The sequence below is a fragment of the Nocardia arseniciresistens genome (assembly GCF_046764875.1).
GTDB lineage: Bacteria > Actinomycetota > Actinomycetes > Mycobacteriales > Mycobacteriaceae > Nocardia > Nocardia arseniciresistens.
The window spans coordinates 1-115,343 of the sequence record NZ_JBKORD010000009.1; the positions used below are offsets into that span (position 1 = coordinate 1).

The window sequence follows — 115,343 nt, forward strand, 5'->3', positions numbered from 1 at the left end:
GCAACAACGAATACGCCACATCCCCCACACTCACATCCCCATGCGCCACCAACCACTCACCCAAACGCCCCGCCTGCGCACGCAAACCCTCCTCCGACTTCGCCGACACCACCCACGGCACACTGTCGCGATGACCCATCGCCACAGGTGATTCACCGCGATGAGTCGTCGCGGCGACCGCGGGCGCCTCCTCGAGAATCAGGTGCGCGTTCGTGCCGCTGATGCCGAACGACGAGACGCCCGCACGCCGCACCCGCACGCCCGCAGACCACGCGTGCGCCTCGGTCAACAACTCGACATCGCCCGCCGACCAATCCACATGCGGGCTCGGCTCGGCCACATGCAATGTCTTCGGCAAGGTTTCATGCCGCAACGCCTGCACCATTTTGATCACACCACCGATGCCCGCAGCGGCGACCGCGTGGCCGATATTGGACTTCACGGACCCGATCCGCAGCGGCTCTTCGCGGTCCCTACCGTAGGCGGCGATCAACGCCTGGGCCTCGATCGGATCACCCAATGCCGTTCCGGTGCCGTGTGCCTCGACCGCATCTACATCCGACGGCCCCAGGCCGGCATTGGCCAACGCCTGCGCGATGACACGCTCCTGTGACGGCCCGTTCGGCGCGGCCAGGCCATTGCTCGCACCGTCCTGATTGATCGCGCTGCCGCGCACCACCGCAAGAACGTTGTGGCCCAACCGCTGCGCGTCCGACAGGCGCTCGACCACCAGCACGCCGACGCCCTCGGCCCACGTCACACCATCTGCGGCCGCGGAGAATGCCTTGCACCGTCCATCGGCGGCCAGTCCCCGTTGGCGGGCAAAGTCGACGTACAGCGCAGGGCTCGCCGCGATACTCACACCGCCCGCGAGGACGAGCGATGTCTCGCCCTGACGCAGCGCCTGGCACGCGAGGTGCAGCGCGACCAGCGACGACGAGCACGCGGTGTCCACCGTGACCGCGGGCCCTTCCAGGCCGAAAACGTAAGAGACGCGGCCGGATATCACGCTGTGCGACGTCCCGGTCAACCGGAAGGCTTCGTATTCGCCGGTCACGCCGCGCGAATAATCCGACGAGCAGGCGCCGACGTACACGCCGGTGTCGGTGCCGCGCAGCGAGGCCGGGTCGATCCCGGCCTGCTCCAAGGCTTCCCAGGAGACCTCCAACATCAGCCGCTGCTGCGGATCCATCGCGGCCGCCTCGCGCGGACCGATGCCGAAGAATCCCGCATCGAAACCACTCACGTCGGACAGGAATCCACCTTCTCGGGTGTATACAGTGCCCGGCTTGTCCGGGTCCGGGTCGAACAGCCGCTCCAGGTCCCAACCCCGGTCGGACGGGAACGGCGTGATCGCATCCCGACCCGCCGCAACGAGATCCCACAGATCCTCGGCCGAGGCGACGCCACCGGGGAAACGGCAGCCGATGCCGATGATCGCGACCGGCTCGTCGGAGTGCGCGCGACGCACCACCCGCCGCACGTCGAGATCCACACCTTCGAGCCGCGAACGCACCAGGCGCGCCACTCCGGTCGGTGTCGGGTGGTCGAATATCAGCGTTGTCGGCAACTCCACACCGGTGGCCGCCACCAGCCGGTGTCGCAGTTGTTGTCCGCTCACCGAATCGAACCCGATCGCGGTAAACGGCAGCTCGGGATGGACGGCCTCGGGCGAATCGTGGCCGAGTACCACCGCGGCCTGCTCGCACACCACCGCAAGCACCAGCGTGTCCCGCTCGCGCTCGGGAACCGCGAACAATCGCGGCGCCAACGGACCCGCTACCACAGCACGCCGCTGTCCAGCCGGAGCAGCAGTGCGCGACGCCTGCCCCGAAATGCTTTCATCCGGGGGCGACGGGAGCGAATCCACGCCCTCCAGCGTCCAGCACTGCCGCCGTTGGAACGCATAGGTCGGCAGGTCCACCCGCGCGGCCCGCCCGGACAACACCTCCGGCGGCACGTCGATACCCACGCAGTAGGCACGAGCCAACGCGGCGGCGAACTCTTCCGGACCGCCATGGCCGCGCCGCAATGTGCCGATAACGGCCACCTGATCGACTTTGCCGATCGAGTCCGCGGTCGATTCGATCGCCGTGGACACCACCGGGTGCGGGCTGGTCTCGACGAATGCGGTCATATCCGAACGCAACAACGCCTCGATCGCCTCGGCGAACCGAACCGGTTCCCGCAGCCCTCGATACCAATATCCGGCATCCAACTCCGCGGTGTCCATGAATTCCGCGGTCACCGTCGAAAAGAACGGAACCGAACCGGATCTCGGCCGAATCGACGCCCACTCGGCCAACAACCGATCCCGAATCCGCTCCACCGCAGGCGAATGCGACGGGTAATTTATCGGAACCTGCTTCGCCCACACACCATCAACCGCACACCCGGCAAGGAACTCGGCCAACGCGGCCGACTCGCCCGTCACCACCGTCTGTCCCGGTGCGTTCACCGCCCCGATCGACAACCGATCGCCGAACACCGCCAAGCGATCGGTCACCGCATCCACCGCCGAACCGACCACCGCCATGCCCCCCGATCCCGCCAACGCCTCCGTGAGAACACGCGACCGCACCGCCACCACCCGCGCCCCATCCGCCAACGACAGACCGCCCGCCACCACCGCCGCCGCGATCTCCCCCTGTGAATGCCCCACCACCGCGGCAGGCTCCACCCCACCAGCCCGCCACAACCACGCCAGCGACACCGAGACCGCGAATATCGCCGGTTGTAGGACATCTTCCCGCTCCAGTGCCGGAGCCCCTGGCGTCCCGCGCAACACCTCCGTCAACGACCAGTCCACGAACGGCGCCAACGCCGCCTCGCAGTCTGCGATCGACTCCGCGAACACCCCACCCCCAGCCAACAACTCCGCGCCCATCCCCACCCACTGACTCCCGTGCCCCGGAAACACGAAAACCGCTCGCCGGGACGCGGCTCGACCCGAGACCGCAAGGGCCGCACCCGCAACCGGTTCCGACACCGGATCGACCAACGCGGCCAACCCCGCGCTCATCGCATCGACATCACGCCCGACCACCGCACCCCGCCACTCCAACGGCGTACGCGAACGCAACAGTGAATAGGCCACATCGGCGACACCGGCATCCGGATGACCCGCCAACCACTCGTGCAGCCGAACAGCTTGCCCCCGCAATGCCTCCGGACTCTGCCCGGACAACACCCACGCCAACGGCAGCGCGGTGTCCGCCGGCGTGGTCGCCTCGCCGACAGGCGCTTGCTCCAGAATCACATGCGCGTTCGTGCCACCCATGCCGAACGACGACACCCCCGCCCGACCGACAGGTGCGGCGGACCAGGTCTCCGCCGCGGTCTGCACCCGCAATCCCAGCTCATCGAGTGGGATCCGCGGATTCGGGGTGCGGAAGTTCAGACTCGGGACCACTTCCCGATACCACAGGCACAACGCGGTCTTGATCAGCCCCGCGATCCCCGCGGCGCCCTCGAGATGTCCGATGTTGGTCTTGACCGAACCGACGGCCAACGGCGCACCCTCGGGGCGGCCCACGCCATAGGTCTCGCCGAGGGCCGTCGCCTCCACCGGATCGCCCGCGGGTGTGCCGGTGCCGTGCAGCTCCACATAGTGCACCGATTCCGGTTCCACGTCCGCGGCCGCGAGCGCGGCCCGGATAACCGCCGTCTGTGCAGCCACGCTGGGCGCGCTCAACACCTGACGCTCATTGCCGTTGTTGACCGCACTACCACGAATTACCGCATAGACCCGGTCGCCGTCAGCGACCGCTCGTGCCAGCGGTTTGAGCACGACAATGCCGCCGCCCTCACCACGGACCGTCCCGTCCGCACTTTCATCGAAGGTATGGCACTTTCCCGATGGCGAGTGCGCGCCGAACTGTTCGTAGCGTTCGCCACCCAACGGCGACAGAATCAGATTCAGCCCACCCACCAGCGCCACATCGCATTCACCGCGGCGCAGCGATTCACACGCCAGATGCACCGCGACCAGCGACGAGGACTGGCCGCTGTCGACGACAAGGCTCGGGCCGGTGAACCCGTAGTAATTGGAGATCCGGTTGGCAGCGACTCCCCTACCCACGGCCGACAACGAATGCCTGCCGACACTGGTTTTGCCTTGCGACGCAAGCATTTCGGCGAAATCGGTTCCGCTGCTGCCCAGGAACACCCCGACCCGGGCGCCGTGTCGGTCGCGGTGCCCCGCGTCTTCCAACGCCTCCCAGCTCAGCTCGAGACCGAGCAGCTGCTGCGGATCGATCGAACGCGCCTCATTCGGCGGCACGCCGAAGAAATCGGCGTCGAATTCCGACGCCGAATCCAGGAACCCGGCCGTCTCGTCGATTCCCGGACGGTCGGCGGGCGCAGAGCCGATGGCGTCACGACCGTCGCGCAACAACCGCCAGAAGCTCTCCAGGTCGGCAGCCCCCGGCATCCGGCACGACATTCCGACAATTGCGATCTCATTCGCCGAATCGACCATGGGGTTCCTCTATCTCGCCTTATCGGATACCAAGCATTTGCTATTTCGCGCTCGTGTGCTTCAGCACCGACATCAGCGACCGCCACACCGGGGCGGGCTTGCCGAGCTGGTCATAAAGAATCGCCATCGGTCCTCACCTCTGCCGCGAGCCAGCGCCGTATCTCGTTCGCCGCAACGGCGCTGGCAGCTCCGATGATCGAGAAATGGTCGGCGTCGATCTCGACCGTCTCGCCGGTGTGCAGCCATGCGGGCGCCCGCTCGACCAGATCCATCCCGGGCAACGGCGCCGAGGCCTGCAAGCTCAACATCGGCGCGGCGATGGACGCGGGCTGTCGTTCATCGAATATCTGCATGTACTTCCCCATGGCGACCAAGCCGTGATCATCGATCTCGGTCATTTCGTGTCCGAGGTCGAGCAGCGAGCCCATCGCACTCACGAACACGCGCCTGCGTTGCTCTGCATCGTCGGGCGAATACGGGTCGAGCAAAATCACCGCTGCGGGACTCCGTCCGCCCTTCTCGAGGCGATGCGCCAACGCTTGCGCGACCGCGCAACCTGCCGAATAGCCGACAAGAACGATCGGCTGTCGGCTGTCGGTGCCCTCCACAGTCGTCGCCAGGCAATCCAGCAACACATCCCACGACCTGGGCAGGAGTTCCCCGGGCCGGGTTCCCGGCAAGCGCAGCGCAGTGATCGGGTAGTCGGCGCCGAGCTCGCGCGCCAGCCGACCGAACATGTGCGGTCCGGTACCGACCATGAAGGTCGGTACGCAGATCAGCGCGGGGCCGGCTAGCGCACGGTCGCTGCGCTCCGTGCCCCTGCTCAGCGGTATCGGCGTCGGCGTGACCAGCTCGGTGCTGGTGGCGAAGGTCTCGGCAATCTTGGCGATCTCCACCAACATCGGTATCGCGGTGTCGACCTGGCCCCGCCGGTGCGCGGCCAGGAACAGATCGGTGAGCGGGCCCCGAATCCCGGTTTCCACCATGGTGTGCGCGGTTTCCGTCGCAATCGGCTCGTCGGTACGGATCCGACGAGCCGGCCGGATGGCGGCAGCTTCGCCACTGCCCAGGACACCGACCCGAGACAGCACGAACGCCGCCAATGCGGCCGCAGTCGGGTAGTCGAACACCAGCGTCGACGGCAGTTGCACGCCACTGGCTTTGGCAAGCCGATTGCGAAACTCCACCCCGGCCAAGGAATCGAAGCCGAGCTCGGTGAATGGCGCGACGGGATCGATGGCGTCACCGGAGGTGTGCCCCAGCACTACGGCGACATGCTCGCGAACTACCTCGAGCACCAGAGCCTCGTGTTCCTGCGCCGGGGCGGCGATCAGCCGCCGCACCAGCGTCTCGCTGGTATCCGCGGCACGGCGCACGGGCGTCGTGACGATCGAATGCAGCATCCGTGGCAGGGTTCCGCCGCGCGCCTGAACCGACAGTGCCCCGGTGTCGAACTCGGTCCCGACCACCATCGGCGCCGTCGCGACGATCGCACGATCGAACAACGCCAAGCCATCCGCCGTCTCCAACAGACGCACTCCCAGCCGGCCCATCCGCGCCATCGCCCCGCTCCCCAGACCGCTGGTCATGCCGCTGGCCTGGTTCCACGATCCCCACGCGATCGACACCGCGGGCAGCCCCGCCGCACGGCGACTCGCCGCCAGCGCGTCCAGGAACGCATTCGCCGCGGCATAGTTGCCCTGTCCCGGCGAGCCCATCACCCCCGCGACCGATGAAAACAGCACGAACGCCGAGAGATCCCGATCGCCGGTCAACTCGTGCAGATGCCAAGCGGCAGCCGCCTTCGCAGCCAACACCCGGTCAACTTGCTCGGCGGTCAATGTTTCGATGGTGCCGTCGTCGAGCACACCGGCCGAATGGATCACCGCGCTCGGCGCGAACTCGTCGGGCAACCCCGCCAGCAAGGCCGATAATGCCGCACGATCGCTCACGTCACAGGCCGCTACCCGCACCTGCGCACCCGAGGCCGTCAACCCGCCCACCAATTCGGCCACGCCGTCTGCACGCTCTCCCCGCCGTGACACCAGCACCAACCGTCGCACGCCGTGTGCATCGACGAGGTGCCGAGCCACCAGAGCTCCCAAACCGGCGGTGGCGCCGGTGATCAACACCGCACCCGCACCGAACGCCGAACCGTCCGCCACTGCCGAACCGGCCTGCCGCCGCAACCGCGGCGCAAGGAACCCACCATCGCGCACGGCCAGCTGCGGCTCGTCCGAATCCAATGCCGCGGCAATCACATCGACCGGCACGTTCTCCGCTACGCCCGCGTCGAGGAGAACGAACCGACCCGGATGCTCGAATTGCGCACTGCGCACCAGGCCCCACACCGCCGCACCCGCCGGATCCGGCGCCCGGCCCGACACGCTCACAGCGCCCCGCGTCAGCACCACCAGCCGCGAGCCGCTCAACCGCTCCGCGGCCTGCCACGTCTGCAACAGTTCCAACGTCGACTGCACCCAGGTGCGCGTCCGCGCCACCACATCACCCTCGGCTGTGCCGTCAGGTGACCACACCACGACCTCTGCGAGCGCCTCGTCCTCGAGCAACTCGGCGAGTCCGGTGCCGAGTACCGCCATCGAACCGTGGTTCCTCTCCGAGGGGGCCGGCGTCGACACCCATTCGAGAGCCAACAGCGACGCGCGACGACCGGGCGCAGTGTTCAACGCCTGTGCATCAACGGGCCGGGCGGCGAGCGAATCGAGGCTCAGCACCGGCGCCCCAGCGGCATCGACGGCGACCACCCGCATCTGCCCGACGCCCGACCGAACCAATCGAACCCGGACGGCGTTCGCTCCGGCACGGTACAACCGCACCCCGGTGAAGGAGAACGGCAACGGCAGCCGACCCGACGGCATGTCGTGCGCCTGTTCGGCGACCGCCGCGTGGAAGGCGGCGTCCAACAGCGCGGGATGAATCCCGAACGCCGCTGCCTGATCACCGTATTCGTCCGCGAGAGACACTTCGGCGAGCAGATCGTCGCCGTCGCGCAAGACCGACGTGACCCCCTGGAAGGCGGGGCCGTAGCCGAATCCCAGGTCTGCCAACTGGTCGTACAGCCCGTCGTTCGACACCGGCTCGGCCCCGGCGGGTGGCCAATCCCCGGATAAGGCTTGTCTCAGAGTGTTTTTATCCGGGAGCGCCCCAAGGCAGGCTCCGGTCGCCTGTCCCGACTCGACCCACCAGGCAACGGTGTCACCGATCGGAGCCAACACACCATTTGCATGCGAAATCCACTCGCCCACATCAGAATTCCCGGTGACAATGGCACGAGAGTGGATCATGAATCGGCGTCGACCCACACTGTCGGCAGGTTCTACACCGAGCTGAATATCGACCGCGGTGTCTGCCTCGAGCAACAGCGGTACTTCGAACAGCAACTCCTCGACGAGCTCGGCTTCCGTCCGTGCGCCCGCGGTCAGCGCCAGTTCCAGAAAACCGGTCCCGGGAAACAACACCGAGCCGAAAACCGCGTGATCGGCGAGCCACGGATGAGTACGCAACGACACCCGTCCGGTGAACAGCCATTCATCCTTGTCTGCCAACGGCACGACGCCGGTCAGAATCGGATGATCCGATGACCCCGTCGAAGAATTACTGCCGGACTGCTCCAACCAGTATCGTTGACGCTGGAACGCATAGGTGGGCAAGGACACCCGGCGCAGCGACCGGCCCGTAAACAATGGCCGCCAGTCCACCTCGATACCGGCGGTGTGTGCGTGCGCCAGCATCGTCACACACTGCGTCACCTCGTCAACCGAGCGTCGAGACGCGGAGGCCACCATGGAGCCCGCCTCGATGTCCGGGCTTTCGGCCAGGCACTGGCGAGTCATCGACGATAGCACCGCATCCGGCCCCACCTCCACGAATCGCCGTATTCCGGCTGTCACGAGAGCGTCCACACCTGGCGCGAATCGCACACATTTGCGCACCTGCTCAACCCAATAGCCAGGCTCACACACCTCATCGCCTGCCTGCGCACCTGACACGTTCGAGAAGAACGGAACAGTCGGCGCTCGATAGGTCAACCTTTCGGCCACAGCACGGAATTCGGTCAGCATGGGGTCCATCTGCGCCGAATGGAACGCGTGGCTCACCCGCAATCGTGACGTCTTGACACCCTCGTCGGACAACCGGTGCTCCGCCTCATCGACGGCGTCCGTGTCACCGGACAGCACCACCGACGACGGACCGTTCACCGCCGCGACCGATAGTCGATCCCCGTTGGCCGCCACGATCTCGACGGCCCGCTCCTCTGTCATGGCGACCGCCAGCATCGCGCCGCTCGCGGGCAGTGCCCCCATCAACCGACCACGCGCCGCCACCAACACACACGCATCTGCAAGCGACCACACCCCCGACACATATGCGGCCGCCAACTCCCCGATCGAATGCCCCGCAACCACATCAGGCGTCACACCGAACGACTCCACCAACCGGAACAACGCCACCTCGAACGCGAACAACGCCGGCTGGGTCCACTCCGTCCGATCCAACACCCCCTCCGGATCCGCGAACATCACCTCCTTCAACACCCCACCGAGCAACGGATCGAAACCCGCACACACCTCGTCCAACGCAGCCGCAAACACCGGAAACGCTTCGTACAACTCCGCCCCCATCCCCACCCGCTGCGCACCCTGACCCGTGAACAGAAACGCCGTCCGACCCTCGACCACCGATCCCGACGCCACATCCGCCAACCCCGCCAGCAACTGCGCACGATCGCGGCCCACCACCACCGCTCGCCGATGCCACTGCGTCCTGGTGTCGATCAACGACGACGCCACGCTCCACACATCCGCATCCGGATGGTCGACCAGCCACTGCCGCATCCGATTCGCCTGGGCGCGCAGCGCAGCACCGGACTTCGCCGACACCAGCAACGGCACCGCGTCCACCATGGCTGTGGGAACCGCGGCACCCTCAACCGAGGAGACAACGGACGCGGGTGCTTCCTCGAGAATGAGGTGCGCGTTGGTACCACTGATCCCGAACGACGACACCCCCGCCCGACGCACCCGCTCACCCGCAGGCCACGCCTGGGCCTCCGTCAACAACCTCACCGACCCCGCCGACCAATCCACATGCGGCGACGGCGCATCCACGTGCAACGTCCGCGGCAACGTCTCATGCCGCAACGCCTGCACCATCTTGATCACCCCACCCACACCCGAAGCCGCCTGCGAATGCCCGATATTCGACTTCAACGACCCCACCCGCAACGGCTCGACACGGCCCTGCCCATACGCCGCGAGCAACGCCTGCGCCTCGATCGGATCCCCCAACGGCGTACCGGTCCCATGCGCCTCCACCACATCCACATCAGCGGGCTCCAACCCCGCAGCCGCCAACGCCGCCGCGATCACCCGCTCCTGCGACGGACCATTCGGCGCAGTCAAACCATTCGACGCACCATCTTGATTCACCGCCGAACCCCGAACCACGGCAAGAATGTCGTGCCCCAACCGCTGTGCGTCCGACAATCGCTCCAACACCAACACACCGACACCCTCACCCCACCCCACCCCATCCGCCGATGCCGAAAACGCCTTGCACCGCCCATCGGTCGCTAAACCCCGCTGCCGCGAAAACTCCACAAACAAAAACGGCGTCGACATCACTGTCACACCACCCGCCAACACCATTGACGCCTCGCCGCGCCGTAGTGCCTGACAGCCCAGATGGATCGCCACCAGCGACGACGAACACGCCGTGTCCACCGTCAGCGCCGGGCCCTCCAAGCCCAACGTGTACGCCACTCGCCCCGACACAACGCTGCCCGCCGACCCGGTGAGCGCATACCCCTCCGCTGCCCTTGCCGTGTTCTCGTAGCCTGTGTACGCCAACCCGGTGATCACGCCCGTATCGCTGCCCCGCAACGACGACGGATCAACACCCGCATCCTCCAACGCCTCCCACGACACTTCCAACAACAACCGCTGCTGCGGATCCATCGCCGCAGCCTCACGCGGACCGATCCCGAAAAACCCCGCATCGAAATCACCGACACCGCGCAGAAAGCCGCCCTTCCGCGTGTACACCTTCCCGAACCGGTCCGGATCGGGATCGTACAACCCATCCACATCCCAACCCCGATCCACCGGGAACTCGCTCACGGCATCCGAACCGGACGCAACCAGATCCCACAACTGTTCCGGCGACTCGACACCACCCGGATACCGACAACTCATACCGACGATCGCGATCGGCTCGTTGATCCGTTCCCGCAGCTGGGTCAGCTCGTCGCGAGTCTCCATGAGCTCGACCGTGAACTTTTTCAGGTACTCAAACATCCGTTTGGACGAATCATCAGTGCTTGTGTCCACGTGTCACATCCAGGTCCAGCGCATTTCAGGGTCGTCGAAGAAGCCCGATGGCGCGAGCGGGGCCATCGGGCTACCGATATCGTTCGTTAGGTGTCGATTACGAGGCGACGCCTCTACGTGTCAGCCATCGATCGCCATTCGACCGATAACGTCCTTGGTGAACAGCTACTCGCCCGCGCACTTCGACAGGAACGGGTGGCTCGACAGCTACCCAGATGTACTCCATGCGGACGTTCAGTTCACTGCGGTGAAAGGTGCCGGAAGCGTCCTAGCTTTTACGCGACGTGACACCCGCGACCGGTGTCCTTCTTCCCGGAAGACGAAATCAGCGCTCATTGGATCTCTCTCTTCGCCAAGCAAGCAGCAACAGATTTGCCCCAGTTGCCTGCTGATAGCAGCCTGCCAGCGGTATCGGGTTCTCGCAACTCGTGCGCTCCGGAGCAGACCACGGCGGGTCTGTGAGAACAACGGTGTAACTCTGAACGGGGATGCACCATGACTGATGTGATCGCACGGGGCCGACAACGACTCGGCGGCAGCAGGTTTGGACGAGCGGCAGCTACGGGCACGGACCACTGACCGAACGCCAGCTCACACTTCTCCGACGCTGGTGGAACGGCGGCTACCGCTCACAATAAGACTGAACAGACCTACAGATCAACACAGGCAAGACTTTCAGGCCCGAGGTTTCCGGACAGTCCGCGCGCACGACCGCACGACCGTCTCGGCTTACCGACCGGTCCGCGCGACCCACCCCCGTACTCGCCCCCGAACCTCCACAACCCCGACTCCCCTACCCCACCTCAGCATGGAACTGCTCCCGATGCTCCACCCACGGACGCTGACGCTCCAGCTCCGACATCGCAAGCAACTCACCCAACTTCGCCCACGCCACCTCATCGGTCGGGGTATACACCTGCATCCATGCATGCGGCAACGACGGCAAACTCATACTCGTCAAAAACATCTCCAACTCCCCCACCGCCAAATTCCGGACCTGCTTCGTCCGACTCACCGGAACCGCAACATCATTACGCGCCCACAACGACGCGAAAATCTCACTCTCCGAACACAACTCGGAAATAAACCCCTCCCAACCAGGATCACCCAGATTCTTCCCATAAGCCCCACGCAGATAACCCACCATCCGACGCAAGTCATCCCAATTATGATGGTAGGTATTGCAGCACTGCGGGGTCAGGAACACCCGCCGCACCACATTCCGTTCTCCGAGCAAGAAACCCGGACACAACGCCTCATACGACTTGTTATGCGCCAACACGTCATAACGCGCACTCAACACCACACCCGGCAACGGCTCCAAGTGGTCGAGAATAACCTGCAACTCCTCCGGCAACGTGGTACCCGCATGCGCGGTCGGCACCGTCGGCACATCCGCCAACCGATACAAATGCGCCTTCTCCGCCGCATCCAACGACAACGTCCGTGCGACCGAATTCAACACCTGCACACTGACATTGATGTTCCTGCCTTGCTCGAGCCAGGAGAACCACGGAAAGGGGCATCGATGGGCAACATCGCCACAGAAGCGCAAAGCCCCAGCTCAGACACATCTTCCGCCCGGATGTACACCCAAGTCCGCCGTATAGCGGGCTTAACGCAACACGAACTCTCAGTGGCGGAGTCCTCTGCCGACAGCGCGATGCTCGACCGGAGATGGCGGACCAGTTCAGCACCTGCTGTGGCGTAAACATGATCAGCGGGCCGTCCACCATCGCCGTGGCCACACGACGCACCGCGGCAGATCGCTGTAGCACTGGTATGCCGAGGCGAGCCACGGACCGAACTGACGGGCTCAGGAAACAGTCCTCGACTCAGGCGCGGTCCGCCGTAGAGCAGACTGGGCGGACTGGCTCGATCTTCCGCGTCGCTTGGCGGCAAGAGTCGATCCCGAATCCGCTACCAATGGATTAGTAGTCCAGAGCTTACCAACGCATTCGCACCGATTCGGTCATGTGCGCATATGCGCCTGCCAGCCCGAATCCGCGACGAGGCGGCGAAACTCGGATGCTTTGGATTTCTACGAGTTTCGATCGGATTCGAAAGATTCACGCAATCGTAGCTAAATCGGTTGTAGGTCAACGATATTGAGCACACGAGACGTTCCTGAACCCTGCGATATAAGGCGCACCCGTCGATCGGTCGCAGCCGATCGGTTGAAGCTGAGGACAACTCGGCCCGCGGGATGCCGGTGCGGGCGGAGGCAGCCCGACGAACGATCGGACGTGCCACCAAGGTCGGGGAGGCCATGGATGAAGGTCTGCGACGTAACCGTGGCGAGGTTACAGAGGCATAGCTGGGTGCGCCCTGTCGAAGGGCAGCCGCTCGGACACGACCGCAAGAGGCGGTGCAGCGGGGCATCGGCGTCGAGAGTGGCGGCCATGCCGTCGGTGAAGGCGCGGCGCAGGTCCAGCACCATCGCCGATGCGGGCGACGATCTCGTCGTAGTGGGTGACGCACACCGCCTCGTACTGCCGTACCGCCTGGGCGATCAGTTCAACCTTGTCGTTGAAGTAGTAGTGCAGCACACCGTGGCTGAAATCCGACCCAACAGGAGTGATTCCGGCGACTACCTAGCCAAGCAGAGCTTCATGTACCGCGGAATGGGACGAACTGATCGAACGGGTCGGCGTCGCCAGACAGGCCGCCGCCGGGACAGGACACAGAGCCGTCCCGGTCCTCGACGACCGAGTCGCGATCACCATCCTAAGATCACGCTTCACCCTCCGGAATGGACTGCTCGCCAACATATTTCATATCACAGCCCAAACCATCTCGAACGTGACCCGCCAGACCGGACCCCTGCTCGACCTCGCCGGTTACACCCCGAGCCGACCGGAATCATCTTCACCACCCCAGCCGAAATCGCCCAATAACTCCGCCACCAACACCGACGCTGCGCAACGCCCGCGTCCAGCGCCCGCATGAGCATCGTCGTGGCGAGCTCGGGCTTCGTCGCGAACTTTCCGCGCCGTCGCTTTCCGCACCGTCGGCTTCCACCCCCGCGATGACTTGGACCTGGTCGACCTGCGCGGGCAGCATCCGCACAGTGGGGGCCCGGCAATCGCCGTAAAGCACGGGCAGCTCTTGCGTGGCCGCGGCCACGCCGTCGGCGAGCGTCTCGGGCTCGAGCTGGGAATCCAGGCGCGGCAACGCAATCAGCATATGCAGCCGATCCGGTGTCAACCCTCGGCCCGGGTGTCCGACGGGCACGTGCACGGCGACGCGGCGGTCCATCTCCGAGTCCGACGGATCGCCGAGCCGCAGCTCCAGCCGAGTCCCTATCTGGTCCTTGACCACCGGACGTATCTCCACCCAGCGGGACGCACCGAGTATCAGATGGAGCCGGCGGAATGCGTCATACCCGGTGGCCCGCCGTCAGCTTCCCACCAAGCGGTCGAGGCGGACGACGAGTGGGCGTGCGGCGACGAGGGTGAGCAAGGCGCTGGGTTCGATGCTCTTCCCGGATATTGGAACGAGCCGATGGCGCTGCAGAATCATCGCGATCGCGAACTGCATCTCGGCCATGGCGAAAGTATTGCCGATGCAGAGCCTGGGGCCGGCGCCGAACGGGTAGTAGCCCGCCGGATCGCCCCTCCCATTGTCGAGCTCGTTGAAACGGTCCAGATCGAACCGCTCGGGATCGTCCCAATATTGCTTGTGCCGGTGCATGAGGTACGAACACCACAGGACGTTCGTCCCGGCGGGAATGGGATAGCCACCGATCTCGTCATCCTCCCCGGCCTGCCGGAATATCTGCCAGGCCGGTGGATACAGGCGCAATGTCTCTTCGATGACGTGGCGGGTGTGGACCAACCAGGGCAAGTCGTCCATCGTGGGCCGGCGACCTCCCAGGACCTGATCTATCTCCGCGCGCAGCCGTTGCTCGACCGCAGGGTGTCGGCCGATCAAATACCATACCCAGGTGAGCGTGCTGGCAGTGGTCTCATGGCCGGCGAACAGCATCGCGAATACCTCGTCCCGAAGCTCTGTATCGGTCATGCCTACCCCGGTGTCCGCGTCCTGGGCGCGCATCATCATGGCCAGCAGACTGCCCCGGTCGTGTTCGTCTTGCCGGTGCCGGCGGATGATCTCGTAGGTGACCTCGTCCAGCACCCGCTGGGCGCGGTGGAAGCGGCGGTGCCCTGGGGTCGGGACCGAGAGCGGCACCAGCGGAAACTGTACGTAGGCCGACATTTCTCGGGTCGAGGTGGCGACCGCGTCGGTGAAGCGACGGGCCATTGCATCCGCTGGGTCCATGTCGAAGAGAGCGCGCACGACGATCCGCAGTGCGAGACGGCTCATCTCGGCGCGCACATCGAGATTCGCGCCGCCCACCGACACCTGGTGCCAGCTGTCCAGGACGGATTTGATTGTGTCGGTCATGAGCTCGCCGAAGGTGGCGATGCGCTGGCGATGGAAGGCTGGTTGGAGGAGTCGTCGCTGACGCAGCCAGCCCGGTCTGGCCGCCATGAACAAACCGTTGCCGAACAGCGCACGCGCCAAGGTGTAGGTCCGGCCGCCCCGATCGTAGTTGCGCTGGTGCCGCTTGAGTATGTGATCGACGTCGTCGGGGTGGTTGATCAACATGAACGGCATCCCGACCAGATCGACGGAAACGATGTCCCCGTACTCCTCGACCAGCTCGGACAGATAAGCCAATGGCGACCGTTGAAATGCCAAGGTCGGCCTTATCTTCCCGCGTGGACCGGGCGGGCGGAGGAACTGTTCGGATTGTGGCGATGCCCACGACGCAATCGGCATAGTAATTCTTCTCTGTTGGAATTTTCGAGCCGACTCAATTATTCGATCGCCGGACCTGTCCGGCCAAGTAGGGAGATCCCCACACTTCGCCGATCGAATGGACAGAGGCACCTATCTGCATCGATGTGGGGTGGCGAATCTTCCCGTCAATTCGATTGAAATAGTAGGGAGTTCCCTACTGCTCACATTCAGGCGCATGCAACCAGACTTGTGGCCCAACCAATCCCACGGTTCCTGGCAGGCAGCAGAAATGAATGTTCACCACATCGGCGCGGGCGGTGCGGATCACTTGTGGTATTCCGTTCCACCCGAATTGCCGCACGCGCCGTCGACCGGAAGCACCTCCGATGCGGAGCGCATCGTGGGACACGCAGGAGCTACCGCCAACCGTTCTGGTGCGCACCACGTCCGGGCGATCCGCAGCACAGACCTCCCGGTCGGTGCGCCAGCATGTCATGACCGAAGCACGCGCGGGGGTGCCGGTGCACCCGCTGAGCACGGGCAGGAACCGGGGCATGGACTCATGCTCTCCGGTGGTCGACGGATGCACCATCCTCGACCCGAGTTGCCATCCGGACACTCGATCCGGACCTGGGCTACGCCGTGGTCGAACCGGGGCGTCACCAGCAGAAACTCGCGGATCCGCTCGAAGGCACGCCGTGGATGTCGAGTATCTGAGCGTTCATCGTCTCGATCACCGTGGTGGGGACCGCCGAGCGCGTGAATCCATACCCGCTGCAAGGGGATTCGCGCACCCAGCTGAGCCGCGGCCACGGCTGGAATCACGTGAGCCGCTGCGCCTGTTCGGCGGCGAGGGCGGCGAGTTCGGTTCGGGAGGAGACCCCCAATTTGGTGAACAAGCGGTTCAGGTGTGCCTCTATCGTCTTCTCGCTCAGGTAGAGCTCTTTGGAGATCTGGCGGTTGGTCATACCGAGCACGACACGGCTGATGATCTCGGTCTGGCGTTCCGTGAGCGTGCTGAACCCGACGGCTGTCGCCCGGGATCGACTGCGCCGGCCCGAGGTCTGGCGCTCCCCCACCCGATGCAGGGCCAGACGCGCGCGTTCGGCAAGCCGCTCTGCGCCGAACGTCTCGAATGTCGTGAGCGCACTGTCGAATTCGTGTCCGGCTGCCGTCTCATCACCTCGGTCGGCGAGAGCGTGGCCGAGCAGCAGTTGTGCCCGAGCGGCCTCCACCACGGTTCCGCTGATCCGGTATTCGGCGACGGACTGCTCCGCACTCGCAAGAGCGGCATGGGCGTCATTCCGCGCGAGGAGGACACGAGCCCGCGCGTAGTGGGCATCGCCGATGCGCATGTGCAGGATCGGCGCGGCTTCGGCGATGTCCTCGATCTGCCGACTCACCTTCTCCGCGGCGTCGATTCGTCCGAGCGCCAGTTCAGCATCGACGAGGGGGCGAAGGAAGTGCGGCATGGACGTCACATTGATCATGTCGAGGTAGTCGCCGGCGTACCCACCGAGCTGGACGATCTGCTGGCGGCCACGCCGATATTGACCGGCCTCGATGAGCAGACCTCCGTACACGAGCGGCGCGTGCCACGAGTTCATCCCGGTGGGAACCTGCGCACCCGTTCGGACGCTTTCGGCACCGGCGACGAGCGCCTCACCGGTGCGCCCCAACAGCGACAGGCTCCAGGCACGACTCGCCCCGGTCATCGCGACCATCGGTAGATCGTCCAGCAGCAGAGCCGCTTCCACGGCGTCGTCGGCCGCCGCAAGAGCTCGCTCGAGCTGTCCCTGCAGCAGAAAGGCGAGGGCCTTGAGATGCGCGAGCTCGACCAGAGGCCGGCTGTGCCCGGTTGTGTGGCACAGCCGGATTCCCCGGTCCGCATGTTCGACCGTCTCCTTCCAGCGCTCGAGACACGTTTCGGCCAGCACCACATCGGTCAGCCCATTGAGCAATGTGGGCGCGACATCGCTGTCAGCAAGCGAATCGAGCGATTTCACGGCCTCGTCGAGATCGACTTGCCCACGCAGCAGTACGTCACCGGACTGGTTGATGCCCAGATAGGCCGCCGCCGCGGTCGACAGGAAGTACAACCGCGGATCATCGAGCGTGCGGACCGACTCCCGGATCTCCGATGCCACCACCAGCGCTCCGGCCCAGTCGCGCATCATCAGATGGTTCTTGACAAGTTCCAATTTGAGCGCGGCCGCCCCCACACTGTCGGGAACCGCAAGCGCCAGCGCGCTCGTCAGCAGACGCCGGCCCTCGGCGGCGTTGCCGAGGCCCTGTTCGGTTACGGCGAGCATGGCCATCATCCGGGCACGGTCCGCGGGTGCGGCGGGCGAGACGAGTTCCAATGCGTCCCCGACTACTTCCCGGCTCTCCCGGAGACGGCCGGAGGCATTCAGCGCTTCGGCCAGCGCCGTCATCAGCGCCATTCGCCGCTCGGCGGAAGCACCGGTCGGCAGCAGACGCAAGGCGGCCCGGAACCATCTGGCGGCGGCGACCGGGGCCCGCGGCGCGACGACGGTCCCCGCATCGGTCAGCACAGCGACGGCCGCTTCATCCCCCACGGTGCTGCTGCGCTCGAGGTGGTGCGCGCGCAGCGTGAGGGTGGAACCCCGGTTGGCGAGCGCTTCGGCGGCCCGTTGGTGCGCCTGTCTTCGCCATCCATATCCGCTTCGCTCGTAGACCGCCCGGCGGATCAAAGGATGCCGGAAAGCAAGTCGCCCCGGTATTCCGGAATCGTGGACGAGCCCGGTCTCCATCAGCTCGTCGGTCACACGGCCCACATCGGCCTCGTTCAGGTCGGCGATCTCGGCCGCCAAGTCGAGGTCGAAGGGTTCACCAACGACGGCAGCTGCCTGCAGCAGTGTACAAGCGCTCGGTGACAATGCCCGGACCTCTTGTTCCAGGGCGGCCTGGATGATCGCGGGAACTCTGCTCGCCGTATCGGCGCCAGATTCCGGCGAGCCGGGCCTGTGGTCGGCACGTATCCGGACACGGGAAAGTTCTTGCAGGTAGAAAGGATTGCCCCCGCACTCACGATGCAGGTCGGCCAGCTCGGTTTCGTCGCCGTCCCCGGTGAGTAGCTCGACGGTCTCGCGCAGCGACAACGGCCCGAGTTCCAGCGACATCACGGTGTTTTCGTACGCGGCTCGGAACAGGGTGGTGGCATGCATCGACGGCAGCTGTCCGGAGCGATGCGCCAACAGAACGACGCACCGCTGCACAGGGTTTCGCAGCAGGTGCGCGATCACTTCGAACGACGCATGGTCGGCCCAGTGCACGTCATCGAGTACCAGTAACAGCGGCCGCCGTGCCGCCAGTTTCTGCAGCGCGACCCGCACACTGCGGTGAAGGCGGTGGCGTTCTATCCGAACAGGTGGCGCCAGTGGTGATACCGCATGCTGATGCAACGACGGCAGTACCCCGCCCAGCTCCGACAAGGTCTCCGCGCCGAGCGCGGTCATCTCCATCCGAGACAACAGTCCGAGCGGTTCATCCAACGCGTCGATCAGGACGGTATACGGAATCTCACGTTCGAGCTCCGTGCCGCGGCCATCGAGCACCTGGACGCCCCTGGTGATCGCTTCCCGAGATACCTCCTGTACCAATCGAGTCTTGCCGATTCCCGGTTCCCCGGTCACCGCGACTACGGCGGTTCCTCCCTGTTGTGCGACATCCAGCGCATCGTTGAGCTTGCGCATTTCATCGACACGGCCTACCAGCGGCCGAATGAATTCTCCCGGCGACCTCATGGCACCTCCAAGCACTGACAGCGTGAATCACTAAGTGTCTCTGCAAATTTCGGCTGCATTTTAACCAGTAGGACCGGCGGTGTCTCGGCATCGATGAAGGTGGCACGCAATCTGTTCCCGGTACCGCCAGAAATAGGGAATCGCTACTGACAATTCGCCGCGTTGTGAGCAAATCGACTGCTGTAGGGCATAATTCGGTCGCGTCGTTACAGGCGCAAAATTCCGCATCAGAGACCCACTCGACGTCGGCCAGGTAACTCCTCGCTACTCAGGCGACGGCGGAACATTCTGGTACGCCGACGTATTCGCGCAGCGGGCGGATTAGCGCGTTGGATCCGCGGCGCCCGGACGTAGTTCAGCGCTCTCTTTCTGTGCCAGTCGTCCTTCCCGACCGACCCAGAAATGCAGGCTGTCGTCGCGGTCCAGAATCTCGCAGGTCACCGACGCATCCGCGGCCACGTGGTATTCGTCGTTACAGTGATCGATCCTCGGACGACGGCGGCCGACGCAGCAGAGTCCGACACAGTCACAGCGGTGGCAGATAGCTGATCTGGACCATTTCGGTGTCGTGACTGCGCGAGACGAGATGACCGCGGCCGGGAGGCAGCTTCGAGGACCGGATGCCGTCGAGAATGACGCCCTCGTCTTTCGGCGCGCTCATCAGGAACGCGTCCACCGACATGTCCTTGAGCGGGCCGAGCACCGAGTCGTACAGGGCGCGGCTGGCGCCGCCCGCGCGGCGGGCGATGATCACGTGCAGCCCGATGTCGCGGGCCTGCGGCAGGAGTTCCAGCAGGGCCGTCAGCGGGTTCTGCGACGACACCATGTCGTAGTCGTCGACAACGACATAGATTTCCGGCCCGGACCACCAGCTGCGCTCCCGCAGGTCCTGCGGGGTGATGCCGGGTCCTGGCACCCGCTCCTCCAGGTATTCGGCGACTTCCTTCAACATGGGAACCGACGTTTGCGACGACGTCGCGTACCCGGCGAGGTGGTCGCCCTCGACGACGCCGAGCATGGTGCGCCGGTAGTCGATGAGAATCACCCGCGCCTGCTCCGGCGTGGTCCGCTCGACGACGCCCTCGACGATGTTGCGCAACGCGGTCGTCTTGCCCGCCTCGATGTCGCCGAAGATCAGCAGATGTGGCTGGGCGTCGAAATCCAGCACGATCGGCTGTAATTCGGACTCACCCATCCCGATCGCGACCCGGGTCGCTCCCAGATCCGCGCCGTCGGCTTCCGCCCCCGCGATGACTTGGACCCGGTCGACCTGCGCGGGCAGCATCCGCACCGCAGGGGCCCGGCAATCGCCGTAAAGCACGGACAGCTGTTGCGTGGCCGCGGCCACGCCGTCGGCGAGCATCTCGGGCTCGAGCTGGGAATCCAGGCGCGGCAACGCAATCAGCATGTGCAGCCGATCCGGTGTCAACCCTCGGCCCGGGTGTCCGACGGGCACGTGCACGGCGACGCGGCGGTCCATCTCCGAGTCCGACGGATCGCCGAGCCGCAGCTCCAGCCGGGTTCCTATCTGGTCCTTGACCACCGGACGTATCTCCACCCAGCGGGACGCGCCGAGTATCAGATGGAGTCCGTACGAAAGCCCCTGCGCGGCGATCGCGTTGACGAAGCCCTCCAGGGGTTCGAATTCTTCGCGGAATGCGGCCCAACCGTCGATCACCAGGAAGACATCGCCGAACAGGTCTGCCGACAGCGGATCCGCCGCACGTTCGTCCGCATTCATCTGCGTCGAAGCGGCTTTGCGCCTGCGAAAGTCGGACATATTCTCGATGCCGAGCGCCAGGAACCGCTCCTCTCGCTGCCGCATCATCGTGGTCAGCTCGGCGATGGTGCGGCGCACCCGATCCCCTTCCAAACGGCCCGCCGTAGAGCCGACGTGCGGCAACCCGTTGAGCGCTGCGAGCGAGCCACCCCCCAAGTCGATGCAATAGAACTGCACCTGATCAGGGGTATGCGTGGCGGCCGCTGCCATGATGATGGTGCGCAGTGCGGTCGACTTGCCTGCCTGCGGGCCACCCACGACTGCGATGTTGCCCTGACCACCGGACAGGTCGATGGTCAGCACGTCGCGCTTCTGCTCGTATGGCTTATCGATGACGCCGATTGGCATCCACAGCTGCCCATGCCGGTTCTCTGGCGACTGCCAGTACGGGTCGGGCAAGAGCATGTCGACCGACGGCGAGACGTCCAGGGGCGGCAGCCACACCTCGTGTGCGGGTCGGCCGTGCCCGGTCAGTCGCTCCACTATGACCTGCAGCAGCGTCTTCTCCTGGCCACCGTTCGTCTCGGCCGACAGCATCGCCTCCAGCTCGTCGAGATCGGGCAGCTCCGCGGTCGCGGTTTCCGGCTGGTCCCTGACCTTCACCGGCGACGCGGTGAAGATCTCCACGGGCTGCTCGACCACCGTTCCGTCCGCGGCGCGCCGCGCGCCGCGGGGCGGGACGTATGGGCCGGACACGTAGGTGGTGTTGAACCGCAGCGGATCGTCGGCATCGCTTTTGAGGTAGGCCGCTCCCGGCATGCTGGGCAGGTGATACGCGTCGGTGATGCCGAGTACCTGGCGGGACTCGCCGGCCGAGAACGTACGTAACCCGATCCGATAGCTCAAGTGACTGTCCAGGCCGCGTAGCCGGTTCTCCTCCAGCCGCTGCGATGCCAACAGCAGGTGCACCCGCAGTGACCGGCCGAGCCGCCCGATCATCACGAACAGGTCGGCGAAATCCGGCTTCTGAGCGAGCAGTTCGGAGAACTCGTCGACCACGACGAACAGTGTGGGCAACGGGTCGAGAAGGGCGCCGCCTATGCGGGCCTTCTCGTACTCGGTGACGTTGGCGAAATTGCCTGCGGCGCGCAGCAGTTCCTGGCGGCGGTTCAGCTCCCCCGCCAGTGCGTCGCGCATGCGGTCGACCATCGAGAGCTCTTCCTCGAGGTTGGTGATGACCGCGGCCACATGCGGCAGCGGGTCGAGGCCGAGGAAGGTCGCGCCGCCCTTGAAGTCCACCAGGACCAGATTCAGCAAGTCCGGTGAGTGGGTGGTCACCAGTGACAGAACCAGCGTGCGCAGAAACTCCGACTTGCCGGACCCGGTGGCGCCGATGCACAACCCGTGCGGTCCCATGCCGTTCTCGGCAGACTCCTTGATGTCGATCTCGACCGGTGAGCCGTCCGGTGTCACACCGATCGGGACCCGCAGCCGTTCTCGCGCACTGCGCGGCCGCCACACCGCCTGCGGGTCGATCTGGGCAGCGTCGTTGATCTTCAGCAGCGCCAGCAGCCCGGGGTCGGCGCCGGTGTCGTCGCCGAGGTTGACGATCTGGGCGGCGGTGGCTACGTGGAAGCGAGCCACCGCGCGCGCGAACGCCTCGGCCTCGGTGCGGCTCACCACGTCCGTGGTAGCGAACTTCTCCACGCCTCCGGCGGATTTGGCCGCGACCATACCGTCGTGGGTGGCCACGAGCTGCAGTCCACGGCGCACCGCGAGACCAGTCTGCGGGGCCGTCAAATCGATGATGGTGACCGAATCCAGGCCCGCGTCGCTGATGATCCGCTCGGTGCCGTTCACGTATCCGTCGTCGATCATTATCACGACGTGGATTCGTCCGGCGGTGGGTTGGGCATTGCGCATGAAGCGGCCGCGTTCCAGAAGTTCCTCCGACAGCGCGGTTTCCAGCTCCGCCAGTGAGTCGAACATCATGCGCGCTGAGCCCATTCCGTCGCGCAGCGCCGGATGCTGGAGTTGTGGAAGCCATTTCGCCCACGCCCAGTCCGACCCGTCCGGGTCGGCGCAGACGACGGCCAGGGCAAGGTGGTCGGGTCCGTGGAAGGCGCACAGCTGTATCAGCATCGACCGCAGCAGCTTTCGGGTGAGGGCTCGGTCGCCCTCGATGTTGATCGCGGGGAAGGCACGCAACGACAAGGCTGTCGGCAGCCCGTGCACCACGGAGTGGGTGCGCACGAACCGCCGCAGCGCCACCGTCGACACCGGCTCCAGGTCCTCCACTGGTCCGGTTTCGGGGCGGGCCAGTTTGGAGGCGAGGCGGTGGCTACCGACGCCCATGCGGACGTGTCCGAAATCGGGATCGTTGGGCCTGCGCTCCCACATCCGCCGCGTGCCGACCAACGAGTACAGGTCCGCCGGATGCGGATGCGACCACTCCAATGCCTCGCTCTGCACCACCGTGGTTTTGCGGACATCTTTGCGCAGCTGGTCGAGGTAGCGGAAATAGTCTTTGCGGTCCTCGTTGAGTTCGGCCGCGCTCTTGTTCGCCCCCTTGCCGAACGCGCCGCCGAAGAACATGCCTCCCATCGACATCAGCATCATCACCGGGAACATCATGCTGAGCGGATTGCTCAGCAATGACCGCGCGCCCGAGGTGATCATCAGTGCGATCATGCCGACGACGGCGACGATCATCACCACCGGCATCAGTTTCATGAGCAATCCGCCCGGCACCGGGCGCGGCAGCTCCGGTGGCGGGTTGAGGATGACCTCGGCGCCGGGCGCGCGAGGCGGGGCGATCCGGGCTAGGCGCACAAAGCCTTCAGTGCTCACGGGGTCCTCTCGGCTTCAGTAGTCGACGTTCTCGGAGAGCTTGCGGCGGCGAGAATCACGCCGGTAGGGAATCGACATGGCGTAGCCGACACCGAGCACCCCGAGGCAGGCGAGTGTGCCGACAGCCGAGATCTGTTTGGGCCACGGGTCTTCCCGAGCGAGCGGCGGCGGGGCCGCGACGGGTTTCGGGAGGGTCGCGCCGACCTCCACCGGTTGCATGGGCAGCTGTGCGGTGAGCGCCGCGACCGGGTCGATCATGCCCGCGCCGATGGTGTCGTCACGGCCGGCGCCGGGTGCGTGCGCGGTGCGGATTATCCGATCCATCACCTGCCGCGCGGTCAACGCCGGGAACCGGGACCTTACCAGCGCCGCGACGCCGGAGACGTAGGCGCTGGAGAAACTGGTGCCGTCGATAGGGTGCAGTTCGCCTTTCTCCCCCGGCGTCGCATTGACCAAACCGATTGCGCCGGGCCCACTGTCGAGCGAGATGATGCCGCGGCCGGGTGCGGCGACGGAGACCCATGGGCCATGGATGGAGAACGGCGACCCCGCGCCATCGGCGTCCACCGAGCCCACCGACAGCACATACTGGCTGAACCACGCCGGGCTGGCCACGGTTTTCGCCGCGCTCCAGCCGACGCCATCGTTCTGGGCCTTGCAGGGGCCGTTCTGCTGGAGGTTGCCCGCGGCGGCCACCACGACGACGTTGCGGTCGTTGGCGAACTTCACCGCCGCGCCGAGCGCCCCGTCATCGACGGGCTCTCCCGCTGCGGCACAGGCGACTTCGGAGATATTGATGACCGTCGCGCCCATTTCCACCGCGTGTACGACGGCTAACGCGAGCGTCAGCACGTGGCCGTAGCCACTGCCCGCGAGATCACCCTGCTGCTGGCGGCGGTTGAAGTCCTTCGCCTCGAACGCCAAACTCAGCTGCCGTATACCGAGCACCGCCGCTTCCGGCGCAACCCCGGAAAACCCGTCGCCGGGACTCGGCCGCGCCGCGATCAAACCTGCCACCAGCGTGCCGTGGCCGTCGCAGTCCGCCAACCCGTCGGAACCAGACACGTAATCCCCGCCGGCAATCAGGATCGGAAGGCGCGGATGGGGATTCACGCCGGTGTCGATCACCGCCACCGTCTGGCCGTAACCGCGGCTGAACTGCCATGCCGCGGCGAGATCGAGTTGCCGCTGCGCAAGTGGCACGGTGCGCGGCGGCGCTCCGGTGAGCACGGGACGCTGGCACACGGACTTCTGCTCGGTCTCCTCCGATGGCCGAGGCGGGAGGTTCGGTGGGGGTAGCAGGCCCGGATCGATGACCGGCGGAACGATCGTCGGTGCCGGGAAGGCCGCTGCCGGGACGAGGGCGGATCCCAGGACGAGAGCGAGTGCGGCGACCAGCGTCGCGAGCGTGCGCAGCCGAGGAACGTCCGCGGCAGCACAGGCAAGCTCACGCGCGAAACGGCATAACTCGCGGGGGGACGGGGTGGTCATATGTTTCGCGCGGCGGAGTAGAGGTCCGTGGTCCACACGACGAGCGGGATCATGGCGATGATCAGACCGTATTCGAGGAGCTCCCCGGCGCGACGGGTCACGGGGGAGATATCGGTGGATGGCCCCGCGACCCCGATGAACACCGCCGCCGCGGCCAGCGCGAGCAATGCGACCGCCGCGGGAATCAGCGCGCTATGACTGCCGAGACCGAGTCCTGCGGCGAGCGCGATCAGGGTGAGGCTGCCGCCGCCGATCAGGGTGCCCGCCTGAGTGAAGTCGGCGTAGAACCGCCCGCGCAGACACAGAACCAGTCCGGCGACAGCGGCGAGCCCGATGCCCTGCCAGTGTCGGGAGTCGAGCGGGTCGGCCGCCACGACCGCCCCCGCGAACGCGGCGAGGGTCGCGCCGATGATCATGCCGGATTGGTATTGGTTTGCCATGCGGGCGCGTTCGGCCAAACCGGCCGCTGACGGCAGCGCGGTTGCGCCGATCGCGCCGATGCCTTCGATGGTGGGGCGCGGTTCGTGGTCGGCGGGATCGATCGCGCCGCCCGCCGTCGGCACCGGCGGCACGGGAAGTTTCGCGGCCGACCCCGCCAACTGCGCCGATGGCGTGATGAAGGTGACCGCGGCGACCAGCACGCCCGCGGCGACCTTCGTGGCGTCCAGGTCCAAGGCCATCATCAGGCCGGCGGCCACCCCTCCGAACACGACCGTCGTCGCCACCGCAGCGAACAGCGTGGCGCCGACACCGGTCATCCGATAGGCCGCGGCGGCGACCACCAGCGTTGCCGCGCACGCCAACAGGGCATGGGGACTGCCGATGTCGCCAGGCACAAGCAGTGCAATGCCTGGGCCGAGCAGCACCAGCGCGCACAACGACAGCGCGGTGGCGACAGCGGTCGAGGCATAGCGGCGGGCCGTGATGACCGCGGCCGTGAACGCGGCGATCCCGCCCGCCATCGCGACCGCACCCGCCCCGAGAGAGGAACTCGACAGCACCAGCAACACCAGCGCCTGCACCGACGCCGCAAGCGCGACAACAAGGCCCGCCCAGCGTGCCGCACCGTCGTTCCAGCCGCTGAACGAGGTTTCGGTCAGCCGTGCCACCGCGTCGATGACGTCGTCGAACAGCGCGGGCACTTCTTTCGACCGGACCGACCGCAACACCAGCAGCTCACCGTCGAACACTTCCGCTTCGGTGAGTGTCGATTCCGGCGGAATCGGTTCGCGCCCCAGCCTCGCCAGCGTCCAATGCCGGGATACCACCGGGGCGGCCTCTTCCGGCTCCGTCAGGTCGGGGTTGCGCGATTCGATCAGCGCCGCCACCTCGCCGATGAACACCCCGACCGGAACCGACGTCGGCAGTCCCAGATCGAGCTGGGTGTTGCCGCCGATCACACTGACGCGGCACACCTCATGTTTATCAGCACCTGGCCCATTCAGCACAGAATCCATCGCTTCTCCGGTTCGTCGGGCTGTTCGGGGGAATATGAGTGTCCACGCTCTCGAATCAGGGCCCCGGGACCGAGTCATAGGCCATCAGAGCTTGGGGCCGGGCGACAGTTGGGCCGGGGACCAGTTGGCCGATGATCTGCCACGGGGCGGGTTTCGGTTTGTCGCCCAAGCCCAGGATTTCGGCGGTGGCCATGTCGGGAATGCCGTATCGGATGCCCGTGTCGGCGATGTAGTACAGCGAGTCGAGGCGCACACTGCCCTGCTCGATCCCGGTGACCCGCACGAACTCTCCTGTACTCGGCTGGATGTAGGCAGCGTCGATGCGGTCGGCATCCAAGCCGGAGCCCACCGACATCGCGGGCTTGGCGGCGGCCGGTAGCGGCCAGTCACGACCGGCGAGCAGCGTCAAGGTGGCGTCGTGATGTGCGTCGAGCTTGGCCCAGGAAGCGCACGTCACCGGGAACGTGTCGGAGGCAATGATGTTCGGCCGGGTGGCCGGGAACTTGTCCATCGGCAGCGTGCTCACCACCGGTACGCCGCGCAGCGTGTCGGGCGGGACCGCCGCAATGTCGCTCATGCCAAGGGAGTCCGCATTGCGGATGACCTCGGCGGCAAATGGCGAGACCCGCTGGATGCCGGTGGGCACCACCACATACAGCTCGGTCGCGGTGACGCCGGCCACCTTGAGCACAGCGCCGACCTTTGTGCCGGGCACCTTCCCCGGTGCGCCGACCTCCGGGATCGCGGGCGGAGCCAGCGCGGGCACTGGAACGGCGGCGTTCAGCAGCCCAGCGCCGATCGGGCGCGGCTCGATGTCGTGCAACTGCATGGAACGGACGATCGCATCGTTGCCCAGGTCTATCTCGGCGCGTTTACCGTCGTACAGCAGATAGGTCTTGCCGCCCGCCGACACCAACAGCGCCTCGTCCGAGGACAGCGCGCGGATCGTGTCGCTCATCTTCGGGTCCCCGGCTACGGCGAGCCGAGACACCCCATCGAGCGGGGTCGTGGAGTCGCACAGGTTCCATACCGATCGATCACCTTTCACCGCGGGGCCGAGCAACGTGCTCGGCGCACCGGGGATACCGAGCATCGGTCCGCGCGGCAGCGACGACAGCTTGGACTCCTTCACCGAGGTCGGCTTCTCCGCCGACTCGGTGATCAACCGCGCCGACGCCAAATTCAGCGCCGGATGCAGCACCCCCTCCTGCACCACGAACAGCGCGCCGCTGTCCTTGCCGACGATGATCTTCGCGTCGCGGACGGCGCCCTGAGGTTTGAGTAATCCCAGAATCGCGCAGCCCGCCAAGGCGAGTGTCGCCAATACCGCGCCGACGACCATGGACCGGAACTGGGCGCGCATGGGGTCGTGCAGCATGCGCACATCGCGGCGCACCAAGGCGTGCTGAATGCGTTTCAGTAGGAAACGATAGCCGTTGACCTGGGCTCGGGTCGTAAGCTGCGCGGGCACAATATCTCCCTTGGAAGGCACGCTGATGAATGTCGACTCGTGCTGTTCGATATGTATCGAACAGCACGAGTCGACGCCTGACATTGCTCACTAGAGGAACAGGTCACCGACCTTCTTGTCAGTAAGGAACGCGCTCGCCCGTGCCGTATCGACACTTTCCGTGGCGTCGGCGAGAACGGCGACAACGCCACCGAGAGACTGGGCGAAATTCTGGTACGCAGTGTCGTAGGTCATCGCACCCTCGCCATGCCAGGCCGCGTGCAGGTCCTTGTTCGCGCCCTCGGCAGCTTCGCCCTGCGCAATCAGCTGATTACCATAGGTTTTCAGCTGCGACAGCAAAGCCTGGATTTCACCGTCGTTATATATAGTGAAATCGATATCGTTGGCACCCATTGCAATTCTCCTTCGTGTCAGGATCGGGTACTAGCACCCAGGTTGGTGAGCGGCGCGCTGATCTCATCCGTCTGGATTTTGCTGAACAGACCACGGTTGTCAGCTTCCATGCCGCCATACTTCTTGAAGCCGGCCTCCAGGCTGTTGCTCAACTGGGTCAACGCGGTGTCAAGCTTCTGCAGCGACCCCTGAAGTCTGGTGTGGAAGTTGTTGAACTCCCCTCTGGCCTCACCAGACCAGCCTGTGTGGGTAGCGACGGTGTTCTCCATGTCGCGCGCTGTCTTGTGGAGCTGAGGGATCACGTCGGCCATGTTGCGGACAGCCCCAGGGAACCTGGCGTTGTCGACAAACGTCTCGTCTGCCATGGATCTACCTTTCTGATGTTCTGGTCTCTCTAGATAGTTGGTGCGTAAGCTTCTCCGACCGTTAGGACATCCACCTTTCTCCCGGTAGGAACCCGATCAACGCGGAGATGCTCTGCGTCACACGGTGGTCCGTGCCGGAGGCGAAGGTGGACCACGTCCTGCCGTCGGTGGTCCGGGTCGGTCCGGCGACAATTCGGCCGTGCGTGGTGTCATAGACCGCGACGGCGGCGGCGGTTCGGGCTGCTACCCCGTCACGATGGTGGTAAGCGGCGATCTCGGCGTGCGACTGGCATCCGGCCATCGCCATTCCGAATTCGACAGCCTCCCGCTCGGCCAGCCCGAAATGAAAAGCCAGATCGATGAAGTCGCCCGAGCCGCGGGCAGTGTCCATGCGCTCGCGCAGCTGGTCAGCAATCCCGCCGAAGGCTGCAATACCGGCAGGAGTGCCGGGACCGAGAGCAGAGAGAAACGGTCGCGCCAGCGCGGCAGGGTTCTCGTCGCCCCAGATCGATCGAATGTCGAATTCGTCTCCGACGCGGAACGCCACGGCATGTTCGAGGCCGCGGCGCGCCAGGCACACTCGCCGCACCCCGTCTGGCCTGTGAATGCGGGCGACCAGTTGCCGGTCGGGCCGGGCGAGCACGTGCAGCGCGGCAGCGAGCCCGGTATCGACGTCGCCGAAATCGTCGATGACACCGGCGCCGACGAGCCCGGCCCGCGCTTCCTGGCGCACGGTTCGCCATGTGTCGATGCGGTCGTGCGGCTGCACCACCGCGAGCACCACGGGGAAGGTCTGCACGCCAAGCAATTCGGCCACCGTCAGCAGACCGTTGCTGGTCATTGTGGTCACGTGGTTACCTCCGGCGGATCGATCCGGCGCGCACGCGGCACCGCCTGCCCGCCGACGACGGCCGGGGCGGTGTGGTAGCCGGCGTCCAATCCGATCCGGTCCGGATCGCCTGCCGCCGCAGCGGCACCCGCGCCCGGGTGACCGGTGCGCTCCTCCTCCTGCCCGTGCGCCGCGGCCATCAGCGGAGAGACCGACGATAGCGGGGCGATCGGTGCCGGCGTTACGGTGACGGGTGTCGTGGTTTCGACCACGACATGCTCGTTGACGGTCTGCACAATCGCCTGCGCTCGGTAGCTGGTCTTCGCCCGCGGGAAGGCGCCCCGGGGTATCGCCCGTAGTAACGGCGGAGCGAGCGGCGTCGAGATCGGATCGGCCTGGCGCTGCTCGGGCGCGGCATTCTCGGCTGTCAAAGCGATATCGCTGGTGAGCGTCGGTGGCTCCGGCTGCGTCCACGGCTCGGCAAGCGGGGTCGTCGCCTTCTCGTATTCCTGCATCACCCGGGCCGCATGTGCCCTGGCGACATCGGTCTTGTCCTCGATTTCGGCGGACACCGCCTGCAGTGACCCGCCCAGCATATTTCCTTGCAGCAGTGCCGCTTTCATCACCTCAAGGGCGGCCAGTGCGGACGCGCCGGGCATGGCGAGACGAGCGAACTCGTACGCAGCTGCCTGCGCCTCCGCCTTGACGGCGTTGGTGGCCGCCGCGGCGGCCGCCTCTGCGAACCACGTGCCCAGCTCGGAGAGTCGGCCGAGATTCCCTTCATTGCGAGTGGACGCCCACGCCCGGCCGAGCTCGGCGCGGATCAGCTCGTATTCGACAGCCGCCTCACCCAGCCCAGCCGCCAACCGGGCGAACGCCAATCCGGCCTGCGCCATCGGCGCCGCCCCCGCGCCCGTCTCCAGGTCGCTCACGAGCTTGTCCGGGGGCACCGCCTCCCATATTCGGCCGGTGAACCCGGCCTCGTGTGCTTCCGCCATCAATTACCGTCTCTGTCCGAACGTTGCCTCGCGTCGCGGCCGATCCGCTACCCCTGGGTGGTTTTCGGCGTGAACAGCGCGACGTTCTCGGCTTCGGCGTGATCGAAGGATCGGGTGTACGCCCGCAACGTGGCAGCCAGCTTCCGCAGCTCCAGCGTGCCGCGGCGATGAAGCTGCTGGTAGTCGGCGCCGACGGAGTTGAAGGTCTGGGTGGCCCGCCCGGAGACCTCGTCGATGCCCGCGGGTGCCAATGTCAAAGCCGCACGGGTTGACTCCAGGTCATCTTCGAGCCGCGCTGCCAGTGAGTCGAGCCGGGCCGCCACCGCGCGGGTTGCGGCCGGGTCGAGTTGGACGATTCCGTTCATCGGTTCTCTCCTGGATCTTCCGGGTGTCGGCTCATAACGTCAGGGCCTTGTCCGGTGGCTCGCTCAGGTCGTCGGCCACCACGCCCACCACAGGTGTCGCGGCGCCTTCCGCGGTGGCGACGACCTCTTCGTCGAGTTGTCCGGTCACCAGCGGGTTGTGCACCCCGGTATTGCCGGAATCTCCTGTCCTGGCAGCCGCGGCCAACGGCGCGAGCGGCATCATCGGCGAGGCAGTGCGGGCCGTCCGGGTGGCGCTTTCCTCGGTAACTGTTCCGGACGACGAACCCCCGCCACCCGTCGTCGCCGGGCTGGAAAAGCCCGCCACGCGCAGACCGCTGGCCTGATAGGCGTTCAGCGTCCGCTGCTGGACGGCGCCGCCGGCCGCCGCCCCGCCACCGATGCCGCCGAAACCGGCCCGGGACAGCACGCTCGGTGCCGCGGCGGTGTCCTTGTGCGCCAATGGCTCGGATACCGGGGCCGTGGAAAGCTCATGCTCGGATACCTTCTGCTGCAACATTTTGCCGCCCTGCTGCACCATCTGGGTGAGCGGCTGGACGAGCTGCATCACCTGCTGCAGCATCTGCTGCGGATCGCCGCCTCCGGCATTCGGCGCAGCCGTGATCGGCACGGGTTGGCCCGCCGCCTCCAATTCGGCAGTGTTGATACCCAATTGCGCGCGCACTGCCGTCACCACCGCCGCAGACTCCGCAGCCCCTTCGGCCACGACTGCGACGACCGCGGGCGCACCGCCGGGCACCGCCGCCAGAGCCGCCGATGTCGACGCGGTTTTCGCGGCAATCGCGGCTAGCGCCGCATTGCCCATCTGGACCGTGATGGCGGCCTGGGTGACGATCGAGTCGATCGCGCCCGCCTGCGTGGCCACTTCCCCGGCGTTGGCTTGTGCCGCAACGGTTTTGTTCGCTGCCGATTGCGTTCCCTGGCCCGCCATTCCGGACAGCAGCCCGAGCGCCTGCGTGCCCATGGATATGGCCTGGTTCATCCCGCTCGTCACGCTGGAGAAGATCTGCTGAGGGTTTGCCTCACCCATTTCACCGAGCCGGCCGCTGCCGAACTGGCCGAGCATGTCGGTGATCGGTTTCAGCAGCACCGCAGGGTCGAGGACCGGCAGCGGCGGCATCCCGGGCAGCGGCGGCAGCGGCGGGAATTGCGGTAATGCAGAGCCGATGTCGGCCAAAACCTGATCGACCGGACGGCCCGTCAGCGGTGCGGCCGCGACCTGGCGCAGTGCTTCGTGCACCGCCGGGTCCAGCGGTAAGGGGCCGGGCGACGTCATGCCCGCAGCTTCGTGAACTCACCAGCGTTGGCCGACTCGGTGGCCTCGTAGGAGACCGCGGCCAGGCTCGCCGCCACCGACGAGGCGGCGTGCACCTCGGCGAGCTGGCCGACGGCGTGCAGGTGGTTGGCCTGCGCATGCGCGAACGAAGCCAGGAAGTCCGCTCCGATGGGCCCGAACACAGGTGCCGCAGCGGCAATGGTCGCGGCTTGGTCCGCTGCCCCCGCCATGGCGACCGCCGCCGCCTGGGTCGCATTCACCGCGCCGAACTGGCGGAACACCGTGGGAATCACTACGACGTCGCTCAAGGCACACCTCTCTCACCGAGCAGTGGATCGTTGTCTTCGGATGTACGTTGCGCAGCACCCATGGTTCACGGACGTCCTTTCCAGGAAGTCGGTATGAACTCAGGAAGCCGACGAGGGTGCATTCACGACATTTTCATGTGCGAATCAGCCTCTTAATGCTGCGACATCCGGCCACAATCGATCCAGTAGGGATATCCCTACATAAGGTGCCAGTTCCCGACCCCGCGGTAGCGGCGAACGGCCCGCTGGTGTGGTGATCGGCTGCGCGGCAAGCGCAATGGTGCCGACACGCACCGGGCGCGGTGCGCAGCTATCCGGCACCAGGCCGAGCTGACGACGGCCAGGCGACGATTCTCGGTGTCGTGGGCTTGGCATCGCTCTCGATTGTCTCGACCCCGACGCACACCGGTGCGCCTACCTGGCGTTGAACGCCTCGATCAGCGCCTCTTGCTGAGCAAACGCCTTCCGAGCCGCCGACGATGCGGTATCCACGACCATCCGCTCGAATTTTCCCGGCGCCATCGCGGAAATCGCTCCGGATAAACGGAGTTCACGCAATGTGCCATTTCCGTCGACCACTGCGGTGACTTCCCCCTCGGCGGAGGACACCGTCGCACGGATCGCCGCCAATTGCTCACCGAGGCTGGAAAGCTGCTCTGCATGCCGCTCCAGTTGTGCCTGGACGGCGTCCACTCCAGCCGACACGTCGCTACTCATATCCACTCCGAAGCCAACTGCCCGGCTGGTATTCCATCTCGTCCTCGTCCTCGTCCAGTTCGGCGCGTGCGACCTCGTCGGCAGTGGGCAGCCCGAGCCGCGCCATGATCTCCGCGTCGACGCCCGCCTCGGCCAGTTCGGCTCGGCGGGCCAATTTGGCGCGGTCGGCGGCCCGAGTGGTGAGCTTCATGATCTCGCGTGCCACCTCATCGGGGTGACGGCGCAACTCGTCGCGATCGATCGAAATCGCCGTGGGCAGGCCGGTTTCCGTGGCTTCGACCGTGACCGAGCCGGCGCTGGACGTCGCGGCGCCGGTGAAATAGGCGGGTTCGGGTGTGGTCACACCGACCGCCTGAGGGTCCGGTGCTCGTCGTCGATCACCAGTTGCACTTCCTCTATCTCCTCGTTGATGAGATGAACCAAGCGTTTCGCGTCGACGCCCTTGGCGATTCGCGGGTTGTCGCCGACGATCGCATACCTGCCGTCGTCGACGATGTCGCGCCACAACAGCCTGCGATGGACTCGGCCCCGTGGTCCGAAGGACGACTCGCCTTGGACGATCTCGATCACCCCGGCAGCCGACGCGGGCAGGCGCCGAAATACCTCCGCCTGCTGCGTCACCGAGTCCTCATCGTCGTCGCGGAAGCTGGAACGGCCGTAGGAGTAGTCCAAGCCGTTGCTCGCGCCCTCCCGACGTGACGGAAGTTCGGTAGCAGGCCGCCTGCCTGCGTCCACCTGAGGCAGCACGCCCACCACCGCGTCGGCCAGCATTACCGGATCACATGCGGTGACCACGAAACCGCCGGCATGCCAGATGGTTCTGCCTGGCAATTGCTTCACCACGAAGGCCTGGTCACCGCGCCGCGCCGCGTAGATGCGGATCACCGCCGCCGCGTCCTCAGGCGCACGCGGATCGCCGCCCGCGACTCGCACTGCGAGATCCGGGCGGGCGAGCACCTGGAGCAGGTTGTCGATCGTGTCGTCGGATTCGGACGCGAGACGATCTCGTAACCGCCGTTTGGTCGCCTCGTACTCGTCCCCGTCGGTGATGTCAGTAGTGAAGATCAACGGGTCCGGCAGCTCGTCACCGGTCGCGACCTCCCACCGGACGACGAATTCGAGGTCGTCGAAACGCTTTTCGGGCATCATCGGTCGATCACCGCCTTGAATACCATGGGAGGCTCACCCAGCGCCTCATCCAGATGCTCGGCAGACTGCAAATACTTCGGACGTTTATGGTCACTGCCGTTGCCCTTGCCGGCGCCATGCGCGCCGTGCGGCGCGGCGGAGCCCGGAGATCCCGGCGTGCCGGTCATGGGCTGCTGGCCGGGCGCCGGCCCGGCGCGGGGCGGCACAGCGCCCGTAGCCAGTTCTGTACCCGCCCTAGGGAACAGGCTCGCCGGGTAGTCCCGCAAGTGGGTAGGGGTACCTGGTGAACCCGGGCCGGGACCACCACCTGCGCCACCACCGGCTCCCCGGCCGCCTCCGGCGGTCGGGCCCTTGCCTTCGGCCGCGGACAACGCGGAATTCAGCGCCTTGGCCGCCGCATCCGGAAGACGCGCGGCCTGGGGCAGGCCCTGACCGGCCTGCTGCGCGAGATTGCCTGCCTGTTGCGCCATGCCCGCGAGTTGGCCGAGCTGGCTCTGGCCCGCCGGCTGCCCGCTCGGATCGCCCGGACCCGGCAGCTGCCCACCGGGCTGTTGCACGCCTCCCGGCGCCGGGTACCCGGACGCCAGGGCGATATCCGCGCCTACAGCCGGTTGCTCACTCTGCGTCTGGTTTTCCGGCACTCCTGTGCCAATGTCCATGGCCTTTTTCTTGATCTGCTGCGGGGTGAGCTGTTGTTGATCAGCGTTGAGTTTTTGTCGTGGATACTCGACGGTTTTCTTCCGCTCGGCCTCCTCTCTTTTCTTCCGCTCGGCCTCCTTTTTCAGATCGTTCTTGGGAGTTGTCTTCGGGGGCGTGAACTTCGGAATCCGGTCCCGGCTGATCTTGAACCCGTCCAAGTAGGAATTCTTGTAGTATTCGCGGATGCCGGTCAGGGAAGTAAGGAAGTCCCAATAACCTTCACCCCGCACGTGGCCGGTGGTGTCGTCCGCATCGTCACCGTTGTAGACCGGGGTCGATTCCGTCGGCATGCCATAGGGGGTGCTTGCCAACCAACCGGCTGCGAACGCCAACTCGACCCCTGTCGCGAACATGCCTTTGTGTAGTGCCGCCATCTCGGTTTGGAACCTGTCGTGGGCGGCGGTCGCCGCCTTCTGCGACTCGCCCTCCCAATCGGTGAACGCCTTGTCCAGAGCCTTATTGAGGTCTACCAGCAAGTTCTCGATCTCATAGGCGAACGAGATCCAGTACTCCCCGGCCGCGCGGATCGGGTCCGGTTTGACGGACCGACCCAGATCCCACAGATCGTGCCAGGTCATTGCGTCGGCAGGCCACGATTCGACACCGGATTTGCGGTACTGCACACTCGCGTTGCCGGGGACGAACTCCGGCAGCAGCTTATTGTTCTTGTGCCCGTCTCTGGAATTGCGCCCCTTGTCGAACACGTCGGCGACCGCCGTCTGCGCGTTGCTCTCGAACCTCAACTGATACTCCGCCGAAGGGTCGATCCCGAGCCGCCGGAACGCGTTCGCCGTCTCTTCCTCCGCGCTGCCGATCAATTTGGCCGTCACCATATACATCTGACGCATATGTCTCAGCGTGGCCAGATGTTCCTTCAGTACGTCGGAAAGCGCGTCCTTCCGTTCCACGAACACCTGGCCCAGCCGCTCCCCGTTCCTACCCGGGAGCGTTCCGAACCCGACCGCTGGGAAACTTAAAGCCTCACAATTCCCCTCGATCGTCATGAATCCACGTTCCGTCACCGCCACCGCTTGCGCCGCTTTCAACGCCGTATCGTTGCGAATCGAGAACTTCTTGCCGGCCTGTTTCGTCAGCCGCTCCCACACGTCAGCCATCCAGTGACCACCTTCTCGTCATCGGTCGACCACCGGCCGATACACACCGGACACATCACCCACAGGCACATCCACAGACCCCGCCGAATACCCAAAAGACACACCAGACTGCACCGAGTTCGACTCGGCCTCGGCTGACCCGCCCTCATGGGGCGCGGCGGACGGCAAGTCCTTCTGTGACGGCAGCACCAGCGGCTCGATCACCGGTGCGGGCGGAAGCGGGACGGGAGGGTCACCCGATTGCGGGAATAGGTTCGTCTGGCGGTCGGGCATGGGTTCCGGCTCGGGCAGGCTGGGCGGGGTACTCCCGCCATTGTCATAGCGCTGCTTCGGGGCTTTCGGCTCATCCGAGTTCTCGGGCTCGTGAGCGTCGTCCGGGTCTACGGGGCGCTGGTCGTCGGGGAGCGAGCCGGGCACCGGCGTGCCAAGGTGCTCCATCTGACTCGCCGCGGCGACGCCCGCCTGGATGATAGCCTGCACTCCTTGTCCAGCTGTTTGGGCGAACGCACCCGCCGCCATCGCGATTCCGGCCAGCGCCGCCATTCCGTCCTGGGCGCCTGATTGCTGCTGACCGGGCGACCCGGCCCCTTGCTGCTGACCGGGGGAAACTATCCCCTGCTGATCAGCAGGTTGCTGCCCGCCGGTCTCGCCGGTGCCGGGCTGCGGCGGCGCGGGCTCGGTGGAATTCTGCCCGCCTGGCAGCCACTTATTGCTCTCGGTGATGGCGGCCTGGCCGGCCTTCGCATACTGCTCGCCGACCGCATTCGCCTGGCTCGCGGTCTTCTGGCACTGATCAGCCTGCTTGATCGCCTGCGTAGCGCCCGTGTCCTGTTTATCCGCGTCGCGAAGCGCTTTTTCCGCATCCTTGATCTGGTTGTGTCCCTCCTTGATCTTCTCTTGCCCGGCCCGAACCTCCTTCTCCCCCTGCTTGATCAGCTCCTTCCCCTTCTTGATCTCCACCTCTCCCTGGGCGATCTCCTGTTTCCCTTTGCGAACGAGCGCATTTCCGGCTTCGGTTCGCCTTTGCCGGATCAATTCGCGACCGCGTGCGAGGTCCGTTTGCCCCTGCTGGACCAGAGCGGTGCCGGTGTCGCTCAGGGCAATCCCCTGCCGGATCATCTTGGCGCCGTTGTTGACGTCCTGGACGCCCTGCTGGATCGTCTTGGAGCCCTTATCGATGCGCTGGACCTCGGTGCTGCCGGACTGACGATCCTTGATCTGCTGCGGGGTGAGCTGTTGTTGATCAGCGTTGAGTTTTTGTCGTGGATACTCGACGGTTTTCTTCCGCTCGGCCTCCTCTCTTTTCTTCCGCTCGGCCTCCTTTTTCAGATCGTTCTTGGGAGTTGTCTTCGGGGGCGTGAACTTCGGAATCCGGTCCCGGCTGATCTTGAACCCGTCCAAGTAGGAATTCTTGTAGTATTCGCGGATGCCGGTCAGGGAAGTAAGGAAGTCCCAATAACCTTCACCCCGCACGTGGCCGGTGGTGTCGTCCGCATCGTCACCGTTGTAGACCGGGGTCGATTCCGTCGGCATGCCATAGGGGGTGCTTGCCAACCAACCGGCTGCGAACGCCAACTCGACCCCTGTCGCGAACATGCCTTTGTGTAGTGCCGCCATCTCGGTTTGGAACCTGTCGTGGGCGGCGGTCGCCGCCTTCTGCGACTCGCCCTCCCAATCGGTGAACGCCTTGTCCAGAGCCTTATTGAGGTCTACCAGCAAGTTCTCGATCTCATAGGCGAACGAGATCCAGTACTCCCCGGCCGCGCGGATCGGGTCCGGTTTGACGGACCGACCCAGATCCCACAGATCGTGCCAGGTCATTGCGTCGGCAGGCCACGATTCGACACCGGATTTGCGGTACTGCACACTCGCGTTGCCGGGGACGAACTCCGGCAGCAGCTTATTGTTCTTGTGCCCGTCTCTGGAATTGCGCCCCTTGTCGAACACGTCGGCGACCGCCGTCTGCGCGTTGCTCTCGAACCTCAACTGATACTCCGCCGAAGGGTCGATCCCGAGCCGCCGGAACGCGTTCGCCGTCTCTTCCTCCGCGCTGCCGATCAATTTGGCCGTCACCATATACATCTGACGCATATGTCTCAGCGTGGCCAGATGTTCCTTCAGTACGTCGGAAAGCGCGTCCTTCCGTTCCACGAACACCTGGCCCAGCCGCTCCCCGTTCCTACCCGGGAGCGTTCCGAACCCGACCGCTGGGAAACTTAAAGCCTCACAATTCCCCTCGATCGTCATGAATCCACGTTCCGTCACCGCCACCGCTTGCGCCGCTTTCAACGCCGTATCGTTGCGAATCGAGAACTTCTTGCCGGCCTGTTTCGTCAGCCGCTCCCACACGTCAGCCATCCAGTGACCACCTTCTCGTCATCGGTCGACCACCGGCCGATACACACCGGACACATCACCCACAGGCACATCCACAGACCCCGCCGAATACCCAAAAGACACACCAGACTGCACCCTCCTCATCGCCGTTCCCCCCTCCCCGGTGACCCGGATAGCGGTCGCGACAAGTGAGAATTCGGTTTCCGTGCGACACCACGTCCGTTAACTCGGAGTCCAGCACTCACACCGCCTGCCAGCGGAGCACAGAGAACGGATTTCACCCGCGCTCCTCCTGTATCGCGGTAACCACATGGGCGATAGCGTTGTTGATCGCTGCGGTCATGCGGCGGGCATCCGCGCCGGTGGCGGCGGGTGGGCGTCCGGTGATGACGTAGCGGCCGTCGTCGACGAGGTCGCGCCAGCGCATGGTCCGGCTCCTGACACCACGCGGTCCGTATACCGAGTGGCCCTGAATAACCGAGATGGTCCCGGTCATCACGGCAGGTAGCGCCAGAAAACGCCGGGCGCGGGCGCGGATGACGTCGCCGTGGTCGACCTCCCCCTCGGGCAGCACGATATCGCGATGCCGGCCCGGACCGACCATCGGCAGTGCGTCGACGATCGCTTTCGCGAGCTCCAGCGCGTCGAGTTCGGTGATCGTGTATCCCCCGCTGTGCCAAATGGTTTCGCCGGGAAGCTGCGTCACCAGGTAGCCGGTGCCGCGGAGCCGGCAGCCGTGCAGCCGGAATTGTCCTTTCGGGTTGTCCGGATCGGCTGGACTGCGGCCGTGCACGGCCACGCGGATATCGGGCTGACCGAGGGCGGCCAGCAGCGGGTCCAGCGAAGCACCGTACTTGGCGCGCAGTTGCGTGGCGGCCTGTCGTAGCTCGCGTTCGGAATCCTCGAGTAGCTCGGTGCGCAAGGTGTAGAGCAGCGGCTGCGGCAACTGCTCCTCCCCGGCCGCTGCCCAGGCGGCGACGAATTCGAGGTCGGTGAGCTCCCAGGTTCGCCTCATCGGTCCACCACGGGCCGGTACGCCGGGGGAAGCCGGCCGATCGCGTCTCCCAGATGTTCCTCGGAATTGAGGTATTCGGCGGACTTGTGCTCTTTGTCCTCCGCACGGTCCGCGTGGCGCCTCGCGGCGGGAGCGGGAGCGCCGGGAGCACCGGGCACCCCGGCACGTGGCCCGGCACGCCCTGCCGGCTCCGCCGACGGCGCCCCGGCCCGCGGGAACAGCTGCGCTGCTGGCCGTTTCGACAGTTCTCCCGCCCGCGGTACGCCGCCGCGTGAACCGCCGCCGCCCGCGCCCCCGCCCGCGCGAGGGGTAGGCCGGGCAGTCGACTGTGCAGCAAGCCCCGCCGCCCCCGCCGCCCCCGCTCCGCCGTGGCCGGCCAAGGCCCGTGGGTCGCGGGCGCCCATCAACGCCGGATCCGTGATCCCACCCGTGTTGCCCTGCCCGAGGTCGCGTGGCTGATCGGTAGTCCCGGTCGGATATTCGGACAGGCTGTCCGTTCCGCCGGGTTCGAAAGGTTGCATCCCATCGATGTCGGGACCGATGGTGCGTACCACTTCCGGTCCGACATCATCGAGCGACCGAAATCCCGGGATGAGGTGTTCGTCCTCCGAGCGGTTGCGAACCCCGGTGATGCGGTCGTCGGTGCGAGTCCGAGGTGCCGTCTCTGTGCGCCGGTGCGGCGTGTCGAGACTGTCGGTCACCGGCGATACCGGCTGCGGCAGCACGGGTATGCCGGACGTACTGCTCTGCAGGCCGGAGGTGTAGTTCATCTTCATGAGCATTCGGAGGGCCCACAGCTGGCCGGTCTCGAGTTGCTGCCGTTGCTGATCGGTCAGCTGATCCGGGTGCGGCAGGTTTTTGAAGACGTTGTATGCCCGCTGCAGCACCTCCGCAGTCGTCGACAGCTTGTCTCCCACACTCGCCATCGCGGTGTTCAGCGTGTCGATGTCCTTGATATATCGGTGCACTGCCGTGCGCGCCGCATCGGCTCCGTCGCTCTCCCACCCACCGGTCCCGCTCGGCCCGGCCTTCATCGCGCTGTCGAGCACCGTCTGGTAGGTCTCGAAACCTCGCCGCACATGGCCGGCTACCTCGTTCCACATCGTCTGGGCGGTAAGCGCCGGATACCAGTTGATGCTCGTCCCCCAGTTGTAGAGCTCCCGATAGCTCTTGCTCATCGGATCCACCCAGCGGATCGCAACGCCTTGGGGAGTCATACCGGGCCGGTAGGCCGTGGTCAGCGAGCCCGAACCCGCTGGCGCTTCCGTCGAGACCGACAGCTTCGTCGGACGGATCTTCGCGAACTGCTCCGCATTGATGACCTCGGTGTTGTAGTACCGCACCCCGACGGCCCGGAACGCGGCGGCCTGGTCGTCGAGCACGGCCAAGTGCGAGTCCAGGACCCCTTTCAGTTCCTCGGTGGCCTTGCGGTGAAACAGCGCCGCCACATCACTGCCATCGCGCACCTCGCTGACAGGGAGGAACGGATCACGGGTCGTAAGCTGCTGGACTCCCTTCAGGTGGGCCACCAGATCGCGCGCACCGTTCATGAGGTCGACGACTACCCGCTGCTTGAACTGAAGATTGCCCGCCCGGACACTCGAAGCCACCTGACCCCACAAATAGTCGTCGCCAGCCATGCGTTCACCTCACTTCACGTGAACACGCCGTTATCGGTTCACGGCCGCCGCATTCCGCATCCACTGCCGGAAATCAGATCATTTCGACGGTAACCCGGCTGTCAGACCTGAATGGTGTAGGGATATCCCTACATTGGCGGATTGCAACGGGAGCCCAGCGGAGTTCCGTAGGTGCGTGTACAGCATGCACCGAGCCGGCGATAGCCGTCTCTCCGGATCAGGTGGGGTCGATGGCCGTTCACCGAGCTCAGGCTGATTCCGGCGGCACTGCTTCGTCGTGTCCGTCAACCCCGGGTACATTCCCAGGCGGCTCCCCGGCGGCCATACGCTGCACGACAGCGGCCTCCCAAGCCTGCGGGCTCAGCTTCACCAGCGAATTGTTGAAACCCTCATGGTAGTAGTCCCACACTGCGTCGCCGCTGTCATCTCCGGCGAACGGCCGATCCTGTATCTCCACCCGGCCCTGGTCGTCGACCGACACCGAGCGGTAGACGATATCGACACCCCGCGCGTCCAGCTCAACCGGCGACACTTCGATGGTGCGCTGCACCAGCTTCGGCAGGTCCGGCACCGGCACCGCAACCACGACACGTGGGCGCCCCCCCCAAGCGATTCCCATACCTTCGCCGATCGGCACCGCACCCTCGGCGACCAGCACATCACGAGCCGCCAGCACCGCCGCGGCTCGGCGAGCCTCTGGAAGGTGCAACTGGGTCGCCACCGCCTCAGACCAAGCGTTCGGCCCCTGCCAGGTGGTCCAGGTCCGCCAACCGGGCACCTGAGCCATCTCCCGCTCGAACCGCCGCTGCCACGCCGCCTCCGATTCCATATTCGGCTCGGCGACAGCAATATTCACAGTCGGGTCGCGCAACGTCGCCTGGACGGCCCGTTCGAGTTCCTGCTCACTGGCGGCGTGGAGTCCGTCGAGCCATTTCGCCACCGCCATGCCAGGCGCCATGCCGGCCAAGCTCCGCTTGACCCGGTACCCCTCCACTTGGTCGCCCGACACCGGGACGTCGATGGGTAAACCGGAGATCTCCACACGAACAGTGCGCCCGTACAAAGGGACGGAGTCGCTGTAATACGAGAGGTCTCGACCACCGACTTCCTTCTCTACCAGTCGCCGAGCGGTTTCCCACGCGGTGAATGGATCCGCCGCAACCGGGCCGGCATTGCTGTATCGCGCCGCCAGATCAGCGAGGGAGGTATCGGCGGTGATCCGACCGAGCAGCCAAGCATCGAACCCTGAGTCCGGCAGCAAACCCGCGCTGCGGTAGCCGAGATAGGCATCCACCAGTGCGGCCCGGATCTGGGCATTGTCCGGCTCTCGGTAACTCGGCTCGACGTCCTCGACCCGGCTCAGGCTGATACCGTCGGGATGCGGACGAAGGCCAACCTGGTCCACTTCGATCTGCGCGCGCATGATGCGGTAGTCCGATTCAGGCGCCAACACACCCGCGAAATCCTCTTTGCCAGCAATCAATTCGAGCAGAGCCCGGCGCGGGGAATGCGAAGTCGTGAACACGATCAACGCACCGGGTTCCGCGCCCGAAGAAGTGCGGACGTGCACTACATGGTCACTCACTGGCCGGGCCTGCCCGTCGTGCAGCCCGGACAGCTGCAGGCAGACGACGTCGGCGTCGATCCGTGCCAACTGCTCGGCGAAGGCCGGCAGATCGACTGTGGTGTAGTCGAACGCCTCGGATGACCACGAACGGCGTGCGCCCGCTATATTCCACGTGGCCATCCGCAGCGGCCTGCGCGGATCGAGTGAACCGGCTCCGCTCTCGGCCCCAGCGGACGGCGCCGGATCCCGGGACTCCGCGAAGTGCATGCCCGCTTCGGGTGGGCGCGGTGCCCGCTCCGAAGACCAGTCTCCGTGCGGATCAGGCGTTGTTGTCCGACCGAGGATCGGCCGGCTCCGCGGCAAGCGGTGCATCCGAATCCCCGGACTCTGGGAAGACCCTTGGCTCGAGTGCGGGAACGTCGTCGTCTCGGTTGCCCTGGTTGGTCGGTGGGCCTTCGATGTCGTGTTCTGGCAGGTGCCGAACCGCATCGTCGACTGCCTGAAACAGACCCTCGAATCCGCGGCCGAGGACCGCGGATTCGGCCACCACCCGGACCCCCTGCAGTCTTAGGCCTTGCACCGTCTCGAACAGCGTATGGTGGTGCGGCATCAGGAAACCCATCGTCGCGGCAATCCAGTCGCGCTCCGGCACGTCGGGGGGCTGCAGCAGTCCGAGCGTGTCCATCAGCCTGGCGGCGGTGCCCGATATTGCCGCCGCGATCGGAATCCCACCCTCAACAGCGATTTTCTGAAAGTATTCACTGTCCGGATGGAAGTCGACAACGATTGCACCAGGTTCCCATGGCAGCGGCACCACGTATCTGGTGTGGTCGAGGTGCGGGACATCTTCGGGGGCGATCGTTCCGACACGACGGTAGACCTCGATTCTGTCGACGATGCACAAGCCGTCGTCGTCTCTGATTCGCCGGACGTGCTCGTCGTAGGTGTAGATCGGCAGCACGTAGTCGACCGAGGGGTCTTCGGACCGCAGCTGCGCTTCGAGTACATCCGCGTCGATGCGTCCGTGAGCGTCATGGGGAAGGTCACGACCTGGATCGAGCTTGTCGATATGCAATAGTTCCAGTCCGCCGGGAATCGCCTCGAGTTCGCGGCGAGACAATGGCATTCCCAACAAATCCCAGTCCCGCACCGTGAAATTCTTGCGCCGCTTCTCCTCCGGCGACCGATCGCGACGCGCGACACGGCTTCTCTCGTACTCATCGAGCAACCTGGAGTCGAGGCCGCGGCTGCGGCCTGTGTTCGTTTCGTCGTTGACGGCCTTCGCGGTGATCGGCTGACCAGGATTTTGCGTCGAAATCGTCTCGCGGAGTGCACCCAGCGTGGCGACATCCAGTCCCAGCGCGGTGCCTTTCTCCTCCCATCCGGGCTGGTCCAGCAGGCGAGCGATACCTTCGCAAAATGTTGTGCCCGACGCATTTCCGCTCTGCAAATTACGGAACCTCGCGTTCAATACGGCCGAGATGATCTCGCGTAGGTTCCCGTCGCTGCGCAGCTCTTCCAGTGACACCGTCGGCAACACCATGCCGCCCGACTCAGGCTTTGTGTGCGCGTAGAAAGCAGCGTCGATCTCCTCCAGCGTTTTATCCGGGAACAGACCCGCGTTCACCTCCCGGAGCCGGTCCAGCATCGCGACCGCCGCAGCCCTGCTCTCCGGCCGGTTGTACAGTTCGCGCGCCAGCTCGACCTCATCCTGCATGCGGTACCGACGCCAGCCGACTGCCTGCTGATCGGGACCACCGTCCGCATCCGTACGCACCGACTGAGAGCGGTCCTCGGCGTCTTCTCCCGACCTCGCCGCACTCGACGATCGAAGCGATTCCGACTCGGGATCCGAATGCGCGGAAGCGGCCTCCGCCGTATCCCTGTGCGGCGTTGCGGCCGTCGAATCGGCACCGGTGCTCTCATGCCGATCGATGAGCGAGCGAACCGATGCCGGTGAATCACCGGAGGGCGTGGTGTCTCCATGCAGCTCCTCCCGCAACTGTCGCGCACTCGAATAGTCCGCCGCCACTTCACCTTCAGCTGCAGCGCCCACGTCGAGCCTCGACTCGTCCGGTGGCCGCGTGGGCTGCGGTGTCTCGGTGTGGGATGGATCGGTCGGCGACTGCGGCCGACCAGACTCCCCAATGCTGCTGTTCTGCTCACTCACCTCAGAAATCGAATCCTGGCCGATGGCCCCGGGTTCGAGTGCGGGAACTCCGTGCAGCTGCGCCCACAATTGTTTGTACCGATTGCCGTCATGCCAGTGGTCGGGCACGAACGGAGACGGGGTACCGCCCGACTGCCAGTAGCGCTCCCGTATCTGTTCGAGACCGGACATTGCCACGGGGTCGAGGTCCGGCCCCCGCTCGCCGAGTGTGCGCGCCCACTCGCCGAATCGGTTGCTTCCGTGCTCGACGATGGCGGCCCATTCCGGTGGCGACGTCACAACGTCCCATTCGAATTCGACAATGGCGCTGGGCGGCAGTCCCGCCTTCTCCAAGGCGAAGTTCATCGCGATTCTGGAGAGCCGACCGTTGAAATCCCTCGAGAAACAATGCGCACTGACCAACCGTTGCTGCAGCTCTCCGGCGACTCGGTACGGATCGTAGCCGGGCTCTCTCGCCGCGGAGAACACAGATTCCAGATAGATCCGGGCGGCTTCCCTGCTGCCGAAACTTGGATAGACGATGATCCCGTGCGGAAAGGTCCGCACCGGCTCTTTGAATCCACGCACGGGGTCCGCCTCGATAGCGGCCAACTCTGCAGCGGTCAGCGGCGCCTCAGGTATGCGCATCTCACGCGCTGCCGGATGCCCTCCCACCTTGTGGTCCAGCACGATCCCGTAAGGAGGGTTGTCGATGGGCCCCTGGCCGTAGGACAGCAGTGGGTTCTGCTGGATCGCAGCGATTTCGCTGCTGGTCGGAGGCCATTGCAGAACGCCGGCACCCCATGGTCTCGGTGCGATTATCTGCCCGGCGACCTCCGGATGGTGCCGAACAGCCAGTCGACGGTGGATTTCCTCCAGAAATTCCACCGTCAGGTCCTGGTCGAGATGATTGCGGGCATACAGCCGGGCGTCGAGCCAGCTCGCCCAGCCCTCAGGACCGTCGAAAAGGGTCTCCGGCCGGGCCTGCCCGGACACGAGAGCGACCTCACGGAACTTGTCCTCCATGAAGAGGCTGAGCTCGAGCGCCCGCTCGGCATCGGTTCGGATTCCGATCGCCCGCTCCAATTCGTGGATCTGGGATTCGATATCTCTGTCCAGGAATCCAGGGGCGGTACTCGGATCACTCGAATAGTACGCCGCCACTTCACCTTCAGCGGCAGCCCCCACATCGTCCGGAGGACCATCCAATGTCGGCCCACCACCGGCATCTTCGGCCCGGGCCGGATCAGCACCGAAATCATCCGCCGCAAAAGCGACAGAATCGATCACCGCGGGCGGCTCACCGTCCGATCCTGGTACCGGCTCGTCGGCCTGGTCGGGTGGCAGTGCGCCGGCATCGACCGGTCGCGATGCCCGACCCTGCGCACTATCCTCGACGAGGTACCGCTTGATGCCGGTCCATTCCGATCCTCGCATCACCCGGTCGCCCAGTTTCGAGTCGATACCGGACAAGGTCGCCAGTTCACGTGGCGTCGGGTAGTCGGCGACGGAGCGGGCAGTGTCGAATCGGCGCAGCATACTGCCGAGCCGGGCCTGGTCCGCCGGCACCGCGGTCCGGCGGACATTCTCGAGGCGTTGCCGAACTCCGTCGACCGAGCCGCGCAGCACCGACGGTTCGGGAAACCAGTCGAATCCAGCCTTCGCCCAGGCGGCACCGCCATCGCCGGAGGTCCGCAACCATATCCAGGCGGCACCGGAACGCCTGCAGTACTCCTCGATGGCGGGAAGCAGCGCGGGCGAGAAGCCGCGTCCGGAAAAGCCTTCGTGCACAATGACATAGCCGAGGTGGACCACGAGACGATCCCGGTTGTCGGCGACGAGTGCGGCTTCGGTGAACCCTACCGGCCTGTGGTTGTCGTCGACGACATCGGCGGTGACGAGCACGCCCGTCACCGGGCGCGAATCCCGCTCCAGCGCTTTGTAATGTCCCGCCAACGTCTCCGGGTCCGTAATGCGCTGCGCACGCAGGCTGGCCAGCTGGAACGGACCGTACTGCTGCTCGAGACCCTGGAGCAACTCGGTCAGACCGGCGTCGTCGACGCCGTCGGCTGCCGCCCGCACCACCTCACCGAACGGAAGAATATCGACAGGCTCCGGCGATTCCGGTCGAGCGAACCGCACCATGGCCCAGGATGCCTCGCCGAGTTTGCCTTCCACGGCAAGGATCTGCACTTCGGTGAGCCCGAACTCAGTCGCCATCCGCCCACTGAACGTGTTGCGCGCCGCGTCCTCGGGCGTGAGGTACAGCTCCTGGATTCCGGCGTTGAAACTGGCCAGGTTGTCCCCCATTCCACCGCCCGGCCAATCAGTGTGTAGGGCCTGGACCCTGTCGCCCACCGCATCCCACAGATCACCGAACATCTCCCGGCCCGACGGCGTGCCGGACCCCGCATCGATGAACGCGTGGAGGATCCCATCACTGTCGACGGTGCCTGCGACTCCTCGGATCTCGGTCCCGTAGTCGTTTTCATAGCGCAGGCGACCCGAGTCGTCGGTCCAGGTGGTTCCGGCTCCGCGCGCCACGTGCTCGGGCCCTCCGGTCTCTGGGCCATCCGTGGCGTGCGACAACATCGGCTGCTGCTCCGCCCCTTCCGGATCGGGCAGTCGACCGATATTGCCGAGCTCCCGCCCGCGTGGCTCGCCCGGTTTGGGCGCGGGAAGCTCGGCGTCGAGGTCGGTGACGATGGGGCGCACCGGGTTTCCGGACGCGTCGAGTTCGATGCCGTGCGTGAACCACGAACCGGGCGGTGGCATTTCCGGGTCGAACTCGCCGATGAACCGGCCGCCGTAGTCGAATAGCAGCAGTTCGCCGTCGTGGTTGACGACGAAGTACGAATGAGCCGGGGTCGGCGAACTGTCCGCCTGCTGGGTGTCGATGAGCAGCATGCCACGCCCGGAGTTCTTCAGCCGTGTCGACTCGGAGACGTAGCGATGAGACTTGCCGTCCGCTGCGCCGAGCAGGCGGGCGGCAATCGCTTCGTGGCCTGCCGCGCCGTGGCCGAAGAATTCGGGGTGTCCGCCTGCCCGCCACGACAACACAGCCCACGGCAAGCCGTCGGCATCGAGTGTGAGGGCCGGCATGTCGAAGACCCGATCCCCACCGCGTATGCCGTGGTAATAGTCGTTGGCCGCCTGGCCGGCCAACAGGCCACATGCCGCGTCGCCGGGATCGTGGGCGCCTTCGAGTGGGTTGTTCGGCCGGTGCAGCGGCCCGAGCGGCACCCCCAGCTGCCGAGCCCGGCGCACCGCCTTGACGGCGGTTGTCTCCTCGTCCGCCGTCTCCTGCATCCGCGCCGCCCAGGTTCGGTCGGCACGCCGGATCTTGGCGTCGAGGGTCTGGTAGGTTCGCTCGTCGCCCTTCTCCTGGGCCTGCGCCCGCGCCAGGTCGTACTCCAACCGCAACCGCCCCCTGTCGGCGACGCGATTTTGGAGCTCAGCGAGGCGACCCATCATGTCGTAGTGCCAGTCGGCGCGACCGAGCCGTTCGAATTCCGGCCACAGCAGGTCCAGGCGCTCATGGATCGGCCCGAAGCCGGGCAGATCGGGGTCGAGCCAGCGAATGCCGAACTGCCCGAGGAACTTCCGCAACCGCTTGCCGAAAACGCTGCTCGAGGTGCCGCGGAATACGTGACTGTGGTCGATCCCGTATACCCCATGCTCGGGGTGGACAATCCAATTCTCGCGGTTGCGGTCCCTGTTACCGGCCACCCGGTCGAACATGCCAAGCAGTCGGCCCCCGGTCGTCGACACATGGATGCCCGCCTGCCCCAGCTGCATTCGCAACTCCACGGGGATATCGGAGTAGAGGTCGAGTCCAGTGCGCCCAGCCACATACTCCATGTAAACGGCATCGTTCTCGACGTGCACGGCTGGGACACGAGCGCCGAGCGCCGCCGCTGTGAGTGCCGCGAGATACTCGGCCTCGGCATGCTCCTGCCGCCACACGTACTTGCGGATCAGGACGGTGTCGTCGGGGAAGGTGAGCTTCTCCACCCGCCGTGCCTGATCCCGGTTGTGTCGCTCGGCCAACACTTCGACAGTCGGCTCACCGGAGGCGAAGGCTTGCCGAACCCGGTCGGCGAAGGCCGGCTCCAGGTGCGGCCTGGCACCGGTGTGATCGTCGGCCGGCAGTGCGCCGGCATCGATCGGTCGCGACGCCCGCCCACGCGCAATATCCGGATCAGCGGGAGTAATACCTCGGCCCAGCCACAGCTGCCGCGACTCCAACGTACTGTCCCCGCCCCCGCGAGGCAGCAGCAGACCATGCACCATCTGCACCGCGAACGGCGGATTCTCCGGATCCAGCACCATCTTCGGTCGCGCCGCCCGCCGATCATGGATCCAGACCCGCCCAGCGTCGTTATGCACCACAACCAGGTGGGCAACCTCGGCACCGACCGGCAGGATATTCGCCAACATTCCCGCACCTGCCCCCAAACTCGCCACGAGCTCCGCGACCTCGCCGAGACCACCATCGAACCGCTCGTGATGCGCCCCCGCTCCCCACGCGACAGCCGTCGGCGGAACCGGGCCATCCACCCGAACCGGCTGCTGCACCTCGAACCCGAGACGCGTGGCATCCTCGAACGCCCCCACCACACACGAAGGATCCACCGCCACCGGATTCCGCATCGGATCACTCACCACCGGCACACCGGTCGCGTCACGATGCCCGCCCACCGCCACATCATCACGCAGCACCGGCGGCAACGGGTTCCGCCGGGTATGCAGATCGATCAGACACTCTGCCGGATGCCACGGCGGCAGCATGCGATCAGCGGCCATCCGATGGCCGTACTCGGTCAACCCGTCGAACTTCAGCAGCCCCATCGGATTACGATCCACAAACACGTCCGGGCCGAGCAGAGACTGCCACTCGTTGTAGGTCATCCTGATCTGCCCGACCCACGAAAGGAAGAAATCGGTCAACTCGCGGTCCACCTCGTCGTGCGTCGGGGCACGATACGGTCCTTCGGCCACGGCCTCGGGAATCGCATGAACACGCACCGACCCGTCCGATTGGACACGCGTCTCCACATAGTCGACGTGGATATCGGACCGCCACAACGCACCACCGAGATCCGGGTGCGCAAGTTCGGCCGCCGCCAACGCCCGCACATGCTGCCCCGGCTCGGCGACCACCACAAGACCACGCGGCGCACCAGGAAATTCGACAACCTGCGCAGTACGCGACACACCAGCAGGATCACGCTGCAGCAGGCCCTCCACAACCGGCGCAGCCAACCGCGCACCCAACTCATCCCTGATCACCACCAGCTCCCGAACAGCCTGGTGGTACGAGAGGCTGGCGATGCGTCGCTCCAACGTCGCCAACTCGGCACGCAGTGGGGATACATCGATCGGGAAAGCCGAACCGGCATCCCCGACGAGGATGTCGTCGATTTCGCGTTCGAACATGTCCGTGGCAAGCGGCTTGGTCGAACCCGTCACCTGGAAATAGTCGACCTGGTAGCTGTCTACGTCGTCGACAACCGAATTCCACCTATCAAGGTCGGCATTGTTCAACTCGCGCAGTGCCGACAGCTTTCGGTTGAGGCCCCGCATTCCCACCGCGGCTCGCAGCACATCCCGGCGCGCCTCGAGCGCTCCGATCATCTCCCGAGCGCCCGCCTCGTCCTGATGCGAATCGAGTTCGGCCACATCGTCGGGCAGTTCGGCCATATTGTCGGGCAGTTCGCCGACTACCTGCCGGTAGCGCGCGGCGGCCGCGTCACGCAGCCGAATCGCATCCGCACGCAGTAGCCACAGCTGCGTCTCGGACGCGGTGCCGATCTCGGCGCGCAGCCGGGCATCGGGCACCCGAGGAGCCTCGGCAATCTGTTCCACCGCCGCCGAATGCTCCTCAGGCGGTCCAGATCCATCGTCGGTCCCCTCCCGGGGATCGACACGCGACTTCTCACCCCCGGACTGCTCGGGCAACGCGGAAACCTCCCGCGGCGGCCGGTCCCACAGCTGGACCGGCCCGCCCTCCAGCAGCTCGACAATCTTTTCTTCCAGCAACTCCGGACTGTCCGCGGCCATATCGTCATAGCGGGCCAGCAACGCCTCATGAGCAAGGCTGACCGGATGTCGCGAAAGTTCGGACTTCCCAGTGTCGGAATCGATCGCGACCACGATGTACGCCATCCCGCCGGCCAGATCGATCTGGCGTTCCGACTGCTCCGTCGGGTTCGGCAAGGAAAGCGGGACCTGCCGCAAAGCCAGCTGACGCATTACGTGCTCGGGACGATCGTGCGACGGCTCCGGCTCACCATCCACGAGCCGCTGCCACATTGCGGCGATGGACAGCTTGCTGTCCGACCTCGCCAGCCACTCGCGGAGTCCGCCTTGAATCGCGCCCCTGCCTGCCAGGTCCAGGAATTTCGCCACGACAGCATCGTTCAGGTCGAATGTGTCTGCCATCCGGTACTGAGCCTCGACGAAAGACGGGCGCAGATGCACCGCCGTGGCGTCCGGTTCGACCAATACATAATCGACACTGCCGCCACGCATGTACAATCGGGCGAACTTCGACGGATGTGCCGCGATCAACGTTCGAAGTGCGTCCAGATGGGCACCACGCCCAGCTGCGACAATCATCTTCGGCAGATTGTCCGCATTGAAATATTCCAAGTACACCGCGTGGTCGGCGAGTCGGTTGATCTCAATGGGCCCCCACCGCCGTGCCGCATTCACTACATCTTCGACTGCCGTGGGCACCAGCGTCGCCACCAGAGTCTGCACCGGAACGTCGGTCAACTCCGCCGCTTTCAAGGCAGTAGCAAACCGAACGGCGTCGCTGTCGGGGACTATCTCGTCCATGGCCGCCGCAGGCTCCACCGCCCGTGCTTCGTCGTGTCCGCCGCCCCCACGTCCATCCCCGGCAATATCGACACCGTCGTGGACCGCCCCAACGGAATCGGGACCGATCCCGGCCGGTGGGCCTTCGATGTGGTGTTGTGGGTTCGCCCTGGCCGGTCCGCCCCGTCCCTCCCACGGCAGCTCTGCGTCGTTGCGCCGCTGCGACCTCTCGCCGGGCGCCGCCCGCGGGGAAATCCAGTCGTCACCCGCTGTCCCATTCGGGGTGCCCGCCCCAGGCGCCGACGGGGGCGACTCGGGAAGAGCGATAATCCGACGGGACCCGCCGTCATCGGCAGCGTGCTCCTCCAGCGCGTCCAGCCGCTGCAGCGTCACGTCGTACCAATCCCGCCGACCGAGGGCGAGGAACACCGGGCGCAGCTGTTCGACCCGATGCCGAATCTCCAGCACCTCGGATCGCGTGACGTCGTGGTCCTTCCACAGGATTTCATCATTCGGCCCGTAGTCCTGAAAGCGCTTGGCAAAGGGGCCGATCACATACCGCACGGGATCAAAGTCCACATATGCACGGCTGTGGTCTATTCCCCACACGTCCCCGGTGGGGTCGACCATCCAGTTCTCGGAATTGCGGTCCGGTATGCATATCAGCGCGTCGAGAAGGCCCAGAAGCACGGCGGTGGAGGTGTCCAAGAGCTCTTCCGGGTACGCGTTGCGCGGATACGTGTCCGCCGCGGTCTTGCCGGGCACAACCTCCATGTAGACGTGGTCACCGACGATGTGCACCGCGGGCACCCGTGCCCCGACCGCGTCGCCGAGCATCGAGGTCAGCAGCTCCGCGTACGCGTGTCGCGGGTCGGACACCACCTTGTGGATCACCTCGGTGCCAGCGTGGAAGATGAGTCGCTCCACCACCTCTGCCGAATATCCGATCGTGCTGAACCGCTCGATTTCCTCGACCTGCGGCGGTTCACCGGAGCGCAGCAGCTCGTCGATGTGCGCGGCGAACTCCCACTGGCGCGCCGCCACCTGGCATGCGTCCCCGCCACCCCGCATCTCCGCGAGCGCCCGCTGGGCCTTGGCCAGGTCGATATCCGGTCTCGGGGCTTCGGCCGGTCCGTCCCGCGTGCCTCCCGGCCCCTCCCACGGCTCGGCACCGATGCGCGAACGCGGCCCCTCGCCAGGCGCCACCGGTGGCATCCGGTCCTCGCCCAGTGAATGCAGCGGAGCTCCGAGATGGTCGTACTCGATGACGTACAAACCTTGCACCGTGCGCGGCCCGTCCGGTGGCAGGAACGGCCGCGAATTCCCGTGCTCATCACGGATCTTGGCGACCCCGTCATCGTTCACAACCAGATAGGTGTGCGCACCCACCCCATACGCATCGACCGGCCCGGCATACTCCGCCACCACCAACGTCGCCGCCCCCGGCTGCATACCCTCCACCTGAGCCACGATCGCTTCGTACCCACCGATCGCACGCAGTTTTCCACGCGCCGACGCCTGGAACTCCGCCGCCGACATGCCATCCAACCCGACATCACGCCGCGGCACCACGACCACGACATCCGGCCCGAACCATACCCGTAACGCCTTCAAAACCCTTGGCCCGCAATCATTTCGAGCGAGTAACTCGGGAACGCTCAGGTCCGTATGCGCCCCGGCGGGAGACCGGAAACCGTCCAACGGCAGTTCGTCAGCCCAGACAGGCTCACCCTGCACCAACTCCACCAGCCGCGCGAAATGCTCCACCCGACCGAGATGCAGCCCCACCGCGACCTTCTTCGCATGTGGCTCGAGGGTCTGCATCCACTCCAGCACCTCGGCACCCTCTTCGGTGAGCTGGGTGTGCAGCTGCGCCAGTTCCTGCTCCCACCCGGCGGCGGTGAGCCGATGCGGTTCGGCGACCCCCAACTCGGCCGCCACCTGCAATCGGCGCACCTCCGCCTCGATATCCCACGGCTCGCCACTGCGCGCGCTCTCCAGCGCGCGATACAGCGCGTACGCCGGATGCGTCACCTCGATCCCGCGCATCTCCACGTCCACGAACGCCTCACGCAACGCCACGTCCGGTTTCAGCCGCCGGATCCCGAACCACGACGGCGCGTAGCTCTCCTCGGACAGCTGCCCCACAAAGTTGCGGTAAGACCCGTCGAACAGGCCGTTGGCATGCAGGTACTGGTACCACCGCTTGACGAACGGTTGCGCCATCTCCCATGCCGCCCGGTTGCCCTGTATGTCGAGCACCTCGGCGACCTGCCGCAGAATAAGTTTCCGCACCGGGTCCCCGGGCAGCCGCGGTGAGCCATCTTCCGCGGCCATTGCCTCGAGCACCCGCAGCTCGAAAGGATCCGCCAGAATCCGCGCATCCAACAGGATTTCCGCTCCCCACCCCCGCGGTTCGACCGGACGCAGCCGCAGATCAGCGGCGCGTCCGGAGAAATCGTCGGGGCCGGACAAATCGTCGCGCCCGGAAAAATCGTCGGCGCCAAGGTCCGGATTCAGGTCTTTGAACTGGACACTCGCGATCGGCACATCACCATACCGCTCCCGCACCGTCTCGATCGTTTGAACGACCTCGCGCAGCACCTCGACCGGCACGCCATGTTCCAGGTGCCCGCTGAACCGCACCCCCTGCACCTCGAGCGGCGCCACCATGGCCCGCTTGAAGGACTCCTCATCGGTATGTCGGCCCACTGTCCAAGGCCGGTCGTCGCTCGGCTCGCCGCGATGCCCCCGGCGTGGCGTGTCCGACACCAGCCGATCGTCCGACGTTTCCGGCTGCTTCAGGACGGTGTCCGGTTCCTCCTGCGGCCGGTGTGCGTCGTCCGGGTCGGTTCGGCGTTCGGCCGAGTCGTGGTCGTGGTCGTGCCCAGGATCGGCGCTTGCCCGCGAATGATGACGCCCTGCCGGTTGCGCGAACTTCTCCTCGGGCCGCTCCGCACGCGAATCCGGATCACCGTGCCGACCGCCGGACCGGCCGCTGGTCTCCGGATCGGACTGGTTGTGCTCGCGCGGACCATTCGGCGAATCCGTGGTATCCGCCGTGCTTTCGGGCAGGTCGAGGTCGCCCTGCTCGACCAGAGCATCGTCATCGGTGTCGTCGTCCTGCTCACCGGCCCCCGGATTCAGGTACACCCGCCTGGGGGCGGCGCTCGGGACACCGCTGACGAGTTTCTCCAGCTCCCGGAGGAGCATCAGCCTGTCGTCATACCGCTGTTGGGCCGCTTGCTGTTCCGCTCCGGTGAGCGTCTTCACGTGGGCGCGCTCTTTCCCCAGTTGCGGTTTCAAGTCCTCGACAGCGCGCAGCCAGCCACCGCGGGTCAGTCGGCGTGGTTCGGGAATTTCCAATTGCTCCGCCACGTTCAACCGGCGGACCTGCACCGCCATGTCGATCGTGGTACCGAACATCGCGCTGTCCAGCCCTTCCCAGTACGCGTATTCGGGCCGCAACATGTCCAGCTCCCCGGACAGCGCCAGCTCGTACGCCTTCGCGTACGCCTCCGAAGCATCGTTCGACAGCGGTTCGGTGAATTTCCGACGGGTGGTCGTGACGTAACCGCCGAGCTTCAACGCCCGGAAATGGTCACGCTGCAACAGCTTCGTGTCGTCCGAGTCGATCGCGAGGGCGCGCACCTCGTCCACGAGCGGCATTGCATCGGCTGTGCGCCGAGTTCCCTCGTATCTGGGGGTCGTGGTGGCCTCTTTCTCCTCGCCCCGATGTCCACGGCGCGAGGACACACTCGCCTCATCCACCGACCCACCAGATGTATCCGCTCGCTCGGATCGAGGCGGTTCGGGCTCTCCATAAGGTTGCTTGCCCTGGTACGGCCCGCGATACTTCCCCTCGGATCCAACCTCCCCGCCCCCGTACCCACCATCCTCGGACGAACCCGCAGCATCAGATGTGTGCGCCGGCTCCGCCTGGAACGTGTCAGGCTCTCCCTTCCTGTGCTTGCCCCGATACGGCCCGCGATTCTTTCCTTCAGGTTCAGGCGTCGTGGACGCGATATTCTCCGCATACGGATGGCGACCCCGCATAGCTGCGGTCTTCGGCGCCCCAGTACCGCGGGTATCTGCTTCAGGCACTGCGGATGCCGATTCGCGGCCCGGCGCGGACGACAGAGGCCGGGCCGCGGGCTCGCGCCGAGGCACGAAAAGCTCGGCTGAGCGCCCCGCCGACTGCGGCGATCCGGGGCTCGGTGCGGTGAATTCCTCGCGAGCGGCGGCGATATTCGCCGCCGGCGGGGAGCCCGGCGCCGGTTGTGTGCCCGCACGCGCTGCCAGACCGGAGGGGGAACCGGACGCGAAACCCGAATCCGGCCGCGCTGCAACGTGTTCCGTGCGAGTGCCGCCAGCCGGCATGGATCCATTGGCCGGACCTGCGGCGGATATCCGGGGATCCGACCGCGATGCCGCCACTTCGGAGTGCCGACCGGACGTCTCGCTCGAATGACTCGTGGTCTCCGTCGACGTGTCCGGGGCGGGGCCAGCCATTGCGCCGGGATGAGCCGCCACAGCGGACGGCGATCCGGAATCTGTTGCCGACCCCGTCGCCACCTCGGCGTTCTTCGGCCCGGCGCCACCCGCCCCAGCTGCCACAAGTTCCACCGAGGAGGCCGCAACACCTCCGGCTGTCGCGGGGTGTTCGGCTCGGATGTCCGCCCCCGGCGCGGACGACTCCACCGGGCGGGAATCCATCCGGACTTCTGTGCGCGCCGCCCCCGCATACTGGCGACCGCTCGTCTCGCTCGACGAAGCCCTGGTCTCTGTCGGCTGGCTGTGCGCCAGGGTGTCCGGGGCGCGCTTGACCGTTATGGGTGTGCTAGCGGACCCGGCGGGCCCGCCACGCATTTCCGTCGGGACCAGTTTCAGCCCGAGTTTGGTCATCGGGCCTATTCGGGTGTTCAACGTGGCGGCGTACCCGCCTGGGTTCAGATGGGCCCAGGAGTCGATGTAATGGTGTGCACCCATCGACACACCCGCACCGACGACGCCCGAACTGAACATCCGGTAGTCGAAGGTCAAGTCTCCGGTGACGGCGGCGCCACCCAACCAGCCGGCCACGCCGCCGACGACACTGCTGCCGATGATGTCGGCGGCGAACATCCGGGCCGGGTTCAGGTGATCCAGGCCCCATCCCGTCGTGCTGAATTTCTGTAGACCCTTACTGAACCCGAAACCCGCAGCGCCGCCCGCGGCACCCGCGGCCGCCGCCGACAACGTCTGCGTCGTGTTGTACCCGGTGCTCTGGTGACCCTGACCGATCTCCCACAGCTGAACGCCGGCGTCCTGTGCCAGACCCATCACACCACCGAGCGCGGCGTGGCCGGACAACTGCAACGCGAACCGGGCCACCAACTTCGGCACACCCGCGCCGAACAGCTTCGAGCGCAGCCAATTCCCGACAACTCTCAGCGCAAACCGAGTCGCGGCGAACGACGCCATGTCCATGGCCGGTGCGGCGGGCCCGAACGCCTTCGAGGCTGCGAGTTCCAGGGCCAGAAAGACCAGCGAGCTGTAGATCTGGAGCTTCGCGGCCTCGATACTGCCGCCGGCGTCACCGGCCTGGACCGCCAACTGCTCGAAATGCTCGGCGAGTTCGGGAATGTGGTCAGCGAACCTGTCGTAGGCGACGGTCATGGCCTTGATGCCGTCGCCACTCGGATACGCATCGACGGCACTGCGTTTCCCGTTCGCCACGTCCGGCAGGCATTTCCTGAGCTCGGTAGCCGCCTGGCGCAGGGCGGCCTCCAACTGCCACATCCCCTCTTCGTCACCGTCAGGATATTCGGCCCCGCCGACGACACCGAGCAGCCACATGGCCGCCTCGTTCAACTCGAAACCCATGACCGCCGCCTAGGTGAACCGCCCGAACCCCGAGCTCACCAGGCCGAGTCCTTGTAGCCCGACCCGCCGCGACGGTCGAGCTGTTCGGCATCGGTAAGGCCCGGGTCTTCTTCGGTTCGCCGCTCCACGGACCCCGGCGGTGCTGCCGAAACCTTCGGCGCCACCGGTGTGTAGCCGCCCAGATCCGGCATGTCGGTGACGATGTCAGTCAGTTTCGGCAACCGGGCCCGCTGCTCGAGCAGCGGGCCGTGGATCTCGGCGAGCTGCCGACTCAGGTCGGCCTTCGCGGCCTGCGCCGCAGCCGTAACCGCCGCCGCGATCTCCTCATAGTCGAGATCGCCGATATCATCAGCGAAGCGCGTCTCGATAACAGTGCCTTCGGCATTGAGACACACCGTGACCCGGCGCTGCTCCGCCTCCCCGGTCGCCACCACGGCAGCGGTGCGCTGCTGAATCCGGGTGATCTCACCCATCTGCTCCTGGAATCCCTCCAGGAGATCGGCCAGTTGAGACTTGAGGTGTTCGTTCGCCATGGCTCAGCCCACCCTGTCCAGCCGCCACCGAAACCGCTGTTCGAATCCGGCCGCGTAGACCGACGGTGGCGTGGACGACGAAGAGCGTTCCACCGCACCGTCATCAGCGACGTAGAAAATCGCACGTCCCATCATGAGCTGCCCTTCCGGCGCCGGAACATGAACCATCCACCCGACACCGACGCGACTGGCCACCAGCCCGGACACCGGATAGCCGGGCGTCTCGAGTCCCCGCTCCAGGATGTAGTCGCGCACGAGGGCGATGGCATCCTCCTCCGGCAGCGGGGTCAACTGCACCGTGGCCACCCCCGCGGCATCGAATTGGGCGTAGGCGGCATCGCTGTCGAAGCGTTCGGCGTCGGCGAATAGCGGCACTATCGTTTCCCGCGTGACCAAGCCGACCTCGGCCGATCCGACGACCGTTTCGGCGGCATCGCGGATCTCGTCCTCCGGACGCGGATCCCCTGTCTCTAGCACCAGGTCGACCACCAGCTCGACCACTGCGTCTTCGTCCCACAGTTCGGGTAGCGCGACCCGAGCGGGCGCGGGTTCCGGCGATTCGCCCCGACGCCACGACCCGGACTGCCACCAATAACAGAACGACAGCATTCCGGTAGCCGCTCGCGGGTTCAGCACCGCGCTCGTCACCCAGCTAGGCGCCCCCGCATAAAGATCCGGCACTGCGGCCTCACCGTGGTAGCCCGCCGCGAGCTCGGCCGAGTTCAATCGCCCGCCGGACAGCACCGCCCGATCTCTGGACAACAGATACAGCGTCGCCCCGTTGTGATTGCCGTCTTCGTACCACCCCAACGACGGCAGGATCCGCGGACCACGCTCGGACCCGACGGCGACATGGGCCGCCGCCAGCGACGCCCACCGGGCCCACAGTGCCGGCAACGGCGGCAATGCGTGCGCCGGACGTGCCGCGACGGCCCGGACCGCGGCCCGAGCAGCCTGTTCGGGCGTGCGGACCTGGTGTCCGGTGTTGTCGACGTACGCCGCGAGCCAGGTCGGCAGCCGACGGGGAAACGCCTCAAGGTCCGCGCGATAGGCGTCGGCCGGGAACAGCCGCTCCGGCGGGAGCGGTGAATCCCCGTAGTCGTACTCGGCTTCGAGTTGGCCTTGCTTGGTGAGCGACAACACCAGCCGAAGCCATGGACCGTCGCCCGAATGCGCGGACAGCGCACGGAGTTCGCGGACCGCATGCACCGTCGCCTCCGGCGGCGCCGCCCGCACCGAACGTTCCCCATCGGTGTAGATCAGCTCGGCCGCCTCGTCGGCGACGGTCAGCGCGAACACGCCGTCCAGACGCTGCCACCCCTCCGGGCCGATCGCCGCCAATTCGCGGGCTATGCGGTGGGTCAGCTTGCGCGCCTTCTCGGCCGGATCCGTCGAACCGGTGCTACCGAGACTGAACTGCCGGTCCGGCTCGTCCTGCGTGGGTTTCTCACTCATCGGCCGCCACTCATGTCCGCTGCTGGAATCGTCCGGCATTCTTGTCTTCCACTGCCTGTAGGTAGTTCGCCGACTTCGTCTGGAGGTCGGACATGTCGCGGAAAGCCTGCACGAGACCGGGCAGCGCCGCCGGCTTTCCGTCACTGCCGCTGTGCAGCAGCTCGTCACGATTCGGCACATAGGTCTTGGCGAACTCGGCGCCGTAACTGTCGTCACCCCACGGCTCGCCCAACGACTCCGTGTCGTTCTTCACGGTGGCAAGAATGGCGGTGACCTTGTCGCGCAAGTCGTCGGCGCTGTGGGCGGCCTTGCGCAGCTCGGCGATCGTGACCTTCACCTCGGCGGTCATCGGACCTCCTCATGGCAGACAAAGGGTTGAGTACGTCGAGCCCAGTGGAGCACCCGTCCGCCACTACTGCCAAGTGTTCTCACCAATGGGAAGCCGCGGCCCTCGCATTGTCGTCGAACCGCTGATGTCCGGCACTGGCACAGCGCAGCTCGACACTTCCGCGCAGCGCCGACATGTGCACGAAGGCAGCAGGTTTCATCTCCCAGACCAGCGCCGGGAGCTCGTCTCCATACGCCGGGTCGGCTCCCCCGGCTCGCGGTCACCCTGGCGCGCGCACCGTGACATACGCCTGCGCGCCGAACCCCGGTTCCCCTCCGTGTCCGGCTCGAACGAGTCGGCGACGTCGACCGTCACCGAGCCCAGCTGGAAACGACCTTGCATCCATGGTCATTACGTTTGACGTGGATTCAGCGCTGCCCGAGAGCGATCGTGCGTACGTCGAGGGCGTGCTGCGTCAACGAGCCGGTCACGCTGTCGGGCGGTGCGTCGACAGAGGGCCCGACGATGACCAATTGCTCACGGCGCCTGCGCGGTTTGGCGCGACGGTAGCGCGCGAGATCCTCGATCACCTTGCCGGACCGGTCGTACCCGACACCGGCCCAGACCATCTCGTATGGCGGCCACCCTAGTTCCACCATGTGCGCGGCACGCCGGGCGCACGGCGCGCGCAGCGGGCACCGCAGGCAGATCTGCATCGATTCCATCCAGGTCTCGGAAGTCCCGGTGCCGAGGTCCCATCGCTCTGGCTGCTCGGCGCACGGGAGCCGTCCGGGCGGCGGCGTCGACATCCGAGCTGTCATGGCTTCTCGTTTCGTGCGAGTCGGGAATATGTGACGGCGGACTTGTGGAGCACACATCCAGATTCGCGGCTTCGACTCGTGAGTGGGCAGTAGGGAGATCCCTGTATCGCCATCCCCACCGATACCGCGGTGGCGGCCATCCACTCGACACACGTCCGATCAAATCCGGACGCCGCATCGCAGTGTTGCGGTCGCGTTCGGTGGTGACAGCGGTGCGGCCCCGCGAAGCGTCGATGTCGCACCGAGAGATTCGCCGTGGCGGTTGTCGGTGTAGGGATCTCCCTACTGTCGGCACACCGCTGAGAAGTCCGATTCTGGGAGCCGACGTTGCCGACTCATTGTCGTAGCTCCGGCAACTCGTCGGACACAGATTGGACGGAACAGATTCGTGAACTCGCCCGCGATACATTCCAGAGTGTCGGTCCCGGTCGTGGCGGTGCCGCTACAAGAGGTATCCCATGACGCGTTGATCGCCGCCGTGCGAGAGCAGTACGAGGGGGTCTTCGCGGCTGGCAGTCCATCGGCGGCGGCATTGGAGCGAGCGTCGGTAATGGCCGGGCGGCTCGCGATCGACATGCACCCGTTACACCTGACGACCGACGAGATCGTGTCCATGCGTGGACTCGCCGCACGGAACGCGGTGGCGTGGGACGCTTTCCACGCATACGCGATACCGGCCGCACGAGACGCGCTGCTGTCCGCGGGCCGGACCGCGGCCGAGGTGGACCTGGTGATCTTGGAGACCTCGACCCTCATCGCCATGCCGTCGCCGATTGCGGTGTTGACACAGGCACTCGGATTACGCCCGACCTGCGCGGCACTGCCCGTGTTCGGTATGGGCTGCCGCGGTGGAGCGCACGCGATCACGATGGCCCACACCTGGCTTCGCGCGCACCCCCGCGATACGGTGCTGATCGTCACCGCCGACGTCGCCTCGCCGCACTTCCACGTCGAGCGTGATCTGGACGAGGTCGCGCTGGTGGGCAGCATCGTGTCCAGCACGCTGTTCTCCGACGCTGCCGCGGCGGCCGTGCTGTCTTGTTCACTCGACGAAGGCTTCGAGCTGGTCGATATCGCGCGCTACGAGGTACCCGGCACACCGGATTCGATCGCCTGGGTCGCCACCGACGAGGGGTTGCGATTCCGGCTGACGACCGATGCGGTGCGGTCCATTCCGGCACTGGGGCCGGCGCTGCGCGCCTTGCTGGGCAGACAGGGGTGGACCGGCGCGAATCTGGCGATCTGCGCACTGCACTCCGGGGGGAACAACATCATTCGCGACGCTGCGGAGGCCATCGGACTCGGTGCGCATCAGGTGGCCCCCACCTGGCTGTCACTCACCCGCGGCAACCTCATGTCGTCAGCTGTCCTGGACGCGCTGGCCCTGATCGCCACCCGCTCGGAGCTGCGCCCAGCGTGGGGTGCGCCTGTGCTGGGCGCCGGGTTCGGTCCGGGATTCGGTATGGACGCCTTCGTCGGTCGCGCGCTTCTGTCCGAGAGTGCAAGTGGTGCAACAGAAATTGCGGCAAGCCGTCGGAAAGTCGTGGTCGGCTGAGTCCGAGTGCACCTGCGGATCAATGAAATGAGAAAGGACAGCGATGCCGTCATCGCCGATAACCGGTCCCCTCGACCGGATCGTCACCATCGAGGAGCACATGCTCCCACGTTTTCTCACCGAGTACGTGGGCGGAGCCCGAGCCAACCTGGACGCCGCGTACTGGGCGACGGCCGAACGCAAACTCTGCGACCTCGGCAACGAGCGGATTGTGGACATGGACGCCAACGGGGTGACCATGCAGGTCCTCTCGCCCACCGCGCCCGGCGTCCAGGTCGAGCCGGATCCGGCGAAGGCCACCCATCTGGCCGCCCGCACGAACGACTTGATCGCCACGGTGGTGGCCTCGGCGCCCGATCGGTTCGCCGGATTCGCTACGGTCGCGCTGCAGGACCCACCAGGTGCGGTACGCGAGCTGCGCCGTGCGGTCGAAGAATTAGGCATGGTCGGGGTGCTGGTCAACGGTCACACCTGCGGTTCCTACCTCGACGAGCCGCAATACGAGGACTTCTTGGCCGCCGTCGCCGACCTGGGCGTCCCCCTGTACTTGCATCCTGCCAACTCGCCCGATACCTGTGCCTGGTCGGACGGGCATCCACAGCTGCGGGGACCGGTATTCGGCTGGGGCGTGGAGACGGCGGCGCATTTTCTGCGGCTGCTGTTCGGCGGCGTGTTCGACCGTAGACCGACCAACGGGCTCACCGTGATCCTGGGCCACGCGGGCGAGGGGTTGCTCGCCGCGCCCTCCCGCCTGGACTCCCGCTGGCAGGTCGCCAACGCGGAGCGGCACGGGCATCGGCTCGACCACCTGCCCTCGCACTACCTGCGCACGAACCTGTTCGTCACGACATCCGGAGTGACCGACCCGCTGGCGTTCTGGGCCGCCGTCAGCGGTGCCGGCCCAGCCAGGGTCGGCTTCGCTCTCGATTACCCGATGGAGGATATGGGGCCGCAACTGGCCGCGCTGCGCGGACGATGGCAGGTCGACGTGCTCGACGCCGCGGCAGACGACGAGCTGCTCGCGAACGTGGCCTGGCGCAACGTCAGTCGGCTACTTGGTCTGTCGCTCGATGCGAGCGGGCACCGGCTCCAGCCTGCGACACCCTGAACGCGACGCGATGACCAGCACACGCGGGGCTGTACCCAGTCACCTGCCCACCGGATCGGGCGCGGTGGTGTGGGCACCCCTTGCGGTGGCCATGGCCGCCGCGGGTTTCAGCCTGCGCCCGCCGATCACCGGCGTGGGCGCGGCGCTGGGGTTCATCCCGGAGACGACGGGCCTCAACCAAGCGGTGCTGGGTTGGGTCGTCTCGGTCCCGCTGTGGTGCTATGCCGTGGGTGGTGTCCTGGCGCCATGGCTCTCCACCCGCTGGGGACCGATTCGTACGGTCGCCGTTGCCCTCGCCATCATGACGGTCGGTCAGATCGTGCGTGTGGCCGGCGGAGCGGGACTGCTGTTGGCGGGCACGATGGTCACGGCATCGGCCACCGCGGTGGTGGCGCCGCTGCTTCCCGCGATCGCGGGAAGCAGCGGCGCCCGGATGACGCGACTGACCGCGATCTATGCCCCGGCAATCGGAATCGGCAGTGCCGCAGGTGCATTCGTGACCGCACCGGTGAGCGCCGCGACCTCGTGGCGGTGGGGACTTGGATTGTGGGCGCCACTGTGCGCAGTGGCCCTCGTCCTCTGGCTCGGCGCGCAGCGGCGTCCGGCCTACACGGCCGTGCTGAGACCTGCTGCTGCCCAGAGCGTTTCCGTGCGGTGGGGCCTGGCGCTGCGCCGCAGGCTGTCATGGTCGATGGCATTTCTGTTCGGCGCGTGGGCGGTTACCGCGTTCGGCATCATGAGCTGGCTGCCGTCGATCTATCGAGATGCCGGTATCGACGGAGCGCAGGCGGGTTTCCTGCTCGGGCTCGCCGCAGTGGCGGGCATCCCGGTCGCCGTCGTGTTGCCGGGTTGGCTGCGGAGGTCCTGTCGCGGACGGTGGCGCGATGCCCCGATCGTCGTCGGCACCGCGATACCATCCGCCGGACTACTCGGCCTGTGGCGGATCCCGACCACCGCTCCCTGGCTGTGGGCGGTCGCCATCGGTGCCGGTCTGGGAGCACTGTCCTTGACGCTCACCCTGATACCGCTCAGCGCGCCCGAACCACAGTGGGCCACGACGATATCGGCCGTAACGCATGGCCTGGGCTATGCGTTGGCTGGAGGTGGTGTCGCCGCGCTCAGTGCGCTGCACGTGCACACCGGCGGGTGGGGACCGATCGTATGGCTATTGCTGGTGATGTGCGTCGTCCAGGCTGTCGCAGGAATGACTGCGCTCCGAAGCGGGATCACACCGCACGCGGGGGCAACCCGGGGTGGCACCGACGTGCAGACGCCCGTCGGTGGCAAGCACCCTGATCACCGCAGTCCCCCTCCGGACTTCGACCCCCACAAGAACGGACAAGAAGGACCTGCATTGGACACACCCATATGCCAAGTTGCCAATGAGTAGCTACTAGTGTGAAGCCTCTGGCGTGTCACGCGAAGACACGCCAGAAGGTTTCGTCCTATGCGGCCCCGACGATCGTGCCGACAGATCGTCGTTATGGTTGGCTCGAGCCTCGAACATTGCCCACTCTATGAGATCGAAGGCGCGGGGAAGTATCCCCAGAACCACTCTAAAACCCACTGTTTCCAGTCGTTTTGAGGCAAATTGGGACATAGGCTGCACTAGTGCGGCGCGCCTGAAGTTATTTGGCGTGGATCCGGTCGACGACGATGAAGTCCGGGCTGGTGCTGCGGGCGCGGATCATCGTGTTGGCCGCTGAGGGGGTGGCGCATGCCGAGATCGCGCGTCGGTTCTCGATCTCGCGGCAGACGGTGGTCAACTGGCGGGCTCGTTATGAGTCGCAGGGGGTGGCGGGGCTACATGACGAGGAGCGGTCCGGCCGACCTCGGGTTCTGGACCGGGACAAGTTGATCACCACCACGTTGATGCCGCCGCCGCATAAATACGGTGTCACACACTGGAGTTCGCGTCTGCTGGCCGATCATCTCGGTATCGGATACGGCACCGTGGCCAAGGTCTGGCGCGAGCACGGTGTGCAGCCTTGGCGGGCAGAGACGTTCAAGTTTTCCACCGACCCTGAACTGGTCGCCAAGGTCACCGACATCGTCGGGCTGTATCTGGAGCCGCCGCAGAACGCGATCGTGTTGTGCGTGGACGAGAAATCCCAGATCCAGGCCCTGGACCGGACGGCACCGACACTGCCGATGCAGATCGGGATCCCCGAACGTCAAACCCATGACTACGTCCGCCACGGCACCAGCACCCTGTTCGCCGCCCTCGAGATCGCCACCGGCAAGGTCACCGGCGTCTGCAAGCCGCACCACCGCCACCAGGAATTTCTCGCCTTCCTCAAACACGTCGCCCGCGCCTACCCGGCCGCGAACTGCACCTGGTGATGGACAACTACGCCGCCCACAAGAAGGCCGAGGTCCGCGAATGGCTAGCCGAAAACCCTCGCATCCGAGTGCATTTCACCCCGACCTCCGCCTCCTGGATGAACCTGGTCAAGGTCTGGTTCGGCATCATCGAACGCCAAGCCATCCACCGCGGCACCTTCCGCAACGTCCGCGAGCTCAACACCAAGATCCGCGCGTTCATCAACGGCTGGAACCCGCGGGCAAAACCGTTCGTCTGGACCAAAACAACCGAGACGATCCTCACCAAAGCCCATCGTCCAACAACTTCAAACACGGGCCACTAGGTTCTGCGCTTTCTCGTTGGACCCCAACACCTTCCGGCGTGTCGGCAGCTCGGCCTGCAGACGCCACCACGACATTTTCGCAGGTTCGTTCGTCCCCGAATCGGACGCGGCCTCAGCCCACCTCGAGATGAAACTGTTCACGATGCTCCGCCCAAGGACGCTGCCGCTCCTCCACACTCATCGCCAACAACTCCCGCAACTTCACCCACGCCACCCCATCGGTCGGGGTATAAATCTGCATCCACGCATGCGGAACCGAAGGCAACGACATACTCGTCAAAAACATCTCCAACTCCCCCACCGCCAAATTACGAACCTGCTTCGTAGGACTCACCGGGACAGCAACATCGTTACGAGCCCACAAAGCCTTGAAATTCAGGCTCTCCGAACACAACTCGACGATGAACTCCTCCCAATGCGGGTCACCGAGGTTTTTCGCGTAGGCACCACGCAGATAGCCGACCATGCGACGCAGGTCATCCCAGTTGTGTTGGTAGGTATTGCAGCCAGCGGCCACTCGCGGTGCGGCAGTGTCGGCGACCGTTGCTTGAGGACACGGCGGTGACGCGGTTCGCATTGGTGCCCATCGCAGGCCGCCCGAAGATTGGAGGGTCTCGATGAAGGTCAGTGTGTGTGTGTGCCACAACGGGGACGACGTTTTGCGCAAATATCGGTGGTGCGTGCTGACAGGCCGCAAAATGCCCGACTATGAGATGGATTCGTGCCCAACGCAAATGAAATCCATGTGGCACCAACACTTCTCGCCACCACAAACCCCTGATGGCCACCCGAACCCACCAACAACCGCCGTCAGAGGTTAAAAGACAAGCTGAGTGGGCGGGACTACTGCTGTCGGTACCAGAAGACGCCGTGATCGGCTGCACCGGCGGCGAGCACGATCAGGCCGCGCGCTGACGAAAGGCACGGTGGTGGCACAGTTGACCAGAGGCAGGCCCGAATGAGGAGACATTGACCATGAACGGACGTACCCCGAGCCAGTGGGAGGAGCTCACTGCTGCTGACCCTGCGCGTTCGACGTGGTACGTGGAGCGGTTCCGGGCGATGGCGGCCGAAGGCACGGATATCGTCGGGGAGGCGCGGCTGGTCGACGCGATGCTCGACCGCGGTGGCCGAGTCCTGGACGCAGGGGGCGGTCCGGGACGTGTGGGTGGCTATTTGCACCGAGCTGGTCACGTCGTGGTGGGCGTAGACGTCGACCCGGTGTTGATCGCTGCGGCGGAGCAGGACTATCCCGGTCCGACTTGGATAGTCGGTGATCTCGCCGAACTGGACTTGCCGGGCCGTGGGATCGCCGGCGATTTCGATGTCATCGTGTGCGCGGGAAACGTGATGACAATTCTGGCGCCGTCCACTCGGGAGGCCGTGCTGGCCGGGTTCGCCCGCCATCTCGCCCCAGCCGGTCAGGTGGTTGTGGGGTTCGGCGCCGATCGTGGTTACGAGTTCCCACAGTTCCTGGCAGATGCCGAGGACGCCGGACTCACAGTGGATTTGCGGCTTTCGACATGGGACCTACGCCCATTCACCGAAAAGTCCGACTTTCTAGTGGCGGTGTTCTCGCGCGGGACCTTCGAGATCATGAGTACAGCGGCTGGATCCAGCATCTAGCCATCCGGGCATCCGCGGGAGATGCGGGAGAGGCGACGAGGACGCACGGCGAGATCGAATGCTCGTGACCTGATGGTGAAGATGCAGTACCTCCGGTCCGGCATCTACTTGGAGCATGGCCGGGAGCACCAGGACGGGGTTGACCTCGCTACGGTGAGCCGAGGCGATCTGCGTTGGTACTACTTCCTGTCGGGCCTGTCCTTTCACGATCGACGGGCTCGAACTGGCTCCGCCGTGATCGTGGACGCCGGTGTTCGACTTCCTGTGGTCGATAAAGGGTGTGCTGGGCGCTCTGGGGCGGGGCGAGCGTTCGACGGTCGGTTCACTGAGAATGCCGAACTGATCGTGTTCACGCCCGAGGCCGAGAAGGTCCGGATCTCGGCCTTCTCCAAGCTGGTGAGGTGACGGCGCCTGCGCGGGCTCTGACATCGCTGCCGCTGGTCGGGTGTCGACCGATGCGAGGATTTTCCTGGCATCGCTCCCAGCGGCATCGGGGGGGATTGCAGTTCATGGTGAGCACAGGCTGCCATCACGGCTACGAGGCGCTGGCCGAGGCGCGGTTGTTGACGATGCTGGATTTCGCGGGCGAGGTAATCGATGTGTTGTCGCAACCGATGCGGCTGCGATTCAGCACTGAAGACGGCGCACGCGAACATATTCCGGACTTCCTCGCGGATACGACCACAGGTCGCTGGTTGATCGATGTCCACCCGGCAGGACAGATCCAGCTCCGCGACGAAGTCGCGTTCGCCGCGACAGCGCAGTTCGCGGAACTGTTGGGCTGGGGTTATATGGCGGTGACCGGGTGGCGCCAGCCAGCGCTTGCCACAGTGGACACGCTGTCGTCGCAACGGCGACCGCTGGCCGATCCACTCGGCATGGCTGAGGCGCTGATGACCGCAGTGGCCGCGGGACCTTGCCGCTTCGATGAAGCTCGTGGCATCGACGACGGCACCAACGATCTCGAGAGCGTTTGCGCTGCAACTGCTTTGGCGACGGAACTGGGTCTGGATCTATCCCAGCCGCTGGATGACCAGGCCGTCCTCACCGCTGCAGCGGGCTCGGCTCGGCGAGTTGAGTGAGGCCATGCTCGATCTGTCTCCCGGCGCGGTGGTCGTGCTCGACGGCGCGGAATGGGTCGTGGAACGATGCGAACCACAGTTCGGCCGGGTGATTCTCGTCGCCGCTATCGACGGGCAGCGGATGCACGCGAATGTCGGGTTTCTGGCTCACCACCACGACTGCCACCAATCCAGCCGGACCACAGCCTCGCGAGCGGCAGCACGCGGACGCCAAGAACCAAGCGAAGCCGACCTGACGGCACAGCAGCGCCAGTTGCCGGCATTGCGCGTTGCTCATCTGCTGGAAGTCGAAACCGGATTCCGCAACGGTGACCCGTTGCGACCGGGGCCGGATGAACCCCAGCCCTGTTACGACCCGGCGACGACAACGCTGACTCAGCGGCGCCACGCCAAGGTCGCCGAGCTGGCGCGGTTGGACGGCGAGCAGGGGCGGCTGCTCGTCGACGTGAAGTGAGCCAATCCGACCAACGGTGATTCCCACGCCGCGGAGCAGCACTGCGGAGCCATCTGAGTCTCGCTTCGGCCCACAAACCTGCTCGGTTCGAGGGCCGAAGCGTGCGCTCAGACCACGCTGGCTGCGACGGAACAGCAGAAAACCGGATGCCACCCTTCGACGAGACTCCGGGGTAAGAGGCGACACGAAAGTGTCAGCAAGGAGCGACATCTCGATGTCAGCCAGCCTTCCCTGAGGATAGCCAGCGGCATCAAGTGATCAGGCGAGGCAGACAGCTATGAACCGGCGCCCCTATCGAACCTCGACCAAACCGACCGGGCAGATCACCACCGAGCCGGTAGACCGAAGTACCGCGCCCACACCACGACCCGACGCTCGAACATCCCTAACAACGGCCATCTGTTCCTCGTTGGCACCTATCTACCCGGCAAAGGCGCAAGTACCGACGCTTCCACTGACACTCGATGACGAGATCAACTGACACCAGTGACGAATGCACAGATCATCTACCAACACCGAATCGACGAGTCGCACATTTCCGCAGGCCGTCGTGCCGATGAATGAATCGGTACCTGCAATTCGAGCAGTAGCTGCGGCATCACCGGTTCACAGCGACCATGACACGGTAGTGGTCGAGGTGGTCTTCGGCAGCGATTAGCTTTGCGGCGCGCGGTTTTTCGGTATCCTCGTGAATCACAGGACTCGACAACGGAGGTAGTCTGATGGGCGCGCACCTGCAGGTACGTCCAGAGGATCTGGTAACGCTCGCTGATCGGTGTATCGACTTCGCGCTCGGCCTGACCTCGGCGGTCAGTGGCTCTGCGGGTGGTCTGACCGTCGCGGCGAGAGATGCGGGGGACACCGACGGTGGCTATAGCACCACGGCTGCGCACGGGCCTTGTGTCGAGGCCGCGCAGGACGCGATCGAGTCGTTGGCGGCCGTGCTCGGAGCCGACGCCGAAGCGCTGATGCTCTCCGCGTTCGCCTTCTCCGATACGGACGAGGCGGCAGCGAAATCCATGCTGGCCCTTACCCCGGTCACGCCCGGTCCGCCGCCGACGCCGATGCCCACACCAGAACCGACGCCCACACCGGAACCGACGCCTGGACCGTCGCCCACACCTCGATGACGACGTCAGGGGATTCGTATGGCAGAGGGCCGTTGGAGCCTATGGCACGACGCCGCATCGCTCGACGATGCCGCCCGGTTCTGGGCGGCGCTCGCCAACCGACTTCAGGCAACCGCTGATCGACTGCTCGCCGATTCCAAGAACATCGTCGCCGAATGGGAAGGCGAGTCCGCCGAGTCGTATCAGGCGCACCGTGGCCGCGTGGTGTCCGAGTTGGATACCGCTCACGACATCGCGACAAGGCTGTCCTCCGCGGTGGAGTTCGTCGCCGCGTCCGTACGCGTCGCGCAGCAGCAACTCGACCAGTCGTGGGGCACTGTCTCACATATTCCGCATTCGGGCAGCCCCTCGGGTGCGGTCAGGTTCGAGCCACGAAACGACGCCGAGACCGAACTGGTCAGTACCGCCGTCACCCACGCCACAGAGATCCGGTCGCGCCTCGATGGCAGTTTGAGCGGTAAGAGACAGATCCTGATCGACTCCACCGCACAATGGCAGGCGATCAGCGCGGCGCTCGCGTCGATCACCCAGGATGGCAAGGATCCGTTCACCCTTCCCGCGGATGTCGACAGCGTCGGGGTCATCACGGTCGGTGACAGGACATATGTCAACACCGGTGCGGGTGATGACGAGGTCACGATCAGCGATGATCCGTTCAGCGACGGAAAACGGATCACCATCAACGACGTATCGTATGTTGTGCCGAAGGGCCAAGAGATCATTGTTCGCACCGGCGATGGCGCCGACCACGTCAACGTTCCCCAGGGAACCCAGGTGAACTTCACGGTTCTGGGCGGCAGAGGTGCCGACACGATCAAGACCGGCGCCAACCCCGACCGCGTTCTGGGCGGAAGCGGAGACGACGAGATCGAAACCGGCGGCGGCCGAGACTTCGTGCTCGCGGGGATCGGGCGCGATTACGTCGACGGACAGGGCGATGACGACCTGCTCAGCGGCGGTGCGGGCAACGACACCGTATACGGGCTCGGTGGCGACGACCGTATCCTGGGCGGGGCCGGTCAGGACTACCTCGAGGGCGCGACCGGCAACGACACCGTCGTCGCGGGCGCGGGCAATGACATCATGTCGGGTGGGCGCGATAACGATGTGTTGTATGGCGGGGCCGGAAACGACAGGTCGTATGCCGGAGCCGGCCTGGACTCGACCTACGGCGGCACCGGTGTGGACATCTCCTACGGCGAGTCCGCCGACCGCTCCGACGGGGACATCGAAGACACGGTGACAGTGCAGATCTCTCACGACGCCCGGTTCATCGGAATCGAGGGGTCGTCGGAGTTCGTGGCCAGGGTCGAGGCCGATCTGGATATGCTGCGGTCCTCGCCGACCGGGCAGCAGATGTTGGCCGAGATGCAGGGCAAGCACGACGATTCGGGTTTTTTCGGCATAGGTAGAGAAGACCTCACGATCACCGAATACCCGACCAGCGACTACAGCCAGGCGATGGACGGCGGCTGGTTCGGTGGTAACGAAATCGAATACTCGCCACGTATGGATTCCAACCATAACGGCCCTCCCGTGACGGCTCTCTACCACGAGATGGCCCACGTCTACGACTATATGACCGGCAACATCGACCGCACCCCCTACACCGGAGAGGACTCGACCAATTACGGGATCGGGCAAATAGAACGAGTGGCCGTCGGCCTGCCGGTCGATGACGACCACGATCCGACCACCGAGGAGCGCATCGACCCCGATCATCGGTTCGCGTTGACGGAGGACGGATTGCGTGAGGAGATGGGTGCGCCACGTCGTGAACATTATTGATTCGCCTCTGCTCGGACGAAGGTGCGGTGCCCGCGTACGGGTGCGCGCTGTGATCGCTTTCTGCGCAACGCTGCTCGTCGCTTGTGTTGCCACGAAGAAACTGGGGTAAGGGCCGAGTCCGGCGGGCAGCCAGGGGCGCCACGATTCCGGTCGGGGTGTCCTTCGACGCCGTCCACCCGCGCTACCGTCCGCCCCGGCGGGTGTCGTGTTATGTCTCGGGGTCGTGGCACAGCCATATCCGCCCGCCCTCCGACTCGAGAATGTGGACGGCGTCGAGATCGCGGTCCACGGGCGGGTCTCCTACGCACAGCAGCACCGCTTCTGCACCGACCCGCTGCCTTTCAGGTGATCACCGTACGGGTGGCCCCCGGTTCGATCCGCGAGTGCCCACCTCGTCCGGTCAACGCGAAACCTCACCAGCCGAACCGATCCCGGTGCGTGGACCCTCGACTCCTGGTCAGGTAATCGGTGTCTGTGGCTCTGGGGGTGGCGTTACAGGGTCATGGTGATCATCGGGCCGTCGGTGATGATCACGCCGGTGTCGATCGGTGGCCGGTCGGAGGGAATAAGGCTGCCGTCGGTGTCGATCTCGCAGATGTGGATCCTGGTGGTTCCACCGATGGTGGGTGCGTACGTAGAACTGGTCCATACTCGTCGTGCTCAACCATTTGTCGAACAGTTCGTATCCGGCGGCGCGCAGCGCAGCCGGTTTTGGATTCGATGGAGCGACGCTCGGCCACGATCGTGTTCACCGACCCCGGTGCCGTTTCCCTGTGACGAACAGTCGCAGCCGCGTTGTTCTGCTGTGCACCGAGCACGGTGTCGATGTCGGTGGTGAGGTGGTAGTCGGTTCCGGCGAGGTCGGGGTCGAAGCGTGGGGAGCGCGCGCGGGCCTTCGCGCCCTGTCCGGCACAGCGGACTTCGGTGACAACAGTCCCTACAGCCCACTCAGGTCGCTGCTGAGCCGTCTCGTCGCCGACAGCCCCGGCCCGAACCACACGATCGCCCTGCTGCGCGGCGCCCAAGCGGCATGAGGGTCAGTTACGGTGGTCTCTAATCCCTGCACGCTAGCGAGATCGAGAGACGTTTCACCGCCGACGGTCCGAGCAAACCCGTGTCGAGCTCGAACACCGCTACGCGGACCGGCTGGTCGAGGGCCACGCGATGCGCGACACCCTCGTCGAACAGGGCGGTGGCTGGAGCACCATGCTGCAACTGTTCGCCACCACCGCCGAGAACCATGGCTGACCCGAACCTGCACGAACAGGACGCCACGTTGACACAGCACTCGAGCGAGCTGGAGAGGAATCGCCGCCATGCCGGATGACGACAAGAAGCGGACAGCGCACCGAGCCCTGGTGGATCGCATCCTCAACGGAGAGGGCAAGACATCGAAGGAGCAGCGAGCGCGTGCTTTCGGCAATGCCGACGTTCCTGCTGAGCTACCTGCGTTGATCGGCAAGGTCACTACGAGGCCGGCGCAGGTGACCGACGCGGACTTCGTCTCCGCCAAGGCATCCGGCTTCAGTGAGGACGAGCTGTTCGAGCTAGTGGTATCTGCTGCGGTCGGCCAGTCCACCCGGCTGTATGAAGCGGGACTGGCGGCGTTGGCCGAGGCAACCGTCGATGGGGAGGACCGATAGTGCGACTCGACATTCTCAACCACGGGTACGGGCCCGCGACGAAGGTGCTGTTCAGGATCATCCAGGTGTACTCCGGACACCCGGTACCCGACGCGGCCAAGCTGGTCTACTACCGGCCCGACTTCTACGGCACCCAAGCCAAGACGTTCACCCACGAAGCGATGCGTGGGCCGTCGGCGTGGTCGGTAGCTGATCGGGAGTTGATGGCGGCCTTCGTGTCGCAGATCAACGAGTGTGCTTTCTGCATCGGCGCGCACACCGCGACCGCGGGGCAGGCGTACCAGGACAGCGCGAAAGTTCACGCGGTGCTGACCGACCTGGAATCGGCGCCGATCGACGACGGGCTGCGGGCAACACTGCGGATGCTCGCCAAACTGACCCGGCAGGAGCAGGTGAGCACCGAGGACATGCGAGAAGTACTGTCCGCGGGCGTGTCACACCAGCAGGTCGAGGACGCTCTGGCGGTCTGCGTCGCGTTCAACACCACCAACCGGCTCGCCGACGCCTTCAGCTTCGAGCGGCTCAGCCCGGACGGCTTCGAGGCGGGAGCCAAGTACCTGCTCGAGCGAGGCTACCGATAGTCCCTACCCGCCGCCGCGCTCGCGCTGTCCACCTTGTCTCGGTCTGCCGCGCATCCGCGGGGTCGGGCGCTTCAGGTCGGCAGAGTTTGGGTGACGTGCCACAGGCGGCGGGGTAGGTCGCTTTCTTCGAACGGGTGGCTCTCGATCAGATTCCATCCGTTGGCGACGGCATCGACGAGGGCGCGTGAGAAGAAGTGGACTACGAACCCGCCGTGTTCATCGGTGTGATCGAAAGGTATTCGGCACCTTGAAGTACCAGCGCGGTTTCGCGGCGTGATCGCAGACAGCGACGGCCTGGATATAGGTCCTACATGCCGAACCGCGCACGCCGGACGGTGTCCACCGCGTCGGCCGGACCGCTGACTTTCACCTCGGCGGTGCCCCGACGGCCGAAGAGATAAAGCAGCAACTCGCCGGGGGTCCCGGCGATGCGTGCCGCGGGCTCTCCTCGCCGGGCTCTGACGGTAATGGCCGTGCCGGCCCACTCGAGCACCAGTCCCGCGCCGCGCAGACGCCGAGCGAGTAACCATCGTGCACTGCACACGTTGTGCCAGAGTGCCGCATCCAGTGCGGGCACGTTCGTGCGAGAACCGCGACCGTTGGCTCGGCGCACATCCTCATGGTGGACGAAGAACTCATTGAGGTTCGGTACGCGCCGCACCCATCCGTTACGGAACGGACCTCGTGGTGGTCCCGATCGGATCGTCGCCACCAGCGAGCGAAAGTCCGTGCGCGCGAGTGCTGTTCTTCGTCGTTCCGCGAAGCGGCCCCACGCCCCAGGGACAACGAGTCCGGGGCCCGCGAGAGGGTCGTGTTCGCGGAGCACGAGGTGCGCGGCGAGATCACGCGTTGTCCACGGCGTGAGAAGTGTCGGTGCGTCAGGGCCGAGTTCATCGAGCAAGTCTGCGAGCTGTTCTCGCTCGATCGCGTCGAAAAGCGGCCCTGCCACACGCGGAAGTATAGCGAGTGCCGAGCCTTGTTCTTTGCTGACGATATCCGGAATTCCGCATTACCGCGTCTGCATACCGCAATTCATCTGGTCGGTCGCCGCAGCTTTTCGACCGACCAACGGCTGCGATCAGGTTCATATACGACATAGGTCTGTATTTCGATGTGGACACGATATCGAAAACTGTCGATCGAGCTCACCGCGCCCAGCACACACTCGAAACTGGATGAGCCATCTCGACGACCTCCAGCACCTAGGCGTACTCGCCGCATATCTCGACCCGATCTGGAATGTCTTGGCCTGCAACGATCTTTTTCTCTCGACTATGCCCGGCCTCGAAAGAACCTACTCGATCGGGGCATGGCTCTTCAGCCCCATCGCTAAAGAGGTTTGGGTCGACTGGGAGAAGGAGGCCGCATGGAATGTCGCCTACAACAAAGCAATCCTCGGGCTCTACCGAAACTCTCAACAAGCCCGCGACCTCATACGACGCCTCAGCCCCAACAGCGAATTCCGTCGCCTGTGGGCGTCGAGCGTCGACGTGAACTACAGCCGCGACAGCGATAGCTTGCTCCACGTCCGCCACCCCCCGAACAGCGAAGTTGCGTCCTACCGGCTCAGCATCGCTCCCATGGTCGAGGACATGACGGTGCTGCTCGTTATCGCAATCCCCAAGGCTTACTCCGGCCCCCGAAACCCCAGCACAGCAGATACATGGACGCGGACCGTCGACACGCTGTGAATCGACACTGATTGGTACATGATGACATCGCTCGCAGATCTCTGATGTGAGGTAATCGAGCCTCACCCGCCGGAGCTAAGGGGACTCGAACCCCCGACCCCTCGACCAACAGAAATCGCAGTTCAGCGGCCCATCGACATCCTCTCTCGGTCGAGTTACACACCGTTTCGCGGCATTTCAGGTCATTTCACGACAATTGACGCCCGGTTTCTAATGACGCGTAAACAACATAAATAAGGCCGTCCAGAACAACCCGGAGCTCAACTCTCGGCACACTGATCGCTGCATCGAAAATAACGAAATCACTAACAATCAGATTTCATAGAAGGCGGGGATCACAGACCAGGACAGAAATGACCCCCATGTCAACTCAGCACGACCACATGCCCGCTCGCTCAGCGTCGGTGGTCACAGGACTTCCACTCCCCGAACGCCTATAACGGCCCCTTGACAGGCGCGGTGGCGAACACATCGACAGCGGAGTTAAAGTGAAGTCGGGAGAATCAGCCGACGGGCGCGAAAGCGACAGCCCATGCCTTCTCCCCACACCCCTCAACCCGATTTCGCCGCAACCGATCTCGGCAACGGCCATCCGAGCATCTTCACCACACCCAACCCCGCACCACCAGCGGGACAACTCCGCGCCCGCGAAAACCGCTGCCAACGTTCGACAGTCGCCGTTCACACCACCCCGAACCGCCGATGACGATGGCGGAAAACAACTCTCACGCACGGGACTGGACACCCGAGGAACTCGCCTACATCGAAAAAGTACAGGAAACGCTGGCCGGACCACTGACCGAACGCCAGCTCACACTTCTCCGACGCTGGTGGAACGGCGGCTACCGCTCACAACAAGACTGAACAGACCTACAGATCAACACAGGCAAGACTTTCAGGCCCGAGGTTCCAGACAGTCCGCACGCACGACCCGTCTCGGCTCACCAACCGCTGCGCGCGACCCATCCCAGTACTCGCTCCACAACCCGCACTCCCCTACCCCACCTCAGCATGGAACCGCTCCCGATGCTCCACCCACGGACGCCGACGTTCCAACTCCGACATCGCCAGCAACTCACCCAACTTCGCCCACGCCACCTCATCGACCGGCGTGTACACCTGCATCCACGCATGCGGCAACCCCGGCAGCGACATACTCGTCAAAAACATCTCCAACTCCCCCACCGCCAAATTACGGACCTGCTTCGTACGACTCACCGGCACCGCCACATCATTAAGCGCCCACAACGACGCGAAACTCTCACTCTCCGAACACAACTCCGCAATGAAATCCTCCCAGCCCGGATCACCCAGATTCTTTCCGTACGCACCACGCAGATAACCCACCATGCGACGCAAGTCATCCCAATTGTGCTGATAGGTATTGCAGCATTCCGGTGTCAGAAACACCCGGCGAGCCACGTTACGTTCACCGGTCAGGAAGCCTGGACACAACGCCTCATACGCCTCGTTATGCGCCAACACGTCATACCGCGCACTCAACACCACCCCCGGCAACGGCGCCAAATGATCCAAAATCACCTGAAGCTCTTCCGGCAGAGCAGTACCCGCATCCGCGGTCGGCACTGTCGGCACATCCGCCAACCGATACAAGTGCGCCTTCTCCGCAGCATCCAACGACAGCGTCCGTGCGACCGAATTCAACACCTGCACACTGACATTGATATTTCTGCCTTGTTCAAGCCACGTATACCACGTAATTCCTACCCCAGCTAATTGCGCGACTTCCTCTCTCCGTAACCCGGGGGTGCGTCGCCGAGGCCCCGCAGGAAGGCCGACATCGTCCGGTGAGATCCTGGCGCGACGGGACTTCAGGAAAGCTCCCAGCTCTGAACGCCGAGCTTTGCGGACTGCCTGAACATCTACAACACCGCTCATGTAGTGATCTTCCCTCTTTTCACTTACAGTATCCAGGTGCTGGCACTACCAGTATCAACCAGATACTGCACAAGGCGTCCCTCCAGGGAACCGTCTACCGACGAGCGAAACCGGTTAGGCGACTAGGGGTTCTATCTTGATCGTGTCCACGCCAGCACCGACAGCAAATCCCCGGCGCTTACCAACCGCGGACAACAGCGTCACGCTAACCAACGAACGGATGATGTCTCGCTTCGCCTCTAGCGGTGTGATTTCCGGATCGTGCCACTTTGCGCGCGCATCTGCTCCCGCCGCGGCAACAACATGCGGCATCGGCAGCGCCGCCTGAGCGCGGCGCTCTGCGGCATCGATCAAGGGGGCCTTCTTCGCTCTGTACAGCGCGATCTCTTTGGGTGACAGGTCGGCATCGATCGCGTCGCTCAACCATTTCTCGTACGCGTCTCGTAGCCCACGCGCCTCCGCAAGGGCTTCGATTGCTTCATCGTCTGTCCGGACCAACGACGCGAGCAGATCCGGATCTTCGAGACGTCGCAGAATCACCTCTTCGACAACGGCATCAACCAAGTCCGCCTTTCGCGTCACGCAACTGTTGTGCCTGCACTGATAGTAACGACGGCGGTCCGGGCAACGTCGAGACACGGCGGGACCGCCACACTTCCAACACCAAATGAGTCCGGACAACAACCACTTTGGTGTGCTGCCCCGGAATGAACCTCGCTGCGGATCATTGAGGATCAGCTTTAACCGCTCATGCTCCTCCACTGAAATCAGTCCGTCCCACGTGGCCTTGAGAGTCAACCGATTCCCGTCTTCGTCGACGTGCACACGCAAACCCGCCGCCGCTTCATTGAGGAGGACACGCTTAACCATGTCGCTGTCCCACTTGGTGCGCCACGTCTTCGGACAAGGACATTTACGCCGATCAACCTTCTGAATAACGCGCCGGCCATCTTTCACTGAGCACCGGTTACACGGAAATGACTTATCGTGACTGGGAATCGGCACGCCCCGAGCTGTAAGCCAACGGCCGATACGGTAGGTCTTCTCCAAATCTGAAGCACGCCTCGCCATTTCGCGAAAGATCGGTCCGTTCTGCGGACATTCGGCACGCCTCACAGCCTTGCCTCGCCGATAGATGATCTCGAAACCGAAACTCTCCGGACCATGCGGCTTGCCGTCAGCAAGGTTCTGAGCTAGTGCCCGCATCGAGTCGATCCGGTTACGTTCAGGCGCATGCTCATCCTCGACCGCATCTTGCGCAACACGCTTGCGGTCATCGGGATCATTCATGTCGTACAGCACGCCGCCGTAGTACCAATACACGCCGAACTCCGCGCAGAGCTCGCGCAATTCGGACATGTCGCCGATCTTTCGGTTCGCACGCGACGAAGACCAATTGACCAGCACGCCACCCCGGGCATCCCCGCACTTAACCCGGCGAGCGACAGCAGCCAGTTCCTGGCGCAACTCCTCACGGCCAGGCCGAGCCTTCCGAGAGTGCCGGGTCGCACCCACCGCACCCTCGTCGATCACCTTGCACACGTTCCAATCAAACCGGGCACACTCTGCACGCCCCCAGGCAATCTGCTCCTTGGGGGAACGCTCGTTCCTATGCTTACCCGCCTTGGAAACACGCGCTTGGATGACGGCCGCCAAACCGGGAAAATCCTTGGGACTCAGAGGCATAACCCCAGGCTAGGCAATGGATAGGTCTTTCGCTACTACACGCACGTGTACCACGTCACGCCGATTCCGGCTAACTGCGCAACCTCCTCGCGACGCAGACCTGGCGTACGCCTGCGAGGTCCCGGAGGCAGTCCCATATCTTCCGGTGAGATCCTGGCGCGACGAGCCTTCAGAAAGGACCCCAACTCAGATCGTCGAGCTTTGCGCGCGGCCTGGACATCAACAACACTGGTCATCCAATGATCGTCTCGCACTTCACTAGCGGTATCCAGGTGCCACCAGTACCCGTATAAGCCTTCCGACTGACTGAGCGCTCGCAAACCGCCGCCCCCGGTCACGCGACCAAGCGTTCGACCTTGATCGTGTCGACACCGGCGTCCACCCCCACCCCTTGCGCTTACCGCGCGCCGACAAGATCGTGACCCTCACCAACGAGCGAGCTTCTCCGCGACCAAGTCCAAGACCGCATGGTAGACATCCCGATCAAGCGCTTTCTGATCTTCGGACAGATCGGGATACAAGCGCATCTGCACATCCGTAGCGGCGTCATTGCGTAGCAACCATTCCTCGTGGATCTCGCTGTACGCGTGTGCGACGAACTCCGTGCGACCCGGGTCACGCCCTGCCCGCAGCTCGGCGAGTATCCGCTCCACGGTCACCCGCGCCGACTCCACGTTGTTCCGCTGCCAATCCTTGGGTAGCTCGTGATTGGGCATATTGGCGATGTCCACGATGTCGGTCCCGTGCGCGGCGATCCAGTCCTCGTCGATCGCTCGTTTCGGCCTGGCGGCGTACGTTCCGTTCGGTAGCAACCTCGTCGAACGCCAATTCTCGTGCAGCCGAGTCGCCAGCTCAGCGATCAGCTCATCGGCGCGCGACTCCAATGCCCGAACCGCCGAGGGGGCCACCGCGAATGAGTGCCGCTGGTACCGACCTTCCGGGTAGGGGCCCTCCGCCGACAACCGAGCCTGAATGTCTGGGTCATCCAACCGACGGGCACGAAATTCGGGTTCGGCCAACATTCGCGTATGAATGTCGGGTTCCTCCACCGACAACCGATGACGATGGGTGTGGTCCTGCATCAAACGATCACGAAAGTCGGGGTCGTTCAACAATCGAAGGCGCAGGTCGATGTCCGTTCCACCCACGGTGGCCGCGGTATCCTCCAAGCCTCGGATATGCCCGCGTTCCCAATCCGACGTCGCCGACGAAGCCGAATGAAGCAGACCGGCAATGTGACTTTTGAGCTGACGGAGTGCCTGACAGACCCCGATCACGAAATCTCCACCTCACACCGAGCACCACTGTCTGTTCGAGATACCACAGTCGAGTTGTCCGCTCCAACCCACCACTCCGACAATGGGATACATCTGCGATGCCGAGCACATCGCTGACGCCGGTCACGGAGGAAGCCGAGAAACCGGACCCTAACCGGGTGTTGCCGGTACCAGTTTTACTGGGCTCCTGTTACTGGTGTCGAATCCGCTGCAAGCTCAGTGCATGACCCAGACGTTGTCACCGGGTTCGGCCAAGGCGACACCCGCCACGCCGGCTCCCCCAGCACCTCCCGCGTACAGCCCGCGGCGCACCATCGCCATTCTCGCCGTCATCCTGACCGGGCAGTTCATGGCGGTGCTCGACGCCTCCATTGTCAATGTCGCGATTCCCTCTATTCGTACCTCGTTGCACACGAGCGGCTCGGCATTGCAGCTGATCGTCGCCGGATATGTCATCGCCTACGCCGTGCTGCTGGTCACCGGAGCCAGGCTGGGTGATCGGTTCACCCAGCGCCGCACCTTCATTGCCGGTCTCGCTCTGTTTACGATCGCCTCGCTGGCCTGCGGGTTGGCCTGGAACGAAGACGCATTGATCGTGTTTCGATTCTTACAGGGGGTCGGTGCGGCGGCCATGGTCCCGCAGATCATGACCCTCATCCAGCGGAATTTCACGGGCAATGCCAGGGCCAAGGCGCTGAGCACGTACTCCGCGATCATCTCCGGCGGCATGGTGGTCGGGCAGGTGGCGGGCGGCCTGATCGTCAACGCCGACCTCTGGGGCAGTAGCTGGCGCGGCGTGTTCCTGGTGAACGTGCCGATCGGCATCGTGCTGCTGCTACTCGCGCCGCGCGTATTGCCTTCGGACAGCCCGCGATTCGACAGGAAGCTCGACCTGGCCGGACTGGCGATGCTGACGGTCTCGGTGCTGCTGCTCGTGCTGCCGCTGGTGCTCGGCCATGACCAGGACTGGCCACTGTGGACGTGGATCACCTTGGGCGCCAGCGTGGTCGGTGTCGCGGCGTTCATCGTCATCGAACGCGCCGTTGCCGCACGTGGCGGCGAACCGTTGTTCGCACAGCGGGTTTTGCAGGCTCCCGGGCTGGTACTCACCGCCGCAACGTTGTTCGTGATCATGGCGACCTTCGGCGGCTGGATGTTCGTGATGGCCATCCACCTGCAGAGCACCCTCGGCTACACCGCACTGCATGCCGGACTGCTGTTCATCCCGATGGGCGTCACCTTCGCGCTGGCCAGTCTGAACTGGGAACGCATTCCACATCGCTTCCAGGCCATCATGATTCCGCTCGGACTGGTGCTCGGCGCGACCACAATGGTGACACTCGGCATGATGCTGCGCACCGGTGGCGATTTCGGTCCGCTGCCGCTGACGATCTTCGCCATCCAAGGCATCGGATTCGGACTCGCGTTCAGCCCGTTGATGACTCGCACCCTGGCCAAGATCCCGATGTCTCTGGCCGCGGATGCGAGCGGAATCCTGGTCACCAGCGTGCAGCTCGGCATCGTCGTCGGGATCGCCTGCTTCGGCACCGTGTTCCTCGGTCTGGTCGGTGCCACCGGGTTGTCGGCCGCCCACGCGCTTGGCACCACCGCTATCGCCGAGGGCGTCGCGGTACTGGCCGCCGCAGCGCTCTCGGCCCGCGCGTCCCGCTGAGCAGTACCCGGTTCGCGGGAGCCGACCGCTGAGTGTCAGCGGTCGGCTCCCGCGGTTTGCTGTCCAGAATTCAAGGAAAGTGAACCGGGCGCCGCCCGATCCTCGTATGTTTGCTGTACGGAGTGTCGATCGGAGTGGGACAGTGCAGACAGCTGGGATTACCGCGGACTACGTGATTGTCGGCTCGGGGTCCGCTGGTGCGGTCCTCGCCAACCGGCTCAGCGACGACCCCGGCACCACGGTGGTGTTATTGGAGGCGGGGCCGCCCGACAAGAACAAGTTCGCGCACATTCCGGCCGCCTTCTCGAAACTGTTTCGTACAGAAGTAGATTGGGACTATCTCACCGAGCCGCAGCCGGAGCTGAAGAACCGGCAGATCTATTGGCCGCGCGGGAAGATGTTCGGCGGGTCGTCGTCGATGAACGCGATGATGTGGGTCAGGGGATTCCGCGCCGACTACGACGAGTGGGCGCTGCTCGCGGGCGAGGAGTGGGGGTTCGCGGCCGCGGTCGAGCAGTACCGACGCATAGAGAATGTCGAAGAGGCCCAGTATCCGGACGAAGGGACGGCCGGGCCGCTGCATATTTCGCGGCAACGCAGTCCGCGCGCGTCGACCGCCGCCTACCTGACGGCCGTGCAGGAGGCCGGGTTCGCGGTGGAACCGCCGAACCGGCCACAGCCGGACGGGTTCAGCGAAACCATGGTCAACCAGCGTGCGGGCCGACGCTGGAGCACAGCGGATGGCTATCTGCGCCCGGTGCTGCGGCGGCCGAACCTGACCATACGGACCGAGGCGCTCGCCTCCAGGGTTGTTTTCGAGCGCGATCCGGCAGCAGCTCCCCGCGCGGTCGGCGTGGAATACCTGCAGGGTGGCACCTCACACATGGTGACGGCGCGGCGCGAAGTGATCCTCTGCGGTGGCGCGATCAACAGTCCGCAACTGCTCATGCTCTCCGGCATCGGCGACAAAGATGAGCTGGCACGGCACGGCATCGAACTCGTGCACCATGTACCGGAGGTAGGTGCGAATCTGCAGGACCACCTGGTCTCCGGCATCGGCTATGGCGTCGAAGGCGATTCGCTCTTCGCCGCGGAAAAGCCGAGGCAGCTGCTGGACTACCTGATCCGGCATCGCGGCATGCTCACCTCCAATGTCGGCGAGGCGTACGGGTTCGTGCGCAGCAGGCCCGATCTCGACCTGCCCGACCTGGAATTGGTTTTCGCCCCCGCCCCCTTCTACTACGAAGGTCTGCTCGACCCCACCGAGCACGGAGTCATCCTGGCGACCGTCCTGTTGCGCCCGCACAGCCGTGGCCGCATCACGCTCGCCTCGGGCGATCCCACTGCGAAACCGGTGATCGATCCGAGGTACCTCTCCGACAACGCGGGCGCCGACCGCGCCGCGATCATGTCGGGCCTGCGTACCTGTGCCGAACTCGCGGCCGCGCCCGCGATGAAAGCGGTCCTCGGCTCGTTGATCTACCCGCCGCAGGCGCCGATCGACATGGAGGGAACCCTCGAACTCGCCTTGAACGGCTACTCCCATACTCTCTACCACCCGATCGGCACCTGCCGGATGGGCACCGACGAAGCCAGCGTTGTCACGCCGCGCCTGGAAGTTCGTGGCGTGCAAGGGCTTCGGGTCGCCGATGCGTCGGTGATGCCGCTACTGATCCGCGGGCACACACATGCACCGAGCGTGTTCGTCGGCGAGCAGGCAGCCAAGTTCATCGGCGCCGAGCGCGTGCGCTGACCGGCGTCGACTGCGTCCAGCACCGCGCCGTTATCGTCCCCGCGTCTGGTTCGGCAGCCGAGTGGACGGCCATGGTGTCGACCAATCGAGCCAGGCCGCCGGTATCGCTTCGTTTGCTCGATACACCGTTCGGAACGCGGGCTCATCGAGCCGAGCAGCGGCGTGCCGCTGGAGGCGAGGGTGTCGCGATCGCGCAGCGGCACCACCGAGGTGGTGCCGCTGCGTGCCGCTAGAGCTCGCTCGCTATTGACCGGGTTTCGTTGCCTGGCACAGGTTCTGGGCTGGGCGCTGCTGTTCGGGGGGCGGCTACCGCCTCCGTGACGAGCCCGAAATCGCTGTCATGGCGCTCCTGGCCCTGTACTACAGCACCTTCGACGAGCTCGGCGCCGCGCTTTTCGCGCAGGATCATCGGGTCCGTACTCACGTCTTTGTACAGCGAGACGCACAAGAGACCCATCACGATCACGAACGGCAGCGCCACCACCGTTGTCAGAGCTTGCAATCCGGTCAGTGCGCCACCGAGGTCGCCCGCGTCGGCGATGATGAGCATAATCGCGGCGACGGCGCCGGTCGCGGCTCCCCAGAAGACCACCGTCGCCTTGGACGGTTCGATGCTGCCCTTCTCGGACAACGTACCCATCACGATCGATGCGGCATCGGCACCGGAAACAAAGAAGATGCCAACGAGAACCATCACCAGGCCAGCGGTCACCGACGCGATCGGATAGTGGTCGAGCAGGCGAAACAGCGCGAAGGTCTCGTTGACGGATCCGTTCGCCTCGGTCAGGTCACCGGTCTGGCCCTGCTGGAAGATCGCGGTGCCACCGAAGATCACGAACCACACCAGGCTGACGATGCTCGGCACCAGCAGAACACCGGTCACGAATTGACGGATGGTGCGACCGCGGCTGATCCTGGCGATGAACATGCCGACGAACGGCGTCCACGAGATCCACCACGCCCAGTAGAAAATAGTCCAGCTCGACAGCCATGTCTTCATGTCCTCGCCACCGGTCGCCGCGGTACGCGAGGCCATCTTGGGCAGCATGGAGATGAAGTCGCCCAGCGAGGCAGGCAGGAGGTTGAGCATGAACAGGGTCGGGCCGGCGACGAACACGAACAGTGCGATGAGCACGGCGAGCACCATGTTGATGTTCGACAGCCACTGGATTCCACGGTCGATTCCGGAGACAGCCGACACAATGAACGCAATGGTCAGGACGGTGATGATGGAGACAAGACCGACCTTCCCGATCGAGTCGACCCACCCGTTGAACTCCATGCCTGCGCCGATTTGCAGTGCGCCGAGCCCGAGTGAGGCAGCCGACCCGAAGAGCGTCGCGAAGATCGCCATCATGTCGATCGCGCGGCCACCGATACCATCGGCGCGTCGTCCGAGAATCGGCCGGAACATCGACGAGATCAGCTGCGACCGTCCCCTGCGGAAGGTGCCGTACGCGATCGCGAGACCGACCACGGCATAGATGGCCCACGGGTACAGCGTCCAGTGGAACAGCGTCGTTGCCATCGCGACTTCGGCGGCCTCGGAGCTTGCCGGCGCGGCAGTCCCCGGCGGTGGCTTCATATAGTGCGACAGTGGTTCGGCGACGCCCCAGAACATCAGGCCGATGCCCATGCCCGCGCTGAACATCATCGCGACCCACGATGTGGTCCGGAATTCCGGCTTCTCGTCGTCCGCGCCGAGCGGGATCTTGCCGTACCGACTCGCCGCCAGCCAGATGACATACACGACAAAGGCCGAAGCGATCAGCACGAACAGCCAGCCGGTGTTGGTGATTACCCACGACTGCGCATCGGCAGACGCGCTGCCGAGTCCGGTGTGGTCGATGATGCCCCAAGCCACAAAAGCCAAGGAACCGATCGCCGTGACACCGAAGACCAGCCGATCGAGTCCACCGGTCGTCGGTGGCTTTCCTGCAATTTCTTCGGGTCTCTCGTCTGATTTATCGGAGTTTCGGTCGGTGTCCGTCGACGACATCGAGTCCTTTCGGGTTCGTGGAACAACAATCACCCTGCGCGTGCGGCCAACCGTACGCGTCGCAATAAGCAACACAGCGCAATATACGCGCGCCAGGGGTGGGAACAAGCCTGAGCAAACCGCAAGAGTGTATGCCTCGACAGCAGCGGCCCAACGTTCTTCGGGTAGAAATGACCGTTTCAATCAATCGGCGGATTCAGGCACATTCGTCCGGGCGAAACGTGGGCTACCGATTCCGTGCGTCTATCGAATGGACCGGCGCAGTGACCAATTCGATCATGCGGCCACGAATAGCCCGAGTGATCCGGCCGCCAAGCCGAGATATGGCAGCGGGTAAGCGATGTCGGAGTACCAGCGAGCGTGCAGGATGGTGATAACAGCGCCGAGGAAGTACAGGATCAGACCGACCGCGGCGGCCACGCCTAGGACCGGGATGACGAGGCCTACCAGCAGACCGAGAGCGCCGAGTGCCTCGAGCGCCGCCAGCAGGCCGAGCATTCGTTCGGGGATGCCGTAGTTCTCCATATTGTCGCGCAGCCACTGTGGCCGAATCACATCGACGACCGCGGCGCTCGATGCGGCCAGCGCGGCGAGGACGGTGACGATGACGTAGGCGATGTGCATGGGAAATACCCTTCTGTTGGGCGGCACCGCGCGTCTGCGATCGTGGTGTAGCACTCGCTGCGCCGCACCGCGGTCACTCGAGCGGTGTTGTGTTCGTCATCCAGATGACGGATGGCGGCGAGGAAAGGTGACCGATGCATTCACAGGACCTGCTGGCGCGGCAATTCGAAACGCAGCGCGGCCACTCGATGTCGGTTGCCTATCGGATGCTCGGTTCGTCCAGCGAGGCCGAGGATGCCGTCCAGGAGGCGTGGCTGCGGTTGGCGCGGTCCGACACCAGTGGCGTGGAGAACCTTGCCGGCTGGCTGACGACCGTCGTCTCACGGATCTGCCTGGACATGCTGCGCTCGCGCGCGGCGCGGCGCGAGGATCCGATGGAGAGCATTGCCGATCTCGGGGACACGGCCTATGACAGCGATCCCGAACACGAAGCCGTGCTTGTTGATTCGGTAGGCCGCGCACTGCTGGTGGTGTTAGATACGTTGGGTCCCGACGAGCGGGTGGCGTTCGTGCTGCACGATATGTTCGCCGTCCCGTTCGATCAGATCGCGCCGATCGTCGGGCGCACGACCGCGACGACGAAGAAACTCGCCAGCCGGGCCCGATCGCGGGCGCGTGGTGACACGACAGCGTCCAGTATCGAACTCGCGCAGCAGCGGCACGTTGTCGAAGCGTTCCTCGCAGCAGCGCGCAGTGGCGACCTCGACGCACTGCTGTCCATATTGGCACCAGAGGTGGTGCGCACCGCCGATCCGGCCGCATTGCCCGCCGGTAAGGCCTTGGTTGTCCGTGGCGCGCATGTCGTGGCGAAGGAGACCATGCTTCTTCGCCGTCGCTCGCAGATCGCCACCCTGGCCCTTGTCAATGGCGCAGTCGGCATCGTCGTCGCGCCGCGCGGTCGACTACTGCTCGCGCTGACAGTCACGGTGGACGGCGATCGGATCGCGGGCTACGAGGTCTTCGCCGATCCCGCCCGGTTGCGACAGCTCGAGCTGGCGGTACTTCCCGACTAACCCTCAGACCGAAGTCACGCCGTTGCGATACGCAGTGCGAGCACGACGATCGACACGACCAGAATGACCGTAGGCACGGGCAAGCCCTTCCAGTCCTTGGCCTTCGCATGGAACCCGATACCACCGAGGAAGTAGAGAATCAGGCCCACAGCTGCGGCAATCCCGATCGGCGCCAACCACAACCCAACGAGCAGACCGGCCGCACCGGCAAGCAGCAGCGCCGCAAGTGGGTTGAGCCAGCTATCCGGCACACCGATGGCGGCATACCCCTCGACGAACTGCGGACGGCGAGTGATCTTGAAGTAGGCCGACATAGACAACATGGCGGCAAGCAATACCGAAATGATGACGACTGCGACGAACATGGTGCGTCTCCTCGAATGCCACCCCCCGTAACTGTGTCCAATGTAGATCGTCACGACACCCGGCGGCACAGTTCGCGCAAAATGTAGGCGGTGATCATCAGAGCACGGACTACCACCGATGCACCCGCCCGTATCGCGGCCCTGCGCGCGGTGCACGAGGTCGACGGGTACCCGACGGCGTGGCGGCGATTGCGTTGTACGAACGGGCGGGTTGGGGGCGCGTCCACAGTGGGCGGAGTGACTGGATCACCGTCGACGAACATGAGGCGCTGCGGCATTGCTACATCGGTCCGTGAATCCACATGAAATCACTTCGGGGCCATTGCGTCACGTGACGTCAGGGTCGAAAGGTATTGATGGCCAGTCACGTCGGCGCGGCAGGTTGTCGACGGCGCTCAGGAAGACTAGTGGCCAAGCCGGTCTTACGGGCAACGACCAGCGTTCGGCCAGTGCGAGGCCAGATGCCCGGCACGGATTCGAGAGCAACCACGCGACGCCTCGCCGGCCGCCATGCGGCTCAGAAGATCAAAGAATGGGTGCGAGCGGCGGTCATTGAAGGCGAGGTACTCCTAGGACCCCACATCGGCTTTCCAGGCAATCGGACCACGCCAAACCGTACGTACGTACTTTAACGCCCGACAGGTATGCCCCGGGACCGCAGCAGCGCCTCATCGACCATGTGGCACCGAATTCGCAGTGGTCAGGCGTCACCGAACGCGTTGCAAGTCACTATTTCATCGTGATCTCGATCACATAACGTAACAATAACAGCCGATGCCGATATGTCATTTAATTGGCGCGAGCTGCGGAAATGCCACTAGTCTCGACGGCTACTTCAGGCAATTCTCACGTTATCTCAGCGTGATCTTCCGCGACTTCTCCGTTACCGTCGCTGACGGACCGGATCAACATCTGGTTCCGACTCGAATCGCCGAACGCCGGCAACCCTGCCCCACGGTTCGAGGATCCCCGATATTTCCTGGGGGCAGGGACCCGCGTGCAGCTTCCACGGGCCGGTAGGGCGCAGGCAGGAAATCCATATATGTCCAAGAACCGCAAATTCACCACCCGTGCACTCGGTACCGCCGCCGTCATCGGCGCTCTCGTCGCCGTACCGTTCAGCGTTTCCACCGCGACCGCCTCGGCCGACGGCCACAACTGGGACGGCGTCGCGCAGTGCGAGAGCGGCGGCAACTGGGGTATCGATACCGGCAACGGCTTCTCCGGCGGCCTGCAGTTCACCCAGAGCACCTGGGAGGCCAACGGCGGCTACGGCAGCCCGAGCAACGCCAGCCGGTCCGAGCAGATCCGCGTCGCGGAAAACGTGCTGGCCACCCAGGGCGTCGGCGCCTGGCCGGTCTGCGGCGCCTACCTGTAAAGGGCCGCAACACTGGGCACAGCTCCCTCAGAACGGCCTTGTCGCGCGGATTGCGCCGACAGGGCCGTTCTGCGTTGCGGGCCCGGCCCGCACACGCGCTCCAGCGAGCCGATCGGCTCGGACTCTTGATTCCTTGCTCTGACACTGATGGCATTACTGCAACCCGTGTCAGCTCAAGGAGGCACCTCATGTTGTCGTTGCAGGAGATTTCCGATCGCCTGGAGATCCAGGATCTGATGGTCCGCTACTCACACGCGGTCGACACCAAACAGTGGGACCTGCTCGATGAGGTCTTCACCGCCGACGCGCACATCGACTACTCGGCCATGGGCGGCGCGGTCGGTGATGTCGCGTCGACGAAAGCCTTTCTCGCCCAGATGTTGCCGAACTTCCCCGCCTTCCAGCACTTGATCAGCAACTCATCGATTACCGTCGACGGCGATACCGCGACCGGCCGCACGATGTGCCACAACCCGATGCTCGTTTCGAATGGCGATGGACAGCAGCGCATTATGTTCTGCGGCCTGTGGTACCTCGACACCTTCGCCCGCATCGACGACCAATGGCGCATCGCGCGGCGCATCGAGGAGAAGAGCTACATGTATCTGACGCCGCCCACTCCCGGCATGGGCTGACACGGCCGCATCGTCACGGGCTCGCGCAGAGTTGGCGCTGCCCCACCCCGGTTAGAGCAAACCGGGGTGGGGCAGCTGCCCCTCATTCAACGGGCTCGCCCTGAGATCCGGGCACAGATTTGATGAGAGTCTCCTGAGAACGGCCAAGGCGTTATTGCGCATAGGCGCGCGACACCGCGGAGGACAGCAGCTCGAAGAACCCGCTCAGCATCCCGGCATCGTGGCCGGTCTCCCAATTGCACCCCGCCGTCTCCGCCGCCTGACCAGCCTGCGCCAGAGCGGTTTTCACGCTCTCGTCCACCGCAGCGTGCACGGCTTCGATCGGGATTCCGGCTTGCGCGCATCGTGTGACGGCGCGCTCGAACCAGGTCAGGGTCATCGTGCCCGAGGATTCGGCCGCATCCACGAGAACGAGGGCAAGTTCGAATCCTGCCTTGAGTAGTGCATCGGGACTGGCAGCCCGGGCCTCGTCGTGCGGACGCATGGTCATGGGGTGTTTGGCGCGGATACTCCCCCGTTCACGGGGAGACAGAAGGCGCCATCCTCCCTCCAGAGGTCGGGTCGCAAGGGGTGGTGTTGGTTCAGCCCGCTTATACGTCGACGACGTGTAGTGACCGTTTCGGGAGCGCCAAGCGACTCGAGCTGTGCGAGAGGACTTTCCGATGCCCCGACTGTGGTTACACCGCTTGTCGGGATCGGAACGCTGCCAGGGTGATTCTGGTTGTGGCAGAACGCGGCCACAGCAGTGTTGAGAATGTGAGACAAGCGGGTCACCTCCCTCGGGTGAGTGGCTCGGTTGCGGTCTGAGCTGGGAATCTCCTGCTTCAGGCAGGAGAAGCGCTAAGGGACTCCCTCCGGGTGACCCTCCAGGTACCGACGGTACGGGTTGGGCTATCCCGCTTCGAGCCGACGAACGCCTTTCGGCGAATGGACGAATCGGGACCTCGGTTTATTGTGAATGATCCCTATGCGTTGTGTTCGCGATCGCGCGTCGGCGGCCCGTGGTCCGCACGCTGGCCTATTGTGATCGTTCCTACCGCGGCAGCGTGCGCGGCCGCCGAGGGGCGGCCTGACGGCTCACCAAACTCGGACGATCGACCAGTTCAGCTGGCTGTATGCGATCTTTCGAGTCTGCGCGCTGTGAACCCTCACAGCGATGCCCACGCCGACTTCGGCACATTCCAGGAACCCGCAACGGGCCCACGATATTCGAGCAGGTCGCGTTACCGTGATGTGCTTCGCCACGTCGCGGGGGCGGAAAAGGAGTCACAATGACCGTCACCAGTTCGGACCGGCCGGATCTGACCGTATCGGGTCAGCCTGTTTCTTCCTCGCTCGAGGATGTCTGGGCATTGTCACAGAAGATGGTCGGCCACTTCGTCGAGAACGTGGTCCCGTGCCGGACGCTGCCGGGCGAGGCGCTCAACGGTGATATCACCGCCATCACGAGGGTCTGCCTCGAGTTGGCCGCGAGCATGTTCGACGGCGCTGACATCCCCGGAAAAACGCAGCATTTACAGAAGGTCGCCGCGGGGTGGGCGCGGGAGGGGATCCCGATCGACACCATCCACCACGCGGTGCACGAAGGATTCAAGCTCGGTTTCGACCTGATCCTGGACCGCGCCACTGCCGCGGACTTCGACAACATCAAGAACATCAGTCGCCGCCTGCTCGACATACTCGACACCATCACCTCGACCGTCTCACACGCCTACGTGCGAGAGTTGCGCGCGGTGGTCAGCGAACACCACACCGCCGCACACACTCTCACCTCCGCCCTGCTCGGCGGACACTCCACATCGACCATGGCGCGCGAGTGCGGCATCGAGGTCGCGGAGTCCTACTCCGTTCTGGCCGTGTCGATTCCACCACACCAGGATGAGCGCAACCCGAGGCTGGACGCCAAAGTTGTTGCCAGGCGCAAACTGCGGCGCATGCAAGCCGAACTCGCGACACGCTGTGGCGAGCGCGTGCTTTCGCTGCTGAGCGTCGACGGCGGAACCATCCTGCTGCCCGCGGAGCTGCTGGAAAACGACGCTGTCGACGCGCTCGTCGAGCGGCTCTCGCGCGCGGCACAGGTTCCGATCACCGCCGCCGTCGTCCCCGCGACGCCGGCGACGGTGCCCGCCGCCGCGGATCAGGCGCACGAACTCCTCGATATGGTGTCGCGGCTGCACGGCGTGCACGGTCTGTACCGCTTCGACGACCTGGCTCTGGAATACCAGCTCACCCGACCGGGCCCGGGCCTCGAGCACCTTCACACGCTGCTGGATCCGCTCGATGACCACCCCGAACTCTTGGAAACCCTGCAACGCCACATCAGCAACAACCTCAACCGCCAACGCACCGGCCGCGCATTGCACGTGCACACCAACACCGTCGACTATCGGCTCAAACGCATCGGTCAGCTCACCGGTTTCGACCCCTCCCAGGCCTCCGGCGTCTGGTATCTCAGATCGGCCCTGATCGCCCGGAGCTATAAGCAGCCGAGACTGCACCGTGAAGCGAGTCAGACGTCCGGTTCCGCATGACTCGACGACAACTTCGGTGTAGCGGGCCACGGCGGTGCGGCAAGGTAGACAATCGACTCCGAGCGAAGGAGTCGTATGGAACCGATTGTTTCCGTCACCGGCGGCAAGATTTTAGGCAGGACCAGCGGCGGGGTCAGCATGTTTCTCGGCGTTCCGTACGCGGCCGCGCCGGTCGGGCCCGCCCGCTTCGAGTTGCCGGCACAGGTGCGGGACTGGTCGGGCGTCCGCGACGCGCTCACCTATGGGCCGACCTGTGCCCAATCGCCGTATCCGCCGCCGATCCATGCCCTCATCGGCAGTGACGGCATTGCCGGGGACGAGTACCTCAATGTCAACGTCTGGACACCGGATCCGGGAGGGTCGGGGCTGCCCGTCATGGTGTGGATCCATGGTGGGGCGTTTGTGCGTGGTTCGAACGCACGTTCGATATATGACGGCGCGGCCTTCGCGCGCGACGGAGTCGTCATGGTCTCCCTCAACTACCGGCTGGGCATCTCCGGCTTCGCCGCCATCGCGAACGCACCACTCAACCGCGGGTTGCACGATCAGCTTTTCGCGCTGCGATGGGTGCAGGAGAACATCGAATCCTTCGGTGGCGACCCGGACAATGTCACCCTCTTCGGCGAGTCCGCGGGCGGCATGAGCGTGGCGACGTTGCTGGCCTCCTCCCGGTCCCGGGGACTGTTCCACCGTGCGATCATGCAGAGCGGCAACGGCACGGCAGTCGCGGCAGTCGAGGACGCGGGCAAAATTGCCGATGAACTGGCGAAGAATCTCGGAATCGATCCGACCGCAGCCGATTTCGGCACTCTGGGGCCCGATCAGCTCCGATCCGCGCAGAACGCGATCGCCCTCGAGTTGATGACCAACCCGGATCCCGACCGTTGGGGGCCCTCCATCGTCACCAACGGACTCGGAATCATGAATCTCTTCCCTGTCCTCGACGGCGACATCGTCGAGGGCACGGCCTCCGACGTTCTTGCCGCACACCCCGATCGGTCGGTCCCCCTCATCACGGGCTGCAACACCGACGAGTTCCGCTTCTTCACGGTCCCGACCGGCGTCGCCGCCGGGATAACCACCGACACGCTCCCATACATGCTCACTCGCTATGGCCTGTCCCCCACACTGTCCGACACCTACCGCGCGAACCGTCCCGCGGCCACCGCCGCCGACATCTTCGCCGCGATAGCCACCGACCATGCGTTCCGCTCGGACACCCTTGGCTTGGCCGAGGTCAACGCCGCCGCCGGCGCCCCGACCTACGCATACGAATTCGCCTGGCCATCGGGCATCGAGGGCCTCGGCGCATGTCACATCCTGGAGATTCCGTTCGTCTTCGACGCTCTGAGCGACGCCCACCCGCTCACCGGCCCGAACCCACCCCAACCGCTCGCCGACGAAATCCATGCGGCATGGCTGTCCTTCGCTGAGAACGGCGACCCCGGCTGGCCCCGGTTCGAGCCCGACACCAGACTGGTCCAGATTTTCGACGCACCGGAATCAGCGGTGGTGGGCAATCCCCGAGGAGACGATTTGGTGGCGCTGCGTCGGTCGTTCAAGTAAGAGGTCGGCTCCGCATCGGCGATGAGCGCGATCGCGGTTGATCTACGGTTCTGCCGGCGGCCCCACATTGCGGTGGGGCCGCCGCAGCCGAACCAATCGGTGCCCGAGTCACTTCTCACACCCCGACCTCGAAAAGAAGGTTGCCACATCAGGGCTGACTCGTCGAATCGGAACGCATCGATGCGTTCGTGCAAGCGCCCATGCCGTTGTGCGTTCGCAAGCTTGCGCACCGACCAGGCGGATTGTGGGCCAAACCATTTTGTCGGTAACGAAATAGCATCGACGCGAGTTTTCCGTTGCTGAATCGTTCCCGAACGGAAGGAAGCGTAATCAGAGATCGAAGACCCGGTCGGCCGGGTCGAGGCGAGCGATAGTGGCGGAGATACGCGCGCACAGCCGCCACGGCCGCTTGGTGTCGGTGGTCGCCTTGCCGCTTGTCAGAATCGCGCCGGACAGCCCGCGAGCGGGATCGGCCCAGCCGTACTGAGTGGTCAATCCGCTACGCCCGAAATGGGATTCGGTATTGCGGCCGAACTTCGACCGCCGCCCGCCGAGTTCGAACCCCGCACGGCTCACCGCCCCTGCCAGCCCTGGCATGCGGTCGGCCGGTCGCACCGCCTGCCGCAGTGTGTCCGGCTGGAGGATCCGGACACCGTCCAGTTCCCCACCACGCGTGAGGATTTCATAGAACCGCGATAGCTCGTAGGCGGTGGTGACGAGATTGCCCGACGGGAGCTCGGCGGTCAGCAATGCCCGCGTCGCGGCATCGGACACCGACCCGTCCATCCGGCCGCCGAGTGCCTTGCGCGCGAGGAAGCTCGACATTCGCGACGGCTTAGGCCCGGTCTTCACACTCGGCACGACCTTGTCGACATCCTCGGGCGCGACCCCGAAGTTCGTCCATCGGAAGCCCAACGGGTCGAGCACCTGATCGGCCAGATGCTCTCGCATCCGCTTTCCCGTCGCTCGCTGCACCAGTAACCGTTGGATGAGCCCGCTGGTCAACGCGTGATAGACCCGGAACCGACCCGTCGGCCAGCTCGGGACCAGATCAGCCAAACCCCGCACGGCCAACTCCTCGTCGACCACCAGTTCCACGCCCTTGTAGGGCGGCGTCACGAACGGTACGCCCGCGGAATGCGACAAGACGTCCCCAATCGTGATCGCCCCCTTGCCGTTGGCGGCAAACTCCGGAATGTACTGAGCGACAGTGTCATTCAGCGCGAACGCGCCCTGCTCGATGAGCATGAACATCAGGGTCGCCGACACCCCCTTGGCTGTGGAGAACCCACAGAACGGGGTCTGCGGCGTGACGAGCACTTTCACCGCGTCCGGCCTGTCTGCTGGAGCGTTCCCCCAACCGTGCCCGATGGCCCTGTTCAACACGATCTTGCCGTTGCGCCGTAGACACACCTGGATGGCAGGTGTCGTCCCCAACCCGTACCACGCCAGCACCGCATCCCACAGCGACTCGACGTCGCCGCGGGTAAGTCCGGCGTCGGCCGGATCGTCCTCGTTCCCGACCGTCGTCACCGATTGCATGTCCTCGGCGACCATCACCAACGAGCCAGACGATGTACTCATCCATCCACCATAGGGGCGTTCGCGATATCGGCCGCTGTGACCTGATAGTCCGCTGAGAACATCGCGCATGTGACACTTTGGACCTCACCAGCCGCGTTGATACCCGTAAGACGGTCAACACATTCACTACGAAGGAGTCTTCATGACCCTCATCGGAACACTGGTCGGCTACGCGTTGACGGTGTTCGTACTCCTACTACTCGCCCGGCTGGTGCTGGACTGGGTCGGGGTGCTTGCCGATGCCCCTTCGTGGACGAACCGGGCCCGCGCGTTGACCCATACCTGGACCGAGCCCGTGATCGCGCCGGTGCGCAAGGTGCTTCGACCGATCCGGGCCGGCGGGCTGTCGATCGATCTGGCGTTCACCGCGGTGTTCGTCGTGGCGCTGATTCTGCGCACGATCGCCTTCAGCGTGTAGTCGCACCATGCTTCGCGGCCGGGCTCGTCAGGCTTACCAATGTCGGGAATGCCCGATAATCGGAACCGTTGGAAGGGCCGGCCGCAAGGGCGGGCGGGTCGTGACCGAGTGAGGTAACGGATGACGCTGTTCGTAGGCCCGTGGGCGGTTGCCGACAGTCGGGTGTCCCGATGAGCCCAGAACCCACCATCCCGGACAAGTTCGAGGTCGACCTTCCGAACAACCGCCCTGGTTGGACTCCGTTCCTGATCTCGGTTGTCGCGGCGGCCGACGAGGCGCTGCAGGGCACCGTCATTTGCCTGGCTTCCGACGCGCCGAGCGCACAGCCGGATCTCATGGACAAGCTTCGTGAAAAGCAGATCCTCAAAGACGGCAAGGCCGCGGACGGCAAACCTTCCTCCTCATTGGCCGGTGACTACGAAGAGAAAACCGGAAAAATCGACGGGATCAAGTCCGACCTGCATGACAAGAACATGAAGATCGACTCTTCTTCCTATGCCACCTTCGACACTTCCAGCAAGACATTCACCGCAGTGATGGAGAAAGTCCGGGCACTGGAATACACCCTGCGCACCTCCGACGGGCCGAGCAACAACGAGCCGTTTATCTCTCCCGCCACGCATACCTACCTGCTCGACAGGATATTCGGCACCCTCGGCGACGTACACGGCACGGTCGCGAGGGCAGTCGAGGACATCGAGGCCGAAGCGCGCAAGATTCACGACTCCATTCCCCCCGTACCCTCCTATGGCGCCCCCAGCTACGCCTCCACCAGCGGCGGGCGCCCTACCTCTCTCACATCGCCATGGACCCCGCATAGCAACGGCGCATACGTACCCGCTAATCCGGTAGACGGTCCCGGCAAAGCCATCAAAGCCGCATGGGGCGAACTCGAGCGCGGCGTCAGCGAGACCAATGGCAACAACCATATCAACGCGCCGTACAACATCAACGACGCGTGGTGCGCGTCGTTCACCGACTGGGTGTGGACGCAGGGCGGTGTCGACATACCGTGGACCAACAAGAATTTGGTAAGCGCCGTCTGGTCCGACGCCCAGGGTGGACTAGGGGGCGTCGTCGCAGATAATGCATCGAACGCCCGCCCTGGCGACATGATCGTGTGGGGTGACCAGGGCCATATCGGCTTGGTCGTGGCTCGTAACGGCGACACGATCACCACCATCGAGGGCAACTCTGGTGACAGGGTAAAAGAGAACACCTACAACCTGTCCGCAAAAGGTTTCGCAGGTGTCATCCACCAACCTGCCAGCGCTATGGCGGCAGTCGCATGAGTCGCTACCGATAGGACTGTTGAATCGCATTGTGGCCGTCAGCCTCTCGCGTGAACAGGTAGCACCCCTCAGGGGTAACCAGGTGTGGGAATGCCAGTTCGAGCCGATGTCGGGCTGTGCGGTTACGGTCCTCGGACGTCGCCACTCATAAGGCGGCCGCGACGTCGGTCTCTTGGATCGAGGTCGTCGACGTGTGGCGAACCCACCCAGCTGACGTCGCCCCACACCGGAACCCGCAGTCTCGACGCGGGTCCCTCGAAAAGAAGAGTGACCAATGGATATTCAAGGAATCCTGGGCATGATCCTCAGCGCAGGCAGCAGCGTACTGAGCCTCGGTAGCAGCGTTCTCGGATGAGCCGCTGACCGAATGACACCCGTGTGGGGGCGATTGCACGACTCGTCGCGGCGAGTCGAACCGAAACCGCCCCCGCCGGACGCACGGCAACCTGATCAAGCTCCCGTCGTCGATCCAGGGCGGATGATCATCAGGACTGTCACGGTCGCCCACAGCGTGTTGAATGTTCCTGTGTACATGGCTAATTGAGCGGTGACGGTGCGAGGTAAGGCTGCCGGAGGGGCGGCACCGGTCAGGGTGGCGAGAATCTTCGATTGGTCGGGCAACACCATCAGCGCCAGCACGCCTGCCGCGGCGGCGGTCAGTGCGATCGAGACGATCAGCCACGTATCCCCCAGCACGCCAAGGCTTATCGCGGTGGCCAATCCGAATATCGGGACGACGATTCCGACGCACGCGTAGACGCGGCAAATGCGGTGCAGCGTACGGAGCACCGTGACGGACGGTCCATCGGCGGGTTCGGTTGCGGCACGGCGCGTGAACGCAGGGAACATGCTGGCCGCGACGGTCACCGGACCGATCGCGATGATCGCGGCAAGAACGTGGACCGACAGCAGGAACTCGGTCACGACGCGCGGACCCCTGACGACGCGAATACTGCGGACGCGGGCATGGGCATTCGTTCCTCTCGTTGACGGTCCACGCTGACGTTAGTCAGTCCGCGCGATGGCGGGAATCGGCTGGATTGCCAACTTCCAACGGATTCCGGCCAACGTATCTACTAGGGCTTATCTACTAATAACCAGGTCAGGGCCATTGGCAAGAACTGCGATCAGACCTAATGTGTGGCCATGCACACCGTCGCCGTCCTCGCACTGGACCAGGTCATCCCCTTCGACCTGTCCACACCGATCGAGGTGTTCACCCGCATTCGATTGCCCGACGGGCGCACGCCCTATCGGATCCGCGTCTGCGGTATAACACCCACTGTCGACGCTGGAGTGTTCACGCTGCGAGCACAATGGGGCCTGGATGCGTTGGCCAGTGCGGACACCATCATCCTTCCGGGCTGCTCCGACCCGACGGTGCCGATTCCCGCCGAGGTCATCGATGCGCTGAAACTGGCCGCACACAACGGAACCCGCATCGCATCGATCTGCGTGGGCGCGTTCGTCCTCGCCGCCACCGGACTGCTCGACGGACAGCGCGCGACCACGCACTGGCTTGCCGCCGAATTCCTCGCCGAACGCTATCCTCGGATCGAGGTCGATCCGAATGTTCTCTACGTCGACAACGGTCAATTCCTGACCTCGGCGGGTGGTGCGGCCGGAATCGACCTCTGCCTGCACATGATTCGTCGCGATCATGGTTCCGCGGTCGCCGCCGACGCGGCCCGCTTGTCGGTCATGCCGCTGGAACGTGAAGGCGGACAGGCCCAATACATCGTCCGGGACAATGTGCCCGCACCGCGCGGCTCGGTGCTGGAGCCGGTGCTGCACTGGATGGAGGATAACGCTGCCAAAGGCCTGACCCTCGACGACATCGCCCTGCGCGCAGGAATGAGCACCCGCACCCTCAACCGCCACTTTCGCGAACAGACCGGCACCACACCGTTGCAGTGGTTACATCGCACGCGCGTGCGCCATGCCCAATATCTGCTCGAGGCAACCACTCACCCGGTCGACCGAATCGCTGGCCAGGTCGGTTTCGGGTCACCGACCGCGTTCCGTGATCGCTTCAAACGCATCGTCGGTACCAGCCCGCACGCGTATCGAGCGGCCTTCCGCAGTGCCGAAACAGCGTGAGGTTGCGATGAGGGGGCCCCGACACCGATCGGCTCAGGCGACGTAGGGACGCTCGGACCTCGCCGATCGGAGTGCCTCGCCGAACCAGACGAGTTGATCGAGCAGCTTGGTAGCGGCGGCCTTGCTCGGTACCGGGCTCGTCGGCCGACCCAGCGAATCGAATTGGTCTGCGGCGCCGTGGAAGCTGACAGTGTCGCGCACGGCGACAGCGTGCAGTTCGGTAAAGACCTGCTTCAGGTGCTCCACGGCGCGCAAACCACCCGAAAGCCCGCCATAGGACACGAATCCGACCGGCTTCGCCTGCCACTGGGTGAAATGCCAATCGATCGCGTTCTTCAGCGGCGCGGGGTAGCTGTGGTTGTATTCCGGTGTCACCACCACGAATGCATCCGCACCTTCGAGCCGGGCGCCCATCTGCGCCAGCGCCCGCGCGCCCTGCTCCCCTGGGTCGTTGGTCAGGTGCGACGGGAGGTGTGTGTCCACGAGATCGATGAGGTCGACGGTCACGTCCGTGCGCTGGGTGGCGTGTTCTACGAACCAATTGGCGACGGTCGGACCGAATCGTCCCGAGCGGGTGCTTGCGACGATCACTGCGAGGCGAAGCGGATTAGCTGTCGAGGTCATGGATGAAGCATCAAACCTGAACATAAGTTGATGTCAAATCGGTTTGTTCGCGCCCGCGTCGGTTCCACCGTGAAACACCCGGAGCGTTGCCTGGGCTCGTGATGTCAACGCCTGGTCAGGGGAGGCCGCAGGCCGAGATGATGGCGGAGAGTTGTTCCGGTGTATTCAGTACGATACGCACCGCGTTCCTGAAGTTCGGGAACAAGCCAGTCGACGATCTCGTCGAGCCCGGTCGGCACCAAGTATGGCGTGATGTTGAAACCGTGCGTTGCCCCGTGGCGCACCCAGCGAGTGAGCTCGTCGGCGACCTGGCTCGGCGTTCCCGCGAAGCCGGAACGCTGCGAGGTTTCGATGGCGACCTGCCGCAGCGAGAGGTTCTCGGCTTCGGCCAGCGCCCGCCACTGTCGCGCGATCGCCACGGGGTCCTGGCCATCGCGCTGAGCGCCGCGGGCTCCCGAAATCACGGTCGGCACCGGGTCTTCGGCGGGTAGTGGGCCGTCCGGGTCGAGATCGGAGAGGTCGCGGCCCCACACCTGTCCGACCAGTGACAGGGCGGTTTGGCCGGTGAACTGGCTCTCCAGCACCCACCGCGCCTTCTCCTCGACCTCGGATGCCCGCTCCGCCAACACGATCTGGGTGCCGGGCAGGATCTTGATGTCGTCGTCGGGGCGGCCGGCGGCTCTGAGCCGGGTGCGGATATCGTCGGCGAACGCGAGCGCGGCATCGAAATGTGTTCCGTGCCTGGAGAAGATGACCTCGGCGTGCGCGGCGGCGAAATCGCGGCCGGTGGATGAATCTCCCGCCTGGAAGATGACCGGGTGCCCTTGTGCGGAGCGAGGCAGAGTCGGGGTGATCGCGACCTGGAAGTGTTCGCTCTCGTGTGCGACGGTGCGCACGGCGTCCGCTTCCAGCCAGGTGGCGCTTTCGCGCGAGGTGGCAATGGCGTTGTCCGACCACGCATCCCAGAGTTCACGCGCGACCCGGATGAATTCACCCGCGCGCTCGTAGCGCTGCGCATGGTCGAGGAAGCCGCCGCGCCGGAAGTTCTCGCCAGTCCACGCGTTGTCGGTGGTGACGGCGTTCCAACCGGCACGTCCGCCGGAGACCAGATCCAGGCCGGAGAGACGGCGCGCGAGGTCGGCGGGTTCGTTGTAGGTGGTGTTCTGTGTGGCGACGAGTCCGATGTGGCGGGTGATCCCGGCCAGCGCCGCGAGCTGGGCGATCGCGTCGGGGCGGCCCGCGATGTCCAGGTCGAGGATCTTGCCGTGCTGCTCGCGAAGGCGTAGGCCCTCGCCGAGGAAGAACGCGTCGAACAGCCCCCGCTCGGCGGTGGTGATGGCGCGCCGGAATGTCTCGAAGTCGATCTGAGAGGCGCTGCTCGGGTCGGACCAGATGGTGGAGTGGTTGACGCCCTGGAGGAAGACACCGAAATGAACCTGTGCGTCGGGGAACGGAACGTCGGTCATCAGTCGTGATCCTTCGCGTATCGATTGTTCGGCCGGGCGAGGCCGAGGTTGGCGCGCAGTGTCGAGCCGGGAACCGGGCGGTGGGCAACGCCGGATCGGAACAGGGCGGGCAGGACGAAGCGGGCCAGTACCGGCAGGTCTTCGTCGATGACCGCGAGGTGCAGGCGCACACCGTCGACGTGGTTGGCGAGCTCGGTCAGCAGTGCGACGAGGCCCTTGGACCCGCCCGAGAAGTGCAGGCGGCCTGAGGGATTCGCGGAATTGTGGCGTTCCAGATCTGCGAGGCGGTCTGTTGCGGTCACGGACGGAGTGTCTAGGACAACATCCAGTTCGACGAAAACCAGGCCACCGGAAGCACGGGCTCGATCGACGGCCGCGAGGGTCTCGGCGAGGTCTGCGCCCGATACCAATACCACGTCCGCTGCCCCGGGTTCGGTCGCGCCGTCGGCGAAGACCACCACCTGCCCCTGTGGCGGGCGTGGCACGATCGCGGGCCCCTTCACCGAGAAGCTGGCACCTGCGAAGTCGACGTAGTGCACCTGCTCGCGATCGAGGAACCTGCCCGTCGCATAGTCGCGAACGACCGCGTCGTCCTCCCACGAATCCCAGAGGCGGCGCGCGACCTCGATCGAATCACGCTGTTCCTGAGCGAGATCCGCGTCGGCGGTGCGTGCAGGCCTCCCCCAGGTTGTCGCCGCGGCGGGCTCGGCGATCGTCGACGCGATCCAGCCGCCGCGACCACGCGATGCGTAGTCGAGGGTGGCCAGCTGCGAGGAGGTGTGGAACGGCTCGGCATAGGTCGTCGCCACCGTGGGCACCAGACCGAGGGTGCTCGTCGTCGCCGCGACGAACGATGCGCGGGTCACGGCGTCGATCCTGCCGCCTGGATGATCGCTCGGCGGCAGGATCGAATCGTCGAAGGTGACCAGCGTGAAACCCGCGTTCTCGGCCGTGGCCACCCGCGAATGCACCGTCTGGCCGGTCAGGAGCTGATCGGGTTCATGTGCGGCCCTGCGCCATGCGGCCGGATGGTAGCCATCGCCGTCCACCTCGACACCCAACGCGAAGACTTTTCTGCCGTTGCTCACCACCATAGGTATGACGATCGTCAAACTTACTCGCCGCCGCCATGTTTTGCGTCGCGATGATCGCAACCCTCGGCGACCCTCGCCGAGCTCTTTACCTCCGACGTAATTGCTCCGGTGCCGCGTTCGGACAAGGCTTGTCGGCATGACAAAAATCGGTGTGCTGCTCCCGAGCCGGGAGACCGCGATGACCGGCCGCCACGATGCCCCCGGGTTGGTGGAGTTCGCGAGGGCCGCCGAGGACGCGGGCTTCGACTCGGTGTGGGTGGGTGATTCACCACTGGCGCGCACGAGGGTCGAACCGCTGACCGTATTGGGCGCTGTCGCGGCTAGTACGTCGCGGGTGTGGTTGGGGACGGCCGCGTATACCGCGACGCTGCGGCACCCACTGCTGGGTGCGCACAGTGCGGCAACGGTCGATCAGCTCAGTGGCGGTCGGCTGATCCTCGGGCTCGGCGCGGGGTTCCCCATACCGGAGAGCGAGGCCGAATTCGATACTGTCGGAGCGCCTTTCAAGCAGCGGGTCGGCCGGCTGGACGAGACGGTGACACTCTGGCGTCGGAGTTGGTCCGGCGACGACCGGTTCGACGGCAGGTACTGGAGTTTCGACGATCTGTCGCGCACGCTGCCCGCCAACGACATCGCGGGGCCGCCGCTCTGGCTGGCGGGCAGCGACACACCGAGGGTCCTCCAACGCGTCGCCGCACTCTACGACGGCTGGCTGCCGTTCCTGCCCGACCCGGTGGCCTATGCGCGCGCGTGGGACACGATTCGTGGGCTGACCACCCGCACCATCACCGCCGGTTTCTATGCCACGATCAATGTCAACGACAATGCCGCGCAGGCCCGCGCCGAACTCGACGGCTACGTTCGCCAGTACTACCGGCGCTCGCTGGACGAAATGTCCATGATCCAAGCTTATTTCGGCGGTTCCGCCGAACAATGCGCCGATTGGCTCGGTCGCTACCTCGCCGCCGGCGCGACCCATGTGGTGCTGCGCATAGGTTCGCTCGACGCGCGTCACCAGCTCGACGCGATTGCCGACACGCTGCTGCCCGCCCTGTCTATGCCGACACCATAGGCCGAACTGCCTTCGCTCGAGCCATGCGCGGTCTGGGAACGGCCTTCATCCGCCCGCACCCATTAGTGTGAGGTGTCAGCGGCCGTCTGCGGAAGGACATGGTCTTGGCCAGCGAAAATACCAACCGGCTCGCGGTGCTGATCGATGCCGACAATGCCCAGCCCGCGATCGCCGAGGGCCTGTTGGCAGAGGTCGCCAAGTACGGAACCGCGCACGTCAAACGCGCCTACGGCGACTGGACGAGTACCAACCTGAAAGGCTGGAAGGATCATCTGCTCGCGCAGTCGATCCAACCGATCCAGCAATTCGGCTATACCACCGGCAAGAACGCCACCGACTCGGCGATGATCATCGACGCGATGGACCTGCTGTACACCAGCAAACTCGACGGTTTCGTCATCGTATCCAGCGACAGCGATTTCACCAGGCTGGCCAGCCGTATCCGCGAATCCGGTCTTACTGTCTACGGCTTCGGCCAGCGCAAGACCCCGAAACCCTTCGTAGCAGCCTGCGACAAGTTCATCTACACAGAGAACCTCAAAGAGGTCACCGAAGACGCCCCCGTCGCCAAGACGCGCACCGCCGCCAACCAGCTCAAGGGCGACAGCAAGCTCATGAACCTGCTTCGCAACGCCGTCGAAGCCGCCTCCGACGACAGCGGCTGGGCGCGCCTCGACACCGTCGGTTCCATCATCACCAAGCAGCGCCCCGACTTCGACTCCCGTAGCTACGGATTCAACAAACTGGGCGAACTCTTCTCCGCCACAACCCTTTTCGATCTCGAGTCGCGCTCGCCCGGCGACGGAAAACCGCCCGTCACGCACGTGCGAGATATCCGCCACCGCGCCGAAAAATAGCAATCAGTGGCGCTGCACGACGCGCACTGCGGGCAGCCCGACGGTTCGTGCGGGAAGCCTGCCGCCGGGAATCGTGGATGATCGGGCGGCCGGTCGTTGTTGCGTTGATATATGACCAGCGAACCTCCAGCGGTGACACAACGACGCCGTGCGCAGCTGCGCGACTTTCTGCGTACCCGTCGAGCGCGCCTCGGGCCCTCTCGACCGAAGTACTCGACGCGGTCGGTAGAGCGCTGCGGCTGACCGAGCCCGAGCGCGCTCATCTCTACGTGCTCGCGGGTCTCAATCCACCCCTCAGCGGCGGGTCACGTGATGCCGCGGTGACGCCGGAACTGCGGCAGCTGCTCGAAGCGTGGGCACCACGGCCCGCGGTGCTGCGGGATCGCTATTGGAACATGCTCGCGATCAATGAAACGGCGCGCATGCTGTTCGGCTACGACGACGCCGACCACAACTGCTTGTTCACGTTTTTCACCAATGCCCGGCATCGCGCCGTGCAGCTGCACTGGGCATCGGTCGCGCCTGTTGTCGTCGCCGCCTACCGTGCGGACGCGGCGCGTTCTCCCGGCGACCCCGAGTTCGAGAGAGTGGTCGCCGATCTCGGCGCCGTCAGCCCCGAGTTCGCCGAACTATGGGCACGCCACGACGTAGCCGTCCCCACCCAGACGGTGAAGGCGGTACATCATCCCGAGGCCGGTGACTTGATCTTCGACATGATGCCCCTCGCGGTCGCCGACCACCCGGATTGGCATGTGGAGCTCTACAACTCGCGCCCTGGTACCGACACCGAGGCCCGTCTCGACCAACTCACACTCACCCGCTTGCCCGCCATCGTATAGCCGCTCTCACGACTACAACCCGGCCGGTGTGTGGCACGCCATGGTGCGAGCACCCCGAACCTGGTGGTGCCACACCCTGGATAGCTGCGCACTGGTTGCCAGGCGCGTCCATCGGCAGGCTGATTCCTATGACACACAGCAGTTCTCGATTCGATGACAAGATCGCACTCATCACCGGCGGCACCAGTGGTATGGGGCTCGCTACGGCGCGAAGGTTGCTCGCCGAGGGCGCACAGGTGGTCGTCACCGGACGCGATGAGGCCAGGCTCGACGCTGCGGTCGAAGACCTCGGCGGCGCGGACCGCGTCCTCGCCATTCGCGGCGACGTGGCGAATCTCGCCGATCTCGACGCCATGGCGGCCGCGATCCGCGAACAACACGGGCGGTTGGATGTGGTCTTCGCCAACGCGGGCGTCGGTGCGTTCCAGCCGAATAGTGAGATCACCGAAACAGAGTTCGATCGGGCCGTCGACATCAACTTCAAAGGCGTCTTCTTCACCATCCAGAAGACCATCCCGCTACTGTCCGAAAATTCGGCGATCGTGATCAACGCGTCGTGGACACTGCACCGCGGCCTACCGAACGCTTCGCTGTACTCGGCGACCAAAGCGGCCGTGCACAATCTGGCGCATACGCTGGCTGCCGAGTTGGGGCCCAAGGGAATTCGCGTCAACTCGGTCAGCCCCGGGTACATCGAGACGCCGATGTTCCACGACAACGTCTCCGCGGCGGCCGCGGCCGCCGTCGTCATCGAGGTGGCCGCCGGTCGGATCGGTACCGCCGACGATGTTGCCGCCGCCGTCGCCTTCCTCGCCTCCGGCGAAGCGTCCTACATCAACGGACAGGACCTGATCATCGACGGCGGCCTTGTCGCCGCCCTCGCCGGAAGTACCTGGTAGCCCGAACACCTTGCCGGGTGCGGTAATCCACGCGCCATCGACTATTCACGACACGACCGACCAGGGAGGTCGGCTCAGCGAGGCTTCCGTCTGGAATTTGGCTTTTTGGGACGGCAACGCGCTGGTGTGGCCCCGAGCGGAAATGTTGGGCGGGCAAACGATGAGCATCCTCCGCAGGCAACTCGATCGGCTCGGCGTCCCCCAGCGGGTCCAGGAAATCACGCCCGCCGACCTACCCGCGCTGGCCGGAGGCGTGGTGATGAACTCCTGGACGCCGGGCGTCGCGGTACACCGGATCGGGGCGGTGCCATTGCCCCACGCGCCGTTGTTCCTGGAACTGCTGCACAACGCCTACCGCGCCGAACCGCTCACCGCGCCATAAGGGGTCTGTGGGTGTTCCATGTCAACCTGCGCCACCCTCACCGCCACACTGGAACTCGCCCGCACAGCCGTGCATCGCTCATCGGACATCCACCACAACCGCGGTGGCGTTGTCGCTGCCGCCGGATCGCAAAGCACTGTCCACCAAGGCTTCCGCGGCGATCCCCGCTGTCTCGACACCGACGAGTATTGCCTTGATGTCGGCCATTTCCAGACACTTGTGCACGCCATCGGTACTCAACAACAGCCGGCCCATGCTCGACCCGGTGGTGGCGTGCCCGATGTCCGCAGGGCGGGTGGTGCGTGCCGAGGTAGTGACGAGGTGGTTCAGGCGCGGCGCCGGGTGCAGGCCCCTGGCTCGAAAGTGTTCGGCGACGGTGTGATCGGTCGTGATCTGGTGCAGCACGCGGCCGTTCCACCGGTAGGCGCGACAGTCACCGACCCACGCTATGTCGCAGGAACCGCCGGGGTCGTCGGTTGCCAGCACGGCGACAACGAGCACGCTGTCGGCGCCTTGCTGTGCGAACTCACGCAACAATTCCTGTTGGGCCGCAACAATTCCCGCCACCGCTCCGTTGCGGGCGCCCACCCGTGCGGCGACCGTCGCGACGGTGCGTGCGGCGCGCGCCGCGAGCAGATGGTCACCGACGCCGTCGGCGACGACGAATGCGGTACGCCGCACCGCCGGATCGGTAAAGGTGGCCGTGGCGTCGGCATTGATCGACCGCAGGCCGCGTTTACTCACCGACTGACCCGTGATGCCGGTGAGCCGCGATGGCTCACGAGGAATGATGGCGGTCGTCATTGCTGTATGCACGGCCTGACCTCCTCGGACTGGACCCTGCCCGCGCTGCCTATCAGCACCGCTCCAGTCAACCCCACCAACTTGTGGACCGGGCCAGAATTTCCCGTGCGCATCCTGTGAAAGACCCTCAGCTGAGCAGCTGAGCCCGCAACTGCTCGATCACCTTCTCTTCGATACCGACCTGCTCGGTGAGGTATCGACCGGCCGATCCGTAGGTGGCGGTGAGGTCGTCGAGAACCAACCGCATCACGGTGGCGGGTGCCCGCCCGTAGCTCGGCCAGGCGAGTACGCGGTCCGGATACCAAGCCTTCCAGTCCGCGGTGAGTCGCGCCGTCGCAAGTTCGGTGAGGGCGAAGTCGGCGAGAATCTGTTCCTCGGACACATCGAGTGCGGTCAGCACGAGGGCCGCGATCAAGCCGGTGCGGTCCTTGCCGGAGGCACAATGAAAGATCGCGGGCCCCTCGCCGTGCGCGATCAGTTCGATCACCTGACGAATTTCCTCGACGCCTCGGCAGCGACTTCGGCGAACCTATCGGCGAGGAACCGCCACGGATCGACCTCCGGGTCGATATCTGCCTGATCGTAGGGCCGATGCTCGATGCTGTAATTGGCGTAGACGAACTGTTCGCGCTGTGGAACCGAGCCTCCGTCCTCGACCTCCCACGGATAACGCAGGTCGATGACCGTCCGAATGCCCAAGTCCAGGAACCGATCCCAGTCCACGTCGCGCAGCTTGCCCAGCGAATCGGATCGATACAGCCGTCCCCAGGCAACCGACCGTCCGTCACCGGTCACATAGCCGCCCAGATCACGGAAGTTGTGCAACCGCTCGAACTCGATGTGCCGCTTCATATCCCCGTCTTACCCGATACCCGCACGACGGTTCAGCCTGTCGACACATTCGACAGTTGTCGTAGGCGTCAGTGCCCGGGCAACACGCAGACCGCGTCGAGGCCGAGGACGTGGTTGAGGCGGCCGAAGGCCAGCCAGGAACCGATGCTCATGCTCAGTTCCACGATTTCGGTTTGGGTGTAGTGCTTGGTCATTCGGTCCCAGAACTCTTGGTCCAGGTTGTGGTGATCGAGGGCGTAGCGCTCGGCGTACTCGGCGGACAGGCGGGTGCGGTCATCGAAATCCTCGGTGGTGCGCCAGTTGGTTACCGCCTCGGCGAATCCCTCATCGACCTTCTCGCCGTCGCGTTCGGTGCGCCAGTCGAGGCAGAAGATGCAGCCGTTGATCTGGGCTATGCGTAGCCTGGCCGCTTCGAATTCGCGCAGACCAAGGGTGGTGTGCGAGTAGACCGCCAGGGAGAAGCTCGACGCGGCGATGCCGATGCCGGGAACCATTTCGCCCCAGACATAGCCGATCGGATCCTTGCCTTCGGGGATGTCGATGTTCATGAGTTTTTCCTTCCGAGCTTGCCGACCGCGGGACGCAGTGGGACATCGAGCGCGTCGTAGAGACCTGGTTCGGCTTCGATCAGCCAGTCGATGGCGTTCACCAATCTGCCCACGGCAGTGGCATTTCCGCCGGCGGCGCGGTTTCCGTCCTCGTCACCCGCTTCGATGGTGACCTCGATGCGCGGGTGGCCCTCGATGATCACACGGTGCGCGCCCTCGCCGTCGGGTGGAGTCGGCCAGTCCGGTGCGCAGGATCGGTGGATGCGGGTGACGTGTTCGATAATGATGCGCGGCTCACCTTCGACGATGCCCTGCACCTCGAACCGCACCGCGCCTTGGGTCTGCGCCTCGAATTCGCCCATAGTCTTTGTCGTGACGGTAGATTCGAGGGCGCGACGATCCAATGTCTCACGGATCTCGTCGAGTTCGACGCCGAGCGCGCGGGCCATCAATCGAATCTGACCGCCCCACACCATGGTAGGAATGCCGGGCGCGGTCATCGGCGGCTGGTATTCCATGGGCTGACCCATGCCTACCAGGTAGCGGACCGAATCGGGCTGGTCGTAGGTCGAGTAGTCGAAGATCTCCTGGCAGCGGATCGCATCGACGGTGTGGCCGAGGCCGCTGAGCAGCAGCGGGAGCACATCATTGCCCCAGCCCGGGTCGACGCCGGAGACGAACAGCGACCCGCCGCCGTCGGCGATCGCGGCCACGACCGGGTCTCGCAGTTCCGGCGGGGCGTTGTGTGGGTCGTAGAGCGCGTACAACGCGGGGGTGACGACAACGGCACCGGCGCGGATCGCTCGGACGATGTCGGCAAGCGCGTCGTCGGGCCGGATATCACCCGATGCCGCGTAGACGACCGCGCGCGGTCGGGTGGCCAGCATCGCGTCGATGTCGTCGGACGCCTCGACACCTACCTCGTAGCCGAGCCCGGCCAATGTGCCCGCATCGCGGCCGACCTTGTCCGGGTTGTGCACCAGCACACCGGTCAGTTGGAGCTCGGGATGGGCCTCGACGGCACGGATGGCCGACCGGCCGACATTGCCCGTGCCCCAGACGATCGTGGGGATCATCGGCCGAGACTAGCAAGCGCTTGGTTCGGTGTCCGGGGTACGCGCAATCTCGAAGCGCGACCGAATAATTCGCGGCGGCCGAACGCTCAATTCGTCACGTTGTCGGCAACCTGGCCGCCGTCGCATCTCGGCGCATTCCATCAGAGGCCGCGCCGCAGCATGCCCGGCAAGAGGCCGAGGAGGACTTCGAAGAGTCTGTCGGCGTCTGACCCGCAACCCACACCGGCAAGGTATGCTGTCCTGCATCGGCCGCCGAATTCATTCACCAGGTTGGCCACCGGGGGTTCTTTCACATTCTTCAGTAGAACTAGAGTATGTGTAACTGCAAGTTACAGATACATGCGTTCGTGCTGCTACTCATCACGCACTGCACGTTCGACGCGGTGGAATCGGCGCCTCGACAAGCGGGGCACTCTTCGTCGTAACGGAATGCGCACCTGCGGAGGATTGAGCCGCCGACCCCAAGGCCCGCCGAGTACGGTATATCCCGCCACACCGCACAGGACGGGGGCGACAACCATCGGTTGGAAGGCGGGGCGCGAATGAATGATCCGTATTCACAGTGGCATGCGCGGAATTCGGCTGTCAACCTACCGCTGGCCGCCCGCTACCAGTCCGCCGATCCGATCCGCTGGAACGGCAGCATGGTCTATCCCATGTACACCGAACAGGTCGGACCTTCGCCGATCTGGGTCAGCATGACGTTGCTTTCGGCCGCACCGCCCGCCGGATTGCGTGGGCACGGCATCGGCCTTTCGGTGATCGATGGATACATCGGTCTCGCGGGCAGGCAACTCGGCGGCGTCGATGTATGGAGTGACGCCCTCGCCTCCGGCATCACCTTCGAACTGTTCCCCAACGACCCCGGCGCCCTGTTCAGCCTGACGCCGGTCTGGGTCGACCCGTTCGGGATCGAGCAATCCTATTCGGGCAACTACGGAATCCTGATCGAACAACCTCCGAGCGGTCGGCTCGTGCTCTGGTGCAGTGTCGGCGAAGGCCCGCCGAACTTCGCCAACCTGGTGGTGGAGATCGAGACGACACTCGCCGAGTCCATGGCCGCCGAGAGCGCCCCGGCCCAGAAACCGCCCGTACAAAGCTCGCCTGTGCCCGCCCCGCCTCCGCGAAACCCGTCCGCACACACCCCGCCTCCGCGAAACCCGCCAGCACAAAATCCACCTCCGCACACCGCTCCAACCCACAATCCACCCACGCAGAGCCCACCTGCGAACCTCCCACCCGCACACACCCCGCCCACGCAAAACCCACCTGCGAACCTCCCACCCGCACACACCCCGCCAACCCACAATCCACCCACGCACGCCCCGCTCGCACACACTCCGCCCACGCAAAACCCACCTGCGAACCTCCCACCCGCACACACCCCGCCAACCCACAATCCACCCACGCACGCCCCGCTCGCACACACTCCGCCCACGCAAAACCCACCAAACAATTCATCCGCGCAAAGCCCAACCGCGCACACCCCGCTGGCACACACCCCGCCTGCGCAAAACCCGCTCACGCAAGACACACTCGGCCACACCGGGCTTGCACGCACGCCACCTGCTTACGCCCCGCTCATACAGAGCCAACCCACGGAAAGTCCACTCGCACACACTCCGACGGCACACACTCCGCCTCCGACCGCGCAAAGTCCACTCGCACACACTCCAGATGCGGAGAATCGGTACGCAGCGGGCGCGGCGGTATCCGAGCAACAGGCAGCGGCCGACCCCGGGTATCGCGGCGCTCTCTACGATCTCGGCGTTGCCATGTACAGCCGAGGCGAGGAAGACGGGGCGTGCAGTCTATGGGCGCAAGCCTCCGAGGCCGGTCACGCGGGCGCGGCCTACGACCTCGGTGTTGTCCGCTTTCGCGGCGGCGACTTGGCCGGGGCCGAACGCTGGTGGCGTACGGCCGCGGATCGCCGTGAGTCCCGCGCGATGATCGGCCTCGCCGAACTTCTCGAAAGCCAGGGCAATTCCTCGGAGGCCAGCGTCTGGCGCGCGTGCGCCACCGACACCGATCATTCGCTCAGTTCCGGCTGAGCGGGACGCAATTCGTCGCGCACGGCCATCAGGGCGAACCCGAGCAGATTCAGTCCGCGCCAATGCGCGGGATTGTCGGCCCGCGGATCGTCGGCGGCCAACCCGATCCCCCAAATCCGGTCCACCGGACTGGCTTCCACCAGCACCCGGTCCCCCGTCTCGAGCAGGTACTGCTTCAGCTGCTCGTGCTGCCCGAACTTCGCCACGTTTGCGGCCACCACGATCTCGAAACGACGTGCGCCCCAAATGATGTCGTTGTATCCACGCACCTGGCGGCCCAACTCCTTCGCCTGCTTCGGGTGTTCGGCCGCCAAGATCCGCTCGGCGGCCTCGATATCACCGAAAAGCATCGCCTTGCCCCACATCATGTAGTGCTCGGCGGTGGCGAAACTCAGCCCGTCGACCTGGAACGGCGCGGGCCACCACTGACTGAAACAGCCTGCCCCGACACTTCCGTCACGCTGCGGCTGATGCCCCCAGAACCGCACGTAGCTCACCTGCCCCGCGCTCTCGGCATGGCTGATCAACTCCGATACCGACCGCACGCGCATGACCGATAGTCTGCCCGAGCCGCGCAGTCACCGCACATCGGTCTATCGCCCGCGACACCGACACCGTCGCTACAGTCGTCGCCATAGCGCCTGCGATGGACTGGACATTGGAAGTGGTCGTAGCAAATTCCCTGCTCAACAGTCCGCAGATGCAGCGGGGATACGGTGCGCTCCCTGTCACCTTCTTTGCCGTGCGCGGCATGTACCCGATGTTCCTTCCGCACGGCGGGCTCGGCACCGAGGACGCCCGCCAGCTCGAGCAATTGGAGCGCCGCAGCACCTATTTCCTCGCTATCGCCGCGGCGGTCCCACTGCTCGGCGTGGCGGGCGCCACGTTCATTCCGCCCGAGGACATGCCCGCGGTGATCATCGCGCTGCGCGTACTGTGCGTCGGCAGCGCCCTGGCCTTCATCGGCGTCTACTGGCTGTTCCGCATGCTGGAGAAAGACCTCGCGGCCTTGCAACGCATCGTCTCGCGCGGTTGAGGGTGATCAGCTCGGCCGGATCAGGATCCGCGAGAGCACAATGTGATCGAGAACGCCACGTGGACAGTCAGATCCACACGGCCGAAGGGGAGACACCGGGATGACCGCGAGAACAGACCTCGAACACGAACTGGGCGGGCCGCTCTCGGCCCTCGATCTGCTCTCCGACCAGGAGACCGACGAACTGCTGACGATGTTCCGTGACGCGCAGCGGATCGAGACCGAGGGGCTCACCGACGCCGTGCACAAGGTGGTCGGCGCGCTGCCGTGGCCGTTGCGCACGGCGGCCAAGAAGATCATGTTCGGGAATGCGCTCGGCTGATGACAGATTTGGTAACCAAGGCCCAGATCATGCTGCTGGCCACTTGCCGACGTCGCTCCCCCTGGCCCGGTCATCCGGATAACCAAGGAGCTGTTACGCCGTGGCGACTACATCACCGCCGGACCGCTGCTCGCCTATGCGACACCGGAATTGATCCGCGCCGTCGAGCAGGACGTGCACGACGACGAGGCGCTCATCCGCTCGGCCGCGTACGCGTTCTCCGGCGCGAACGTCAGCGCCATCGTGCGGGAGCTGCTCGCCGGTCCCGCCCAACGGATTCCAGGCATGGTGACCGCAACGGCTGACGCCGGGAACTAGACCGGCGTGAAGTCCCGGCTACCGATATAGCCGGGACGGCGCGACGGCGCCGCGAACGGCTCCACCAGTGTGTTCTCCACACTGTTGAACACCAGGAAGATATTCGAGCGAGGGAACGGGGTGATGTTGTTCGACGACCCGTGCATGACATTGGAGTCGAACAACAGCGCCGATCCGGCCGCACCGGTGAACTGGGCGATCCCGTACCTGTTGGCCAGTGTCGCCACATCGTCCTCGCTGGGCACGCCGATTTCCTGCTTCTGCAACGACTCCCGATAGTTGTCGACGGGCGTGCTTCCCGCACAGGGCACGAAGGTGCGCTGCGAACCCGGCATCACCATGAGACTGCCGTTGATCGAATAGTTGTTGGTGAGTGCGATCGACAGACTCACCGCGCGCGGGGCCGGCATTCCGTCCTCGGCGTGCCAGGTTTCGAAATCCGAATGCCAGTAGAAGCCCGCTCCACGGAAACCCGGCATGTAATTGACCCGGGTCTGGTGTAGATAGACCTCGGAACCCAGTACCTGCCTTGCCAATCCGGCAACCCGCGACTCGCGCACCAGCTCCGCCACCGCCGTACTGAGCCGGTGCACCTCGAAGATCGAGCGCACCCGGTTGGACGACTTCTCGACAATGAAGCGGTCGTCGTCGTGCAGTGCCGGGTCCCCGGCGAGACGGTCGATTTCGGCGCTGAAATCGGTCACCTCCCCGGGGGTCAGCAGCGCATCGATGATCGCGAAGCCATCGGCGTCGAAGCTCGCGAGCTCCTCGCGCTCGATCCGGCCCCATACCGTCGGATCGGAACGATCCAGGTGCGGCGCGGGGCCGACGAGCCGAGTCGGATAGCGATCGCCGATGCGAGTATCAGTGTGCGCAAGCACTATTGCGCGTCCTTTCAGCTGGCGTTAG

82 protein-coding genes and 5 pseudogenes (1 of these 87 running past the window's edge) are annotated in these 115,343 nt (G+C 65.1%); 35 read left to right on the top strand and 52 right to left on the bottom strand.

All coding sequences use genetic code 11. The features are described from left to right. From ACLMAJ_RS17675 to ACLMAJ_RS17820, 30 genes and pseudogenes are all read right to left on the bottom strand, one after another. Positions 1-4,480 (bottom strand): beta-ketoacyl synthase N-terminal-like domain-containing protein (locus ACLMAJ_RS17675; RefSeq protein WP_412014817.1); only part of this gene is annotated, 4,480 nt, incomplete at its 3' end. Between the two features lie 110 nt (positions 4,481-4,590). After that, positions 4,591-10,719, bottom strand: a pseudogene (locus ACLMAJ_RS17680) (type I polyketide synthase); the annotation flags it as partial. A gap of 904 nt (positions 10,720-11,623) precedes the next feature. Beyond that, positions 11,624-12,301: an MmyB family transcriptional regulator gene (locus ACLMAJ_RS17685; protein ID WP_412014818.1), complete on the bottom strand. Its 678-nt coding sequence runs from the start codon at positions 12,299-12,301 to the stop codon at positions 11,624-11,626. A 1,397-nt stretch (positions 12,302-13,698) separates the two neighbouring features. Next, positions 13,699-14,151 carry a hypothetical protein gene (locus ACLMAJ_RS17690; RefSeq protein ID WP_412014819.1) on the bottom strand — a complete coding sequence of 151 codons (453 nt, stop codon included), beginning with the start codon at positions 14,149-14,151 and terminating at the stop codon, positions 13,699-13,701. 78 nt (positions 14,152-14,229) lie between these two features. Then, positions 14,230-15,534 carry a cytochrome P450 gene (locus tag ACLMAJ_RS17695; protein ID WP_412014820.1) on the bottom strand — a complete coding sequence of 435 codons (1,305 nt, stop codon included), beginning with the start codon at positions 15,532-15,534 and terminating at the stop codon, positions 14,230-14,232. 863 nt (positions 15,535-16,397) lie between these two features. Further along, complete coding sequence (locus ACLMAJ_RS17700; RefSeq protein ID WP_412014821.1) at positions 16,398-19,343, bottom strand: helix-turn-helix transcriptional regulator; 2,946 nt, start codon at positions 19,341-19,343, stop codon at positions 16,398-16,400. Between the two features lie 526 nt (positions 19,344-19,869). Continuing rightward, the gene (gene eccCa / locus ACLMAJ_RS17705) at positions 19,870-23,913 is read right to left on the bottom strand and encodes a type VII secretion protein EccCa (protein WP_412014822.1); all 4,044 of its coding nucleotides are present in this window, start codon (positions 23,911-23,913) and stop codon (positions 19,870-19,872) included. A gap of 15 nt (positions 23,914-23,928) precedes the next feature. Continuing rightward, positions 23,929-25,404, bottom strand: coding sequence for a type VII secretion-associated serine protease mycosin (gene mycP / locus ACLMAJ_RS17710; RefSeq protein WP_412014823.1), 1,476 nt, complete (start codon positions 25,402-25,404; stop codon positions 23,929-23,931). Continuing rightward, the gene (gene eccD / locus ACLMAJ_RS17715) at positions 25,401-26,861 is read right to left on the bottom strand and encodes a type VII secretion integral membrane protein EccD (RefSeq protein WP_412014824.1); all 1,461 of its coding nucleotides are present in this window, start codon (positions 26,859-26,861) and stop codon (positions 25,401-25,403) included. Before eccD ends, mycP begins: the two co-directional genes overlap by 4 nt. 55 nt (positions 26,862-26,916) lie before the next feature. After that, positions 26,917-28,332 (bottom strand): type VII secretion protein EccB, encoded by a 1,416-nt coding sequence (gene eccB, locus ACLMAJ_RS17720; RefSeq protein ID WP_412014825.1) that lies wholly within the window; start codon positions 28,330-28,332, stop codon positions 26,917-26,919. 90 nt (positions 28,333-28,422) lie between these two features. Next, positions 28,423-28,725 carry a hypothetical protein gene (locus ACLMAJ_RS17725; RefSeq protein WP_412014826.1) on the bottom strand — a complete coding sequence of 101 codons (303 nt, stop codon included), beginning with the start codon at positions 28,723-28,725 and terminating at the stop codon, positions 28,423-28,425. 17 nt (positions 28,726-28,742) lie between these two features. Next, positions 28,743-29,090 carry a WXG100 family type VII secretion target gene (locus tag ACLMAJ_RS17730; RefSeq protein ID WP_412014827.1) on the bottom strand — a complete coding sequence of 116 codons (348 nt, stop codon included), beginning with the start codon at positions 29,088-29,090 and terminating at the stop codon, positions 28,743-28,745. A 61-nt stretch (positions 29,091-29,151) separates the two neighbouring features. After that, positions 29,152-29,931 carry an ESX secretion-associated protein EspG gene (locus ACLMAJ_RS17735; protein WP_412015061.1) on the bottom strand — a complete coding sequence of 260 codons (780 nt, stop codon included), beginning with the start codon at positions 29,929-29,931 and terminating at the stop codon, positions 29,152-29,154. A gap of 5 nt (positions 29,932-29,936) precedes the next feature. Then, positions 29,937-30,917 carry a PPE domain-containing protein gene (locus ACLMAJ_RS17740; RefSeq protein WP_412014828.1) on the bottom strand — a complete coding sequence of 327 codons (981 nt, stop codon included), beginning with the start codon at positions 30,915-30,917 and terminating at the stop codon, positions 29,937-29,939. 47 nt (positions 30,918-30,964) lie between these two features. Further along, positions 30,965-31,282, bottom strand: a complete 318-nt coding sequence (locus tag ACLMAJ_RS17745; RefSeq protein WP_412014829.1) for a PE family protein — start codon at positions 31,280-31,282, stop codon at positions 30,965-30,967. Positions 31,283-31,313: 31 nt separating this feature from the next. Further along, entirely contained in the window at positions 31,314-32,477 is a 1,164-nt protein-coding gene (locus tag ACLMAJ_RS17750; protein WP_412014830.1) for a hypothetical protein, read from the bottom strand. 95 nt (positions 32,478-32,572) lie between these two features. Continuing rightward, complete coding sequence (locus ACLMAJ_RS17755; protein WP_412014831.1) at positions 32,573-32,884, bottom strand: type VII secretion target; 312 nt, start codon at positions 32,882-32,884, stop codon at positions 32,573-32,575. Between the two features lie 414 nt (positions 32,885-33,298). After that, entirely contained in the window at positions 33,299-33,601 is a 303-nt protein-coding gene (locus ACLMAJ_RS17760) for a YbaB/EbfC family nucleoid-associated protein (RefSeq protein ID WP_412014832.1), read from the bottom strand. Then, positions 33,594-33,944 carry a hypothetical protein gene (locus tag ACLMAJ_RS17765; RefSeq protein ID WP_412014833.1) on the bottom strand — a complete coding sequence of 117 codons (351 nt, stop codon included), beginning with the start codon at positions 33,942-33,944 and terminating at the stop codon, positions 33,594-33,596. Before ACLMAJ_RS17765 ends, ACLMAJ_RS17760 begins: the two co-directional genes overlap by 8 nt. Next, positions 33,941-34,750 (bottom strand): ESX secretion-associated protein EspG, encoded by an 810-nt coding sequence (locus tag ACLMAJ_RS17770; RefSeq protein WP_412014834.1) that lies wholly within the window; start codon positions 34,748-34,750, stop codon positions 33,941-33,943. The genes ACLMAJ_RS17765 and ACLMAJ_RS17770 overlap by 4 nt, the downstream gene beginning before the upstream one ends. Beyond that, a complete protein-coding gene (locus ACLMAJ_RS17775) occupies positions 34,747-36,564 on the bottom strand; it encodes a WXG100 family type VII secretion target (RefSeq protein WP_412014835.1) in 1,818 nt (605 codons plus the stop codon). Before ACLMAJ_RS17775 ends, ACLMAJ_RS17770 begins: the two co-directional genes overlap by 4 nt. Before the next feature lie 18 nt (positions 36,565-36,582). Further along, positions 36,583-38,922 carry a hypothetical protein gene (locus ACLMAJ_RS17780; protein ID WP_412014836.1) on the bottom strand — a complete coding sequence of 780 codons (2,340 nt, stop codon included), beginning with the start codon at positions 38,920-38,922 and terminating at the stop codon, positions 36,583-36,585. Between the two features lie 256 nt (positions 38,923-39,178). Then, on the bottom strand, positions 39,179-39,916 hold the full coding sequence (locus tag ACLMAJ_RS17785; RefSeq protein ID WP_412014837.1) for an ESX secretion-associated protein EspG: 738 nt from the start codon (positions 39,914-39,916) through the stop codon (positions 39,179-39,181). After that, on the bottom strand, positions 39,913-41,556 hold the full coding sequence (locus ACLMAJ_RS17790; RefSeq protein WP_412014838.1) for a WXG100 family type VII secretion target: 1,644 nt from the start codon (positions 41,554-41,556) through the stop codon (positions 39,913-39,915). The genes ACLMAJ_RS17785 and ACLMAJ_RS17790 overlap by 4 nt, the downstream gene beginning before the upstream one ends. A gap of 247 nt (positions 41,557-41,803) precedes the next feature. Further along, positions 41,804-43,390: an endonuclease/exonuclease/phosphatase family protein gene (locus ACLMAJ_RS17795; RefSeq protein WP_412014839.1), complete on the bottom strand. Its 1,587-nt coding sequence runs from the start codon at positions 43,388-43,390 to the stop codon at positions 41,804-41,806. Positions 43,391-43,442: 52 nt separating this feature from the next. After that, the gene (locus tag ACLMAJ_RS17800; protein WP_412014840.1) at positions 43,443-57,959 is read right to left on the bottom strand and encodes a GNAT family N-acetyltransferase; all 14,517 of its coding nucleotides are present in this window, start codon (positions 57,957-57,959) and stop codon (positions 43,443-43,445) included. A 35-nt stretch (positions 57,960-57,994) separates the two neighbouring features. Beyond that, positions 57,995-58,492, bottom strand: coding sequence for a YbaB/EbfC family nucleoid-associated protein (locus ACLMAJ_RS17805; protein WP_412014841.1), 498 nt, complete (start codon positions 58,490-58,492; stop codon positions 57,995-57,997). Positions 58,493-58,495: 3 nt separating this feature from the next. Then, a complete protein-coding gene (locus ACLMAJ_RS17810; protein ID WP_412014842.1) occupies positions 58,496-59,947 on the bottom strand; it encodes a hypothetical protein in 1,452 nt (483 codons plus the stop codon). Positions 59,948-59,957: 10 nt separating this feature from the next. Next, entirely contained in the window at positions 59,958-60,296 is a 339-nt protein-coding gene (locus ACLMAJ_RS17815) for a hypothetical protein (RefSeq protein WP_412014843.1), read from the bottom strand. 407 nt (positions 60,297-60,703) lie between these two features. Beyond that, complete coding sequence (locus ACLMAJ_RS17820) at positions 60,704-61,096, bottom strand: hypothetical protein (protein WP_412014844.1); 393 nt, start codon at positions 61,094-61,096, stop codon at positions 60,704-60,706. A 415-nt stretch (positions 61,097-61,511) separates the two neighbouring features. Between ACLMAJ_RS17820 and ACLMAJ_RS17825 the strand changes: the two genes are divergently transcribed. The 4 genes and pseudogenes from ACLMAJ_RS17825 to ACLMAJ_RS17840 all read left to right on the top strand — a co-directional run bounded on the left by ACLMAJ_RS17825 (position 61,512) and on the right by ACLMAJ_RS17840 (position 66,407). Continuing rightward, entirely contained in the window at positions 61,512-62,651 is a 1,140-nt protein-coding gene (locus tag ACLMAJ_RS17825) for a hypothetical protein (RefSeq protein WP_412014845.1), read from the top strand. 43 nt (positions 62,652-62,694) lie between these two features. After that, positions 62,695-63,759, top strand: coding sequence for an amidohydrolase family protein (locus ACLMAJ_RS17830; RefSeq protein ID WP_412014846.1), 1,065 nt, complete (start codon positions 62,695-62,697; stop codon positions 63,757-63,759). Positions 63,760-63,769: 10 nt separating this feature from the next. Continuing rightward, entirely contained in the window at positions 63,770-65,149 is a 1,380-nt protein-coding gene (locus tag ACLMAJ_RS17835; protein ID WP_412014847.1) for an MFS transporter, read from the top strand. A gap of 266 nt (positions 65,150-65,415) precedes the next feature. Next, positions 65,416-66,407 (top strand): annotated as a pseudogene (locus ACLMAJ_RS17840) (IS630 family transposase). A 112-nt stretch (positions 66,408-66,519) separates the two neighbouring features. On the opposite strand, the gene ACLMAJ_RS17845 reads toward ACLMAJ_RS17840, so the two are convergent. Continuing rightward, the gene (locus tag ACLMAJ_RS17845) at positions 66,520-66,984 is read right to left on the bottom strand and encodes an MmyB family transcriptional regulator (RefSeq protein WP_412014848.1); all 465 of its coding nucleotides are present in this window, start codon (positions 66,982-66,984) and stop codon (positions 66,520-66,522) included. Between the two features lie 398 nt (positions 66,985-67,382). On the opposite strand from ACLMAJ_RS17845, the gene ACLMAJ_RS17850 reads away from it, so the two are divergent. The 9 genes from ACLMAJ_RS17850 (at position 67,383) to ACLMAJ_RS17890 (ending at position 74,711) form a co-directional block, all read left to right on the top strand. Then, positions 67,383-68,033, top strand: coding sequence for a methyltransferase domain-containing protein (locus ACLMAJ_RS17850; protein ID WP_412014849.1), 651 nt, complete (start codon positions 67,383-67,385; stop codon positions 68,031-68,033). 72 nt (positions 68,034-68,105) lie between these two features. Next, positions 68,106-68,438: a hypothetical protein gene (locus ACLMAJ_RS17855; protein ID WP_412014850.1), complete on the top strand. Its 333-nt coding sequence runs from the start codon at positions 68,106-68,108 to the stop codon at positions 68,436-68,438. Then, the gene (locus tag ACLMAJ_RS17860) at positions 68,435-69,115 is read left to right on the top strand and encodes a TnsA-like heteromeric transposase endonuclease subunit (protein ID WP_412014851.1); all 681 of its coding nucleotides are present in this window, start codon (positions 68,435-68,437) and stop codon (positions 69,113-69,115) included. The genes ACLMAJ_RS17855 and ACLMAJ_RS17860 overlap by 4 nt, the downstream gene beginning before the upstream one ends. Before the next feature lie 4 nt (positions 69,116-69,119). Next, complete coding sequence (locus tag ACLMAJ_RS17865) at positions 69,120-69,569, top strand: hypothetical protein (protein ID WP_412014852.1); 450 nt, start codon at positions 69,120-69,122, stop codon at positions 69,567-69,569. A gap of 722 nt (positions 69,570-70,291) precedes the next feature. Continuing rightward, positions 70,292-70,699 carry a hypothetical protein gene (locus tag ACLMAJ_RS17870; RefSeq protein WP_412014853.1) on the top strand — a complete coding sequence of 136 codons (408 nt, stop codon included), beginning with the start codon at positions 70,292-70,294 and terminating at the stop codon, positions 70,697-70,699. Positions 70,700-70,717: 18 nt separating this feature from the next. Beyond that, entirely contained in the window at positions 70,718-72,487 is a 1,770-nt protein-coding gene (locus ACLMAJ_RS17875) for a M91 family zinc metallopeptidase (protein WP_412014854.1), read from the top strand. Between the two features lie 773 nt (positions 72,488-73,260). Beyond that, complete coding sequence (locus tag ACLMAJ_RS17880) at positions 73,261-73,521, top strand: hypothetical protein (RefSeq protein ID WP_412014855.1); 261 nt, start codon at positions 73,261-73,263, stop codon at positions 73,519-73,521. Positions 73,522-73,803: 282 nt separating this feature from the next. Then, positions 73,804-74,130: a carboxymuconolactone decarboxylase family protein gene (locus ACLMAJ_RS17885; RefSeq protein WP_412014856.1), complete on the top strand. Its 327-nt coding sequence runs from the start codon at positions 73,804-73,806 to the stop codon at positions 74,128-74,130. Further along, positions 74,130-74,711 carry a carboxymuconolactone decarboxylase family protein gene (locus ACLMAJ_RS17890; RefSeq protein WP_412014857.1) on the top strand — a complete coding sequence of 194 codons (582 nt, stop codon included), beginning with the start codon at positions 74,130-74,132 and terminating at the stop codon, positions 74,709-74,711. The genes ACLMAJ_RS17885 and ACLMAJ_RS17890 overlap by 1 nt, the downstream gene beginning before the upstream one ends. A gap of 307 nt (positions 74,712-75,018) precedes the next feature. On the opposite strand, the gene ACLMAJ_RS17895 is transcribed toward ACLMAJ_RS17890, so the two are convergent. Then, positions 75,019-75,660, bottom strand: a complete 642-nt coding sequence (locus ACLMAJ_RS17895) for a TIGR03085 family metal-binding protein (protein WP_412014858.1) — start codon at positions 75,658-75,660, stop codon at positions 75,019-75,021. A gap of 226 nt (positions 75,661-75,886) precedes the next feature. On the opposite strand from ACLMAJ_RS17895, the gene ACLMAJ_RS17900 reads away from it, so the two are divergent. Both ACLMAJ_RS17900 and ACLMAJ_RS17905 read left to right on the top strand, forming a co-directional pair. Next, the gene (locus tag ACLMAJ_RS17900) at positions 75,887-76,402 is read left to right on the top strand and encodes an MmyB family transcriptional regulator (RefSeq protein WP_412014859.1); all 516 of its coding nucleotides are present in this window, start codon (positions 75,887-75,889) and stop codon (positions 76,400-76,402) included. Positions 76,403-77,104: 702 nt separating this feature from the next. Next, entirely contained in the window at positions 77,105-77,266 is a 162-nt protein-coding gene (locus ACLMAJ_RS17905; protein ID WP_412014860.1) for a hypothetical protein, read from the top strand. A gap of 132 nt (positions 77,267-77,398) precedes the next feature. Here ACLMAJ_RS17905 and ACLMAJ_RS17910 read toward each other — a convergent pair whose 3' ends face one another. The 4 genes and pseudogenes from ACLMAJ_RS17910 to ACLMAJ_RS17925 form a co-directional block, all read right to left on the bottom strand. Beyond that, positions 77,399-78,301, bottom strand: a complete 903-nt coding sequence (locus tag ACLMAJ_RS17910; protein ID WP_412014861.1) for a helix-turn-helix transcriptional regulator — start codon at positions 78,299-78,301, stop codon at positions 77,399-77,401. 114 nt (positions 78,302-78,415) lie between these two features. Further along, the gene (locus ACLMAJ_RS17915; protein ID WP_412014862.1) at positions 78,416-79,987 is read right to left on the bottom strand and encodes a recombinase zinc beta ribbon domain-containing protein; all 1,572 of its coding nucleotides are present in this window, start codon (positions 79,985-79,987) and stop codon (positions 78,416-78,418) included. A 44-nt stretch (positions 79,988-80,031) separates the two neighbouring features. After that, positions 80,032-80,223, bottom strand: a pseudogene (locus tag ACLMAJ_RS17920) (transcriptional regulator); the annotation flags it as partial. Between the two features lie 189 nt (positions 80,224-80,412). Beyond that, on the bottom strand, positions 80,413-81,135 hold the full coding sequence (locus ACLMAJ_RS17925) for a hypothetical protein (RefSeq protein ID WP_412014863.1): 723 nt from the start codon (positions 81,133-81,135) through the stop codon (positions 80,413-80,415). Between the two features lie 352 nt (positions 81,136-81,487). On the opposite strand from ACLMAJ_RS17925, the gene ACLMAJ_RS17930 reads away from it, so the two are divergent. Then, positions 81,488-82,936, top strand: a complete 1,449-nt coding sequence (locus ACLMAJ_RS17930) for an MFS transporter (protein ID WP_412014864.1) — start codon at positions 81,488-81,490, stop codon at positions 82,934-82,936. Positions 82,937-83,093: 157 nt separating this feature from the next. Then, positions 83,094-84,689: a GMC family oxidoreductase gene (locus tag ACLMAJ_RS17935; protein ID WP_423251575.1), complete on the top strand. Its 1,596-nt coding sequence runs from the start codon at positions 83,094-83,096 to the stop codon at positions 84,687-84,689. A gap of 229 nt (positions 84,690-84,918) precedes the next feature. On the opposite strand, the gene ACLMAJ_RS17940 is transcribed toward ACLMAJ_RS17935, so the two are convergent. After that, a complete protein-coding gene (locus tag ACLMAJ_RS17940) occupies positions 84,919-86,688 on the bottom strand; it encodes a BCCT family transporter (protein WP_412014866.1) in 1,770 nt (589 codons plus the stop codon). 276 nt (positions 86,689-86,964) lie between these two features. Next, the gene (locus ACLMAJ_RS17945; protein ID WP_412014867.1) at positions 86,965-87,312 is read right to left on the bottom strand and encodes a DoxX family protein; all 348 of its coding nucleotides are present in this window, start codon (positions 87,310-87,312) and stop codon (positions 86,965-86,967) included. A gap of 134 nt (positions 87,313-87,446) precedes the next feature. On the opposite strand from ACLMAJ_RS17945, the gene ACLMAJ_RS17950 reads away from it, so the two are divergent. Then, a complete protein-coding gene (locus tag ACLMAJ_RS17950) occupies positions 87,447-88,325 on the top strand; it encodes a sigma-70 family RNA polymerase sigma factor (protein ID WP_412014868.1) in 879 nt (292 codons plus the stop codon). A 14-nt stretch (positions 88,326-88,339) separates the two neighbouring features. Here ACLMAJ_RS17950 and ACLMAJ_RS17955 read toward each other — a convergent pair whose 3' ends face one another. Then, the gene (locus ACLMAJ_RS17955) at positions 88,340-88,690 is read right to left on the bottom strand and encodes a DoxX family protein (protein WP_412014869.1); all 351 of its coding nucleotides are present in this window, start codon (positions 88,688-88,690) and stop codon (positions 88,340-88,342) included. 1,042 nt (positions 88,691-89,732) lie between these two features. Here ACLMAJ_RS17955 and ACLMAJ_RS17960 point away from each other — a divergent pair. Both ACLMAJ_RS17960 and ACLMAJ_RS17965 read left to right on the top strand, forming a co-directional pair. Continuing rightward, positions 89,733-90,065: pseudogene (locus tag ACLMAJ_RS17960) on the top strand (transglycosylase family protein); the annotation flags it as partial. A gap of 191 nt (positions 90,066-90,256) precedes the next feature. Further along, entirely contained in the window at positions 90,257-90,703 is a 447-nt protein-coding gene (locus tag ACLMAJ_RS17965) for a nuclear transport factor 2 family protein (protein WP_412014870.1), read from the top strand. Positions 90,704-90,854: 151 nt separating this feature from the next. Here the strand turns inward: ACLMAJ_RS17965 and ACLMAJ_RS17970 are convergent, their stop codons facing one another. Continuing rightward, the gene (locus ACLMAJ_RS17970) at positions 90,855-91,193 is read right to left on the bottom strand and encodes a hypothetical protein (RefSeq protein ID WP_412014871.1); all 339 of its coding nucleotides are present in this window, start codon (positions 91,191-91,193) and stop codon (positions 90,855-90,857) included. A gap of 83 nt (positions 91,194-91,276) precedes the next feature. Here ACLMAJ_RS17970 and ACLMAJ_RS17975 point away from each other — a divergent pair, with 83 nt between their 5' ends. The 3 genes from ACLMAJ_RS17975 to ACLMAJ_RS17985 all read left to right on the top strand — a co-directional run bounded on the left by ACLMAJ_RS17975 (position 91,277) and on the right by ACLMAJ_RS17985 (position 94,800). Then, a complete protein-coding gene (locus ACLMAJ_RS17975) occupies positions 91,277-91,510 on the top strand; it encodes a zinc ribbon domain-containing protein (protein WP_412014872.1) in 234 nt (77 codons plus the stop codon). Between the two features lie 464 nt (positions 91,511-91,974). Further along, positions 91,975-93,234: a PucR family transcriptional regulator gene (locus ACLMAJ_RS17980; protein ID WP_412014873.1), complete on the top strand. Its 1,260-nt coding sequence runs from the start codon at positions 91,975-91,977 to the stop codon at positions 93,232-93,234. A gap of 75 nt (positions 93,235-93,309) precedes the next feature. Then, positions 93,310-94,800 (top strand): carboxylesterase/lipase family protein, encoded by a 1,491-nt coding sequence (locus tag ACLMAJ_RS17985; RefSeq protein ID WP_412014874.1) that lies wholly within the window; start codon positions 93,310-93,312, stop codon positions 94,798-94,800. A 330-nt stretch (positions 94,801-95,130) separates the two neighbouring features. On the opposite strand, the gene ACLMAJ_RS17990 is transcribed toward ACLMAJ_RS17985, so the two are convergent. Then, on the bottom strand, positions 95,131-96,384 hold the full coding sequence (locus ACLMAJ_RS17990; RefSeq protein ID WP_412014875.1) for a serine hydrolase: 1,254 nt from the start codon (positions 96,382-96,384) through the stop codon (positions 95,131-95,133). A gap of 142 nt (positions 96,385-96,526) precedes the next feature. On the opposite strand from ACLMAJ_RS17990, the gene ACLMAJ_RS17995 reads away from it, so the two are divergent. Together ACLMAJ_RS17995 and ACLMAJ_RS18000 are read left to right on the top strand one after the other, a co-directional pair. After that, positions 96,527-96,802, top strand: coding sequence for a YggT family protein (locus tag ACLMAJ_RS17995; protein WP_412014876.1), 276 nt, complete (start codon positions 96,527-96,529; stop codon positions 96,800-96,802). Positions 96,803-96,972: 170 nt separating this feature from the next. Next, on the top strand, positions 96,973-98,094 hold the full coding sequence (locus tag ACLMAJ_RS18000) for a CHAP domain-containing protein (RefSeq protein WP_412014877.1): 1,122 nt from the start codon (positions 96,973-96,975) through the stop codon (positions 98,092-98,094). 450 nt (positions 98,095-98,544) lie between these two features. On the opposite strand, the gene ACLMAJ_RS18005 is transcribed toward ACLMAJ_RS18000, so the two are convergent. Continuing rightward, positions 98,545-99,018, bottom strand: a complete 474-nt coding sequence (locus ACLMAJ_RS18005; RefSeq protein ID WP_412014878.1) for a hypothetical protein — start codon at positions 99,016-99,018, stop codon at positions 98,545-98,547. Between the two features lie 222 nt (positions 99,019-99,240). Here ACLMAJ_RS18005 and ACLMAJ_RS18010 point away from each other — a divergent pair, with 222 nt between their 5' ends. Continuing rightward, positions 99,241-100,194, top strand: coding sequence for a GlxA family transcriptional regulator (locus ACLMAJ_RS18010; protein WP_412014879.1), 954 nt, complete (start codon positions 99,241-99,243; stop codon positions 100,192-100,194). Between the two features lie 33 nt (positions 100,195-100,227). On the opposite strand, the gene ACLMAJ_RS18015 is transcribed toward ACLMAJ_RS18010, so the two are convergent. From ACLMAJ_RS18015 to ACLMAJ_RS18025, 3 genes are all read right to left on the bottom strand, one after another. Then, positions 100,228-100,818: an NADPH-dependent FMN reductase gene (locus tag ACLMAJ_RS18015; protein ID WP_412014880.1), complete on the bottom strand. Its 591-nt coding sequence runs from the start codon at positions 100,816-100,818 to the stop codon at positions 100,228-100,230. A gap of 104 nt (positions 100,819-100,922) precedes the next feature. Next, positions 100,923-102,284 (bottom strand): NtaA/DmoA family FMN-dependent monooxygenase, encoded by a 1,362-nt coding sequence (locus ACLMAJ_RS18020; protein ID WP_412014881.1) that lies wholly within the window; start codon positions 102,282-102,284, stop codon positions 100,923-100,925. Further along, positions 102,284-103,378, bottom strand: coding sequence for an LLM class flavin-dependent oxidoreductase (locus ACLMAJ_RS18025; RefSeq protein ID WP_412014882.1), 1,095 nt, complete (start codon positions 103,376-103,378; stop codon positions 102,284-102,286). Before ACLMAJ_RS18025 ends, ACLMAJ_RS18020 begins: the two co-directional genes overlap by 1 nt. Positions 103,379-103,514: 136 nt before the next feature. Between ACLMAJ_RS18025 and ACLMAJ_RS18030 the strand changes: the two genes are divergently transcribed. The 5 genes from ACLMAJ_RS18030 (at position 103,515) to ACLMAJ_RS18050 (ending at position 107,427) form a co-directional block, all read left to right on the top strand. Then, positions 103,515-104,450 carry an LLM class flavin-dependent oxidoreductase gene (locus ACLMAJ_RS18030; protein ID WP_412014883.1) on the top strand — a complete coding sequence of 312 codons (936 nt, stop codon included), beginning with the start codon at positions 103,515-103,517 and terminating at the stop codon, positions 104,448-104,450. A gap of 104 nt (positions 104,451-104,554) precedes the next feature. Continuing rightward, on the top strand, positions 104,555-105,307 hold the full coding sequence (locus ACLMAJ_RS18035) for an NYN domain-containing protein (protein ID WP_412014884.1): 753 nt from the start codon (positions 104,555-104,557) through the stop codon (positions 105,305-105,307). A 371-nt stretch (positions 105,308-105,678) separates the two neighbouring features. Next, positions 105,679-106,146, top strand: a complete 468-nt coding sequence (locus ACLMAJ_RS18040) for an MmyB family transcriptional regulator (protein ID WP_412015062.1) — start codon at positions 105,679-105,681, stop codon at positions 106,144-106,146. Positions 106,147-106,274: 128 nt separating this feature from the next. After that, positions 106,275-107,045 (top strand): glucose 1-dehydrogenase, encoded by a 771-nt coding sequence (locus ACLMAJ_RS18045; RefSeq protein ID WP_412014885.1) that lies wholly within the window; start codon positions 106,275-106,277, stop codon positions 107,043-107,045. 10 nt (positions 107,046-107,055) lie between these two features. Then, positions 107,056-107,427 carry an aminotransferase class IV gene (locus tag ACLMAJ_RS18050; protein WP_412014886.1) on the top strand — a complete coding sequence of 124 codons (372 nt, stop codon included), beginning with the start codon at positions 107,056-107,058 and terminating at the stop codon, positions 107,425-107,427. Between the two features lie 78 nt (positions 107,428-107,505). Here ACLMAJ_RS18050 and ACLMAJ_RS18055 read toward each other — a convergent pair whose 3' ends face one another. The 4 genes and pseudogenes from ACLMAJ_RS18055 to ACLMAJ_RS18070 form a co-directional block, all read right to left on the bottom strand. Continuing rightward, entirely contained in the window at positions 107,506-108,243 is a 738-nt protein-coding gene (locus ACLMAJ_RS18055; protein ID WP_412014887.1) for a PP2C family protein-serine/threonine phosphatase, read from the bottom strand. Positions 108,244-108,358: 115 nt separating this feature from the next. Further along, positions 108,359-109,083, bottom strand: a pseudogene (locus ACLMAJ_RS18060) (tyrosine-protein phosphatase). 68 nt (positions 109,084-109,151) lie between these two features. Next, positions 109,152-109,631: a carboxymuconolactone decarboxylase family protein gene (locus tag ACLMAJ_RS18065; RefSeq protein ID WP_412014888.1), complete on the bottom strand. Its 480-nt coding sequence runs from the start codon at positions 109,629-109,631 to the stop codon at positions 109,152-109,154. After that, positions 109,628-110,707, bottom strand: coding sequence for an NAD(P)H-dependent amine dehydrogenase family protein (locus tag ACLMAJ_RS18070; protein ID WP_412014889.1), 1,080 nt, complete (start codon positions 110,705-110,707; stop codon positions 109,628-109,630). The genes ACLMAJ_RS18065 and ACLMAJ_RS18070 overlap by 4 nt, the downstream gene beginning before the upstream one ends. Positions 110,708-111,249: 542 nt before the next feature. Here ACLMAJ_RS18070 and ACLMAJ_RS18075 point away from each other — a divergent pair. Continuing rightward, the gene (locus tag ACLMAJ_RS18075) at positions 111,250-112,758 is read left to right on the top strand and encodes a tetratricopeptide repeat protein (protein WP_412014890.1); all 1,509 of its coding nucleotides are present in this window, start codon (positions 111,250-111,252) and stop codon (positions 112,756-112,758) included. On the opposite strand, the gene ACLMAJ_RS18080 is transcribed toward ACLMAJ_RS18075, so the two are convergent. Continuing rightward, positions 112,737-113,309, bottom strand: coding sequence for an NADAR family protein (locus tag ACLMAJ_RS18080; RefSeq protein WP_412014891.1), 573 nt, complete (start codon positions 113,307-113,309; stop codon positions 112,737-112,739). The two genes, ACLMAJ_RS18075 and ACLMAJ_RS18080, sit on opposite strands and share 22 nt — an antisense overlap. A gap of 95 nt (positions 113,310-113,404) precedes the next feature. Between ACLMAJ_RS18080 and ACLMAJ_RS18085 the strand changes: the two genes are divergently transcribed. From ACLMAJ_RS18085 to ACLMAJ_RS18095, 3 genes are all read left to right on the top strand, one after another. Further along, entirely contained in the window at positions 113,405-113,794 is a 390-nt protein-coding gene (locus tag ACLMAJ_RS18085) for a hypothetical protein (protein WP_412014892.1), read from the top strand. A 100-nt stretch (positions 113,795-113,894) separates the two neighbouring features. Beyond that, on the top strand, positions 113,895-114,116 hold the full coding sequence (locus ACLMAJ_RS18090; RefSeq protein ID WP_412014893.1) for a hypothetical protein: 222 nt from the start codon (positions 113,895-113,897) through the stop codon (positions 114,114-114,116). A gap of 150 nt (positions 114,117-114,266) precedes the next feature. Next, positions 114,267-114,434 carry a hypothetical protein gene (locus ACLMAJ_RS18095; protein ID WP_412014894.1) on the top strand — a complete coding sequence of 56 codons (168 nt, stop codon included), beginning with the start codon at positions 114,267-114,269 and terminating at the stop codon, positions 114,432-114,434. On the opposite strand, the gene thpD is transcribed toward ACLMAJ_RS18095, so the two are convergent. Together thpD and ACLMAJ_RS18105 are read right to left on the bottom strand one after the other, a co-directional pair. After that, positions 114,431-115,318 (bottom strand): ectoine hydroxylase, encoded by an 888-nt coding sequence (gene thpD, locus ACLMAJ_RS18100; protein WP_412015063.1) that lies wholly within the window; start codon positions 115,316-115,318, stop codon positions 114,431-114,433. The genes ACLMAJ_RS18095 and thpD overlap by 4 nt on opposite strands. Positions 115,319-115,329: 11 nt before the next feature. Continuing rightward, positions 115,330-115,343, bottom strand: partial view of an ectoine synthase gene (locus ACLMAJ_RS18105; RefSeq protein ID WP_412014895.1) — the 3' portion only. Its footprint extends 382 nt past the window's final position; the window shows 14 of its 396 coding nt (coding positions 383-396); the start codon falls outside the window, past its right edge; its stop codon occupies positions 115,330-115,332.

Excerpts from the sequence above, each read along its gene's own strand:
- ACLMAJ_RS17855 (WP_412014850.1), top strand. The coding sequence starts at position 68,106 with ATGGTGAAGATGCAGTACCTCCGGTCCGGCATCTACTTGGAGCATGGC.
- ACLMAJ_RS17950 (WP_412014868.1), top strand. The coding sequence starts at position 87,447 with ATGCATTCACAGGACCTGCTGGCGCGGCAATTCGAAACGCAGCGCGGC.
- ACLMAJ_RS17930 (WP_412014864.1), top strand. The coding sequence starts at position 81,488 with ATGACCCAGACGTTGTCACCGGGTTCGGCCAAGGCGACACCCGCCACG.
- ACLMAJ_RS17700 (WP_412014821.1), bottom strand. The coding sequence starts at position 19,343 with ATGAGGTCGCCGGGAGAATTCATTCGGCCGCTGGTAGGCCGTGTCGAT.
- ACLMAJ_RS18075 (WP_412014890.1), top strand. The coding sequence starts at position 111,250 with ATGAATGATCCGTATTCACAGTGGCATGCGCGGAATTCGGCTGTCAAC.
- ACLMAJ_RS17875 (WP_412014854.1), top strand. The coding sequence starts at position 70,718 with ATGGCAGAGGGCCGTTGGAGCCTATGGCACGACGCCGCATCGCTCGAC.
- ACLMAJ_RS17725 (WP_412014826.1), bottom strand. The coding sequence starts at position 28,725 with ATGGGTGCCAACGATATCGATTTCACTATATATAACGACGGTGAAATC.
- ACLMAJ_RS18090 (WP_412014893.1), top strand. The coding sequence starts at position 113,895 with ATGACCGCGAGAACAGACCTCGAACACGAACTGGGCGGGCCGCTCTCG.
- ACLMAJ_RS17800 (WP_412014840.1), bottom strand. The coding sequence starts at position 57,959 with ATGGGTTTCGAGTTGAACGAGGCGGCCATGTGGCTGCTCGGTGTCGTC.
- ACLMAJ_RS17745 (WP_412014829.1), bottom strand. The coding sequence starts at position 31,282 with ATGAACGGAATCGTCCAACTCGACCCGGCCGCAACCCGCGCGGTGGCG.
- ACLMAJ_RS17730 (WP_412014827.1), bottom strand. The coding sequence starts at position 29,090 with ATGGCAGACGAGACGTTTGTCGACAACGCCAGGTTCCCTGGGGCTGTC.
- ACLMAJ_RS17815 (WP_412014843.1), bottom strand. The coding sequence starts at position 60,296 with ATGACCGCCGAGGTGAAGGTCACGATCGCCGAGCTGCGCAAGGCCGCC.
- ACLMAJ_RS17830 (WP_412014846.1), top strand. The coding sequence starts at position 62,695 with ATGCCGTCATCGCCGATAACCGGTCCCCTCGACCGGATCGTCACCATC.
- ACLMAJ_RS17965 (WP_412014870.1), top strand. The coding sequence starts at position 90,257 with ATGTTGTCGTTGCAGGAGATTTCCGATCGCCTGGAGATCCAGGATCTG.
- ACLMAJ_RS17780 (WP_412014836.1), bottom strand. The coding sequence starts at position 38,922 with ATGGCTGACGTGTGGGAGCGGCTGACGAAACAGGCCGGCAAGAAGTTC.
- ACLMAJ_RS17945 (WP_412014867.1), bottom strand. The coding sequence starts at position 87,312 with ATGCACATCGCCTACGTCATCGTCACCGTCCTCGCCGCGCTGGCCGCA.
- ACLMAJ_RS17740 (WP_412014828.1), bottom strand. The coding sequence starts at position 30,917 with ATGGCGGAAGCACACGAGGCCGGGTTCACCGGCCGAATATGGGAGGCG.
- mycP (WP_412014823.1), bottom strand. The coding sequence starts at position 25,404 with ATGACCACCCCGTCCCCCCGCGAGTTATGCCGTTTCGCGCGTGAGCTT.
- ACLMAJ_RS17795 (WP_412014839.1), bottom strand. The coding sequence starts at position 43,390 with ATGCACTTCGCGGAGTCCCGGGATCCGGCGCCGTCCGCTGGGGCCGAG.
- ACLMAJ_RS17985 (WP_412014874.1), top strand. The coding sequence starts at position 93,310 with ATGGAACCGATTGTTTCCGTCACCGGCGGCAAGATTTTAGGCAGGACC.
- ACLMAJ_RS18025 (WP_412014882.1), bottom strand. The coding sequence starts at position 103,378 with ATGGTGGTGAGCAACGGCAGAAAAGTCTTCGCGTTGGGTGTCGAGGTG.
- ACLMAJ_RS17970 (WP_412014871.1), bottom strand. The coding sequence starts at position 91,193 with ATGACCATGCGTCCGCACGACGAGGCCCGGGCTGCCAGTCCCGATGCA.
- ACLMAJ_RS17850 (WP_412014849.1), top strand. The coding sequence starts at position 67,383 with ATGAACGGACGTACCCCGAGCCAGTGGGAGGAGCTCACTGCTGCTGAC.
- ACLMAJ_RS17915 (WP_412014862.1), bottom strand. The coding sequence starts at position 79,987 with ATGCCTCTGAGTCCCAAGGATTTTCCCGGTTTGGCGGCCGTCATCCAA.
- ACLMAJ_RS17810 (WP_412014842.1), bottom strand. The coding sequence starts at position 59,947 with ATGAGTGAGAAACCCACGCAGGACGAGCCGGACCGGCAGTTCAGTCTC.
- ACLMAJ_RS17775 (WP_412014835.1), bottom strand. The coding sequence starts at position 36,564 with ATGGCTGACGTGTGGGAGCGGCTGACGAAACAGGCCGGCAAGAAGTTC.
- ACLMAJ_RS18045 (WP_412014885.1), top strand. The coding sequence starts at position 106,275 with ATGACACACAGCAGTTCTCGATTCGATGACAAGATCGCACTCATCACC.
- ACLMAJ_RS18085 (WP_412014892.1), top strand. The coding sequence starts at position 113,405 with ATGGACTGGACATTGGAAGTGGTCGTAGCAAATTCCCTGCTCAACAGT.
- ACLMAJ_RS17805 (WP_412014841.1), bottom strand. The coding sequence starts at position 58,492 with ATGGCGAACGAACACCTCAAGTCTCAACTGGCCGATCTCCTGGAGGGA.
- ACLMAJ_RS17900 (WP_412014859.1), top strand. The coding sequence starts at position 75,887 with ATGAGCCATCTCGACGACCTCCAGCACCTAGGCGTACTCGCCGCATAT.
- ACLMAJ_RS18080 (WP_412014891.1), bottom strand. The coding sequence starts at position 113,309 with ATGCGCGTGCGGTCGGTATCGGAGTTGATCAGCCATGCCGAGAGCGCG.
- ACLMAJ_RS17835 (WP_412014847.1), top strand. The coding sequence starts at position 63,770 with ATGACCAGCACACGCGGGGCTGTACCCAGTCACCTGCCCACCGGATCG.
- ACLMAJ_RS17885 (WP_412014856.1), top strand. The coding sequence starts at position 73,804 with ATGCCGGATGACGACAAGAAGCGGACAGCGCACCGAGCCCTGGTGGAT.
- ACLMAJ_RS17990 (WP_412014875.1), bottom strand. The coding sequence starts at position 96,384 with ATGAGTACATCGTCTGGCTCGTTGGTGATGGTCGCCGAGGACATGCAA.
- eccD (WP_412014824.1), bottom strand. The coding sequence starts at position 26,861 with ATGGATTCTGTGCTGAATGGGCCAGGTGCTGATAAACATGAGGTGTGC.
- ACLMAJ_RS18015 (WP_412014880.1), bottom strand. The coding sequence starts at position 100,818 with ATGACCTCGACAGCTAATCCGCTTCGCCTCGCAGTGATCGTCGCAAGC.
- ACLMAJ_RS17865 (WP_412014852.1), top strand. The coding sequence starts at position 69,120 with ATGCTCGATCTGTCTCCCGGCGCGGTGGTCGTGCTCGACGGCGCGGAA.
- ACLMAJ_RS18070 (WP_412014889.1), bottom strand. The coding sequence starts at position 110,707 with ATGATCCCCACGATCGTCTGGGGCACGGGCAATGTCGGCCGGTCGGCC.
- ACLMAJ_RS17955 (WP_412014869.1), bottom strand. The coding sequence starts at position 88,690 with ATGTTCGTCGCAGTCGTCATCATTTCGGTATTGCTTGCCGCCATGTTG.
- ACLMAJ_RS17785 (WP_412014837.1), bottom strand. The coding sequence starts at position 39,916 with ATGAGGCGAACCTGGGAGCTCACCGACCTCGAATTCGTCGCCGCCTGG.
- ACLMAJ_RS17760 (WP_412014832.1), bottom strand. The coding sequence starts at position 33,601 with ATGAGTAGCGACGTGTCGGCTGGAGTGGACGCCGTCCAGGCACAACTG.
- ACLMAJ_RS17995 (WP_412014876.1), top strand. The coding sequence starts at position 96,527 with ATGACCCTCATCGGAACACTGGTCGGCTACGCGTTGACGGTGTTCGTA.
- ACLMAJ_RS17845 (WP_412014848.1), bottom strand. The coding sequence starts at position 66,984 with ATGCGAACCGCGTCACCGCCGTGTCCTCAAGCAACGGTCGCCGACACT.
- ACLMAJ_RS17820 (WP_412014844.1), bottom strand. The coding sequence starts at position 61,096 with ATGACAGCTCGGATGTCGACGCCGCCGCCCGGACGGCTCCCGTGCGCC.
- ACLMAJ_RS17905 (WP_412014860.1), top strand. The coding sequence starts at position 77,105 with ATGACGATGGCGGAAAACAACTCTCACGCACGGGACTGGACACCCGAG.
- ACLMAJ_RS17790 (WP_412014838.1), bottom strand. The coding sequence starts at position 41,556 with ATGGCTGGCGACGACTATTTGTGGGGTCAGGTGGCTTCGAGTGTCCGG.
- ACLMAJ_RS17940 (WP_412014866.1), bottom strand. The coding sequence starts at position 86,688 with ATGTCGTCGACGGACACCGACCGAAACTCCGATAAATCAGACGAGAGA.
- ACLMAJ_RS17870 (WP_412014853.1), top strand. The coding sequence starts at position 70,292 with ATGGGCGCGCACCTGCAGGTACGTCCAGAGGATCTGGTAACGCTCGCT.
- ACLMAJ_RS18020 (WP_412014881.1), bottom strand. The coding sequence starts at position 102,284 with ATGACCGACGTTCCGTTCCCCGACGCACAGGTTCATTTCGGTGTCTTC.
- ACLMAJ_RS18000 (WP_412014877.1), top strand. The coding sequence starts at position 96,973 with ATGAGCCCAGAACCCACCATCCCGGACAAGTTCGAGGTCGACCTTCCG.
- ACLMAJ_RS17735 (WP_412015061.1), bottom strand. The coding sequence starts at position 29,931 with ATGACCAGCAACGGTCTGCTGACGGTGGCCGAATTGCTTGGCGTGCAG.
- ACLMAJ_RS17770 (WP_412014834.1), bottom strand. The coding sequence starts at position 34,750 with ATGATGCCCGAAAAGCGTTTCGACGACCTCGAATTCGTCGTCCGGTGG.
- ACLMAJ_RS18030 (WP_412014883.1), top strand. The coding sequence starts at position 103,515 with ATGACAAAAATCGGTGTGCTGCTCCCGAGCCGGGAGACCGCGATGACC.
- ACLMAJ_RS18065 (WP_412014888.1), bottom strand. The coding sequence starts at position 109,631 with ATGAACATCGACATCCCCGAAGGCAAGGATCCGATCGGCTATGTCTGG.
- ACLMAJ_RS18010 (WP_412014879.1), top strand. The coding sequence starts at position 99,241 with ATGCACACCGTCGCCGTCCTCGCACTGGACCAGGTCATCCCCTTCGAC.
- ACLMAJ_RS17910 (WP_412014861.1), bottom strand. The coding sequence starts at position 78,301 with ATGAGCGGTGTTGTAGATGTTCAGGCAGTCCGCAAAGCTCGGCGTTCA.
- ACLMAJ_RS17980 (WP_412014873.1), top strand. The coding sequence starts at position 91,975 with ATGACCGTCACCAGTTCGGACCGGCCGGATCTGACCGTATCGGGTCAG.